Source organism: Streptomyces sp. NPDC005648, from assembly GCF_040605395.1.
In the GTDB taxonomy this organism is placed as follows: domain Bacteria; phylum Actinomycetota; class Actinomycetes; order Streptomycetales; family Streptomycetaceae; genus Streptomyces.
On the sequence record NZ_JBEXCS010000004.1, the window covers coordinates 1 to 115,343 of the forward strand.

Here is a 115,343-nt window from a genome sequence, read left to right on the forward strand (position 1 = left end):
ACGGCCGCGGACTCGTTGTGCGCCGAGATGTTGGCGACGTGCTTGGTGACGTTCACCGTCTTGCCGAAGCTGAACTTCAGCCGACCCAGGGCCTCACGGCCCGGCAGCAGTTCCGCGGACTCGGTCTCCAGCTCGTTCATGTCCATGCTCATGACGGATATCCCTTCTGAACTTCTCAGTCTGTTTGAGGTGTGTTTCGAGGCGGACCGCGAGCGTTACTGCTGGACGGTGATGTTCTGGCCGGCACCGGAGTCGGCCACGGACCACGAGGAGTGGTCGTTGACGGCCGCGGACTCGTTGTGCGCCGAGATGTTGGCGACGTGCTTGGTGACGTTCACCGTCTTGCCGAAGCTGAACTTCAGCCGACCCAGGGCCTCGCGACCCGGCAGCAGCTCCGCGGACTCGGCCTCAAGCTCGTGGGCGTCCATCATGATCAGTTCCCCCTCAGGGATGGGCAGTTCCGATCAGACACAGTCCAGTTCCCCCCGGACTCTGTCCAATCTGGTCGGACGAGCTGTCCAACGAGATTGGACACTAGGCCCTTCCGGGACCGCCGCGCAACCCCTTCGGGAAATCACCCTTTCGGCGGTTGGGGAGGGCGACCGTAGAATCGGCCCCGACAAGGAGAGACATGCCGTCGCAGCCAGCAGGAAGTGACCCGCCCGTGGCCAACGCACTGCAGCAGTTGATCCGTGAGCGCCTCGACCGCAAGGGCTGGTCCTACGGCGATGTGGCGCGCCGCGGCGGCATCCCCCGCTCCACGGTCCACCACCTGGCCACCACCGAACGCGTCGTCCGGATGCCCCAGTCGGGCACCCTGGAGGGACTGTCCAAGGGCCTGGAGCTCCCGTTGGACACCGTCCGCCGCGCCGCCGCCGAGGCCTGCGGCATCCATGTCTACGGCTCCCCCGAGGCGGCCGGCCCGGACTCCACCGCCCCCGACCCCGAGGTCGACCTGCTCATCGCGAGCGTCCAGAAGCTGTCGTCCGACGACCGCCGTCATGTCGCCGCTCTGGTGGAGTCCCTGCTCGATCGCTCGACCCCCCGTACGACGGACAAATGACCGTCACCGGCTCCCGCCCGGGTCCGCGAACGCCCATGGAAGCGCCGTCTTCCGTCAACTCGGAAAAAGAATTCAACTCGCCCGAAACCGCCGAGATCCCCCGCTAGTCTCTCGTCCTGCCCGAGGAGCGAGAGCCGCACGACCCCGGGCCGCTGGGGGGAACGTGGGCAATGTGTTGTTCGTGCACGGTGGTCCGGCCACGGCTGTGGTCCGCGGGCCCGCCGGGGAGTCGGTCGTCCTGCTCTCCGGTGAGCTGCCCGAGGTGCTCACCGAGAGGGCGGTGGCCGAACTCGTGGACCTGGCCGCCGCGATCCTGGACGCCGACGAGCTGGAGCTGTTCCACAGCTGTCTGGAGAAACTGCGCGGCAACGGGATGAGAGCGGGGCGCCGGATCGAGGTCGACGGCGCCGTCCTCACCGTGTACGAAGGGTGACGGCTCGCCACGGAACGCTCCGTCCCATGGGCGCGGTGGTGCCCGGAGCCGGACTTGAACCGGCACGCCCGCGAAGGGGCAGCGAGGTTTAAGCTCGCCGTGTCTGCATTCCACCATCCGGGCAGGCCATGGGCTCCGCGTCGAGGTTCGACCCTATCGGGATGCTTCCCTCGAACAGCCGAACCACGGACCCGATGTTGTCTTATTTTATTGACGTCTGAGGGTGCATCAGCACATGGAACGCGCCATCCGCACTTGCCAATAGCCTTGCGCCTGACACTCAGCCACGTATGCGGAATGACGGAATTTCACCGCCCGAACGAGGGTGCTCCACCGGTTCTCGACGAGCGTCGGCACAAGCGCTTGCCGCGCTCCGGCCCTCAGGGCTCCCCGTCATCCCCAGGTATGACGCTCCGGCACCGGGTCCGACCCGAGTCGCCCCTCGGAACCGGGACTGCGGCTGACTACACACGCTTCGACGGCGACCACGATGGAACACGACCCCTTCAAGCCGTCGTACCGCGAGGAGCCCCTTCCCGTGACCACCACACCAGTCGCCGACCGGTCCACCGCGACCGTGGCAGCACGTGCCACGGATCTCTCGAAGATCTACGGACAGGGCGAGACCCGGGTGGTCGCCCTGGACCGGGTCTCCGTCGACTTCCGGCAGGCCGAGTTCACCGCGATCATGGGCCCTTCAGGTTCGGGCAAGTCCACGCTGATGCACTGTGTGGCCGGCCTCGACACCTTCTCCTCGGGCTCGGTGCGCATCGGCGAGACCGAACTGGGCTCGCTGAAGGACAAGCAGCTCACCAAGTTGCGCCGGGACAAGATCGGCTTCATCTTCCAGGCGTTCAACCTGCTGCCGACCCTGACGGCCCTGGAGAACATCACGCTCCCGATGGACATCGCGGGCCGCAAGCCGGACAGGCAGTGGCTGGACAAGGTGATCGACATGGTGGGCCTGCGCGACCGCCTCGCTCACCGCCCCGCCCAGCTCTCCGGCGGCCAGCAGCAGCGCGTCGCGGTCGCCCGTGCCCTCGCCTCCCGGCCCGACATCATCTTCGGCGACGAGCCGACCGGAAACCTCGACTCCCGCTCCGGCGCCGAGGTGCTGGGCTTTCTGCGCAACTCCGTACGGGAGTTGGGCCAGACCGTGGTCATGGTGACCCACGACCCGGTGGCGGCGGCGTACGCGGACCGGGTGGTGTTCCTCGCGGACGGCGGGATCGTCGACGAGATGTACCGCCCCACCGCGGAGAACGTCCTCGACTTCATGCGCCTCCTTCCTGGGGGGAACCCCCAGACCCCCGAGTTCGACGCGAAGGGCCGTACCGTCTGATGTTCCGGACCGCCCTGCGCAACGTACTCGCGCACAAGGCCAGGCTGCTGATGACCGTGCTCGCCGTCATGCTCGGCGTCGCGTTCGTCTCCGGGACCCTGGTCTTCACCAACACCATCTCCGACGCCTTCCAGAAGAGCTCCGCCAAGGGCTTCGACCAGGTCGACGTGGCCGTGCGGGCCAAGTACCAGGACAGCGAGGACGACAAGGTCGGCAAGGCCCCCGATCTGACCCAGTCCACGCTCGACACCAGCGCCGGTGTACCGGGAGCGGCCGACGCCATCGGTGTCGTGAACGGCTTCACGGCCATCGCCGACAAGAACGGCAAGCTCATCGGCGGCGGCTTCCAGTCCGAGGGCGGCAACTACTGGGGCGACAAGGACCCGCGCTACCCGCTGAGTTCGGGCAGCGCACCGCACGGCAGGGACCAGGTCGCGATCGACTCGAAGACCGCCGAGCGGGCCGGCTACAAGGTCGGCGACACGATCCGCATCTCCGTCGACGGGCCGGTCCTGAAGCCCACCGTCACCGGCGTCTTCACCACCGACGACGGCAATGTGGCGGCCGGCGGCAGCCTGGCCCTCTTCGACACCGCCACCGCCCAGCGGCTGTTCGGCAAGCCGGGCACCTACGACGAGATAGACGTCAAGGCGGCCTCCGGCACCTCCCAGACTGCGCTCAAGGCCGGCCTGGACAAGGCGCTGGGCAGCAAGCTCGTCGAGACCACGACCGGCACACAACTCGCCGACGACCAGGCGCAGTTGATCTCCTCGTCGATGTCCGGGCTGAAGCAGGGCCTGCTGGTCTTCGCCGGCATCGCGCTCTTCGTCGGCACCTTCATCATCGCCAACACCTTCACCATGCTGGTCGCCCAGCGCACCAGGGAGCTGGCGCTGCTGCGCGCGGTCGGCGCCTCCCGCCGCCAGGTCACCCGGTCCGTGCTGATCGAGGCGTTCGTGGTCGGCGCGGTCGCCGGGATCACCGGCCTGGTCGCGGGCATCGGCATCGGCGCGGGCCTGCGCGCCCTGATGAACACCCTCGGCGCCACGGTCCCGGACGGCCCCCTGGTCATCTCGCCCGGCACGGTCGCGAGCGCCCTCGCGGTCGGCGTCGTCATCACCATGCTGGCGGCCTGGCTGCCGGGCCGCAGGGCCGCCAGGATCCCACCGGTCGCCGCGATGAGCAGCGTCCACGCGAAGGCGACGACCAAGTCGCTGGTCCTGCGCAACACGCTGGGCGCCCTGTTCGGCGCCGCCGGTGTCGCGGTGGTCCTGGCGGCCACGACGATGAACGGCTCGGACGGCCAGGCCCCCCTGGGCATCGGCGCGGTCCTCCTGATCATCGGCGTCTTCATCCTCACCCCGCTGCTCTCCCGCCCGCTGATCGCGGCGGCCGCCCCGGCCTTGAGGATCTTCGGCGTCTCGGGCAAGCTCGCGCGCCAGAACTCGGTCCGCAACCCGCGCCGTACGGCCGCCACCGCCTCCGCGCTGATGATCGGCCTCACCCTGATCACCGGTATGACGGTGATGGCGGGCAGCCTGCAGAAGTCCATCGACAGGATGGCCAGTTCGTCGATCAGGGCCGACTACGTGGTCTCCATGGCGAACGGCAACGAGCTCTCACCGAACGTCGGCAGGAAGCTGGCCTCGACCTCCGGCGTCACCGCCACCAGCCCCCTGCGCAACGCCCCTTCCCGGGTCGACGGCACGACCGAGTACCTGACGGGCGTGAACGGCGCGGCGATCGGCCAGCTCACCGACCTGAAGGTGACGGGCGGCAGCTTCGAGGTGGACGGCACACGGGTCGTCGTGGACAAGGACACCGCCAAGTCCCACGGCTGGCGGGCCGGTTCCGCCTTCACCGCACACTACGAGGACGGAAAGTCGTCCCGGCTGACGGTCTCCGGCGTCTACGAGGGCAACCAGCTGATCCGGGGCATCCTCCTCGACGACACCACCCTCACCCCCCACCAGCGCGACCCGGCCGACATGCAGGTCCTGGTCAAGACGGCGGGCGGGGCGTCGAGTTCGACGAAGGACAGGCTGGAGAAGGCCCTCGGCACCAACCCGGCCATCAAGGTCCAGGACAAGCAGGACCTCTCCAACAGCATCGCGAAGTCCTTCACCCTGGTCCTCAACATGGTCTACGGCCTGCTCGCCATGGCCGTGATCGTCGCGGTCCTCGGGGTCATCAACACCCTCGCGATGTCGGTCTTCGAGCGCTCCCAGGAGATCGGCATGCTCCGTGCGATCGGCCTCGACCGCAAGGCCGTCAAGCGCATGGTCCGCCTGGAGTCCCTCGTCATCTCCCTGTTCGGCGGAGTGCTCGGCATCGGTCTGGGCGTCTTCTTCGGCTGGGCGGCGGGCGAACTGCTGGGCACGAAGATGCCGACGTACGAACTGGTCCTGCCCTGGGCCAGGTTGGGGGTCTTCCTGCTCCTGGCGGCGGCGGTCGGTGTCCTGGCCGCCCTCTGGCCGGCCCGCCGCGCCGCCCGCCTCAACATGCTGGCGGCCATCAAGTCGCAGTAGCCGCAAGGGAGAAGGGGCCCGCCGGCACTCGACGGGCCCCTTCTCCCCGCTCAGTTCCAGGTGCGCGCGCGCAACGGCATTCCGGAGGTGCCGGATTCGGGTGTCCTGACCGCCAGGACCTGGTTGACGCCGAGGTGGTTGCGCTCGAAGCCGAGGGCGCAGGCGGCCATGTAGAGCCGCCAGACGCGGGCCCGGCCGGGCCCGGCGAGCCGGGCGGCGCGCTCCCACTGCCGCTCCAGGTTCGCGACCCACTGGCGCAGGGTGAGCGCGTAGTGCTCACGGATCGACTCGACGTCCCGGACCTCGAACCCGGCGCGTTCGAGCTGGGTGACGGTGGTGCCGACGGGCGCGAGCTCACCGTCCGGGAACACATACGCGTCGATGAACCCGTCGAGGTCGTACGACGTCTCGTCGAGCAGCGGGCGCCGGGCGATCTGGTGGTTGAGCAGCCGCCCGCCGGGCGCGAGGAGCCCGTACAGGGCCTCGGCGTACTCCAGGTACTTCTCCGCGCCGACGTGCTCGGCCATCCCGATGGAGGAGATGGCGTCGTACGGCCCGTCGGTCACGTCCCGGTAGTCCTGTACGCGGATCTCGATCCGGTCGGTGAGCCCCTCGTCGGCGACGCGCTTGCGGGCGTAGGCCGCCTGCTCCTGGGAGAGGGTGATGCCGACGACCCGCACGCCGTACTCGCGGGCGGCGTGGACCGCCATCGAGCCCCAGCCGCAGCCGACGTCGAGCAGCCGCTGCCCTTCCCGGAGGTCGAGCTTGCGGCAGACCAGGTCGAGCTTGTCGTGCTGGGCGGTCTCCAGCGTGGCGTCCGGTCCCGGCCAGTACGCGCACGAGTAGACCATCGACGGCCCGAGGACGATCTCGTAGAAGTCGTTGCCGACGTCGTAGTGGTGGCTGACGGCGCGCTTGTCGCTGCGCCGGGAGTGCAGTCCGCGGCGGGGCCGGCGGATCTCCTCGCGGGGCGGGGACGGGGGCAGGCCCGGCCCACCGAGGCGGACGAGCCCCAGGACCGCGGCACGCGCCTGCGGGTCCCGCAGGATCTGAAGGTTCGTACGACCGCCTTCCCCGCTCTCCCACACCAGCCCGGAGAGCAGGTCCAGGGCGCCGTAGAAGTCGCCCTCGATGTCCAGGTCGCCGGCGACCCAGGCGCGCGCCAGGCCCAGCTCACCGGGTTTCCACAGCAGTCGGCGCACCGCGCGCCGGTTCCGCACGAACAGGGTGGGTGCCCCGGGCGGGCCCGCCTGCGAGCCGTCCCAGGCCCGGATCCGTACCGGGAGCGGGGCTCCCAGCAACTGTTCCAGCAGCCCCTTCAGCCGCAGCGCGGCATCTGCCATGACACACACCTCCGTGACGAGGATCCCGGAATTGTCCACCCGGGTAAACAACGGCACGACGGGAGTAAGTCCCATGTCCCCCACGGCTCACTCCGGGGGCGGCGGCCCCTCGGGAACGCCGAAGGACCTCCCGCACCACGGATGGCGGAAGGCCCTTCGGTTCGTTCAGCGACCGGTCCCGGTCAGGAGGCCTTCGCCTCGGTCTTCTTCGGCTCGGCGGCCGGCACCGGGCGGGCGGCCTCGTAGAACTCCTCGCGCGGGTGCTCCATCGCGCCGAGGGAGACGACCTCGCGCTTGAGGAACATGCCGAGGGTCCAGTCGGCGAAGACGCGGACCTTGCGGTTCCAGGTCGGCATGGCCAGACCGTGGTAGCCGCGGTGCATGTACCAGGCGAGACGGCCCTTGACCTTGATCTTCATCTTGCCCATGACGATCATCGCGACGCCCTTGTGGAGGCCGAGCCCGGCCACCGCGCCCTTGTTGGCGTGCGAGTAGTCCTTCTGCGGGAAGCCCCGCATACCGGAGATCACGTTGTCGCCGAGGACCTTGGCCTGGCGCAGCGCGTGCTGGGCGTTCGGCGGGCACCAGGCGTTCTCGTTGCCGGCCTTGCGGCCGACGAGGTCCGGGACCTGGGCGTTGTCGCCGGCGGCCCAGATGTAGTCGGTGCCCTGGACCTGGAGGGTCGGCGCGCAGTCGACGTGGCCGCGGGGGCCGAGGGGCAGACCGTAGCGGGCGAGAGCCGGGTTCGGCTTCACGCCGGCGGTCCAGACGACGGTGTTGGAGTCGACCTCAAGGCCGTTCTTGAGGACGACATGCCCGTCGACGCAGGAGTCCATGGAGGTGGAGAGGTAGATCTCCACACCGCGGCTCTCCAGGTGCTCCTTGCCGTACTGGCCGAGCTTGGGGCCGACCTCGGGCAGGATCTTGTCCGCGGCGTCGACGAGGATGAACCGCATGTCCTCACGGGACACGTTGGTGTAGTACTTGGCCGCGTCGCGGGCCAGGTCCTCGACCTCACCGATGGTCTCGGCGCCGGCGAAGCCGCCGCCGACGAAGACGAAGGTGAGCGCCTTGCGGCGGATCTCCTCGTCGGTGGTGGAGTCGGCCTTGTCCAGCTGCTCCAGCACGTGGTTGCGCAGGCCGATGGCCTCCTCGATGCCCTTCATGCCGATGCCCTGCTCGGCGAGGCCGGGGATCGGGAAGGTGCGGGAGACCGCGCCGAGCGCGATCACCAGGTAGTCGAAGGGCAGCTCGTACGCCTCGCCGACCAGCGGGGCGATCGTGGCGACCTTGCGGTCCTGGTCGATGGTGGTGACCCGGCCGGTGAGCACCTCCGCCTTCGGCAGCACACGTCGCAGCGGTACGACGACATGGCGCGGGGAGATGTTTCCGGCGGCGGTTTCGGGGAGGAAGGGCTGGTAGGTCATGTACGACCGGGGGTCGACGACCGTGACGGTCGCCTCGCCGTAGCGCATCTTCTTGAGGATGCGCCGAGCTGCGTACAGGCCTACGTACCCACCGCCTACTACGAGGATCCTGGGACGCTCCGTGGTGCTCATGCCATCGAGTATCCACCCGCCTCAGGGGGGTCGCTCGTGCGCCCCTTCACAAGCTCCGACAGGGGGTGTGTTATCCTCCGCGACCCGCATGATCCAGGCCATGTGGATCACCCGGAAACCGGGTCCGGTACGACCCGTTGTCAATGCCGCGTGAGCTGCCTCTCTGGCCTTCGGGAAGTGCCGTGAGCACCGCGGAACACCCTCCCCCGACACCCTCCGCGAGACTCGTCATAGCACACTTCTGAACGCGTTCAAGGGGCCGTTCGGCCCCCGGAAGGGCCAACGGGACACTTTTTGTGGTTCCAGGGGACGGAATTCCTTGTGAAGAACTTCACGAACTTTTCCGACGACACGTCAATGAGGGGCCCACCAGGGCCCCTCATTGACGCTCATACGCTCTCCGACCTGCTCGTCCGAGAGCTACTGGATAGTAACTAAACCCCTCGCACCCGCGCCATGAGGCTCGTCGGCCGGGTGTGCAGCACGACCTCCACGGAGGAGAGGGCGAACCGGACCGCGCCGGTGAGAACCGCGTCGTCACCGAGGCTGGAGAGCCGCCAGCTCGGGGGATCGACCAGGAGCCGCGCGGCATGGTCACGGGCGGCGTTCAGCAGGAGCTCGGCGGCGGCGGTCGTGTCGGGCGTCCTGAACCGCCCGGTACCCAGAACGACCAGGGCCGGATCGAGAGCCAGCAGCACGGGAGCAAGCCCGGCGGCCAGCCGCCGCCCATAACCCTCCACAGCAAGAACCGCCCCGGGATCCCCCACCCCCACTCCCGAAATCACGGAGTCCGCCAGGGGCTGCAGACCGGGGGTGGGGGTGGAAGTGGGGGTCGAGGCGGGGGCGGGGTCGTTCGGGGTGGCGGAGGGGTCCGGGAAGTGGATGAACCCGATCTCCCCGGCCGCTCCGTGGTGGCCGCGCAGGAGTCTGCCGCCGGTGATGACACCGGCGCCGAGGCGTTCACCGAGGAGGACAAACAGCATCTCGCCGGTCTTTCCGTCGGTGAGGGCGTCGGGGGGCGGGTCAGCGGGGGACGGCTCGGCGGCCCCCGGCTCAGTCAGGCGCCGCTCGGCAGACCCCGACTCGGCGAGAGACGGCCCATCAGACCTCGACTCGGTAGACCCCGACTCGACAAGGACCCGCTCAGCAGACCCCGGCTCGACAGAGCCCGACTCAGCAGACCCCGGCCCGGTGAGGCGCTGTTCGGCGGACCCCGGCCCGGTGAGGGGCAGCTCGGCGGACCTCGACTCGACAGACCCCGACTCAGCAAGGGCCCGCTCAGCAGACCCCGGCTCGACAGACCCCGACTCAGCGGACCCCGGCCCGGTGAGGTGCTGTTCGGCGGACCCCTGCTCGGTGAGGGGCCGCTCGGCGGACCCCGACTCAGTCAGGCGCTGCTCGGCGGAGCCCTTGCCCCCTCCGTGCCACTGTTCGCCCAGCGCCGCGAGGTTGGCGTCGTTTTCGACGGCTACCGGGCAGTGCAGTTCCTCGCGGAGGATGCCGACGATGTCGGTGTCGGACCAGGTGCGGAGGTTGTCGGCCTGGCGGACTCGGGTGTTGGAGCGGTCGACGAGGCCGGGGGTGCCGATGGTGGCCGCCCAGATGTGGGGCGTGTCCACGTCGGCCTCGGTCATGGCGGCACGGATCGCCGAGACGACGGCCTGCGCACGGGCCCGGCCCGAGATGTCCGCGTGGACCGTCAGACGGTGCGCGGCGACCGGCTCGCCGTCCAGGTCGGCGAGGCGGGCGGTGACCGAGCGGGGGCGGACGTCCACACCCACGACGAAGCCCGCGTGCGGACGGAAGCGGAAGCGGCGGGCGGGACGGCCCGGAGAGCGTTGGCCCCGGGCGGACAGCGCGGGCGCGACCTCGATCAAACCGCAGTCGGCCAGTTCCTCGGCGATCGCCTCCACCGTCGGGCGGGACAGACTCGTGGCCTTGACCAGCTCGGACAGCCGTGGGTGCGGGTCGGCGGACCGCACGACGGCCAGTACGGCCGCCGCGTTCGTCGCCCGCAGATCCGCCACGCCCACCACCGCCGGCGCACTCGGCGCGACCGGCGCCCCGGCCCCGTTCAGCGGCCAGAGGACCCTCTCCGGCTCCGCAACCGTCACCGCCACCTCCTCGGAAAGTCTTGACGCCCACCGGCACCCTGCCGATTATAAAACGCAACTGCTTTATTAAACCCCACGGCACATCCCCACGGCATCGCTCCGGACCGGCCCCCACCAAAGCCCGGCACCTCTCCCTCTCCCCTGCCTCGCCTCAGCCTCGCCTCACCCTCGCCACAGGAGCCAGCGCCATGAACGACAGCCGCCTCCCCCGCTCCCTCCACCTCCCCAGACGCGTCTTCCTCGCCGCCGCCGGATCCTCGGTACTGGCCGCGTGCGGCAGTTCCCTCACCCCGGGGGCCACGGGGTCCACCGCCAAGAGCGGGTCCGGGCCCGTCTCCACAGCCGTCCCGGCCGACAGGAAGATCACTCTCGTGGTCGCGGACGCGGACGACACCACCATGACCCCGCAACTGCTCGCCGCCTTCCGCGCCAAGCACCCGAACGTCACCTTCAAGCGCCAGTACACGGGCTGGGACGACTACCTCAAGAGCATCAACACCACCATGTCGGCCGACAGCGCCCCGGACATCGCCCAGTTCGTGTCCGGCATGAACAACCTCGTCAAGGGCCGGCTGCTGCTGGACCTCGGCGCGTACGGCACGGCGTACGGCTGGGCGGAGAAGTTCCCCGGCCTGGACCAGATCACCTTCAGTTCCGACGGGCGGACCACCGGCACCGGTGCACTGTACGGCGTGCCCGGCGGGCTGTCGTTCGAAGGTGTCTACTACAACAGGGCCAAGGCGAGGAAGCTCGGAATCACCGTCCCGCCCGCCACCGTCGGCGAGTTGGAGGCGATGTTCGCCAAGGCCAAGGCGGCGGGCGAGACCGCGCTGGTGGCGGGCAACCTCGACGGCGGTCTCAACCACCCCTTCAACGTCCTGCTGTCCGTCCACATGAGGCCCGCCGACCGGGAGGCCTGGGCGTTCGGCCACAAGGGCGCCAGGATCACCGGCGCCGAGGCGGTCACCGCCGCCGCCACGCTCAAGCGCTGGGTGGACAAGGGCTATGTGACGCCGAAGGTCAACGGTGTCGCCGACAACGACGCCACCGCCGCCTTCGCCAAGGGCACCGGCGTCTTCCGGATCAGCGGCAACTGGGCCGCGGCCGCGGTCGCCAAGGGCCTCGGCGACGACGCGGGCCTGTTCAACGCCCCGCCCGCCGACAAGGGCGGCACCCTGCACACCACGGGCGCGGGCGTGTACTACTGCGTCTCCAGCAGGTCGAAGAACGCGGCCACGGCCGCCGCCTTCCTCGCCTTCTGCGCGAGCGCCGAGGCCGCGCCCCTCATCGCCAAGTCCGGGTTCATGGCCCCCGACGCCTCCTCCATGCCGCAGCAGAGCGGCCTGCTGGGCGATGTGAGCACCGGCTGGCAGGCCATCGTCAAGGACGCCGGTCTGGAGCCGTTCATCCAGAACGCCTCCACGCCGACGATGCCGGACACCCTCACCACCCAGCTCCAGCTGTTGGCCGGTTCGAAGGTCACCGTCGAGAAGTTCCTCGCCAACCTCCAGGCCGACTTCGACCGGTACCACGCGTGAAGGCCGTCGCCGCGCACCGTCCCCCGCCCGTGACGGCCGACCGGAGCCGGGTCACGGCCGCCGCCGGCCGTCCGGGCGGGGCCGCTCGCCCGCGCCGACGCCGACGGCGGGCCGTGGCGCTGCTGTACGTGCTGCCCGCCCTGCTGCCGTACACCCTGTTCGCCGTGCTGCCCGCCCTGCACACCGCCTATCTGTCGCTGTTCGACTGGGACGGGGTGACCCTGCCGTCCTTCGCCGGGCTCGCCAACTACCGGCAGGTCTTCGACGATCCCCAACTGCGGGCGGCGGCCTGGCACGCGGGAGCACTGATCGTCTTCTTCTCCGTGCTGCCGATCACTCTCGGTCTGGTGGCGGCGGCCCTGGTCGCCCGGCGGTCCCGCCGACGCGGCATCACCGTCGTACGGACGCTGCTGTTCCTGCCCCAGGTCGTCCCGCTCGTCGCGGTCGCCATCATCTGGCGCTGGGTGTACGCCGAGGACGGCACCCTCAACCAGGCGCTGCGCGCCGTCGGACTCGGCCGCCTCACGGACTCCTGGCTCGGCAGCTTCACCTGGTCGCTGCCGGCCGTCGGACTGGTCGGCACCTGGGTGGTGGCCGGGTTGTGCATGGTGCTGTTCCTGTCCGGCACCCAGCGCATCGACCAGGAGATCTACGAGGCGGCGCGGATGGACGGCGCCGGCCCGCTGCGGGAGTTCTGGTCGGTGACCGTGCCCCTGCTGCGGCCGGAGATCGCGGTGGCGCTGTCCATCACCGTGATCGCCGCCCTGTCCAGCTTCGACCTGATCTACATCACCACCGGCGGCGGACCGGGCAACAGCACCGTGGTGCCCGGCATCCTCATCTACCGGCTCGCCTTCGGCGGCGGCCAGGTGGGACTGGCCGCCGCGCTCGCGGTGGTGCTCACGGCGGTCATCTCCGTCGCCGTCCTCGTCATCAACCGCCTCGCCAGGGAGGCCCCATGACGACGCCCGCGCCCCGGACCGCCGGGCGGGGGCTCGCCGCGCCCGCCGTGCTGGCGGTGTTCTGCGCCGCCGTACTCGTCCCGTTCCTGTCGCTGCTGCTGGCCTCGGTGCAGCCCTCCGGGACACCGCTGACCGGGCTCGCCCTGCCCACGCACGGGATCCATCCGGAGAACTTCGCGCACGCCTGGTCACGGGCCGGGTTCGGGCCGCTGCTGCTGTCCAGCGCGGTGATCGCGCTCGCCGTGGTCCCGGCGGCGGTGCTGTGCGCCACGCTCGCCGGGTACGCGCTGGCCACCATGGACGTCCCGGGCGGCGGGAAGCTGTACGGCTATCTGCTGCTCGGCCTCGCCATCCCGACCGAGGTCACCGTCATCCCGCTCTACTACGACCTCCGGGCGCTCGGGCTGACCAACACCGTGCCCGGCCTCGCGCTCGCGGAGATCGCCGCCTTCATGCCGTTCGGCGTGTTCTGGATGCGGGCGCACTTCGCGACCGTGCCGCGCAGTCTCGTCGAGGCCGCCCGGCTGGACGGGGCCTCGTCCTGGACGACGCTGTGGCGGGTGCTGATGCCGAGTTCCCGGCCGGCCGTCACCACCCTCGGCGTCCTGTACTTCGTGTGGAGCTGGAACCAGTTCCTGCTGCCGCTGATCCTCGTCCAGGACCCGAGCAGACGCACCGCACCGGCCGGCCTCGGCTTCTTCACCGGCCAGTACGACGTCGACGTACCGCTGCTCGCCGCGGCCACGCTCATCGTGATCGCGCCGGTCGTCGTGGTCTACCTCTTCTTCCAGCGGCACTTCATCAACGGCGTGCTCAGCGGCGCGCTCAAGGGCTAGGGCCTGTGTGGAGTTGCGATCTGGGCTCGCGGGGCGTGGCACGCACGCTCGCCGCGTTGCCGAAATGCCCTAGTAGCTCCTCCCCCACTTCCGGCTTCGCTCCAGCGGGGGGACCCCCATCGAGGGCCTTCCGGCGCCTTGCGATCGCACGCACCACGCCCCGCTCCCTGATCCAGATCACAACCCCACACAGGCCCTAGGAGGCCCACCGCAGATGGCACGACTCGACGTGGCACTGATCGGCGCGGGCGGTATCGCGCGCGCTCATCTGCCCGCCTGGAGCGCGCTCGGCGCCCGGGTGCGCATCTACGCCCCCGACAGCCGAGCCCCCGCCCTCGCACGGGAGTTCGCGGCCACCGCCGCCCCCTCCCGCGAGGAGGCCATGGCCGGGGCGGACGTGGTGGACGTGTGCTCCCCCACCGACACCCACCCCGAGATCGCCCTGTCCGCGCTCGCCGCCGGGGCGCATGTGCTGTGCGAGAAGCCGCTGGCGCTCACCGCGGCGGACGCCGAGCTGATCGCGGGGACGGCCGAGAAGGCGGGGCTGCGCCTGTACCCGGGGCACGTGGTGCGGTTCTTCCCCGCCTACGCCCGCCTGCGCGCGCTCGTCCTGGCCGGTGCGCTGGGCCGCGTCGCCGTGGCCCGCTTCACCCGCACCGGCCGCTACCCCACCTGGAGCCCCTGGTTCGCCGACCCGGCCCGCTCCGGCGGGATCCTGGTCGACCAGATGATCCATGACTACGACATCGCCCGCTGGCTGTTCGGCGAGGTGGTGCGGGTCCACGCCCAGCAGTGCGGTCACCTCACCGCGCCCGCTCCCGAGGGCGCGGTGGCGACCGGGACCGCCGTCCTCACCCACGAGACCGGTGTGATCAGCCAGGTGGTGGGGGTGTGGGCGCCCCCGGGCACCCCGTTCCGCACCACCTTCCACGTCGCCGGGACCGACGGGACCGCCGCACACGACTCGACCGCCTCGACGGGCCTGCGGATCACCGGAGGGCCGGTCGGCGACGCCGAGGGCATCCCGTCGGGGGACTTCGGAGAGTCGCCGTACACCACCCAGATACGGGAGTTCGCCGCCGCCTTCGCCGGGACGGGGCCCGAGCCCCGGGTGAGCGCCCGCGACGGTGTGGCGGCCGTCCGGATCGCCGCAGCCGCCGCCGAATCGGCCCGTACGGGCCGTGCGATCGAATTCCACGGGAGCGCCGTATGAGGATCGCCGTCCTTTCCTTCGCGCACGTCCACGCCGCCACCTATCTGACGCTGCTGCGCGAGCGCGACGACGTGGAACTCGTCGGCGCCGATCCCGACGCCCCGCCCGGCGACCCGGACCGGGGCGCGCTCCTGGCCGAGCGGCTCGGGGTGGCGTACGTCGACAGCTGGGACGAGGTCTTCGCACGGCCGCTCGACGCGGTGATCGTCACCAGCGAGAACGCCCGCCACCGGGAGCTCGTCGAACGGGCCGCCACGGCCGGTGCCTCCGTGCTCTGCGAGAAGCCGCTGGCCACCACGGAGGCCGACGCCCGGGCGATCCTGGACGCCTGCGCGCGGGCCGGGGTGGGCCTGATGACCGCCTACCCGGTCCGCTTCGCCGCCGCCTTCGGCGCCCTGCACCGGGCCGTCCAGGACGGGTCCCTGGGCCGCCTGATCAGCGTGAACGGCACCAACAACGGCTGGAACCCGGCCCGCTCCCAGCCCTGGTTCGGAGACCGCGAACTGGCCGGCGGCGGGGCGGTGATGGACCACACCGTGCACATCGCCGACCTGATGGACCTGCTCCTCGACGGCGAACAGGCGGCGGAGGTCTACGCGCAGGCCAACTCCGTCCTCGACGCCGACCTCGGCCTGGACGTGGAGACCGCGGGCCTGGTCACCATCCGCTACCCGAGCGGCGCGGTCGCCGCCGTCGACTGCAGCTGGAGCCAGCCCAGGGACCACCCCACCTGGGGCGGACTCACCCTGACCTGCGTCGGCGAGCGGGCGATCGTCGAGTTCGACGCCTTCCCCCGCCTCCTCGGCGGCCACGACGGCGTCACCGGCCGGGCCCGCTGGGAGCCCGGCGGCGACGATCTCGACACGGCGATGCTGGACGCCTTCCTCGACGCGGCCAGGACCGGCCGACGCCCCTCACCGGACGGGGAGGCGGGCCTGCGCTCGCTGCGGATCGTGCTCGCCGCCTACGAGTCGCTGCGCACCGGGCAGCCGGTGGCGCTGCCGGCGCCCAGGGCGGTGGCGACGCCGTAACCACGACAGCCGGTCAGGCCAGGGACCATCCGATCCCGTCAAGGATGTCGTGCTCGCTCACCACGACCTCCCGCGCCCCGATCCGCTCCATGATCGACAGGAGTACGAGGGCGCCGGCGGCGATGACGTCCACGCGCCCCGGATGCATGGAGGGAACGGCCGCGCGCTCGGCGTGCGTGGAGCGCAGCAGCCACTCGCTGATCTCACGGACCCGCTCGTAGGAGACCCGGGAGTGGTGGATGCGCTCGGAGTCGTACTCGGGCAGCTCCTGCGCGATCGCCGACACCGTGGTGACGGAGCCCGCGAGCCCGACCAGCGTCCGCGCCTCGGCCAGCGGCACCGTCTCCTCGGCGAGGTCCAGCGCCCGCTCGATGTCGGCCCGCATGGCGGCGATCTGCTCCTCGGAGGGCGGGTCGGTGACGGCGCCGTCGCGCACCAGATGCCGCTCGGTCATCCGCACGCACCCGACGTCGACCGAGCGGGCGGCCCGTACGTGCTCCTCCCCCACGACGAACTCCGTCGACCCGCCGCCGATGTCCACGACGAGGTACGGCCTGTCGAGGTGATCGCTGCCCGCCAGCTCCCTGGTGGCCCCGGTGAAGGAGAACTCGGCCTCCTGGTCGCCGGTGACGACCTCGGGCTCCACACCCAGGATGTCCAGCACCCCGCGCACGAACTCGTCGCGGTTCTCGGCGTCCCGGGAGGCCGAGGTGGCCACGAACCGCACCCGCTCGGCCCCGTGCTCCTTGATGACCGCGGCGTACTCCCGGCACGCCGCGAAGGTCCGCTCCAGCGCCTCGGGCGCGAGCCGCCCGGTCCGGTCGACCCCCTGCCCGAGCCGGACGATGGTCATACGCCGGTCCAGATCGACCAGTTCCCCGGTCGCCGGGTCCACGTCGGCGACCAGCAGCCGGATCGAGTTCGTACCGCAGTCCACGGCGGCGACACGGGTCACTGGGCGTCCCCCTCGGCTCCCTCGCCGGGCTTCGCGTTCGGCTCGACGGGCCGGAACGCGAAGTAGCCCGTGCCGTCCTCGGAGACGGCCGTCTGCCATCCCTCACCGGCCGGCGGCCCCCAGGGCCGCACACACGCGCCCTTGCGCCACCACTCGGGCAGCATCGCCAGCGCCTCGTCCCCCAGCGGGTTCACCCCGGGGCCCGCGGCCAGCGAGTGGGCGACCAGGACGTGCAGGCACTTCACCCGGTCCGGCATACCGCCGGCGCTCGGGAAGCCGGTCAGCTCCTCGATCTCGTCCCGGCGCCGGACGTAGTCCTCGTGCGCCGCGCGGTACGCGGCGGCCAGCTCGGGATCCGTGGCCAGCCGGTCCGTCATCTCCTTCATCACCCCGTTGGCCTCCAGCGTGCCGATGGCGGAGTTCGCCTTGGGGCACGTCAGGTAGTACAGGGTGGGAAAGGGCGTGCCGTCGGGAAGACGGGGCGCCGTCTCCACGACGTCCGGCTGCCCGCACGGGCACCGGTGGGCGATGGCGCGCAGGCCGCGCGGCGGACGCCCGAGCTGCTGCTTGAAGGCCTCGACGTCCGCGTCGGTGGGCTCGGTGCGCGGGGTGGTCGGCGGAGGCGTTTCCACTACGAACTAATCTCTCTCGTCACGTCACTGGTCGGAGGCGTCGGACTTGTCGACCCCGTCCCAGACATTGGAGTACCAGGGCCGGTCGGCGGCCCCCAGGTCGGCGCGCGACTGCTTGGCCGCGTTCGGGTCGATCACGATGTAACCGGTCTCGCCCGGCATCACATAGTGCAGCCGCTGCCGGATCTGCTGCTCGGCGTACGAGTCGTCCTGCCAGCGCGCCTTCAGGTCGCGCAGCTGCTCGACCCGCTGTTTCGCCTGCTGTTTCTGGCGCTGCAGATCGGCGATCTGGGCGCGCTGGGAGACGTACTGCCTTATGGGGTACGCAAGCGCGACGACCAGCGTGCACAGCACCAGCGCGAGCAGGGCCGCGCGGCTGGTGAGACGGGAACGGCGGGCCTGCCGCTTGGTCTGGGATCGGTAGACCCGCGCCGCGGTCTGCTCGCCGAGCAGTTTGATCCTGGTCGCGGTGGAGAAACGGTCCCGGTCCTTCACGGCCATCTCCGCTTCCCCTTTCACATGTGCGTACGTCCCCGCACACGGTACGGGACCGGTACGGGGACGTACGTACGACTGGCTAAGGCTTAACCCCTGAAGGATCAGCCCTTGCTGCGCTTAATGGTCCGCAGAGCGGAACCGCGGGAACGCGCTGCGGCCGGCGTACACCGCCGCGTCGTCGAGGATCTCCTCGATGCGCAGCAGCTGGTTGTACTTGGCGACGCGCTCGGAGCGGGCCGGGGCACCGGTCTTGATCTGGCCGCAGTTGGTGGCGACGGCGAGGTCGGCGATGGTGACGTCCTCGGTCTCGCCGGAGCGGTGGGACATCATGCACTTGAAGCCGCTGCGCTGGGCGAGCTCCACGGCGTCCAGGGTCTCGGTGAGCGAGCCGATCTGGTTCACCTTGACGAGCAGCGCGTTGGCGGCGCCGTCCTCGATACCGCGGGCCAGGCGCTCCGGGTTGGTGACGAACAGGTCGTCGCCGACGATCTGGACCTTGTCGCCCAGCTTGTCGGTGAGGACCTTCCAGCCGGCCCAGTCGTCCTCGAACAGCGGGTCCTCGATGGAGACGAGCGGGTAGGCCGCCACGAGCTCCTCGTAGTACTCCGTCATCTCGGCGGCCGAGCGGTCCTTGCCCTCGAACGTGTACTTGCCGTCCTTGTAGAACTCGGAGGCGGCGACGTCGAGCGCGAGGGCGACCTGCTCGCCGGGGAGGTAACCGGCTTCCTTGATCGCTTCGAGGATCAGGTCCAGCGCGGCGCGGTTGGATTCCAGGTTCGGGGCGAAGCCGCCCTCGTCGCCGAGGCCGGTCGACAGGCCCTTCGACTTCAGGACCTTCTTGAGGGTGTGGTAGACCTCGGTGCCCCAGCGCAGGGCCTCGGAGAAGGTCTCCGCGCCGATCGGGGCGATCATGAACTCCTGGATGTCCACGTTGGAGTCGGCGTGCGAGCCGCCGTTCAGGATGTTCATCATCGGCACCGGGAGCAGGTGCGCGTTCGGGCCGCCCAGGTAGCGGAAGAGCGGGAGGTCGCTGGCCTCGGAGGCGGCGTGGGCGACGGCGAGCGAGACGCCGAGGATGGCGTTGGCGCCGAGGGAGCCCTTGTTGTCGGTGGCGTCCAGGTCGAACATCGCCTGGTCGATCAGGCGCTGCTCGGTGGCGTCGTAGCCGACCAGCTCCGGGCCGATCTGCTCGATGACGGCGAGGACGGCCTTCTCGACACCCTTGCCCTGGTAGCGGTTGGGGTCACCGTCGCGGAGCTCGATGGCCTCGAAGGCACCGGTGGAGGCGCCGGACGGGACGGCGGCACGACCCGTGCTGCCGTCGTCGAGGCCGACCTCGACCTCGACCGTGGGGTTGCCTCGGGAGTCCAGGATTTCCCGGGCTACGACGACGTCGATGGACGGCACGAGCATCTCCTTCTTCAATGTGACGCGGCTGCGGCAGGAGCGCGGTGGCTCTGCGAGACGAGCCTAACCGCCTCCGGCCGATCGGCCACGTCGCCGACCACGCCTTGGGCAGAACCGAGAGTAAATTGTTTCCGAACGGAACAAAACGTGGGGGCAAGCGCCGGGCAAAAAGAACCCCGCTCCGGTGCGTACGGGGGAACACGCACCGGAGCGGGGAGCCCGTGGGGACGGGGGGGGAGGGCCCTCACGTGCCCCCCACAGTGGGGGACACGGCTGTCAGGGCGCTGTGGTTCAGCTGTCTGCTTACTTCAGGTGCAGCTGCTGACCCGGGTAGATCAGGTCGGCGTTCTCGACGATGTCCTTGTTCAGCTTGAACAGCTTCGCCCAGCCGCCCTTGACGTGGTGCTTCTCGGCGATGGAGCTCAGGGTGTCACCCTTGACGACCTTGTACTCGCCGTCACCCTTCTTGACCTTCTTGCCGGTCGGGGTGGTGACGGTCTTGGTCGACTTCTTGACGGTCGTGCGCTCGGAGGAGCGGGAGGCGGTCTGCTCGCCGGAGGAGCGGGTGCCGGTGTTCGAGGAGCTGCCGCTGGAGGCGCTCGCGCCGTTGTAGGCGGCGCTGGACAGGCCCGTGCCGCAGACCGGCCAGGCGCCCTTGCCCTGGGAGGCGAGGACCTTCTCGGCGACGGCGATCTGCTGCGCCTTGCTGGCCTGGTTGGCCTGCGAGGCGTAGGCGGTGCCGCCGTACGCGGCCCAGGTGGAGGCGGAGAACTGCAGGCCGCCGTAGTAACCGTTGCCGGTGTTGATGGACCAGTTGCCGCCCGACTCGCACTGGGCGACCGCGTCCCACTCCGAGGCGGTGGCGGCGGAGGCGTTGCCGGCCGCCATCAGCGGGGCGGCTATGGCGACACCGGTGACACCGGCGAGCGCGGCGGCACGGGTGGCCTTGGACGGACGACGGTGCTTGCCCTTGCCGGAAAACAGCATGGTTGATCCCCTCACCGACGCCTGCGAGGTGAGCTGTCGGGTTCGGGCCGGTTGAGTTGCCCGGCCGCACGCTCGCTCTCACGAGGCGCGGCTACACCCCTAGCCGTCTCCGGCGTCAACCGCCGGGTCCGGCACTTACCTTGGGTCCCCCGCTCCTGCCCACGGCGCTGCTGTAGCGACGACTGTTCCCGTACGGCCGCTGGCAGGATTCGGCGTTGCGGCTGTCGGGGCTCGTGTTGCCGAGCGGTGACGACCGTAGACAGGGAATCCGGGGAATTTCAAAGACGATCAGGGCTTCTGAGACTCATCCCACACTTTCACCAATCCGGACATTCGGTGCGAAGTGTGACGTGAACTCCCGTCACTTTTACCCCTGTTCGGCAGGGAGTCGCAGGGTCTGACCGGCGGAGATGTGGTTGGGGTCGGTGCCGATGGCCTGCTGGTTGGCGGTATAGAGGGCGCGCCACCCGCCGTCCAGGCCAAGGGAGTCGGCGATGGAGGCGAGAGTGTCGCCGGCGTGGACGGTATACGCGTCGGACGCGGCCTTCCCGGTCGAGCCCTCGTCGGCGGCGGCACCGCGGTGCTTGCCGGTGCCACTGCCTGTGCCGACGGCGTCCGTGACGGCGCCCGCGGCCGAGTCGATGGCTCCGGTGTCGACGAGGCTCCAAGAGCCCACGGCCTGCTCGGAATTGTCCGAGTCGTCACCCTTGGACCCATCTGCGGGCGAACTTTCGGCTCCCCGAGACGCGCCCGCCGCGGACTCGGTGGGCGAGGCGGAGGCGCCCGTTTTGGCATTGTTGCTTGCGGAATCGGACGAAGTGTCGGGAGAGGCGGAGGGCGAGGCACTGGACGACGCACCCGAGGAGCCGTCGGCCGAGCTGCCCGACGAGTTGGACAAACCAGTCGAGTCCAAAATTCCGGACGAATCAGATGAACCCGACGAGTTCGACGAACCGGACGAACCTGATGAACTCGATGAACTCGATGAACCGTCCGCGACGCCCGTGTCGACGTCGGCGGCACCCGAGTCCTTGGTCAGCCCGGAGGTCAGTCCACAGGTGTGGAAGGCGCCGACACCCTCGGCGTCGAGCAGCTTCTCGGCGACGGCTATCTGCTGGTTGCGGCTGGCCAGGTCGGCGCTCGGGGCGTAGTCGAGGCCGCCGTACTTCTGCCAGTCGTCCTGGGTCAGCTTGAGACCGCCGTAGAAACCGTTCCCGCTGTTCTCGCTCCAGGAGCCGCCGGTCTCGCACTGCGCCACCTTGTCCCAGGTGGTCCCGTCGGCCGCGCTGGCGCCACTCGCGGCGAACAGCGGGATGGCGATGGCGGAGCCCGTCACTCCGGCCGCGACGAGCAGTGCCGGAGCCTGGCGGGGGCGACGGTGACGACCGTTCCCGGAGAGCATGCGGGGGCCTTTCACGAGACAGCAGTGACCGCGGCGCGTGAAGCTTGGGCCAAACATCGGCGCCGCCATGGTCCGTGAACGTAGCGGCTGTCGATCACCCGTCACAAGTTAATGCCGCGCAGATCACGTGAAGATCACAGACTTGAGCGGGTGTCACGTTTGTCCCACCGGACACATTCAGCCAACTGGGGTGAACTCGACCGGAAGCGTGCGCAGTCCGCGCATAATGAGCCCACCGCGCCATCTCAACTCGGCCGGATCGACGGCGAGTCGCAGATCGGGAAGCCGGGTGAGAAGGGTGGCGAGCGCGGTCTGCCCCTCAAGTCGGGCCAGCGGGGCGCCCAGACAGTAGTGAATGCCGTGGCCGTAACCCAGGTGCTGGTTGTCGCGGCGGGAGAGGTCGAGGGTGTCCGGCTCGGCGAAGCGGTCCGGATCCCGGTCGGCGGCGGCGAGTACGACGAGCACCGGGTCGCCGGTCGCGATGTCCTGCCCGCCGATGGTGAGCGGCTCGGTGGCGAACCGCCAAGTGGCAAGTTCCACCGGCCCGTCGTACCGCAGGAGCTCCTCCACTCCCGTCTCCAGCAGGCCGCGTTCGCCGGCCGCGAGGGAGGACTGGAGGCGGTGGCGCTGCTCGGGGTGGGTGAGGAGGGCGAAGGTGCCGTTGCCGATGAGGTTCACGGTGGTCTCGAAGCCGGCGAACAGCAGGATGAAGGCCATCGCCGCGGCCTCGTTCTCGGTGAGGTGCTCGCCGTGGTCGGAGGCGCGGATGAGGGCGGAGATGAGGTCCTCGCCGGGGGCGGGGCTGGCGGGGAGCGCCTCCCTCTTCCGGTGGATGAGTTCGGCGAGATACCCCCGCATCTTCTTGACGGACCGCGCGACCCCGCCCCTGGGCCCGCCCCCGTGACGGATCATCATGCCTGCCCAGTCCCGGAAGTCGTCCTGGTCCTCGCGGGGGACACCGAGGAGGTCGCAGATGGCGTAGATGGGGAGGGGGAAGGCGAACTCATGGATGAGATCGGCCTCGCCCTTCGCCGCGAACCCGTCGATGAGGTGGTCGGTGAGTTCCTGGACGCGGGGCGCGAACTCGGCGACGCGGCGGGGCGTGAAGGCCTTGCTGACCAGGCGGCGCAGGCGGGTGTGGTCCGGTGGGTCGATGTTGAGGAGATGCGTCATGAGCTCCGCCTTGCGCTCCCCCGGGATCCCGGTCTTGCCCTTGGCGTGCGCGGGCTCGTCGTGATGCGCCGGGTTCTTGGAGAGGCGGGGGTCAGCGAGGGCCTGCTTGGCGTCCTTGTACCGGGTGACCAGCCAGGCTTCCACTCCGCTGGGCAGCCGGCTCCGGTGCACGGGGGCGTGCTCGCGGAGGTGGGCGTAGGCGGGGTAGGGGTTGGTGGCGAACTCCCAGGTGAAGAGTTCGGGGGCGGGGGTGGGCGTGTCGGGGGTGGGGTGGCTGGTCACTCCATGACGGTATCCGGGTTCGGCTCGCGCAGATCTGAGAGGGCCCACGTCGCATAGAGGTGACCGCGATCGGCAGCCTGCCTCAGCCAGGCGCGCGCCGCCTCGTCCGGCTGCCCCGCACCCTTCAAGGACATACCCATCCGGTACGCGGCTTCGACATCGCCGCCGTCGTAGCCGCGCCGATACCATTCACGGGCCTCCGCCGTCTGTCCCTGTCGTTCCTTTTGATAGCCATAGGCGGTTGACGCCCTGGTATGTCCGGATGAAGCAAGGTCCCGCAGCAATGACTCGCCGAGGGCAGCGCTCTCCACATCACGGTCGACCAACAGGAGCGCGTAACGGTACGTCCCCTCTGGATCACCCGCGTCCCTGGCGGCCTCGAACCAGGACTCGGCCCCTGATGCGTCGTGCTGGGACCACAGCAGTCGGCCGACGGTCGCTGCGGCCGAGGCATCTCCCCATGCGTACGCTCTCAAGCACCAGCTCAGGGCTTCGGTCTCGCGCCCGGCCCAGGCCGCCAACAACTGCCCGAGACTGTGCGCGGCCGCCGCGTCCCCCCTCTCGGCCGCCCGCGTCAGCCGGCTCAGCGCCATGTCTTGGAGGATGTGGCCCAACCGAGCGCCAGCCCGGACGTCCACCTCCGCAGCCACTTCCAGGTACGGGAGCGCGGCGCGCTCCTCTCCCCGTTCCAGCAGCAGTTCCACCAGCCAAGTGATCGCCTTCTGGTCGCCCCGCTCCGCCGCCCTGCGAAACCACGCCTCCTTCTCGTCGCTCTCGGCGAACATTGCCAGTCGCAGCATCACCGCCGTGTCCCCCGCTACGATGCGCGACCGCAACGCCGCTTGCGCCGCTCTGTGGACAGCCTTGTGGTCGAGTGAGAGATCGTGCTCTGCCGCGCCGAGTAATGTCCACCACACTCCTTCCGGCACCGGCAGCAAGTCCTCGGACCGCAGGGCCTCCCCCACCAGCGCGCCGTAGGCCCGCCAGGTCCCGGGCGTGTCGCCCCGTACCAAGAGACCCGAGACTCCGAACAGCGGGGTGGCTGCCCAGGCCAGGGCGCTTTCGAAGGTCTCCTCGCTACCATCTGCATAGTTGTCGTATACGCGCTCCAGTAGCTCGGCCGGCACGGGGCCGGCGACGCCGCACCTGGCCACATCAACCGCAGCCTGTACGAGAAGTCGGCCGCCCGGGTGCTCCTGCTGCGTCCCTGCCCGCCGCCACTCGTCAAACATCAGGTGCCCGATCGCGAAGTACGCGGCGGCGCCTTCTCTACCGCTCCACATGTACGCCGGATGCGCGCGCGGGTCGTCGAGCACCCGCAGCCTCTCCAACTCGGCACTGCTCCACTGGCGTGCCAGTTCCACCGTCCGGGCCCTGGCGACGACCCGGTCGCCCGCGGTGGTCCCGGCCCGACGCCGGTAGTACTCGTCGGGCGTCATCGTGCCGAGGACCACGATGCCGAGGTCGGTGAGAAGTCCCAGCATCCGCAGGTCGAGGCCTCCGACACGAAGATGGTCGGTCAACTCGTCCAGCCAGACGACGTGATGGCCGGGCTCCCCCCTCAACCCGGCAACGAGGGCACGCCAGTCCTCGTCGGGGTTTGGAGCGTGGATCTGGTGGTCCTCCAGGGATCGCACACCATTCCAGGCAGTGTGCGACTTGCCCGAATACGCCTTGCCCAGGATCAGTACCAGGCCCGGGTGGCGGAGCTGGGACGCCAGTTCTTCATCGCGGTCTCGCCGTACATATGGCAGCACCTCCGGCAGCGACCCGGCGTGCCGGTCCCTGGGCACGCCGAACTCCCAGGGTTCCACGTCGCGGACGGGCCGCCACTCCACCTGCGCCGGTGCGGCACCGTAGTGGATGTGCTGCACGCCAACCACCTCGTCGTGGAACGTGCTGCCGCCGAAGTCAACATGGTCTCCGGCCACATGATCTTGAGCGAGCAGAAGCTGCTGGTGATCCCCTGCGACGGCCTCACCGATGTCACTGCCGACCGCTCCGCTCCTCAATGCGGCCACCTCGTCGCGCTGCGTCACGATGTCGCGGAGCTCAGCGAACAGCCCAGGGTCGGCTCGACGCACCCCCTGCAACCAGGCGAGCTGCTGCTGGGCGAGGATCGGCGTCCGGACGTCGGTCTGCCAGATCGAAGCGGGGGCTCCGGAACGCCCCAACACCTCCATGAGCCATCGCCGAGCTTCCGAGGAGGCACTCATGGCACGCAGCAACGAGTCCCTGATCTCCTCCAACTCCGTTGACACACAAGCCCCCACTCACACCCGCCGGTGAAGCCAACGGTACTAAGCCCCGAGTCCCTCAGCGGCCCGTACGGCATCACGGTAGGCACGCGCGGCGATCCGCAGCGCCGCCTCAGGATCGATTCCGTCTGCCTCAGCTCGCGCGGCCAATGCGAGCAACTCGTAACCCACGCCTTCGCCTTGGGGCAGCGCCACCTCCAGGCCCGCCGTCCGCACTCGCGACGCCAGCTTCGAGGCGAGGGCGAGACCCGGCTGGCCCAGGGGGATGCCGTCGGTCACCGACTCGCGCTGCTTCTCCATGGCCTTCGTGCGGAGCCAGTGGGCCTTGACCTCCTCCGGGGTGGAGGCGGTCTCGTCGCCGAAGACGTGTGGGTGGCGGTGGATGAGTTTCGTGACGATGCCGCCCGCCACGTCGTCGATCGAGAAGGGGGCGTCCGGGTCCTCCTCCGCGATGCGGGAGTGGAAGACGACCTGGAGGAGGACGTCGCCCAGTTCTTCGCGGAGCTCGTCGCGGTCGCCCTCCTCGATCGCCTCGACCAGTTCGTACGCCTCCTCGATGCCGTACTTCGCGAGGCCCTTGTGGGTCTGCTGGGAGGACCAGGGGCATTCGGCGCGGATCTGGTCCATGACCTGGACGAGGTCGAGGAGGCGGGCGCCGGGGAGGTCGTAGGAGGCGGGGAGGAGTTCCAGTTCGGGCATGTGGACGCGGCCCGAGCCGGCCAGGCGGGCGAGGCCGTCCGTGAGGGCCGGTTCGCCCTCGCCCGTGGCGACGACCACGACGGTGCGGCCGCCGGCGCAGAGGGCGACCAGTTCCTCGGCCGTGGGCGCCGCCTCCTCGACCCGTATGCCCGCCTCGCGCAGATATGGCAGCTGCGGGTGGGCGCCGTCCGCGCACAGCACGCGGTCGGCGCCGTGCAGGGCCTGCCAGGCGGGCCAGGACAGCAGGCCGGGCGCGACGCGGTGGCTGGTGGTGAGCAGGATGATGCGGCCGGGGGCGGCTTCGGCACTGGTTGCGTTCACGATCCGAACGTAACCCACCGCGCCGACAGCCCCGGAAGTTTTCCACAGGGCGGCCGGCGCCGCCGTACCGTTACGCCGTCCCCTGTGAGGCCGCCGCCGTGACCTCACGCACCCACGGTGTCTTCGCGTCCACGCGGCTGCTCTTCTGGACGTCCCAGGCGCCGTAGCGGGGGTTCAGGTCGACGTGGAGTTCCTTGGAGGCCGTGGACAGGGCGCTCCAGAAGGCCGGCTTGCTGGTGTCGGTGCCGAGGGCCTGGGCGAGTTTCTGCGCCTCCAGCTGGAGGCGGAGGTTGTCGTCGAGGCGCTCGGGGGCGACGCCGTACTGCTGGAGCCAGGCCGTCTCGAGCGCCTTCGAGCCGCCGACCTGCTGTTCCAGGCCGGTGCGCATCTGCTGGATCTCCCTGGGGCTGACGGTCACGCCCTCGTCCACGGCGGCGCGGTGCAGCACCCGGTCGAGGACCATGTTGTGGAGCGTGTCCCGGGTCAGGCTGCCCGTCTGGGCGACGGCCTGCTTGTACTGCGCGTCGTTCGCCACGGCCGCGCGCTGTGCCGTGCGTACCTCGTTGACGCGGTTCTCCAGCTGCGCGACGGTGATCCGCCGGCCGCCCACGACGGCTGCCGCGCCGGGATGCGCCTCGCTCCCGCAGGCGGTGAGGAGGGGGGCCGCGGCGGCGATCGCGGCGGTGAGCAGGAGCGCGGTGCGACGGCGGCGGTGCAAGGAAGCCTCCCGAGGAGATTGTGCGACGGTGCACAAAGTCTTGCGGTGATCGATGGTAGGCAGTGGGACGGCTGGGGCCAACCCATTGGACCAACGATTCATCTGGGCTTCGGGCACCGGCACGCCACGACGGTGCCCGCAGGGGCGTACGGGTGTGCGACGCGCCCCGCTCAGACCTTTCCGGCCACCGCCCGCTCGACGGCCCCGGCGACATCGGCGCGCAGTCCGTCGCCGGTACGGACGGCGGTCACGTTCGCCCCGGATGCCTTGCCGCCGTCTGCGTCCTCGTCCCCGTCCCCCACCAGGACGAAGCCGACCTTCCCGTGCCGGGACGCGCTCTGTGCCGCCGCCGTGACCTCGGGTTTCCCTACGGCGAGTACGACGTCGCAGGAGCCCTGGAGCATGTTGTTGAGGAACGGCCGGGCGTTGCCGGTGGTCTGCTCCCCCATCACCTGCTGATAGCTCACACGCGCGTGCGTCTTGAGCGAGGCGTCCTGCATGCCCTGCCAGACCTCGGCGGCGGCTCCGGCGGTGATTCCCTTCTCACCGGTGAGCAGACAGGCGTCGACGTCCGCGTAGTGCCGGGCCCGGGTGGCGGGAATGGGCGGCCGACTGTCGTGGTGCCCGAAGAGGAGGGTGCCGGCCACGAGCAGCGCGCCCACGGCGACGAGCGCGCCCGCCGCCCACGCGATGGTGCGCCCGCGCAGCGCGCGCAGCCACGCCACGGCCGCACGCCCCACGCCCGTGAGCCGCCCCGCCTTCGCCCCCGGCGCCGGGCGCCCCTGCGAGACCTGTCTGACCTGCTTGCCCACTGTCCCCGTTACCCGTCCGCTCTCATGCCGTGCCCCGCTCTCGGCTCAGCCCAGCCCGGCGGCCCGCCGGGGCCAGGCCTTCCACGCGTGCATCGACGCGCCCACCATCGACAGGAGGATGAGCAGAAGGTCGGACGCGAACAGCACACCGTGGGTGTCGTCGGAGGTCGTCCCGAGGTCGGTGATCCAGGCCGCGAGCACCGCGCTGAAGGCGGCGAAGGCCCACCAGTCGGCGCGGGCACGCCGCCGCAGGGCGAGCACCAGGGACGGCACGGGGCACAGCAGCCCCAGGCTGACCAGGGGCAGCAGCGCGAACCCGGCCCGCACCGCGGTCGTCCGCAGCGCCGGCATGGCGAAGACCTTCACCCGAATCACCGGACTCACCCGACTCACCCTCCTCGATACGCGGTACGCGCGCGTGCCCGTGCCCGTGCCGACGTCAGCGTCAGCCGGTGATGGCGACCGGGCCGTCCCACGCGTCACGGTCCACGGTGATCGTGTAACCGCCGCGGGCCTCCTTGCTGTTGACCATGTACTGGTGGCCGCGGCTGTGGCCGGTGAACTGGGTGCTGCCCCACGGCCAGTCCGAGGTGGTCGTGTTGGTCTTGTCCCACAGCGCGTACCAGAGGTTGCCCGGCAGGTCCGTCTTGTTGGTCGCGGTGGCGATCGCCTTCGCGCTGGAGCTGGTGAAGCCGTAGTAACCGGTGCGGTACGTCTTGGCGTGCAGCTCCTTGTCGAAGGCGCGGACGTAGGTCAGCACGGCGTTGTTGCAGGAGGTGTTCGTGGTGTCGTACGCCTCCATGTCGAGGAAGATCGGGCTGCCGGCCTTGATGCCGAGCGCCGAGGCCTTGGCCACCGCGTCGTCCGCCTCGCTCTTGCCGACGGCGGCGGCGGTGGAGGCGCTGATCTTGACGGAGCCGCCGGAGCCGCAGGACGGCTGGGAGCCGACGTAGAGCGGGATGAGCTTCCAGCCGACCGTGCTGACGGACTTGACCCAGGACGCGGTGAGGTTGGGCTGGTTGCAGCCGCGGTTCTTGCCGCCGATGTAGACGGCGGCGGCACCGTAGAAACCGGTGTGCCAGGCCTTCATCGCGGCGAGGGAGGGCGCGGCGCAGGTGTCGAAGGCGCGACCCGTGAAGGTCTTCTGCGCGGGCCAGGTGGTGGCCGCCATCGAGTTCGTCGCGGCGATCCCGGCGCCCGCGAGGACGGCGGCACCCGCCACGCCCCACGTGATGTACCTGCGCTTCCTGGACTGCCGGTGCTCGGCCATGCCTGTTCCCACCCCATCACTCATACGTACACACGCGCGAGCGCGATACGACGACGACTGCTGAACGTTTCTGAGCCCCCTGGTACGGCGCAACTACGCGACGTTCGAACCCGCTTGGAACCGATCCAAGCCGATCCGGGCCGGTTCAAGCCGGTTGCGGCCGGTTGAGGCCGTAGGACATGTCGCGTGGCGCCAGAAGCGCATCGCAACGTAACCGACGGCGTCCCTCCTCATGGGAAACACAACTTCCCGATCGCCACAAGATTCCCTTATGCCAAGGCAAAGAACGGAACCCGGCCTCCGAACCGTCCGTCTTGCCCTAATCTCCGGCCATGGGGACGCAGGGGATGGGGATGGGGACGTGAGGACGGACAAGCGCCTGGAGGCCGGCTGGTTCCAGCGGATCGCCTGGGGGCTGCTGCCGTGGGTGTCGCTGGGTCTGCTGGTGTGGGTGCCGTTCCTGTACGTGGCCATCCGCCGGGGCCGCCCGTCGGACTGGGGCGCGTTCGCCTCGTTCGCGCTGTACGAGTGCATCACCCTGCCCTGGGCGGCCGTTCGGGGCGACGGCGACGGCGACCCCTTCCTCGGCATCGCCGTCCTCCTGACCCTGCTGCTGGCGTCGGGCCTGCTCCTGTTCGCCCTGTTCGACAAACGGCTCCCGAAGCAGCCGCAACCGCAGGCCCAGCCACAACCCATGTACGGCGCGGCGCCGATGCCTCCGCCGCCGGCCGGGAACCCCTACCTCCGGTAGCGGCGCAGAATCCTTACGGCGGGCCAGGCGAGCAGCGCGGTGACCCCCCACAGGAATCCCGACAGGCCCGCCCATTCCCCCGTGCTGGTCTGCGGATCGTGGCCGAAGACGGTGACGGCGAGGGCGATGAAGGCGAAGAGACCGCTGAGCAGACCGAAGACGACCACGGCGGCCGTCTGACGCCCGGTGCGCCGGACGGCGGGCGCCTCGGTTCCCGAGGGCGCGGCCGTCGACCGAGGCTGCCGCGGCGGCGCCTTCGGCTGCTGCGGGCGCGGCGGCAGCCGTATCACGGCCTCAGGCGGTACGGCGACGTCGATCGACGCCATCGTGTGCGCGTCGACGCCGTACGCACCGGGCTCCACGTCGACCGTGATGCCGTCGGTGCCAATGAAGCGGCGACCGCCGTCGGGCCAGCTCAGTACGGCGGCGCAGGAGCGGTAGAGCACGGTCGCCGCCTCCTGTGTCCCGTCCTTGGCCGCCGCCGTCAGGCTGACGCCGTCGTCGCCGACGACCAGAGCCGGAGCGTTTCCGCCGCCCTGCCCGGTCTCGAACCTCCGTCCGGTGACGGCGTACGACGAACTCGTCGGGGCCGCCGTGTACCCGGCCCAGTTCGCGGTGTGCCCCGCGGGGACCTGCATCAGGGCCGTCCCCGCCGCCTCCACGGCCACGGCGTGCAGATGCCCCGGTGTCACCGCCCACAGATCGGAACGCAGTTCGTCGACGGTGCGCGGCGGCCGTCCCGCGAGCAGATCCTCCGCCGCGCCCGGCAGCCGTCGTACGGCCGAGTCGGGCCCGGTCAGGGTCCCGTCGTTGCGCGTGCGTACGGCCTCCAGGTCGGCCTGCGCGATCCGGCCCACCTGGAGCCCCGCGAGGACGTCGACGAACCCGCCGAGCACCGCGTCCTGTTTGGCGGGCAGCGAGTCCGCGAAGGCGGTCAGGAGGGCGTAGCCGTCACGGCGGGCGGTGTAGTCGGTGGCGGCGGTGTAGGAGTAGCCGCCCTCCTGACGCAGGGCGCGGGAGAGTTCGCGTTCCAGGACGCCCGCGTACAGCCGGGCGGCCGCGGAGTCGCTGACGACGGCGTCGAGCAGGACCCCGCCCCGGCCGTCGGAGAAGTACGCGGGGATCGTGGGCAGCGCCGAGGTGACGGCGGGCATCGGATGGCGGGGGCCGCCGTCGGGCAGCTTGAGCGACAGCCCGGCAGGCAGGCGGTCGCCGGCGATCCACAGCACGGCGTTGCCGTGGGTGAAGCGCGTGTGCGCCCAGTGCCGTACGTCGTCCGGGCGCAGGTTCCGCACGCCCCACTCCGGGAAGCTGACCAGCCCGTACCCCTGGGCGCCGTAACGCCACAGCGGGAGTTGCGGGTCCTCGCGCCGGGACTCCTCGGTGCGCAGGATCTCCTTCTCGGTCTCCAGCCGGTCCATGGGCAGGTCGACGAGCGAGGCGCAGACGCCCTGGAGATAGGCGACGACCTCGTGCTCCGCACCCTCGACGTGGAAGTGGGTGAAGGCGGCCTTGGTGGCGCCGTTGAAGTGGTAGTCGGCCAGGCCCTGGCGGTACAGGGCGAGATGCTCGACGAGGTGGGTGACACCGGCGCGGGCGAGGGTCTCGTCGGCGACACCGACACGGAAGACGAGGCCCGCGCGCATCGGGCCGTTGGCGTAGGCGAAGAGGGTGGGTATGCCGTCGACCTCGGTGAGGTAGAGGTCGGCCGGCGGGGCCTGGGGGTTCATCTTCGCCTTCTGTTCGGTCTGTGTGGTCTGTCGGGTCTGTTCGGTCTGTTCGGTTTCTGCATGCGGGTGGTCATCCCCTGGCGAGGGCGGCGTCCCGGTGGCGTACGAACGTCTCGGCCGGCTCGCCCAGGTAGTTCCAGGGGTGTTCGGAGGCGAGGTTGCCGAGGGCGCGGAAACAGGCGGCGGCGCGGGGCAGGTCGCCCATGAGGGAGAACACCGCGGCGAAAGAGCTCTGGGCGCCGACCCAGCCGTATCCGCGGTGGAAGTGCGGATGGAGGGCGGACCGCTCGGCGGCCTCGACGACCTCGGCGCGCACATGCTCCTGCCGCAGATAGGCCTCGCGCTCCTGCCCCTTCAGAGAGATCCAGTGCTCCAGGTGTACTTCGGCCACCAGACAGCCGTTCATCGCCCCCTCGGGCGCGCTCAGCAGGCTCTCGCGGGCGAAGCCGTGGGCCGATTCCCAGCTGCCGCTCCACTTGGGGCACAACTGCTGCAACAGCCGTCGCTGCGCGGAGAGGTGGTGCGGATGATGCTTGGCCAGCCGGTCGTAACGGCGCCGCGCCTCGTTCTGCCCGAGCTGGAGTCCCATGGCGGTGGTGATCCGCTCGACCCAGGCCGCGTCGTACGACGGGTCGAGCGCGGTGGCCCTGATCAGCAGCTGTTCGGCCTGCCGCAGGTGCGCGTGCAGCCCCGCGAACTGGGCCTTGCTGACGTGCTGGGCACGGGCCGAGGTGCGTATCTCCCAGCCGATGTCCACCTCGCGCGAACCGAGGACGGTGAGGGCGAGTACGTCGTCCGGAGCGGCGGCGACGAGGGGGCGCAGCCACTCCTCGATCCCGTCCACCCCGGCGAGCGTCACGACGGCGAAACTGCGGTCCGTCCCGTACGGCAGCCCGTCGATGTACTGCCGGATCGACGCCCAGTCCTTCGCCGCGGCGGCGCCGCGCAGCCAGGTGACTTCGGGGAAGGCGGAGGCGGGTTCGAAGTCGGGGGGTGGGAGGGAGGACGAGGAGGAGGCGGCGGCTGCTGCTGCTTGCGACATGCGGCGGATATTAGGCGAGGGCTGTGACAGGGGGGTGGTGGGGGAAAGCGCAGGTCGGGGTGGGTGAGAGGGTTGGTAAGGAGGGGGCAATGAGAGGTCAAGGGGCGAGTAAAGGGAGGGTATGGATTGGGGGTTGCGGCGCCTCCCGGCGAACCTCTGTCGAGCGCATGTGCGTACCCTTTCCGCCTTCCACCCGCCTGCGACCGGACCTCTCGGCGCGGCCCAACCCCTTCGCACCCTGGAGCCCTCATGGCCCTCAACTCCCGCCGCACCCGCCAACTGATGGAGACAGCGACCCCGTTGCTGCTCCAGGGCGAGCAGGTGGAGTTCCTCTCCCTGGCCGGCGTCGGCACGGTCTCGGCCCGCAAGCAGGCGCTCACGGCGGTGGCGGTCGGTGTGCTCAGCGCGGGGACGGTCATGGCCACGGTCACACCCCGCCCGCTCTACATAGCCATGACCGACCAACGCCTCCTCTTCTTCGACGGCAACCGGGGCGGCAGACCGGGCAAGCTGCTGCTGAACCTGCCGCGACCGTATGTGTCGGCGGGAGGCTCGAAGAAGGCCTTCCTGGGCTTGCAGTACGTCACCCACCTGTCGGTGGAGGGGCAGGAGGGGGCGCTGAAGGTGACGTTTCCCGTGCAGCATCGGGGGGATGGGCCGCGGTTCGTGGCGGGGTTGAGGGTGACGCGGTGAGCCTCTGAGGCGCCGGTCCCGCACGGCCCGCTTCAGGCGGCGGCGAACTCGCACCATACGTACTTACCCCGACGGCCGTGCCTGGCCAGCGGCTGCCAGCCCCACTGATCGGAGCAGGCGCGTACGAGCGCCAGCCCTCGGCCGTCCTCGTCCAACTCACCGACCCTTCCCCAGGCCTTCGGCGGTTCGGGCGGCTTCGGATCGGCATCCCAGGCACCGATACGTAGCACACCGCCCGCCCAGCACACACGCAACGCAACGGGCCCCTTGGTATGGCGTACTGCGTTGGAGACCAGCTCGGTGGCGGGGAGTTCGGCGAGGTCGACGAGGCCGATGAGCCCGTGCATGGTGAGGATCAGCCGGAGGGTACGGCGGCAGACGGTGACGGCTCGGGGGTCGGTCGGGATGTACAGGGTGTACTCCCACGGCTCCTGGGACTGGGTTTCGGGCATGGGTCGACTCCGGTTCGGGAGTGGGGGTTTCGGAGGGCGGGCTTGTCGGTGGCAGTGCCGCGGCCGCCATGGCAGGGCGGAGCGGTGCGCTTCCGGGGATCCCGATGGTTCCGCAGTGTGTGCGTCGCGTCACCGACGGTAGGGGTAACCTGTAACCCCACGCAAGCCGATCGCGTAATCACCCTCGAACGAGGAGCAATTGATGGTCCAGCATCGCGAACCGACCGCACGCCAAATGCGCCTGGGGCTCGAACTGCGCAGGCTCCGCGAAGCGGCAGGCCTCACCGCCATCGAGGCGGCGGCGCTGCTGGGGGCGAACCGGGTGCAGATGAGCCACATCGAATCCGGCCTCGTCGGGGTGAGCGAGGAACGGGTACGGCGCCTCGCGTCTCACTACGCCTGCACGGACAAGGAGTTCATCGACGCTCTGGTGGCGATGGCCATCGACCGTACGCGCGGGTGGTGGGAGGAGTACCGGGGGCTGTTGCCCACGTCGTTCCTGGACCTGTCCGAACTGAACCACCACGCCTCATTCCGTCGTGACGTCGCGATCCTTTACGTGCCCGGCCTGTTGCAGACGGAGGACTACGCTCGCGCGGTCTTCTCCGCGAGGGTGCCGGAACTGACCGACGAGGAGCTTGAGTTGCGGGTCCGCCATCGAATGGCCGGCCAGGAGATCGCCATTCCCTACGAGTTGGTGATCCACGAGTCGGCCCTACGCATCAGGGTCAGCGACCGCGCCGCCTCCCGGACCCAGCTCGCCAGGCTTCTGGAACTGTCCGGAGCGGACAACGTCACCGTGCGCGTACTCCCCTTTGAACTGGACGGCTTCGCGAGAGCAGCCAGCACGATGACGTACGTGGGCGGCCCTGTGCCCAAGCTGGACACGGTCGTACGAGATGTACCCCAGGGATCGTCCTTCATCGACTCCGAAGCACAACTCGGCGCCTTTCGAACCCGCTTTCGTAAAGTGGAAGCCGTGTCACTCGACCCCGAACGGTCGCGTGACTTCATCAACCGGCTGACGAGAGAGCTGTGATGCCTCATGGACAACTGGCGGAAGTCGTCCCACTCAGGCCCTGACGACGGCAACGAGTGCGTGGAGATCGCGAACTCCCCCACCCACGTATCCATACGCGACTCCAAGAACCCCGCCCACGGGACCCTCGCCTTCCCCCCGCCAACCTTCGCCGCCTTCCTCGCGGCTGTGAAGTCGAAGATGCCACAGCAATACATCGCGGGGTAATCCGCAGGTCAAGCAACGGGCAATTCCGGGAACGCTTTTGCTTTCGCAAGGATGACGACACTCGTTCCGCTTACCCGACCGTGACATCCTCGCGTCGTCGACGGATACGGGGGAACGGATGCCGGGACAACTGACGGTCAGGTTCGAAACACTGGCCCAGGCCACGGAGGACATCGGCTCGATAGCCGACGCGCTCCAGGAGCACCTGACGCAGCTGGACGGTGCCGTAAGCCGAATAGCGGAGACGTGGGAGGGCGACGCCCATGACGCGTTCGGTGACTACTGTCGGCGGTGGCAGTCCGCCTCCCACGACTTACACCGTACGCTGCGCCGCCTGCAGAAGATCGTCGAAACGGCACACGGCAACTACGCGGGGGCACGGACCGCCAACGTACGTATGTGGCGCGGCCGATGAGCCGCCCGGCCGATGCCGGCGGCAGCGGCGGGCCGATCAACCTCTATCCGGAGGACCTTTACAGCGTCGGCCTGCACTTCGCGAGCGGCCAGGACACCATCGACTCCATCTCCAGCACACTGAACTCGGCGCTTCAGAACGCCGGCGGTATGGCGGGCGACGACGACTACGGGCACAAGTTCGGCGCGAAGTACGACCCGGCGGCCAAAGCCCTCTTCACCGCGCTGTCCGCTTCCGCCCGTGCGATCGGCCAGGCGTCCACGGGCCTGGTGACGACCGCCAACAACTTCCTCAAGGCAGACCACCACTCCAACGCCCAGGCAGGCGCCGGCGGGCCCGACCAGTACTCGCCGCCGGTGGTGTTCGCAGACGTGACCTACCCGGAACCGGCGTCGGCGATCGGGCCCGGCGACTCGTCGATGCCCGACGCCATCGCCAAGTACTGGCCCAACGGGCACCAGGACAGACTGCGAGCGGCAGCCGGCGCGTACCGGACCGCGTCCACCGCCATCGACACTCTCGGCACGGGACTGCATCGCCATGTTCTGGCCATCACCGAGAACAACTCCGACGACTCCATCGACGCGATGGCCGAGTTCTGGGGCAAGGTGTGGCAGGACGGCGAGACCGGCGGCAAGGCCCCGCTCTCCACCGCCAAGCACGCCTGCGACGAACTCGCCAAGGCCTGCGACTCCTTCGCCCAGGCCATCGACGACGCGCACAGCCGGACCGAGTCCAAGCTGGCCGAGGCCGGTGTCGCGATCGGCCTGACCACGGCGGCCGGCATTCTGCTGACCGTCTTCACAGTCGGCGGTTCGGATGCCGCCGCGGGCGCCCTCGACGCCACGGAGGCCGCCGCGATCCTCGGCGACGTCGAGGTCACGCTCGACGCGGCGGTCGGCTCCATCAGCACCGAAATGATCGCGGACATCGAGATCTCCCTCCAGGCCGCCGCAGAGGGCGTACCCGAGATCGAGGCGGTGGACGCGGAGACAACCGAGGTCAGCCAGGTCCTCGAACGAGAACTCTCCGAGACGGAGGCCCGGGAACCGGCCGGCGTCGGCGGACGCGGGGGCAGCGGCGGAGGCGGGGGTGGAGACGAGCCTCCGACCGGAGGTGGAGACGACGAACCGCCCGCGGACGACTCCGAGGACGAAGGATTGCCGAAGTCCTATGAGGACAGGTCGAAAGCCGTTCGCGACGTCATGTCGGACGACCAGGGGAACCTCGTCGGCGAGGAGGACGCCAAGGGCGTACGCATGGTGAGTGAGGAAGAACTGCAGCAAACACGGCAGAAACTGTTCGAGCGCCTTGGCGAGCCGGAGATCAAGGCGACGCCCAAGGGGAACATCGAGGTCTGGCGGCTGTCCGACGACCCCCCGTCCACGGTGACGTATCGGCCGTTCAGCAAATCAGGGGGCCCTACCATCGACATGAACGACGTAGACGGCCTGGACGCCAAGCGTCTCCACATACCGCAACACTGAGGAAACGGCATGCCGACGGAAGAGGAATACGGAGAAGAGTTCTCCTATCTGGCCGATTACGTACACGAAGACTGGCTCGGCTTCTCCGTGATCACCGGAACGGTCGGAAAGCTCCTCGGCAAGGGGCACGGCATGGACGAGCGAAAGCAGCTCACCCTGCGCATCGTCGGCGAGCTGCTTGACCTGGGAGCCAAGGCCGGCGACCTGACCGCCGACCCGGAAAAGCCGTTCGTGCCGTGGGACACGGACAAGGCCGCCACCCTGTCCAGAATCGAATCCGAAATGGAATCCCTCGGCCATTCACCGGAATCGGGTGACATCTGCTGGATCACCGTCGACGAGTGAGATCCGCCGACCTCGCACTCAGCGGAGGACGACACCAGGCGGGCCTGTTCTTGAGACCCGTACCTCTGTCCTAGAAGCCAAGCGACCGATGCCCTGAAGTGATCGGCGGGGATGATCTGCGCCGCATCGAAGAGCCGCTCCAATGCCTTCAGGCGGTCTTCATCTCTGCCAGAGGAAGGCGGCCTCACTACAGGAGTGGCAGTGAAAGACGTAACCGCGGCCACCTCCGCCAAAGTTGACGGAGGTCGCGAAATCTGCCTGCTGGGACGCTGAATTCCCGCAGATCGGCGGCGATCTCATCACCTGGCAGTCCATCCGCCGTGGCACGTTCTCCAGCGTCCACGTCCTGGTAAAGCAGATCCGCGACTACATCGACTCCTGGAACGAGAACCCGAAGCCCTTCACCTGGACCGCCACCGCCACCGCCGACGAGATCCTCGCCAAGGTCCGAATCGTCCAGACCAGCGTGAGAACGTCAATAACAACTCGAACTAACACAATCAGGATCACGGGACACTAGCCTACCAACCGCTCATCGAGCCATGAGAAATTCCTCACCGCTGAGCCCCAACTCTGACGCAATATAGGCGATAAGAGCGCCTGCAGCTACCTGTTCGGAGGAGTTTTCAACAAGGTAATTTCGCAGTAGTTCCTCAATGCCTGGCAATACTCTGGCTGAAATCGCGGGATGCAGCCATTTCAGCCACTCCGCCACTGACGTGATTCCATACCGAACACGCGCCTCGGAAACACCTTCACCTGAAGCATCTCGCATGATTCTTATCGCCACCGCGAGACGATCCACGGGATAGCTATAACCAGTCAGGACTCGATCTATCTGCGAAATTTCAGTGATGGCGGCGGCTGAGGCGATAAAATCGTCCCTGCTTCTCACATCAGGCATTGATTGAGCATCCGGGTCGACTACGACCGTCACCGTCGTTGCTTCATCCCAGGCATCGACGCCAATGGACAATCCGACTCGTGTCCCTGCGCTAGTGACTGGCCAGACGAAGAACGGCGGGTCCGAGGCCTCACGCAGAGCCAGATACCCCGTGGAAAGAACTACCTCCCCATTGAAAACCGGACGGGATGCCCTTGGTGCCGTACCACGCCACACGCTTACCCTTACGGGCGCGATCTGCGCACGCGCAGTGAGCATAACGTGGTGTGCATCGTTTGCTGGTGGCGTAGATACCAGCAGGTCGAAGTCGGGATCGCTATCCGATCCAACCATAAGCTGACCGTAGTTAAGGAAGACCTCAACTTCGCCGATTTTCACAGAGCTCTCCGCAGATGTCGTCCGTTAATTCCCGCCTCCGATATGCGATTGGGCGATCTTCATCAGCGCTTCAAAGTTTCCCTTCGGTTCGTAGATACCGTGATTTCTCCCAATTCGAGCCAAGACTTGAACCGCTCTGCTCTGGATACCGCTACACACGGAACAGTGGCTAAATACTCGGTACTTGAAGCCGACGGGACTGACACTGACGGGTGGCTGGTGGTCACCAATCTTGACCGGCTTCGCATCGGGTTGTGTATCGCCGCACGTGTGGCATACGTCGTCCTGCACCGCGTCACGTATTTCTTGCGGCAAAGGATCCGGCTGAGTCGTTTCGATTCCTTCACCAGTCGCGTGGGGCCCGACGGTAAGCGTGTCGATTTGCTCTTGAGTAATCTCAACTTCGCAGTTGTGCACCAGGACCGGATTGTCCCCGGCCAGCACATAGTACGTGTGGAGGGTGCCGATGGTCAGGTCGTACGTTGTGGTGTTCGCGTGGTACAGGCGGACACCGGTGACTTCGGCCGTTCCGGTCGGGGTCTGGAGGACGTCGCCGGCCTTCAGGTCCTTCGCATCGACGAACGCCGACTGCGTCTCGTCGTAGAACGGGTGGTGGAAGGTAGTTGTCAGGTGCGCGCCCCGCGCATCCGACGACGTCCCGGCAGTCGCCGTAACACTCTGCCTGGACGACGCCGAGGAGACCGCCGCGACCGTCTTCGTCGCCGGCTCCTGAGCGGTGCCGTGGCCGTGGCTCGCTGCCAGCGCTCCCAGCACCGCCGCCGAGGCCGCCAGGCCGAACGCCGCCTTGCGGGCGACCTTCTTGGCGAGGGACTTCGCCCCCGTCTTCACAGCCTGCTTCGTAGCGGAGCCAGCCGTCGCCTTGATCGTCAGGTCGACGAAGTCGTGGTCCGTGTGCGTCACGATCACCGCGGTGACCTTGTGCGCCTCCGTGCCCGCCACGCCCGGCACCGAGTTGGCGATCGTGTCGCCCACCCGCACCTGGTCGATCGCCTTCGTCGAACCGTCGGCCATCAGGACTCGCGTCGAGCCCGTGAAGCTGTGCGGTGTGACTCTGGGCCTACCAAGCTTGCAGGACGACCCCGACTCGCTCTCGCCGCCTTCTTCGGACTGGGACTGCGACTTACTCCCCGCCCCCTCCGACTCCGCCTGAGCCGCAGCCTCATCCGTGGCATCAGCCGCCCCCGACTCCCCCGCCTCCGCCGCCTTCCCGAACAGCCCCCCGACGACCTCCATCGCCTTCGGCGCCGCCTTGGCGAGGAGCTTTCCGCCGAGCGAGCCCAGCGCACCGCCGACCGCCCCCGTCACCGCGCCCTCGACCGCCGAGCCCGCGAAGGCTCCGACACTGCAGTCGCCGCCGCCGTTCTGGGCGCACTTGAAGCCCTGTTCGACCAGGGAGCCGGCCGCGCCCGCCAAAGCGGCGCAGCCGATCGTGCCCACGCCCCAGGTCGCCGCCTCGCAGCCCGCGAAGACCGCCGTGGAGACCACGATCGAGGTGATCGCCGCCGCGTGGTTCTTCACGAACTTCGCGGTCGACTTCACCGCCTTCACCGTGGCGTGATACGCGGTCCGCGCCGCATGAGCGACCGCCTTCGCCGCCTTCTTCAGCTGATGCGCGACCTTGTGCGCCGCCTTCTTCACGGCATGGACCACTCGGTGCACCGCTCTCGACACCTTGTGATACGCCGTATGCACGGCGTGGACGGCCGCGTGGTAGATGCGTCTGACGTGCCGGACCGTGTAGTGGTACACCCGCCGCGTCACCCGCACCGTCGCCCGGTACACGTCCGCCACCCGGTGCACCACCTTGTGCGCCGCGTGCTTCACCGCGTGGACGACCCGGCGCGCCACATGCTTGGCCGCGTGGTACACGGCCTTCGCCACGTGCTTGACCTTCTTCGCCACGTGCTTGACGGCCTGTGTCTCGCACGAGCCGGTCCACCAGGAGCAGTGACCCGACGGGTCCGTACCCACCAGCGGGTTGTCGTCGACGTAGGCGAAGGGGTTGGCCGCAACCGAGTCCGGGGTCGCGGAGGCCGACACGCTGTCCTTGTTCAGGAACTCGCCCGTGTTCGGGTTGTACCAGCGTGACGCCGTGCCCACGTCGCCCGTGCCCGGCTCCGTCCAGCCCGACTGGAAGCCGAGATGGCCGATCAGGGACGCGACCGCCGTCACCTTCCCGAGCGGGTCGTACGTCGCCGAGCCCGACAACGAAGTGGCGCCCGACGTGAAGGTGCCCACCACGTCGTCGTGCAGGTCCGTCAGGGCCAGGGCCCCCGTCGACGAACCCGTCTGCTTGATGCCCACCAGGCCGCCCGACGGGTCGTACGTGTACGACGCGTCCCCGTCCGTCGCGATCGTGTTGTCCGCGCCGGAGTAGGCGAAGGTGCGGGTCGAGGCCGAGCCGGTGTCCGTGTCGGTGATGTTCCGGCCCAGTGCGTCGAGCGTGTACGACTGGTCGCCCGCCACGATCTGGTCGCCGAACGCGTCCGTCTTGAAGGCGGCCGTGCCGCCCGCCGTGGACGACCCCTGCGTCATCGTCCCGCGCGCCGAGTAGGAGTACGAGTTCGTGCCGTCCGAGGTCAACTGGTCACGCGCGTCGTAGGTGTACACGTCCGCACCGGACCGCACCCGGTTGCCCGAGGCGTCATAGGAGTACGCCGTCGTGGTCGTGCCGTTGTTCCAGGAGGTCAGACGGTCCGACCAGTCGTAGGCGTAGGTGTTCGAGGACGCGCCCGTCACGCCCGCCGTCGTCTTCGACGTCAGGTTGCCGTTGTTGTCGTAACCGTAGGTGAAGCTCGACAGGGTCGACGCGCCCTGCACCAGGACGTCGCTCGTCAGCTCGTGCGCGCTGTTGTAGCCGAAGGTGCGGGTCTGGCCGGTGCTGCCGTACTTGATCGTCTTGACGTTGTTCAACTGGTCGTACGTGTACGTCAGATGCGTGCCGCTCGCAGCATCGTCGAGGGAGGAGAGGCGGCCCGCTGTGTCGTACCCGTAGGACTGGGTGCCGGCCGCGTCCGTGCGGGTGAGCATCGAGCCGTCGTCGTTGTACGTGAAGTTCGACGAGCCGGCCGAGCCCGAGGCGGACAGGACGTCGCCTCGGTCGTCGTAGGTGAAGGAGTCGCTCGTGGACGCCTGGTGGTCGGTCGCGCCCGACGTTCCCGCCTCGTCCGTGGCCGCCGAGGTGACCCGGCCGTCGGCGTCGTAGGAGAAGGAGTGCTTCGCCGTGGCGGCTTCGGCGCCCGTGCCCGACATGGTCTTCAACTGGTCGTTGTCGTCGTACGTCATCGACGTGGTGACACCGCCGGGCGCGGTGGCCGAGGTGACGTTGCCGTCGGCGTCGTAGGCGAAGGTCGTGGTGGAGTCGGCGGCCGAGGTGTACTGGGACGTCGTCGGCTCGATCACCTTCTCCTGCTGGCCCCAGGGGGTGTAGCTGTAGCGCCAGGAGTTGCCGCGGCCGTCGGTGAAGCGGGTGCGGTTGCCGGCCTGGTCGTAGCCGAAGGACGTGGTGATCGAGGTCGTCGCGTCGACCGGCTCGACCTGCTGGGTGATGGTGCCCGCCGCGTCGTAGGTCCAGCGGGTGGTGTGCTGGTTGGCGTCGGTGGCCGCGACCAGGTTGCCGTCGCCGTCGTACTGCTGCGAAGTGCCGTACAGGAAGGTGCCGCCCGCGTCGTAGCTGCGGGTCGCGGTCGGGTCGTCGTTGACGTTGTAGTCGGTGGTCGTGTAACTGCCGTCGGCCAGCGTGGTCTTGGTGTTGTTGCCCTCGAAGTCGTAGGAGTAGGCGGTGGTGTTGCCCGCTCCGTCCGTCGTCGAGGTGACGTCACCCGCGCGGTTGTAGGCGTACGACGTGGTCACGCCGCCCGGGCTCTGCGCCGACGCCAGATGCGCGCCGTAGGGGTTGCCGGTGGTGACGCCGTAGGAGTAGTTCGTCACCAGGGTGCGGGTGGACGGGTAGCGCTCCAGGGTCGTCGCCGTGACCTGGCGGCCCAGGTAGTCGAAGGTGGCCTGGGTCTGCGCGCCCGTGCCGTCGGTCGCCGTGCGCTGGTTGCCGTTGGTGTCGTAGGTGGCGTGGGTCTTGGTGCCATCGGGTTCGGTGATCTGGGACAGGTCGCCGAGCTGGTCGTAGAGGTAGGACGTGGTCTTTCCGCCGGGCGTGGTCGCGCTGGTCTGGTTGCCCTCGCTGTCGTAGGTCCAGACCGTGGTGCCCGGGTTGGGAGTGGACGCCCCGGCCGGGGTGTACGACGGCAGGGTCTCGCTGACCTTGTTGCCGTCGGCGTCGTAGGCCGTGTAGGTGATGAGGTCGGTCGGGTCCTTCTCCTCGACGGCCTCACCGAAGGTGTTGAAACCGCTCCAGGTGACGGGGCGGACCGTGGAGGCGTTCGCGGCGATGCCGTCGGGCTCCGACTGGACGGCCGGTGCCGTGGTGACCGCGAGGTTGCCGGCCTCGTCGTACTCGTAGTTCGTGGTGTGCTGCTCGGGGTCCGTCATGGACGTCGGCAGACCCCGCTTGTCGTACGTGTACTTGGTGGTCTGCTGGTTCGAGGAGCCGACCGTGCCGCCCGAACGGCCCTTGCCGTAGAGGGAGTTCACCTCGCTCGACGACAGCGCCCGCTGGTAGGTCTGGACGTTGCTGACCGCGCCGTTGACGGCGTTGCTCACGGTGCCGCCCGCGGTCTTCGCGCCGCCGACGGACAGCGGACCGGAGCCGGTCCACGGCGCCGGGTTGCTGGTGGAGCCGGCGAGCGAGCCGTTGACGTACAGGCTCATGGTGCCGCTGGAGGAGTCGAAGACGCCGACCAGGTGGGTCCAGGTGTTCAGCGCGGGGGCACCGGAGGCGGAGGCGGAGTAGTACGCCGACGGGGCGGCGGAGGTGTCCTGGCTGGGCGAGATGAGACGGAAGACGCCCGTGGTGGAGGCGTACTGGAGGTAGAACGAGGAGCGGTTGGTGCCGCCCTGGGAGACGAAGGTGCGGAACGTCGAGGTGTCCGACAGCTTCACCCACGCCGAGACGGTGTAGGAGGCGCTGGTGTCCAGGACCGGGCCGTTGGTGGCGATGATGTCGCCGTTGCCGCTGGTGTCGCCGCTGAACTGGGCGGCGTTGTCCGACCAGGTCACGCCCGGTCCGGCGGTGGCGGTGTTGCCGGTGCCGGAGGCGTCGGTGACGGAGCGGCCGGCGGTCTGGTCGAGCTTCCACCAGCCCGCCGGGTGACCCGAGGAGTCCCCGTACAGCGTCTCGCTGAGCAGGTTGCCCATGTCGTCGTAGGTGTCGGTGGTCGTGCGGTCGTAACCGGTCGCGTCGTGGTCGTTCTGGGAGGCGACCTGGTCGTCCGGGGTGTACGACACGGTCGACACGCGGTCGACACCGGTCGGGTCGACGGTCGTGGACGTCGTGCGGTCGGCGGCGTCGACCGAGTACTGGGTGACGTTCTCGCCGTTGTCCGTCGTCTGGGCCAGCAGGTTGCCGGCCGCGTCGTAGCTGTCCGACTCCAGGACGTAGCTGCTGTTCCCGTCCGCGCTGGTCTTCTTCACCGTCGAGGTCAGACCGTCGTCGGTGTAGGTGTAGGACGTCGTGTTGCCCATGGCGTCGGTGACCGACGCCAGCCGCCCGGCCGGGTCGTAGGCCCGCGAGGACTCGACGAGCTTCGTCGCGGTCTGCGGGGAGACCGGGTCGCCGGTGTACATCAGGCTCTGGGTGAGCAGGTTGCCGTTGTCGTCGTAGGTGTAGTCGGTCTCGTTGCCGGCACTTGTCACCTCCTTGGTCTTGTTGCCGGAGGTGTCGTAGGTGTACGTCGTCGTGTTGCCGTACGAGGTGCCCGCCGCGACGTTGGCGTCGGACTCGGTCGTCAGACGGTCGTAGGCGTCGTAGGTCTGCGTCTCGGTGCGGGAGGCGTCGCCGCCGTTGCCGTCGGCGACGGTCTGGGAGGTGACGTCACCGTCGTCGTCGTAGACCGTGCTGGAGACGGCGGTGTGGGTCGCGCCGGTGACCCGGTCGGTGAGCTGCGGGTCGTGCTCGGAGGTGACCTGGCCGTTCTTGTCGTACGTGTAGGTCGTCGTCAGGCCGCTCGGGTAGGTGTCGGAGACGACGTTCTGGCTCAGCACCTGCCCGACACCGTCGTAGGTGTACGACGTGACCAGGCCGATGGCGTCCGTGGTGGAGGCGACGTCGCCGTCCGAGAAGTAGGAGACCGAGTTGACCGCGCCGCCGGGGCTGACGGTCTTCACCGGCAGGCCCTTGGGGACCACCCCGCCGTTGGCGGACGGGTAGGTGCTGGTGCCGTCGCTGTAGACGGTGGTCGTCGCGCGGCCGTTCGGGAAGCCGGGGACGGCCGGGCCGGTGACGGCGGTCTGGTTGCCCGCCGAGTCGTAGGTGTACGACGTCAGATAGGTGGTGTCGGTCGCGGACGCGGAGCGGCCGTCGCGCTCGGTCAGCAGCTGGTCGTTGCGCGGGTCGGCGGTGGTCAGCTGGGCGGTCGTGTCGTCCGGGTAGTACGTGTAGTACTCGGTGTTGCACTTGTTCGCGACCTGGTCCTGGCAGTTCGTCGACGAGACGATGTTGCCGCGGACGTCGTGGCCGGTGGTGGTGACCGCGCCGTTGGGGTCGGTGACCGTGTGCTCGAAACCGGCCGTGTCGTAGCCGAAGCTGGTCTTGTCGCCGAGGCCGTCGGTCTCGGTCAGGGCGCGGTTGCCGTTGGTGACGTCGTAGGTGTAAGTCAGCGTGGACGTCGTCGGCGAGGTCACCTTCACCGTCTCCACCGGGAGCAGCCCGGCGGAGTTCTTGGCGGCCTCGACATGGGCGGCGACATCGGCGGCGGTGAGCGCGGTGTGGTAGAACGCCGCGTCCGCGATGGAACCGGTGAAGTGGCTGACATCCGCCGGGGAGTCGAGCCATGCCTTGGAGAAGCCCGCGCCGAGGTAGACGTGGTTGTAGGTCTGGTCGGCCGGGGTGCCGGAGTAGCTGGACTGCTTGACGCCGTCCAGGTACAGGGTCTGGGTGGCGCCGGAGGCGGTGAGGGCCACATGGTGCCAGGTGTTGTCGGTGACCGTGCCGGTCGAGCCGAACGCGGTCGTGGAGGAGCCGCTGCCCGAGTAGTAGTGGCCGTGCAGCTTGTTGTCGGTGCCGACGTACAGCAGCGGCGCGTAGGTACCGGAGGTGGCGGTCGCCCCGGATATCACCGCCGACTGGGCGCCGACGATGACGCCCTGGCTCGCCGTCTTGAACCACAGTTCGAGGCTGCGGTCACTGGTGCCGAACTGCACGGAGGTCGGCAGTTCGGTGTACGAGGTGCTGCCGTTGTAGGTCGTGGCCTTGGCGTCGCTGAAGGGGCCCGACGCGCCGAGCGTCACGGCGCTGTAGGTGCCGTTGCCGCCGTGCACCTCGTTGACGGCCGTGGTCGCCCCGGCCGCTTCGCCGAGCCGGTAGTAGCCGGCGGGGGCGGCGCCGAGCACCGCGCCCCGGTAGGTCTGGCTGGAGCCGGCGACCGTGGGGGCGGCGAGCTTCCAGACGCCGCCGTTCTCGTCGGTGAGCTGGGTCAGCGTCGTGGTCGCCGGGTCGTACGTCATCGCGGCGAAGGTCTTGCCCGAGGGCCGCTTGACGGAGGTGAGCAGGCTCGCGGAGTGAGTGCCGTACTGGTAGAGGGAGTTGACGTCGGCGGCGACCAACGGGCGTCCGTACCAGGCGACATCGGCGATCGAGCCGTTGAAGTACGTGGCGTACCCGGTCCCGTCGCTGGAGCTGCTGTGCGGCTCGTCCGGCCAGCTGCCGCCGAGGAAGCCGGTGCCGAGGTAGTTGAAGACCTGGTTCTTGCCGAAGGCCACCGCGCTCTTGATGGAGACGGTGCCGCTGCGGGAGCCGACCTTCGTGTTGTCCAGGAACAGTGTCTGCGAGTTGCCGGCCGCGCTGAGCACCACGTGGTGCCACTTGCCGTCGGCCACGGACGCCGAGGACACGATCGGGTTGACGCCGCCGCTGTACCAGAACTCGGCGTTCAGCTTGCCGTCGGTGCCGACGTAGATCGACGGGGTGTAGAAGCCGGCGGCCTGTCCGGAGCCGATCGGCTGGGAGGCGTAGGAGTAGAGCACGCCCGGTCCGGCCGAGGTCTTGAACCAGAGGGACAGGGCGCCCGAGTCGGTGTCGTTGCCGGTGTTCTTCGGCAGCGACACGTCCGAGGTGGTGCCGTTGAAGGAGGCGGCGGTGGAGGAGGAGCCGGTGAGCGGGCCGGCCGCGCCGAGCGTCACGTTCTCGTACGTGGCGTTCTTGGTGCCCTCGTTGGCGAGGACCGCGTCCTTGGCGGTGGTGCCGGAGCTCTCGGTGAGCGGCCAGGCGGCGCTCGGGTCGAGGTCGAGGGAGGCGTTCTGGTACTGCGAGCCCGTCGTGTAGCCGTACGCCGTGCACTTCGTGGTCGACAGCGGAGCGCACACGGTCGTCAGCTGGTCGCCGGTGTAGCCGTAGTTCCAGGTCAGTACGGTCGTCGTGTCGCCGTTGGTGACGGGGTCGGTGGTGACGGTGGCGACATGGGCGGCGAGCGCGCCGCTCGGGGTGGACCAGGTGAAGTTCAGGGAGCGGCCGGAGACGGCGGACTTCATCTTGGTGACGTGTCCGCTGGTCCAGGTCAGCGCGATGGCACGGCCGTTGGCGTCGGTGACGGAGGTGAGGCCGTAGGCGCCCGAACCGAGCGAGGTGGTGAAGGCGTAGACCGTGTCGTCCTTGTCGGTCAGGCTGTAGCCGCCTCCGCTGACCGTGGTGAAGGTCGCCCAGCGGCCGGTGCCCGGCGCGAAGGTGCCGTCGCTGTTCTTGCCGTAGCCGACCTGGGAGCCGTCCGGGTAGGTGACGTTGACGCTGGTGACGGTTCCGGCGGCGTTGTACTGCTCGGTGGCGCGGGAGTCGACGATGGACGACCAGCCGGCGCCGAAGGCCCCGGTCCAGCGCGGGTCACGGGAGTTGTAGTCGCGCTCGACGTCCAGGGACGGGCCGACGGTCGAGACCGAGGCGTCGGTGTCGGAGGTCGTGTAGTTGCCGATGGAGGCGTCGAAGCCGTGGTCGCTGCTGTTCTGCGACAGCCCGGAGGTGATCACGGGCTGGGGTACCTGGACGGACAGCTCGTAGGGATCCGCGGGCGAGTAGAGCCCGGTCGCGGAGTCGTACGCCTGCACCTGCCAGGTGTAGTTCTTGCCCCAGGCCAGCTTTCCGGACGGCACGGTCCAGTCACCGGTGGAGACGAGGCCCGAGTCGGCGACCAGGGCGTTGTTCGCGTCGTAGACCTTGAACTGGTACTGGCCGGCGCTGCCACTGGAGTTGGCGCCGCCCGCCCACGCGGTGAGTTCCGGGGTGGTGGTGCCGACGACCGCGTTGTCCGCGGGGAACTGCTCGTAGAGCTGCGGGGCGGTGTTCCCGGTGTAGTTGACGACGATGTACGGGCCGAGCGAGGGGTCGTTGAACGATCCGAACTGCTTCCAGTGCAGGGCGTCGCTGGTCGACGCGTACACCGCGAGGCCGTGGTCGGCCGTGCTGCCGCTGAACCAGCCCTGGATCGCGGAGGTCGTCAGGGAGACGCTGACCCAGTCGCCGACCGAGCGGTCCGCGGCCGTGTTCGCGCAGGCGTTGGACACGGTCGGGGTGGCGTTGCCGATGGAGGAGCCATAGGTGGGGCCGGGGTAGCTGGTGACACCCTCGGGCGTCCATGCCTGGGTGACCAGGGCGACGTCGAAACGCTCGGCGGTGCAGGTCGAGGCCCAGGTGTCGAAGAGGTGCAGGGTGGCCGAGGTGACGGTCGCGCCGCTCGCGTCCCAGGCGGTGTCCCAGTGGTTGATGTATCCGGCGGCGGAGTGCGTGCCGGAGTCGTAGGAACCGACCTTGATCGTCTGCTCGTAGGAGTGGTCGCCGGCCGCGCCCGACTCCGCGTAGGTGGTCGTCCAGCCGTCGGTGACGGTCGGGTCGACGGTGACGGGGAAGACGCGGTGGGCGTCCTTCAGCCAGGTCTCGTCGAGGCTGATGTCCAGCGCGTAGCCGCCGCCGTCGTGCACGAGGGTCGTGGTCACCTCGTGCGTGGTGGCCGGGTCACCGGAGCGCGGGTCGACCTTCGAGTCGTAGGCGTACGACGAAGGGACGCGCTCGACGGTCTTGCCGGCGGCGTTTTGCAGGACGATCGAGCCGTCCTGGTTCTGGACCGGGGTGAGTCCCTTGAGGTGCAGCGGGAAGGTCCAGGAGTTGCCGGCGTCCGCGGAGTGCAGGACGACCGCTTCCTTCACACCGGTGGCGGTGGGGGCGACCTGGAGATCGGTGTCGGTGAGGACACCCGGGTAGGTGACGCGGGAGCCGTCGGCGGTGCCCTTGACGGCGTGGGCGCCCTTGAGGCCGTAGGCGACGGAGTGCCGCTGGTCGGGGGCGAGCGAGACGAGCGCGGAGTCGTCGGCCCTGGCGGCGAAGTCGACGCCGATGGAGTTGGCCTTCTCGTGCCAGCGCCCGTCGGGCCCGGCCCGCACGTCCACGTCGATGGGCGCCCACTTGCCCTTGCCGGCCTGGTAGTTGACGGGGGTCGGGTAGATCCGTCTGGTGGTGGATCCGTCGGCGTTGTCGTACACCGTGTCGGTGCGCGAGGACTTGCCCGCGTCCCGCTTGCTGGTCCTGGCGTCGAACACGGCGCCGCCGGCGCTCTTGCCCCGCTTCACGCTCGCCCGGTGCGCCTTGTACGCGGCGAGTTCGCCCTTGCCCTTGCCCGGCTTACGGCCCTTGCCCCGGTGCGCCGCGGTCGCCGCGGCGGAGACATGGTGCCGCTTTCCGGCCGCGGTGCCCGACTTCTCCGCGGGCAGCCGGCCCCAGTGCGGGTCCTTCAGCCAGGCCGTGAGCGAGGACAGGCTCGGCAACGAGAGGTCCACGGAGTGCAGTTCGGCTCCGGCGGCCACCGCCGACTGCGTGGTCCACATGCAGGCGAACACGGTGAGCAGGAGTACCGCGACGCCCCGGCGGGCGCGCCGTGTACGGCGGGTGGAGCGGACACGGCTGAAGGGCCGAACACGCACGGCTGGGACTCCCCCTCGAATGGGCACAACAGGGCGGGCCGCGATGTCAGTTGGCGTGCCGACGGTGAGGCCACAGAAAACGGAGAGATCTTGCCCGTTGTAAACAAAGAGTGAATAGAGCAAAGGACCGATCTTGGACGTGGTTTGACCTTTCCTTGCTGAACCTGTCCGACTTTGATCGGGGCGCCCCTTTGCTCCTTTCGGAAACCTTTGCGGTTTTATTGACGGGAGCGCATCAAGCGTTCATCCGCAGGGCGGCTCGGCGAGGGAGTGAAGGGGGCGCGCGGCGCCCGTCAGGGGCGCGCGGCACCCGTCACAGGCGCGCCCGTCAGAGGCGATGCCGCATCCACACGTTCGGCTCGACATACACCGCGTACCCCCGCTCCGGCTCGCACCGCACCGGCACCAGCGCGCCCGGCACCTCGATGTCGCCCCGGGTGTCGAAGGGCAGTCCGGTCCAGCCGCGCCACTCCTCCAGGGAGGCGGCGACGGTCATGGAGGCGGGCGCGATCCGCTCGATGACGGCGCCGGCGCGGGCGTGGACACGCAGCCAGGGGTCGTACGGCAGCCCGTCCTCGCGCACCCGGTGGGCGTACTCCTCGATGGGGGTGCGCGGTTCGAGGTGCTTGGCGCTGGGGCGGACCGGGGCGACGACCTCGGTGAAGCCGCGGGCGCGGGCGCTCTCCCGCATCGCGGCCAGCATCCGGCCGGACAGGCCGAGGCCCTGGGCCCGCGGGTGGACCACGATCGAGATCGCGCTGACGGTGTCGGGCCGCACTCCGCGGCGCAGGTCGGCGAAGGCCCAGCCGAGAACCTGGTCCCAGCCCCGGTCGGGGAGCCGGCCCCTGTCTTCCGTGTGGAGGCGGAAGGGCACGCTGTAGGCGTGGGCGAGGACCTCGCCGCGCTCGGTCTCGGCGAAGAGGACGTACTCCGGGAGTTCGGCGGGGATGCGCCCGTAGTGGGCGCTGCCCACGGGGTCCTGCGTCGTGAACTCCGCCCAGGTGTCGGGCATGTCGAGCACGGCCCGCAGCATCTCCGGCCGGTCGGCGAGACTCGCCACGGTCAGTTCCATGCGGTCACGGTAGGCCGGAGCGGCGGGCCCGGAAACGGGTTTTCCGTCCGCGCGGAAACGGGATCTCAGTCCGCCCGGAACCGTGCCGGCGCGTCCGTGGGGTTCCCGCCGGACGGCAGCCTCTGCCCCGGGCAGGTCCGCAGCACCTTCTCCATGGCGGCCTTCTCGGCGGCGGTCACCCACAGCTGGTACTTCCGCTTCACCGCGACCTGACCGGCCACATAGGCGCAGCGGTACGACTTGTTCGGCGGCAGCCAGGTCGCCGCGTCGCCGTCGCCCTTGGAGCGGTTGGTGCTGGAGTCGACAGCTATCAGGTTGAGCGGGTCGTTGGCGAGGGCTATGCGCTTGCTCGCGTCCCAGTACTTGGCGCCCTTCTGCCAGGCGTCGGAGAGCGGCACGATGTGGTCGATGTCGACGAGGCTGGCCCCGCGCCGGTAGGTGACCTTCTTGCCGGAGTAGGGGTCCGACTCCAGTACGCCGTACGACACCCTGCACCTGCCGCCGCTGAACCGCACGCCCTCCAGGTCCCGTTGGAGGATGTCGTCGCGGGTGTCGCAGGAGTTGGAGTCGGTGTCCGCCCAGGCGGTGCCGAACCGTTCCCGCGAGTAACCGGTCTTCGGCGCCCGCCCCTTCACGGTCAGCGACTCGGCGGCGGTGAGGGCGGCACCGCCCCCGCCCGTCTCCCGCGGCCCCGCGGACCCGGTCTTCGTCTCGGCCTTGCATCCGGCAACAGCGAACACCAGCACGACGGCGGCCGCGGCCCCGCCCCGAAGACGCCTCACGACGCGTCCCTCCCCTTTACCGACCCCGGCCGACCCCGGTCCACCCGGTTGGCGGCCCCGCACCGAGCGTCTTCCCTGTACGACTTCGCGCACACCGCGGTGACAGGGCGCACGGGGGCAGTCGGGAGGCCCGGAAACGCGGACTCCCGGACCCCGCAGGGAACATAAGTGGGCACTCCACCCATATCGGCCGTATCGTCGATGCTGAGTCACCTCTGGAAGGAGCTCTGGATGGGCATCTTCGACAGGTTCAAGAGCAACCGCATGGCGCAGGACAAGGCCAGGGACATGTCCGACGCCGCGGAGAAGAAGGTCAACGAGAGGACGGGCAACAAGTACGAGAGCCAGGTCGACCAGGCCCAGCAGCAGGCCGAGGACCGGCTCGGTATGGACCGCGACCGGCCCGACCAGCAGTGACCCCCGGACTCACCTGACCTGACCCTTCGAGGCCGTCCGCCGGGCCCCGCGGACGGCCTCCCCTGCCTACGATCCCAGGATCGACGTCAGGAACTCCCCGACCCAGCCCAGCAGTTCACGACCGACCAGCGGCTTTCCGCCGACCTTCGCGGTCTTCGGGCGGGGTACGAGCACCTGGTGCGCGGCCGGCTTGATGACGGTCCCGGGGTAGAGCCGCTTGAGCCGCAGCTCCTGCGACTCCCGCAGCTCCACCGGCGCGAAGCGGATGTTGTTGCCCTGGAGGACGACTTCGCCGACCCCGCACGCGCGGGCGAGCATACGCAGGCCCGCCACCAGGAGCAGGTTCTCCACCGGTTCGGGCAACTTGCCGTAGCGGTCGACGAGTTCCTCGCGGACCGACTTGACGTCCTCCTCCGTGTTGGCGGAGGCGATGGCCCGGTACGCCTGGAGACGCAGGCGCTCGCCGGGGGCGTAGTCGTGCGGGACATGCGCGTCGACCGGGAGCTCGATCTTGACCTCCAGCGGCGGCTCCTCCTCCACGCCGCCCTCCAGGGAGGCGCGGTAGTCCGCGACCGCCTCGCCGACCATACGGACGTACAGGTCGAAGCCGACGCCCGCGATATGGCCGGACTGCTCGCCGCCCAGGAGGTTGCCCGCGCCGCGGATCTCCAGGTCCTTCATCGCGACGTACATGCCCGCGCCCATCTCCGTGTGCTGGGCGATGGTCGCCAGGCGCTCATGGGCCGTCTCCGTCAGCGGCTTCTCCGGCGGGTACAGGAAGTACGCGTACCCGCGCTCCCGCCCGCGCCCGACCCGGCCGCGCAGCTGGTGCAGCTGGGAGAGGCCGAAGTTGTCGCCGCGCTCCACGATCAGCGTGTTCGCGTTGGAGATGTCGATGCCGGACTCGACGATCGTGGTCGAGACGAGGACGTCGTACTTCTTCTCCCAGAAGTCGACGACGACCTGTTCGAGGGTCGTCTCGGACATCTGGCCGTGGGCCGTGGCGATCCGCGCCTCGGGGACGATCTCACGCAGGCGCGAGGCCGCGCGGTCGATCGACTCCACCCGGTTGTGGATGTAGAAGACCTGGCCCTCACGCAGGAGTTCACGGCGGATCGCCGCGCCGATCTGCTTCTCCTCGTACGGGCCGACGAAGGTGAGCACCGGGTGGCGCTCCTCCGGCGGGGTGGTGATCGTGGACATCTCGCGGATGCCGGTGACCGCCATCTCCAGCGTTCTGGGGATCGGGGTCGCGGACATCGTCAGGACGTCCACGTTGGCGCGCAGCTTCTTCAGCTGCTCCTTGTGCTCGACGCCGAAGCGCTGCTCCTCGTCGACGATGACCAGGCCCAGGTCCTTGAACTTGGTCTCCGAGGAGAACAGACGGTGGGTGCCGATGACGACGTCCACCGAACCCTCGCGCAGGCCCTCCAGGACGGCCTTCGCCTCGGTGTCCGTCTGGAAGCGGGACAACGCCCGCACGTTGACCGGGAACTGGGAGTAGCGCTCGGAGAACGTCCCGAAGTGCTGCTGCACCAGAAGGGTGGTGGGGACGAGGACCGCCACCTGCTTGCCGTCCTGTACGGCCTTGAAGGCGGCCCGGACCGCGATCTCCGTCTTTCCGTAGCCGACGTCGCCGCAGATCAGACGGTCCATGGGGACCGACTTTTCCATGTCCTCCTTGACCTCGGCGATCGTCGTCAGCTGGTCGGGGGTCTCGGCGTACGGGAACGCGTCCTCCAGCTCGCGCTGCCAGGGGGTGTCCGGGCCGAAGGTGTGGCCGGGGGCCGCCATCCGGGCGCTGTACAGCTTGATGAGGTCGGCCGCGATCTCCTTGACGGCCTTCTTGGCGCGCGCCTTGGTCTTCGTCCAGTCGGCGCCGCCGAGGCGGTGGAGGGTGGGGGCCTCGCCGCCGACGTACTTGGTGATCTGTTCCAGCTGGTCGGTGGGGATGTAGAGGCGGTCGCCTGGCTGGCCGCGCTTGGCGGGGGCGTACTCGACGACCAGGTACTCGCGGGTGGCGCCCTGCACGGTGCGCTGCACCATCTCGATGTAGCGGCCCACGCCGTGCTGTTCGTGGACGATGTAGTCGCCCGCCTCCAGGGTGAGCGGGTCGATGGTCTTGCGGCGGCGGGCCGGCATCCGGGCGCCGTCCTTGCCGGCCGCCTTCTGGCCGGAGAGGTCGGTCTCGGTGAGGACGGCCAGCTGGAGCGCGGTGTCGACGAAGCCGTAGTCGATCGAGCCGCACGCCACGTGCACGACGGACGGTGAGATCGCGCCGAGCTCGATGTCGAGGCGGGCCGCGATGCCCTCGCCGCCCAGCACCTCGACGGTGCGGGCCGCGGGGCCGTGGCCCTCGGTGACGAAGACCGTGCGCCAGCCGTCGGCGAGCCACCCCTTGGTGTCGGCGAGGGCCTTGGCGGTGTCGCCGCGGTAGGTCTCGGGGGCGTGCATGCCGAGCTTGAGGGTGTCCGCGTCGAGTTGGTCGTCCGCCGCGAACGGCGACACCGACCACCACATCATGCCCAGCTCACGGGCCCGGTCCCGGACGTCCGCGATGGACCGCAGGGAGGCCGCGCCGACGTCGATGGGCGCCTCGCCGCCGCCCGCGGTGGCCGCCCAGGAGGCCTGGAGGAACTCCTGGCTGGTGGCCACGAGGTCGGCGGCACGTGTGCGGACCCGCTCCGGGTCGCAGACGACGGCCATCGCGCGCGCGGGCAGTACGTCGAGCAGCAGCTCCATGTCGTCGACGAGGACGGGGGCCAGGGACTCCATGCCCTCGACCGCGATCCCCTCGGCGATCTTCCCGAGCAGCTCGCCCAGCTCGGGGTGCTGTTCGGCGAGGACACGCGCCCGCGTGCGGACGTCCTCCGTCAGCAGCAGTTCACGGCAGGGGGGCGCCCACAGGCCGTGCTCGGCGACTTCGAGGGACCGCTGGTCGGCGACCTTGAAGTAGCGGATCTCCTCGACGTCGTCGCCCCAGAACTCGACGCGCAGGGGGTGTTCCTCGGTGGGCGGGAAGACGTCCAGGATCCCACCGCGTACGGCGAACTCGCCCCGCTTCTCGACGAGTTCCACGCGCGCGTACGCGGCGGCGGCGAGGGCCTGGACGATGTCGTTCAGATCGGCGGTCTGCCCGGTCCGCAGGGCGACCGGCACCAGCTCCCCGAGCCCTTTGACCTGCGGCTGCAGCACGGATCGTACGGGCGCCACGACGACGGAGACCGGTCCGGTCCCGGGGTCGTCCGCGGAGGGGTGGGCGAGGCGCCGCAGGACCGCGAGCCGACGGCCCACGGTGTCGCTGCGCGGGCTGAGCCGCTCGTGCGGGAGCGTCTCCCACGACGGGTACTCCACGACCCCGTCGGCCGGCAGCAGGGACCGCAGGGCGGCCGCCAGGTCCTCCGCCTCCCTGCCCGTCGCCGTCACGGCCAGCACCGTGCGGCCGGTCTCGCGGGCCAGCGCGGCCACCGCGAAGGGGCGGGCCGCCGGGGGGCCGACCAGATCGATGTGCATGCGGTTGCCGTCTGCGCCCGCCCTGATCGCTTCCGCGAGGGCGGGATCCTTGACGACGGCGTCGAGCAGACCGTGCAGGCTCATTCGGGGCGGCTTTCGTCCGGGGGCGGGCAACGCGAATCGCCCGACGCGCACTGCGGGCCGGGGGTCCCTCCAGCCTACGTCGCGCTTCGCGGTGACGGTGGGGCTGTGGACAACCCCTGTAACCCCTGGTCGGCTCAGCGGCGGCGAACTGTTCGACTCCGCGGCCGGGAAACCGGCCCCACAAGCGGCGAACAGCCCGGCACCGGCGAGTCCCCCAGGACTCCCCGGTGCCGGGCGCTCCCCCGCAACCCCCGTGTGCGGTGGCCGTACCCCCGTGGCTGGTGTGCGCGCTAGTCGGTGGCGATCGCGTTCAGGACGTTCATCCGGCCCGCCCGGAACGCCGGGATCAGGGCCGCGAACAGTCCCACGAACGCCGAGCCGAGGAAGACCGCGGTGATCGTCGGCCACGGGATGTCCAGGACCTTGAGGCCCTCCAGGGCGAGGAGCTGCTGGGCGGTGGCGCCCCAGCCCATGCCGAGCCCGAGGCCGAGCAGGGCGCCGAACAGGGCGATGACCACCGACTCCATACGGATCATGCGGCGCAGCTGGCGGCGCGAGAGGCCGATGGCGCGCATCAGGCCGATCTCACGGGTCCGCTCGACCACCGACAGGGCCAGGGTGTTCACCACACCCAGGATCGCGACGATGATCGCCAGGGCGAGAAGGCCGTAGATCATGTTCAGGAGCTGGCCGATCTGGTCCTTCAGGGCCTGCTTGTAGTCGGTCTGGTCGCGCACCTTGTACTGCGGGTAGTCGTGCAGCGCTGACTTCAGCGACTTGTACGCCGCGTCCTGCTGCCCCTTGTCGGCGGTGGCGAAGACCAGCTCGTCGAGCGGCATCCGGTCGGCCGGCACGTACTTGGCGAGGGTGGCGATCGACGTGTACTTGGCGCCCTGGTCGATCATGTCGTCGCTGGTGGTGATGGCCCGGACCGTCAGTTCGGCGGTGCCGCCGTCCTTGAACGCGACCTTGATCCTGGAGCCCAGGTGGATGCCGTGCGCCTTGGCGAACTTCTCGTGCACGGACATCGAGTCGGGCAGGTAGGCGTCCTTGAGCTTGCCGGCCACCACCTTCTTGCGCAGGTCGCTCGCGTACGTGGGGTCGGCCGCCGTGATGTCGGTGTCCTTGAGGGTCTTGCCGTCGGGCGTGGTGTAGTCGGCCTGGGTCGTCCTGTACTCGGTGACCCGAGCCAGCCCCGGCGTGTCCTTGACGGCCCTGACTGCCTGCGGGGTGATCCGCTGGCCGCCGTCGGACTGGATGATGAAGTCCGTGCCGACGGTCTTGTCGAGCTGGTCCGTGGCGGAGGCGACCATCGACGAGCCGACCACCGAGAGACAGGCGACCAGCGCCAGGCCGATCATCAGGGCGGCGCCCGTGGCCCCCGTACGGCGCGGGTTGCGCAGCGCGTTGCGCTCGGCCATCCGCCCGACCGGTCCGAACATCCGCAGCAGTACGGCGCCCAGCACGCGCACCACACCGGCCACGAGCAGCGGCCCGACGACCACGAAGCCGATCAGGGAGAGGACCACGCCCAGCCCCAGCCACAGCGAGCCGTCGGTCGCCTTGCTGACGCTCCCGGCCAGATAGAGGCTGTAGCCGCCGGCACCGGTGAGCAGGACCCCCACCAGGGCCCGTACGCGGCCCGCCCTGGCGTCGGTGGGGGCACCGGCGTCGCGCAGCGCGGCCATCGGGGAGACCTTGCCGGCCCGGCGGGCGGGCAGATAGGCGGCGAGGACGGTGACGACGACGCCGAGGATCACACCGACCACCGGGGTCGTCCACTTCACGGTCAGGTCCGCGGTCGACAGATGCATGCCCATGGAACCCATGAGCTTCATCAGGCCGACGGCGAGTCCGACACCGGCCCCGACGCCCAGCACCGAGCCGAAGACACCCAGCAGCAGCGCCTCGGCGAGCACGGACCGGTTGACCTGCTTCCTGCTCGATCCGATGGCCCGCATCAGGCCGATCTCGCGGGTGCGCTGGGCGACCAGCATCGAGAAGGTGTTGATGATCAGGAAGATGCCGACGAGGAAGGCGATCCCGGCGAAGCCGAGCATCGCGTACTTCATGACGTTCATGAAGCCCTCGACGTTTTTCTGGTTGGCGTCGGCGGTCTCCTTGGCGGTCTGCACCTTGTAGCCGGTGCCGAGCCCGGCGACGACGTTCTTCTTGAGCTGGGCGTCACTCACCCCGGAGGCGGCCGTGACGTTGACGTTGGTGAAGACGCCGGTCCTGCCGACGAGTGTCTCCTGGGCGGTCCTGGTGTCCAGGTAGAAGATCGCCGCACCGGGGTTGGTGACCTGGAAGTCGGCGATGCCGGAGATCTTCGCCCGGTGCGTGCCGACCGCGCTGATCACGCCGATCTCGTCACCGAGCCTCAGGTGGTGCTTGTCGACGGTGTCCTTGTCGACCATCACCTGGCCGGGGCCCACGGGCGCCGCACCGGAGGTGATCTTCATGGTGCGGGCGTCGTTGGAGTTCCAGTTGCCGACGATGGTCGGTGCGCCGCTGGAGGGCGACAGGCTGTCCTTCTTGCCGTCGACCACGGTCACGGAGGTCGAGAAGACGGTCCCCTCCGCCGCCTTCACGCCCTGCGCGGCCTTCACCTTGCCGACCACGGAGGCCGGGAACACCGGCGGCCGGCCGTTCTCGGAGTCGGTCGCCCCGCTGTCCGAGGCGCTCTTGGCGCTGACGGTCACATCGGAGGAGGTGGCCTGGAACAGCTTGTCGAAGGTCGTGTTCATCGTGTCGGTGAACACGAGCGTCCCGCAGACGAACCCGACCGACAGCAGGACCGCGATGGCCGACAGCGCCATCCGCCCCTTGTGCGCGAAGAAGTTGCGCATCGAGGTCTTCATGACGGTCATGACGTACGCCCCCGGGCGTCGAAGTCCTTCATGCGGTCCAGGACGGCGTCGGCGGTCGGCCGGTGCATCTCGTCGACGATCCGGCCGTCGGCGAGGTACAGCACCCGGTCCGCGTACGAGGCGGCCACCGGGTCGTGGGTGACCATCACGATGGTCTGCCCGAGCTCGTCCACGGAGCGGCGCAGGAAGCCCAGCACCTCCGCGCCGGCCCGGGAGTCCAGGTTTCCGGTCGGCTCGTCGCCGAAGATGATCTCGGGCCGCGCGGCCAGCGCACGGGCCACCGCGACACGCTGCTGCTGACCGCCGGAGAGCTGGGTGGGCCGGTGCTTGAGCCGGTCGCTCAGCCCCACGGTGTCCACCACCCGCGCGAGCCACTCCCGATCCGGCTTGCGGCCCGCGATGTCCATGGGCAGCGTGATGTTCTCGATCGCGTTCAGCGTCGGCAGCAGGTTGAACGCCTGGAAGATGAACCCGATCCGGTCCCGCCGCAGCTTGGTGAGCTTCTTGTCCTTCAGCCCGGTGATCTCGGTCTCGTCCAGGTGGATCTGCCCGCTGGTGACGGTGTCGAGCCCGGCGAGGCAGTGCATGAGCGTGGACTTGCCGGACCCGGACGGGCCCATGATCGCGGTGAACTGGCCGCGGGCGATGTCCACGTCGACATGGTCGAGGGCGACGACGCGGGTCTCCCCGGCCCCGTACGCCTTGACGACCTGCCGCGCCCGCGCGGCGACGGCCGTACGCCCTCCAGTGCCCCCGTGCCTGGGAATGGTCACGGCCGATGTCATGGTATTTCTCCTATGTCGGACGACAGTTGAGTCGCGTGAGCCGGTGCGTCGTTCGGTGGTTCCTCGGTACGTCGATGAGTCTGGCGTCGGAGAGAGGTCCGGCGCGCTGGTGCTCAGCACCCTCTTCTACGGGGGAAAACCCCACCCCCGCCGGTCCGGTCAACCGCCCCGGCCGCCCCCCTCGACCGCTCCCCAGCGGCGTAAAGCCAGGTTAAGGACGCCGCCCCCTCGGTCTCGTCCTCCGGTGGGACGAACCCGCCCCGAGCCCTGGTACGGAGTAAACCCCTAGGGGCCGTCCACCGACGGGTGGAGCCGATCTCGGGGTTCGGTCCACCCACCGGCCCAGTCACCTTCCACCCTGACGCGACGTGAGGGTCAAGTGGGAAGCTGTTGGGCGCCGGATAGATGCAAGGGGAAGGAATCCTGTGGACCAGGGGGACACGGACATACGGGCGTCGGTGACCGGCGAGCCTTCACCGGGCACCCGCGGACGAGGCGCCGTCGTGGCCGCGCTCATGCTCGCCATGGCCCTCGCGGCCCTCGACTCCACCATCGTCTCCACGGCCGTACCCCAGATCGTCGGCGACCTCGGCGGCTTCTCGGTCTTCTCCTGGCTCTTCTCCGGCTATCTCCTCGCGGTCACCGTGACCCTCCCGGTCTACGGCAGGCTCTCCGACACCTTCGGCCGCAAGCCGGTGCTGATCGCGGGCGCGTCGGTGTTCCTGCTCGGCTCGCTGCTGTGCGCGATGGCCTGGAACATGGGGGCGTTGATCGCCTTCCGCATCCTCCAGGGCCTGGGCGGCGGGGCGTTGCAGGGCACGGTCCAGACCCTGGCCGCCGATCTGTACCCGCTCAAGGAACGCCCGAAGATCCAGTCCAAGCTGTCCACGGTGTGGGCGGTGTCCGCGGTGGCGGGCCCGGGGGTCGGCGGGGTGCTGGCGGCGTACGCCGGCTGGCGCTGGATCTTCCTGGTCAACCTGCCCATAGGGGCGGTGGCGTTGTGGCTGGTCGTCCGTCATCTCCATGAACCGCAAAGGGAGTCGAGGGGCCGTGCACGCATCGACTGGGCGGGTGCGCTGGCCGTGTTCGCCTGCGGAGGGGTCCTGCTGACGGCCCTGGTGCAGGGCGGGGTGGCCTGGCCGTGGCTGTCGTCGCCGTCGATCGCCCTGTTCGCCACGGGACTCGCGCTTGTCGGGGTCGTGGTGCGGGTGGAACGGCGGGCGGCCGAGCCGATCATCCCCGGGTGGGTGTGGCGCCGGCGCACGATCGCCGCGGTCAATCTGGCCCTGGGCGCGATGGGCCTGCTGATGGTGGCGCCGAGCGTGTTCCTGCCGACGTACGCGCAGTCGGTGCTGGGTCTGGCGCCGGTGGCGGCCGGATTCGTGCTGAGCGTATGGACGTTGAGCTGGCCGGTCTCCGCGGCCCTGAGCCAGCACGTCTACGGCCGGATCGGCTTCCGCAACACGGCCCTGATCGGCATCGGAGCCGCCGCGCTGATCCTGTTCGCCTTCCCCTTCCTGCCCTACCCCGGCGAGGCCTGGCAGCCGGCGCTGCTGATGCTGCTGCTGGGGGCGGCGCTGGGCCTGTTCCAGCTCCCGCTGATCGTGGGGGTGCAGTCCACGGTCGGCTGGGCGGAACGCGGCACCACGACCGCGTCGGTCCTCTTCTGCCGCCAGACCGGCCAGACCATCGGCGCCTCCGTGTTCGGCGCGGTGGCCAACGGGGTGCTGGCGGCACGGCTCGGCGGCGCGGGCGACCTGGACTCGGTGACCCGGGGACTGGACGGCGGCGAGGTGCCGGAGGCGACCCGCCGGGCGGTCGCGGACGCGGTGCACGCGGTGTACATGGGCGCGGGATGCGCGGCGGCGCTCGCGTTCGGGGTGCTGTTGCTGCTGGCGCCGCGCCGCTTCCCCGTACTCAACGACGCCAAAGATCTGAGTTAATCCGGGTAACACCCCAGCTCAGCGAAGTAAGCGCATACCGACCAATCAGTTTGTCGAAACCCTCGCGCGTCCCTGAACCGGCGAGTAACGTGCGTGGCTCCGCACACCCCCCACCCTCCCTGCCGTCCCCGCACGGACCCGAGCCACGCAAGGAGCACCGGGATGTCCTACGAGCCGCCGTACGACACCTACCGACATCCGGACCGACCCCCGGCGTACGACCACATGTACCCCTGGCAGCCCCAGGCCGCCCCGCCGGAACCGCCCGCACACCGCCGCGCACCCCGCGCGCCCCTCGGCCACCACAGCGATCTGCGCGTCCTGCGCGGCGCCTACCGCTGGCAGCGCCGCACCGCCTCCCTCGCCGCCCTCGGCTACTTCACCCTCTTCCTCGTCCTGTCCGCCTTCGCCCCCTCGGTGATGACCAGCAGCGTCACGGACGGCCTGCCGGCCGGACTCCTGCTCGCGCTGATCCAGATCCCCGTCACCTGGCTGGCGATCGCCCTGTACGAGCACACGGCCCGCCGCTACGTCGACCCGATCGCGGACCGCATCCGCAAGCAGTCCGAGCTGGACGCCAAGCGGGAGGCCACCCGATGACCAACGGCTTCAGCGACAACGCACAGGCCATGTCCCTGGTCGCGTTCTCCGCGATCGCCACGATCACCCTGCTCCTGTGCGTCATGACGGGCCCCGACCGCGACGACCTCGACGAGTTCTACACCGGCTACGGCTCCCTCTCCCCCATGCGCAACGGCCTCGCGATCGCCGGCGACTACATCTCCGCGGCGAGCGTGCTGGGGACCGGCGGGGTGATCGCCCTGTGCGGCTACGACGGCGTCGTCCTCGCCCTCAGCACCGCGCTGTCCCTGATGCTGCTGATGTTCCTGCTGGCCGAACCCCTGCGGAACGCGGGCCGGTTCACGATGGGCGACGCGCTCGCCCGCCGTATGCCCGGGCGCGGGGTGCGGATCACCGCCTGCGTGGTGACGATCGCCGCGCTGCTGCCACTGATGCTGGTCCAACTGGCCGGTACCGGGCAGCTGCTGGCGTTCATCCTCGGCTTCTCCGGCGACTCGCTGAAGACCGGCTGCATCATCGGGCTCGGCGCCCTGATGATCAGCTACGCGGCCATCGGCGGCATGAAGGGCACCGCCCTCATCCAGATCCTGAAGATGGTGATGCTGCTGGGATCGGGCGCCGTGATCGCCGTACTGATGCTGCGGCGGTTCGACTGGGACCTGGGCGCCCTGTTCTCCACGGCCGCCGCGCAGAGCGGCGTCGGAACCCGCTTCCTGCACTCCGGAGTGGAGTTCGCGGGCAGCTCCAACCCCCGTCTGGACATGATCACTTCGGAGCTGACCGTCGTCCTGGGCGGCGCCTGCCTCCCCCACGTCACGATGCGCATGTACACCGCGAGCAGCGCCCGCCAGGTGCGGCGCTCCATGTCCTGGGCGGTGTCGTCGGTCGTCCTGTTCGTCCTGGTGATGACGGTCGTCGGCTTCGGCGCCACGGCGCTGATCGGGCGGGCGGTGATCGCCCAGGCCGACCCGCAGGGCAACACGGCCTATCTGCTGGGCTCCCGGGCCGCGTTCGGCGCGGACGTCTCCACCGGGGAGACCTTCCTGTTCACCACCGTGACGGCGGCGATCTTCCTCACCCTCCTCGCCTCCGTCGCCGGCATGATCCTCGCCTGCGCCAACTCCCTCGCCCACGACGTGTTCGCGGCGCGGGTACGGGAGATGTCGGCGCGCCGCGAGATGGGGCTGGCCCGGGCGTCCGCACTGGCGGTGGGCGTCCCCGCGATCCTGCTGGCCACCCTCGTCCAACACCGCAGCCTGCAACCCCTGGTGACCCTCTCCTTCTGCCTCGGCGCCTCGGCCATCGCACCCGCCCTGGTCTACAGCCTCTTCTGGCGCCGTTACACCCGCACGGGTCTGCTGTGCACCCTCATCGGCGGCACCCTGTCCGTCCTCCTCCTGATGCCGGGCACCAACCTGGTCTCCGGCTCCCCCGCATCCGCCTTCCCCCAGGCCGACTTCAACTGGTTCCCGTTCACCACGACAGGCCTCGTCACCATCCCCCTCGGCTTCGCCCTCGGCTGGCTCGGGACAGTGCTGTCCGGCCAACGGGCGTCGGAGGAACAGCGCCACCAGTACGAGGCGGTGGAGGGGTGGATTCTGGCGGGGGCGGTGCGGAGGGGTGGATGAGCGAGGGGGACGGGTCCCCTTGTGGGGTGACGGGGTGGCGCCCCGGAGCGGGCGCGAGCGGGGCGCGCACACGACGTCGAGCGCCCCCGCTCGCTGTTCACTCCCCGGACGCCGACCCCGTCAACGCCGTCAGACTGCTCCGTACGTAATCCATCTGCGCCTGTACGTCGTCCCACCGCTCCCCGTGCTCCCTCAGCACCCGCTCCGTCTCCCGGGCGATCCGCTCCTCCCGCACCCGGGCTCCCGCCAGCACCTCGGCGGCACGCGCGTGTGCCTCCTCCTGGCACCGGCGCGCGGACTCCTCCGCCTCCGCGAACGCCTGTTTCGCCTCGGACAACGCCGCCTCGGCCCGCGCCACCCGTTCGGCCTCCGCACGCTCCGCCGCGGCAACGCGCTCCGCCTCGGCCCGCTCGAACCCCTCCAGGCGCTCGGCGAACTCCTTGGCCTGCTCGGCCAGCATCGTCGAGGTGCGCTGGCGCACTTCCCGGAGCGCGCCCAGAGCCTCTCCGCGCCCCTCTTTCACTTCGCGCCGGGTGGAGATACGGATCTCGTCGGCCTCGGCGCGCGCCGCGAGCAGCCGGTGTCGGGCGCGTTCCTCCGCGTCGGCGCGTACGGCGTCGGCGTGCGCCTGTGCCGCGTCGCGCACGCCGGTCGCGCGCGCCTGCGCCGCTTCCGCGAGGCGCTGCGCCTCCAGCCGCGCGCGGTCCCGCACGGCGCCCGCCTCCTCCTGAGCGAGCTGGAAGAGGCGTCGCGCGCCCTCCCCCAGCGTCTCATACGCCTGCGGCGCGAGCCGCGCCACCGTCTCGCGAAGCTCCGCGGCCTCCGCCTCCATCTCCCGGGCGAGCACGGTGAGACGGGCGGCCCGTTCCCAGGCGGCGTCGCGGTCCCGGGAGAGGGCCGCGGCGTACGCGTCGACCTGTTCGGGGCGGTAACCACGCCCTCGTACGGCCCCGAAGCCATGGGGCGAGACCGATGCGCTGCTCATCCTGGGAACCCCTCTCCGCCGAACGGACGCGAAATGATGATTTCGCGCACATCTTGATGTATCGGACGGAAGTGTTCATAACGCGACACTCCGCGCACAGGTCACGGTCAAGTGGGGACAGCACCGGGTACGCAAAAGGGCCGGGCCCGGTCACAGCGACCGGGCCCGGCCCGAAGAACAGCTCAGTCGGACGTCACGGCGTCATCCCGTTGTCGGGACGGCGTCACAACAATCCGTCCCACATCTGCTCGAGCAGCACCGACCACCAGCTCTCGGGCGAACCGAGGGCCGCCGGGTCGAGGGAGGCGAGCTGGGCCTGGAAGTCGACGGTCCAACGGCCCGCCTGCTCCTGGTTCAACCCGTACCGAAGCCGCCACATCCGGCCGAGCAGTGCGAGGCAGCGCTGGAACTCGGGCAGCCCCGTGTTCACGAACTGCGGCGGCACCGGTGCTCCGCCGGGGCCCGCCTCCACGGGCACGGCCACGATGTTGGCCGTGCCGTACTGCACACAGAGCGCCTTGCCGAAGTCGCTGCCCATGACGAGGTAGGAGCCGGCGTCCACGGCGGGCTGGACACCGCGTTCCTGCGCCAGTTCGGCGAGCGTCGGCACCGGGCGGCCCTGCTGGGCCTGCGCCCAGAAGAACGGGCCCATGTCCGCCGGCAGCCCCGCCACCACCAGCGAGTGCGCCACGACCGGCGGCACGCCCTGCCGGGAAACGGCCTGCTGCTCGAACCGGAAGATCCCCGGCCCGAACGCCCCCGCCAGCTCCTGCGCCACCGCCTCCGGCGGAATCGGCGGCGCGGCCTGCACCGGCGGCAACGGCGCCCGCACCGGCGCCGGGCGCGCGGGCCCATCGGCCACCTGGTGCAGCTCGCCCTGGTGCGCCAGCAGTTGCTGCATCCCCTGCTGCCGGCTCGCGTGATCCGTCCCGTACGGCGCGATGCTCGTGATCCGCGCCTGCGGCCACTGTTCCCGGATCATCCGCGCACAGTACGCACCCGGCAGCTCGCACGACTCCAACTCGGTGTGCAGCTCCAGCACCTGGTCCGGCGGCACGTTCATACCGCGCAGCTCGTGGAAGATCTGCCACTCCGGATGCGGGGTCCCCGGCGCCGAACGCCGGATCAACTGCTGCTCCGACCCGTCCTGCGCACGGTACCGAAGCACGGCCTGGTAGCCGGGACCCACCGTCGGCTGCCCCTGCGGCTGCGGCGGGTAACCGTACGCCGGCTGCTGACCGGGCCCACCCTGCCCGGGCGGCGGAGGCACCGCGCCGGGCGCGGGCGGCATCGGAGGCTGAGGGGCGCCCGGCGCCATAGCAGGGGCGCCCGGAACACCGAGTGCGCCGGGGGCCGGCGGGGGCGGAGGCGGCGGCCCGGCGGGCGCGCCTACAGGGGGTGCGCCCGGGGGAACATGCATGCCCGGGGCGCTCGGAGGCTGCGGCGCGCCAGGGGCACCCGGGATACCCGGGGCGCCTTGATATGCCTGCGCGCCGGGCGCGCCCGGAACACCCGGGGCGCCCGGAGGTTGCGGTGCGCCCCCACCGGGACCCATCGCGCTCGGGTCGGCCAGCATCGTGGCCGCGTAATGGACGTCGCCCGGAGGCGGGCCGGGCGGATTGGGGGCGCCCGGCGGGTTCGGCGCGCCGGGCGGGTACGGCGCGCCCGCGCCCTCCGGTCCCTCGGGGCCGAGCGCCGACACGAGCTGCGTCGGAACGTACCCACCCGCACCACCGGGCGCGGGCGGCGCCGGAGGCATACCCCCCTGCCGCGCACCCGGAGCCCCGGGGGCACCCGGCGGAGGCGGCGTGGCCGAGCCGCCCCGCCTGGACGGGGGCGCCGCCTTGCTCGTCGCGGCATCGGCGATGTCCCCGGCGCTCGGGGCGTGCGGCAGCCCCGGAGCGCCCGGCGGATGCGGCGCCCCGGGCGCCGCACCGGGACCGGGACCCGGACCGGGGCCTTGCGGATATCCGTAAGAAGACGCGCCCGGCGGAGGCGGAGGCGGCGGCGCGGCACCCTGAGGAGGCGCACCCGGCACGGACGGACCGCCCGCGCCCTGCGGGTAACCGTAAGAAGACGCACCCGGCGGAGGCGGCGGGACCGCTCCTGGAGGCGGAGGCATCGCGCCCGGGGGTGGAGGCGGCGTGCCCGGCGCGGAAGGACCGCCCGCGCCCTGCGGGTAACCGTAAGAGGACGCGCCCGGCGGAGGCGGCGGCACCGCGCCCGGCGCAGACGCGCTCATCGGGGGCGCACCGGGCACCCCCGCGCCACCGGCGCCCTGCGGATACCCATACGCCGACGCGCCCGCCCCCGGCGGAGGCAGCGGCGCCCCCGGCGCACTCGGACCACCGGGCGCCCCCGCCGCACCACCCGGCGCACCGGGCGACCCGGGCGCCGCGGGCAACCCGGTCGCGCCCGGCGCTCCAGGCGCACCCTGGGCGCCCCGCGCCCCCCGCGCCCCCGGCTCCTCCAGCGCCCGCTCCTGCGCCGTAGGCGGCAACTGGCTGCCCCCCGAGATCAGCTCGGTCTCGGCGTCAGGCGGCGTACTGTCACTCGGCTCATTCAGCGGCGGCGCGAAGACGGTCACCGGCAGCGGCACGGAACGGTCCTCGCCGGCATCGGCGTTGGTGTCGGTACCGGCCCAAGGGGTGGCCCCGTCGGGCACGTTCGGTACAGGGGGCGCACCCGGCGCACCCGGCGCGGACGGAACGTTCGAGAATCGGGAGCGGGCTTCCGCGCCCGAACCCACACCAGAACCCGAGCCCGAACCCACGCCAGAACGCGGACCCGCACCCGCACCCGCACCGGAACCCGGACCCACACCCGAACCCGTCGGCACCCCACCCTGCGTCTCGGGAAGCCCCGCGCTGCGGACCCCAGCATCAGCCGCTCCAGATCCAGCACCGGACCCGGCGCCGCCACCGGCCCCCGCAGCCGCGCCCTCACCAGCGCCGCCCCCGCCCCCGCCCCCGGCCCCACCCCGCCGGTCGGCGATACCCAGCTTGTCGGCCGCCTCCTGCAGCCACTCCGGCGGAGTCAGCAAGAAGGACGTCTGGTTCAGGTCCACCCGGGCCGGAGCCGCAGCCGGCGGCACCGCGTCCTCGGGTGTGTCCGGGCGGCCGTACTCCTCCTCGTAGCGGCGGATCACCTCGCCGACCGGCAGGGACGGCCACAAGGTGGCCTCCCCGCTGTCCCGGGCGATCACCAGCCGCTGCGCGCCGCCGTCGGAGCGGGGACCGTCCACGCGGTCCTCCGCCCACACCACGAAACCGAGCTCGAACTCCCTCACCCGCACCTCGCGGTGCTGGTACGAGGGCATGTCACCGTTGATCCACTCTTCCGCGCGCTCCTGCGCCTGCGCGAACGTCACCATCGCGAAGCTCACTCCCCCACAGCCGCGGCACCGACCGGCACCGCCCGCGCGAAACCGCCGTCCACCATCAGATTCGCCACCGTCTCCAACTCCGGTGGAGAACCGGCCAGTCGGGACAGGAACGTGTCGAAGTCGTCGCCGCACGGCAGCAGCAGACGCTCCACCCGGTCGGCAGGCGACCACGAGGGATCGACGTCGCGGGCGTCGTCGTAGGCGCAGAACCACACCGAACCGGGCCGCGGGCCCTTCACCTTCACCGCGAGCAGGCCGCCCTGGACGAAACCGACGCCCAGATAGTCCTTGGTGAGGTGGTCGCGCAGGCACTTGTTCACGTAAACCAGGTCGTTGACCGCCGCCTCGTCCCGCACCGTGAAGAACGGCTGGTCGACCAGCAGGCCCAACTCCGCGTCCAGCGCGGTGCCCACGGGCGCGCAACCGCCCGCCGCCTTCAGGAACGAGCGGTAGGCACCCGGCAGCCGGTAGCCGAGGTCCTCCTCGACCCCCTGTACCTGCGCCTCCGTCACCGCGACACCCGACTTCGGCAGACCGAAGTGCGCGGGACGCGTCTCCTGCAACGGCCGCGTGCCCCGCTTGTTCTGGTCGACGGCCGACGTCGCGATCCCGCCGTGATGCCGAAGCAGCGCCTTCACATCGACCGGGACCAGTTCGAGCCGCCGCGAACCCGCGACATGGTGCCAGGTCCAGCCGTGCGGGGTCGCCACCGCGGGCACCGTGTCCCACAGGTCGTGACCTGTCGCCGCCAACGCCGCGTTCGCCGAGACGTAGTCCGTCAGACGCAACTCGTCGACCCCGAAGCCCTCCGGCGGCTCCGCGATCTCCGCGGCGGCACGCGCATAGGGCGAGAAGTCGGGGTAGCCGCGCTCGTCCACGCGTACCCCTCTCGGGTGACGCGCCGCCCGGACCGGATCCGGGAAGTGCACGACCTGCCCGGCGTAAGCCGCGTTCGGCGGCGCGGCTTGCTGCCCGAGCCGACCTGTCGTCATGGCGGTTGCCCCCTGCGGCGTCCTGTACGGGCCCCGGTGACCGCCTCCGGCCACTCCACCCCGTATGTCTGACTGTCCTGCTGTCCTGCCGCCTGTCTCCACGCGTCAACCGCATGGATGCGCGGTGCCGACAGCCTATGCGGTACGACGACACCGGTCACCGGGCACCGGTCAGCCGCCCTCCGCTTCCGTGACCAGCCGTCACCCCGCCCTCACGGACCGCCCAAACCCGGGCGTGTCGCACTGCCCCAGCTTCCGCACCAGCAACGGAGTTTGGCACTCTGTCTCCTCCGGGGGATGCTCGGGAGGGGATGACGATCATGAACGCGACGCAGACGGGACCGCACACGGCACCGCACATGGCACCGCACACGGGTGGCGCGGGCGACCCCCGCATCGGCTGGAGCGCCACCGGGACCACGCACGCTCCCGCCCTGCGCCACCGCCGCGACGGCATACTCCCCACCGTCGCCGCCGCCCTCTCCGTCCGCGGCGCCACCCTCACCGGCACCGCCGCCCGCGGCGAGGAAGCCCCCGCGCTGCACCCCCTCGTCCAGGACTTCCTGGACACGCTCACCAGCGCCCAGCGCGACCGGTTCACCGGCCGCTGCGCCGAGACGATCCTCATCTCCCGGCACATAGCCTTCGCGGACGCCGCCCGCAGCAAACGCGCCGCCCGCAAACCCATGACCAACGGCGAGGCACGCAAGGCCCTCAAGCAGGCCAAGCTCACCGCCCGGCGCATCCGCGAGGACGGCGACCCCCTGCACGGCAGCTTCGCCACGCCCTGCCGCGCCTGCACGGCCCTCAGCGCCCACTTCGGCGTACGCATCGTCGACCCGGCGGCGGCAGACGGCTGACCCCCACCCCACCCCCACCAGCACCACCGCGTCACGACATCACAGAACCACCGCACCACCGCACCACGTCAGCGAACTCGACGATCGAAGGGCAGATGCACCCCGACCGCACCTCGACCACGCGCTTCCCCGTACCCGTCGACGCCGCCCTGCGCGCCGCCGGCTGGCAACCCGGACGCTGGGACATAAAGCAGGCCGAGATCTGGGCCGACGCCCTGCGCGAGCACGAATCTCCCGCCGGCCACCGGCACGCCGTCTTCCCCGCCGCCGTAGAGGCCTGGGCGGAGTTCGGCGGCCTGCACATCACACCCACCGGTCCCGGCCGCCAGGTCGCCCCCGCCGCCCTGCACCTCGACCCGCTGCACGGCCTCCATCTGGCCCGCACCCTCGGCGACCTCGGCCGCGCCCTCGACACCGAAGTCAGCCCACTCGGCACCGAGACCGACACCGAGGCACTCCTCGCCATCGACACCGAGGGCCGTGTCTACGCCCTCGACCACACCGGCGACTGGTACCTCGGCCCCGACATCGACCAGGCCCTCGCCGGCCTCGTCGCGGGCATCGAACCGGTACGCCTCACCGCGGGCTGAACACCACGGACCGACGCACCCGACCGGAATCACCACGGACAGCGTGCAGAACCGACCACGGACAGCCCGCTCGGCCACCACCGGAACCGACCGCGGACAGCCCGCTCCGCCGGCGCCAGAACCGACCACGGACAGCCCACTCCGCCGGCGCCAGAACCGACCGCGGACAGCCCGCTCCGCCGGCGCCACCGCGTCCGCTCAGACCGCCGGAATCACCGCCGACACCCGGAAACCGCCCGCGTCCGTCGGGCCGGAGACGAAGACCCCGCCCAGGCCGGTGACACGTTCCTTCATCCCCACCAGGCCGTTGCCCCCCGAGGGCAACCCGGCCGAGGACGCCGAGGCCACCTCGGGCGGCGGCTCGTTCTCGACCTGCATCGCGATCTCCGCCACCCGATGCGCGACCCGCACATGCGTCTTGGCCCCGGCCGCGTGCTTGTGCACGTTCGTCAGGGCTTCCTGCACCACCCGGTAGGCGGTCTGCTCGATCTGCGCGGTGTACGACCGCGTCTCGCCCTCCACCGACAGGTCCACGACCATCCCCGCGGCCGCCGACTGCCCGATGAGCTCCTCCAGCTCGGAGAGCCAGGGCCCCTCACCCTCCACCACGGCCTTCGAGGCCGCGACGGCCGCCGCCACCCCCACCGCCGCGAGCGGCACCGGACGCTCCGCCCGCCGTATCCCGTCCCCGCTGCGCAGGACGCCCAGCATCTCCCGCAGCTCGGTCAACGCCTGCCGTCCCATGTCCCCCACAAGGGCGGCGTTCTTCACGGCCTTCTCGGGGTCCTTCCGGGCGACGACCTGGAGCGCGGCGGCATGGACGACCATCAGGCTCACCCGATGGGCGACGACGTCGTGCATCTCGCGCGCGATCCGCGTCCGCTCCTCGTTCCGCGCCCACTCGGCACGCTCCTCCGCCCGCTCGGCGAGCAGCTGCAACTCCCGCTCCAGACTGTCCGCACGCTCCCTGAGGCTTTCCAGGAGCCGGCGCCGGGCACCCATGTACAGGCCGAGCAGCAGGGGCGGCGCGATCATGCCGATGGCGATCGTGATCGCGGCGAAGGGGACGAACCAGTCGCCGAGCTTCCAGTCGCCGTGCGCCATGTCCTGGCGGACCCGCACGAACATCACGATCAGCATGCCGACGAAGGACATACCGGCCAGCGAGCCGATGATGCGACGGGGCAGTTCGGAGGCGGCCAGGGTGTACAGGCCGACGATGCCCATGAGATAGCCCATCTGGGCCGGCGTGATCGCGATCGACACCAGCACCACGGCGATGGGCCACTGCCGCCGCACCAGCAGCGCGGAACCGGCCAGGACTCCGAACACGACACCCGCGGCCAACGGGATCCCCGCGTCCCGCGCGAAGTGGACCCCCTCGAACGCACACTCCAACGCGGACGCCACCGTCAGGCCGATGTCCAACGCCGCACTACGCCACCTGACCCACCACCACGGCCCTCCCCGGCCCGTGGTGCGGTCTTCCCCCGTCGCGGTCATGCCTCCAGCCTAAGGGCGTTCGCGACGGGTTTTCCGGTGAGTTTCCGGGACTGGCCTACACCACATTCCGTGGCTTCCCCCGCACGAAACAGGCCGATATACCTCGAACTGCTGAATCGCTCACCGTTCGACACCGGAAGATCGGATTCCGATGGACTGTGCGCCCATGACAAATCAGCGTCCTACGGAGCGCCGATCTGTACCGTCGCATCGAGGGCGCCTGGTACGGCATAGTAGGAGCCGCCACTCGGCGACCTGACCAATCGTCCGGTTCAGCCGAAATATTCCCCCGTGGTGTAATTGGCAGCACTGTGGCTTTTGGTGCCATCTGTCCGGGTTCGAGTCCTGGCGGGGGAGCCATACGCGATGCGGGCCCCGACAGCACTGTCGGGGCCCGCTCCCATGTCCCCCTCGAAACGCCCCGGTATCCTGCGGATGTCCACTCCCCACGCATCCAAAGCCGAAGGGCAACCCCGTGAGCGCCATTCGCCCGGCAGCCGTCGTCGTTCTCGCAGCGGGTGAGGGCACCCGTATGAAGTCGGCCACACCCAAGGTCCTGCACGAGATCTGCGGCCGCAGCCTCGTGGGCCATGTGCTCGCCGCCGCCCGTGAGTTGGACCCCGAGAATCTCGTCGTCGTCGTGGGGCATGCCCGGGAGAAGGTCACCGCCCATCTCGCCGAGATCGACCCCGAGGTACGGACCGCCGTACAGGCCGAGCAGAACGGCACCGGTCACGCCGTCCGCATCGCCCTGGAGTCCCTCGGCGGCAGCGTGGACGGCACCGTCGTGGTCGTCTGCGGAGACACCCCGCTGCTCGGCGGCGAGACGTTGAAACAGCTCGCCGCGACCCACGCCGGGGACGCCAACGCCGTGACCGTGCTGACCGCGGAGGTCCCGGACGCGACCGGGTACGGGCGGATCGTGCGGGACGGCGACAGCGGCGCCGTCACCGAGATCGTCGAGCACAAGGACGCCACCGACGCCCAGCGGGCCATCCGGGAGATCAACTCCGGTGTGTTCGCCTTCGACGGGGAGCTGCTCGCCGAGGCGCTGAAGAAGGTGCGGACGGACAACAGCCAGGGTGAGGAGTACCTCACCGACGTCCTGGGGATCCTGCGGGAGGCCGGGCATCGGGTGGGGGCCTCGGTGGCGTCCGACTTCCGTGAGATCGCCGGGATCAACAACCGTGTGCAGCTGAGCGAGGCCCGCCGTATCCTCAACGACCTGCTGCTCACCCGCGCCATGCTGGGCGGTGTGACGGTGATCGATCCGGCGACGACCTGGGTCGATGTCACCGTCACCTTCGAGCAGGACGCGATCGTCCACCCGGGCACCCAGCTGCACGGTTCGACGCATCTCGGGGAGGGCGCGGAGGTCGGCCCCAACTGCCGTCTGAAGGACACGAGGGTCGGCGCGCGCGCCCGGGTCGACAACACGGTGGCCGACGGTGCCGAGGTGGGGCCGGACGCGACGGTGGGGCCGTACGCCTATCTCCGGCCCGGCACTCGTCTCGGTGCGAAGGGCAAGATCGGTACGTATGTGGAGACGAAGAACGCCGCCATCGGCGAGGGGACCAAGGTCCCGCATCTCTCCTATGTCGGTGACGCGACCATCGGCGACCACACCAACATCGGTGCGGCCAGCGTGTTCGTGAACTACGACGGGCAGGAGAAACACCACACCACCGTCGGCTCGCACTGCCGTACCGGCTCGGACAATATGTTTGTGGCGCCTGTCACGGTCGGGGACGGTGCGTACACCGCCGCCGGGTCCGTGATCACGAAGGACGTACCGCCCGGTTCGCTGGCCGTGGCCCGTGGTCAGCAGCGGAATATCGAGGGTTGGGTGGCTCGCAAGCGCCCGGGGAGCGCGGCGGCGAAGGCGGCCGAGGCGGCGTCTCGGCAGGTCGAGGGCGAGGACTGACCGGAAACGAGTGCGACGAAGTCGGCGTACCGTGATAAGTGCACACCCAGTTGAGACACCTCTGAGGAGACAGCTGTGACCGGGATCAAGACGACCGGCGAGAAGAAGATGATGTTCTTCTCCGGCCGCGCCCACCCCGAGCTTGCCGAGGAGGTCGCCCAGCAGCTGGGTGTCGGGGTCGTCCCGACGAAGTCCTTCGACTTCGCCAACGGCGAGATCTATGTCCGTTACCAGGAGTCGGCTCGTGGTGCCGACTGCTTCGTGATCCAGAGCCACACGGCTCCGATCAACCAGTGGATCATGGAGCAGCTCATCATGATCGACGCCCTGAAGAGGGCCTCGGCGCGCTCCATCACCGTGATCGTGCCGTTCTACGGCTATGCCCGCCAGGACAAGAAGCACCGTGGCCGTGAGCCGATCTCGGCCCGGCTGATCGCCGATCTGATGAAGACGGCGGGTGCGGACCGCATTCTGACCGTGGATCTGCACACGGATCAGATCCAGGGCTTCTTCGACGGTCCGGTGGACCATCTCTTCGCGCTTCCGCTGCTCGCGGACTACGTGGGGCGGAAGGTCGACCGGAACAAGCTGACGGTGGTCTCGCCGGACGCCGGCCGGGTCCGGGTGGCGGACCGCTGGTGCGACCGGCTGGGTGCGCCGCTGGCGATCGTGCACAAGAGGCGCGACAAGGACGTGGCGAACCAGGTGACCGTCCATGAGGTCGTGGGCGAGGTCAAGGGCCGGGTGTGTGTGCTGGTCGACGACATGATCGACACGGGTGGCACGATCTGCGCCGCCGCGGACGCCCTGTTCGCGCACGGCGCGGAGGACGTCATCGTGACGGCGACGCACGGTGTGCTGTCCGGTCCTGCGGCCGACCGGCTGAAGAACTCCCGGGTGAGTGAGTTCGTCTTCACCAACACGCTGCCGACGCCGGGTGAGCTGGGCAGCGACCTGGACAAGATCACCGTCCTGTCCATCGCGCCGACGATCGCGAGTGCGGTGCGTGAGGTGTTCGAGGACGGTTCGGTGACGAGCCTGTTCGACGAGCAGTGAGTGATCGATTTTTCCGTGGCCTTCCTCGGTGAGTAGACTGTCCAAGTTGCTCGGCGAGGGAGGCCACGCCTCCGTTATCGACGCGCTCTTCGTAGCAGGCCGTTCGTGGCCGGGTGACCACGTCCGTGTCTACCTCTACGAGGAGTGATCATGTCCGAGGTAAAGATCTCCGCCGAGACCCGTTCCGAGTTCGGCAAGGGTGCCGCCCGTCGTATCCGTCGTGACTCCAAGGTTCCCGGTGTTCTCTACGGTCACGGTTCGGACCCGCTGCACCTGACCCTCCCGGGCCACGACCTGCTGCTCGCGCTGCGTACGCCGAACGTCCTGATCTCCCTGGACATCGACGGCAAGACCAACGAGCTGGCGATCCCGAAGTCCGTGCAGCGTGACCCGATCAAGGGCTTCCTGGAGCACGTCGACCTGCTGCTGGTCAAGCGGGGCGAGAAGGTCACGGTCGAGATCCCGGTGCACACCGAGGGCGAGCTGGCCGCCGGCGGCAACCTGCTGGAGCACGTCCTGAACGCGCTGCCGGTCGAGGCCGAGGCCACCCACATCCCCGAGGCCGTCACGGTGTCCGTCGAGGGTCTGGAGGCCGGTGCCTCCATCCTCGCCAAGGACATCAAGCTCCCGAACGGCACCACGCTGGCCGTCGACGGGGACGCCGTCGTGCTGCAGGTCCTGGCCGCGCAGGCCGAGGAGTCCGCGGAGGGCGAGGAGGCCGCCGGCGAAGAGGTCGCCGAGGCCTGAGCCTGACGCTCACTTTTCTGTCAGCCGCTGTTCCCTCCGGGGGCAGCGGCTGGCTGCTGGGGGAGGCATCCTTCAGCGAGGCACAGCCGAGGAGGCATGGACGTGACCACCCCTGACAACGCCCCCTGGCTGATCGTCGGCCTGGGGAATCCCGGGCCGGAGTACGCGATGAACCGGCACAACGTCGGTTTCATGGTGGCCGATCTGCTGGCCGAGCGGATCGGGGGGAGGTTCAAGCGGGCGGGCAAGGCGCAGGCCCAGGTCGTCGAGGGACGGATCGGGCCGCCGGGGCCGGTGGGCCGCCGGGTGATCCTCGCCAAGCCGATGTCGTACATGAACCTGTCGGGCGGTCCGGTCAACGCGCTGAAGGACTTCTACAAGGTGCCCGTGGCCAACGTCGTCGCCGTCCACGACGAGCTGGACATCGACTACGGCGTCCTGCGGCTCAAGCTCGGTGGCGGGGACAACGGGCACAACGGGCTGAAGTCGATGACGAAGGCGTTCGGCGCGGACTATCACCGGGTGCGGTTCGGGATCGGACGGCCGCCGGGGCGTATGCAGGTGGCCGACTTCGTGCTGAAGGACTTCTCCTCCGCCGAGCGCAAGGAGCTGGACTACTTCGTGGACCGGGCGGCGGACGCGGTGGAGTCGCTGGTCGTCGACGGGCTGGAGCGGGCGCAAAGCACGTACAACTCCTGACTTGTCCCCCGTGGGGACGGGCCGGAGTTGACCGTTCGCGGGGGCATGGCCAATGATCCCGGCCATGCCTGCCACAGCCGCCAAGTCCCGTCGGGCCGCCCGACCGGCCGCCCGTCCGGCGTCGGCCGCCGCTCTGCGGTTCGGCCGGCTCGCGGTGATGGGCGCGGTCGCGGTGGTGATCCTGGTCGCCGGGGTGTGGGGGTCGTGGAGGACCGCGCCGTACGTGATGCTCACCAAGGGCCGGGAGAAGGGCACGGTGGAGGTGACGTCGTGCTCCGGGGAGATCTGCTCGGGCCCTTTCACGCCCGTTTCGCAGGGGGCGCGGGCGCGCGGGAAGGTCGTCCTGGAGAAGACGGTCGCGGTGCGGAAGGGGCGGACGTACACGGTGGTGGTGAAGCCCGGGACGGATGAAGTGCTGCGGTCGGGGCCGGCCGGAGTCCTGTACTCGTGGGTGCCGTTGGGCGGTGCGCTGCTGCTGGCGTCGGTGGTGGTCGCGGGCGGGCTGCGGCGGACGCGGATGGCCTGGGTGCTGGCGGGGTCGGGGTTCGCGCTGCTCACGGCGGCGTTCGTGACGATCTGAGGGCTGCGGGCGTTCTCCTTTTCTGTGGAGGAACTGAGCGTTGCCTGTTCGTGATTGACCTTCGGTCAGCGCGGATGGATGCTGAGCCGCCCCCTCCACATCTTCCCGTCCGTAACTCGAAGATGGATTTGCCCCATGCGTACCCTGACCCGTGCCGGCGCCCTGTCCGCCGTCGCCGCGGCCGCGCTGTTCGCCGCGCCCGTCGCCGCCCATGCCACCGCTCCCGGAGACAACGGGACCGTGAAGATCCACGACGCCGGGACCGGCGAGGCCCTGAAGCAGAACGAGCCGCACGTCTGCACGTTCTACCTGGACGCCTTCGGTTTCGACGCCGTCCAGCAGGTCGACTGGCACATCGAGGCCTGGGCCCCGACCGGCGCCACCAAGGGCGCGACGGTGAGGACCGGTGCCATCGTCCTGGACGCCCGGGGCCACGGCCGCACGGAGGACCTGTCGCTGCCGGACGGCCACTACAAGTTGTTCTGGAACTTCGACGGGGAGAACGGCGCCGCCAAGCACAAGGTGTTCTGGACGGACTGCGAGGACGAGAGCGGCGGCGGCTCGACGTCGGCGCCGTCGTCCGCCCCGGCCTCCGCCCCCGGCTCCCCGTCCGCCTCCACCTCGGCGTCGCCCTCGGCCGGGGCCTCCGCCTCGCCGAGCTCGTCGTCCTCCGGGACCGTCTCGGCGCCCTCGTCGCCGTCCGCGCAGGGCGGCGGCACGGGTGACCTCGCGGAGACCGGCAACGGCGCGCCGGTCGGCCTGCTCTCGGGTCTCGCGGCGGCGCTGCTGGCGGCCGGCGGCTACCTGGTGGTGCGGCGGCGCCGGGCCTGACGTACCGGTCGGAGCCGTAGAGGAAAGACACTCGGAAGTACGCGGAAGCGGAACAAGGGTGCCCCCGAGCTCGTACGAAGCTCGGGGGCACCCCTGTGTGGGTGGCACCCCTGTGTGCGGGTGGTTCAGCCGGTGTTGCGCAGGCCCGCCGCCACGCCGTTGACGGTGAGGAGCAGGGCGCGGGACAGGAGCGGGTCGGGGTCCTGGCCTGCCGCCGCCGCGTCGCGCTGGCGCTTGAGCAGGGTCACCTGGAGGTAGGAGATCGGGTCCAGGTAGGCGTCGCGGATGCTGAACGTCTGCTTCAGCACCGGGGCGGCGTCGAGGAGTTCGGACTCGCCGGTGATCCGGAGCACCTCGCGCACGGTCAGCTCGTGCTCGGCCCTGATGGTCTCGAAGACGTGCTTGAGCTCGTCCGGTACGAGGGTGTCGACGTAGTGCGCGGCGATGCGCAGGTCGGTCTTGGCGAGGGTCATCTCGACGTTGGAGATGAAGTTGCGGAAGAAGTGCCACTGTTCGTGCATCTCGTCGAGCACGCCCTCTCCGCCCAAGGTCGCGGTGAGGCCCGCCTCGCGCAGCGCCTTGAGTCCGGAGCCGACGCCGAACCAGCCGGGGACGATCTGCCGGGACTGGGTCCAGCCGAAGACCCACGGGATGGCGCGCAGTCCGTCGAGCGAGACTCCGGAGCCGGGGCGGCGGGAGGGCCGGGAGCCGAGGTGCAGGTCGGCGAGCTGGTCCACCGGTGTCGACGCGAGGAAGTACGTCGGCAGGTCCGGGTCCTCGACCAGGGACCGGTAGCGGGCGTGCGCGGCGTCGGAGACGACGTCCATCGCGGCGTCCCAGCGGGCGAGCGCCTCGGTGGACTGGCGGGGGGCGGTGTGCAGGGCGGAGGCCTGGAGTGTGGCGGCGACGGTCAGTTCGAGGTTCTCCCGGGCCAGGGACGGCACCAGGTACTTGTCGGAGATGACCTCGCCCTGCTCGGTCACCTTGATCTCGCCCTCCAGGGTGCCCCAGGGCTGGGCGAGGATCGCGTCGTGGGAGGGGCCGCCGCCGCGGCCGACGGTGCCGCCGCGGCCGTGGAACAGCCGCAGTCGTACCCCGTACCGGTGGGCGACGTCGCGCAGGCGGCGCTGGGCGCGGTGGATCTCCCACTGGGAGGTGGTGATGCCGCCGAACTTGGAGGAGTCGGAGTAGCCGAGCATGACCTCCTGGACATCTCCGCGCAGTGCCACCAGACGGCGGTACGACGGGTCGGAGAGCATGTCCTCCAGGATGGTGTCGGCGGCCTTGAGCTCGTCGGTGGTCTCCAGGAGCGGCACGATGCCGATCTTGGCCCAGCCGGCGTGCAGGTCGATGAGACCGGCCTCGCGGGCGAGGACGGCGGCGGCGAAGACGTCGTCGGCGCCCTGGCACATGGAGATGATGTAGGACTCGATGACCTCGGGGCCGAAGACCGTGAGGGCCCGCTTGACCGTCTCGAACACGCCGAGGGTCTTGGCGCCGGCCGCGTCGACGGGCGCCGGGGTGGGCGCGAGCGGGCGGCGGGAGCGCAGCTCCTTGGCGAGCAGCCGGGAGCGGTACTCGCGGGGCATGTCGACGTAGCGCCAGGACTCCTCGCCGAGGCGGTCGAAGAGCTGGCCGAGGGCATGGTGGTGGGCGTCGGCGTGTTCGCGTACGTCCATCGTCGCCAGCTGGAGGCCGAAGGCGGCCAGGGTGCGGATGGTGCGGTCCAGACGGCCGTCGGCGAAGAGGCCGCCGCGGTGTTCGCGCAGGGAGGTCTGGATGAGGGTGAGGTCGGCCAGCAGTTCGGCGGTGCCGAGGTAGTCGTGGCCGTCCCGGTGCGGGATGCCTCTGGCCAGGCGCTGCTTGGTGTTCTCCAGCTTCTGCCGGATGCAGGTGGCCTTGAGGCGGTACGGCTCCTCGGCGTTCAGCCGCTTGTAGCGGGGGCTGATCTCGGGGAGGCGGTCGAGGTCGGTCTGGAGGGAGTCGAGGAGTTCCTGGGTGGCGCCGGTGTAGCGGATGGAGTTGGAGAGGAAGCCGCGCAGCTCGTCGATCATCTCCAGGGCGTCGTTGATGCCGTGCTCGTGCTGGAGGATCAGGACGTCCCAGGTGACCTGGGGGGTGACGTTCGGGTTGCCGTCGCGGTCGCCGCCGATCCAGGTGCCGAAGGTGAGCGGGCGGGTGTGGTCGGGCAGCTTCACGCCGACCCGCTCCAGCTCGGCCGTAAGGTCCTCCAGGACGTCACCGACGGCGCCCGCGTGCAGTTCGTCCAGGTAGTAGATGGCGTTGCGGGCCTCGTCGGCCGGTTCCGGGCGGACCACGCGCAGTTCGTCGGTCTGCCAGACCAGGTCGATGTTCTCGGCCAGCCGTGTGTCGTGGCGGCGGCGGTCGGACTCGATGACCGGGGTCTCCAGGAGCGCGGCGATGCGCCGGAGCTTGTTGAGGACCGAGCGGCGCGCGGCCTCCGTGGGGTGCGCCGTGAACACCGGGCGAACATTGAGGTGGGCGACCGTCTCGCGCAGGTGTTCGGGGTCGGCGTCCTTGAGGCGGTCGGCGGTGCGGGCGAGCAGGCCGCCCTCGGCGGCGCGCCGGGCACGCAGTTCGCGGCCGCGGTGGACCTGCTCGGTGACGTTGGCGAGATGGAAGTAGGTGGAGAAGGCGCGGACCAGCTTGGCCGCGGTGGTGAGGTCGGTGCCGCGCAGCAGCTCGGCGGCGGCCTCTCCGTCCTCGCGGGTGAGTCGGCGGACCTTCTCGACGAGTTCCAGCAGCTCGGGGCCCTCCTGGCGGACGAGGGTCTCGCCCAGGAGGTCACCCAGCCGGCGGATGTCGGCGCGCAGTTCGCTGTTGGCCGAGGCGGCGCTCGTGGTCAGGTCGTCGGCACTGCTCACAGGTGCGGCTCCTTGCAGTGTTGAAGCTCGTCCGGGAGGGGAACCCGGCAGACCGGGCCGCGCGGCGGCTGCCGCATACGGCCCTGATCTTCCGGGAAGGAATCAGAGCGGACCGCGCTGTCCGACCGACTCCAAGGATAGGTGTCCATGCGGACGCGCAGACTCTCGGGCTCTTGCCGCCGGGCGACGCACTGCCATACTTACGATGCCGTAGGTTACGGAACCGTAGGAACAGGTGCGGTGTTCCGACGACCCGGCCTCTCTCACAACCCTCGACCCCACAGGGGACGCCCATGACCACGAGCTCCGATGTGATCGACGACGCCCCGAAGGCGACCGACACCCCGACTCCCTCGGCCACGCTGGGCGGTGAGCAGAAGCGGTCGATCGAGCAGATCACGCTGCTGCTGTTCATCACCGTTCCGTTCCTCGCGCTCCTCACGGCGGTGCCGCTGGCGTGGGGCTGGGGGGTGAGCTGGCTCGACCTCGGTCTGCTGGTCTTCTTCTACTACCTCGGCTGTCACGGCATCACGATCGGTTTCCACCGCTATTTCACCCATGGCTCCTTCAAGGCCAAGCGGCCCCTGCGGATCGCCCTGGCGATCATGGGGTCGATGGCCGTCGAGGGCCCGCTGGTCCGCTGGGTGGCGGACCACCGCAAGCACCACAAGTTCTCGGACGCGGAGGGCGACCCGCACTCCCCGTGGCGTTTCGGGGAGACGCTCCCGGCGCTGATGAAGGGCCTGTGGTGGGCGCACATCGGCTGGATGTTCGACGAGGAGCAGACGCCGCAGGACAAGTACGCGCCGGATCTGATCAAGGACCCGGCGATCCGTGCGATCTCCCGTCAGTTCATCTACTGGACGATGCTCTCGCTGGCCCTGCCCCCGCTGATCGGCGGCCTGGTCACCATGTCCTGGTGGGGCGCGTTCACCGCGTTCTTCTGGGGATCACTCGTCCGGGTGGCCCTGCTGCACCACGTGACCTGGTCGATCAACTCGATCTGCCACGCGGTCGGCAAGCGGCCCTTCAAGTCCCGCGACCGTTCCGGCAACGTGTGGTGGCTGGCCGTCCTGTCCTGCGGCGAGTCCTGGCACAACCTGCACCACGCCGACCCGACCTCCGCGCGCCACGGCGTGATGCGCGGCCAGGTGGACTCCTCCGCCCGGCTCATCCGCTGGTTCGAGGCGTTCGGCTGGGCGTACGACGTCCGCTGGCCGTCACGCTCGCGTATCGATTCGCGCCGGAACACCGGGGAAGACGGCTCTCGCAGCCGGAAGGAGACAGCCGAGGCGGCATGATTGACGCCGTGGCGACCGATCCGAGCAGCACCGAGAGCACCGACAAACCGCGGCGAGCGCGGCGGACCCGTATGACCGGTGCCGAGCGCCGTCAGCAGCTGCTGGAGATCGGCCGCACCCTCTTCGCCGCCAAGGGCTTCGAGGGCACGTCGGTGGAGGAGATCGCGGCGAAGGCCGGGGTGTCCAAGCCGGTGGTGTACGAGCACTTCGGCGGCAAGGAGGGCCTGTACGCGGTCGTGGTGGACCGTGAGATGCGGCGGCTGCTGGACATGGTGACCAGCTCTCTGACCGCCGGGCATCCGCGGGAGCTGTGCGAGCAGGCCGCGTTCGCGCTGCTCGACTACATCGAGGAGTACACGGACGGCTTCCGCATCCTGGTCCGTGACTCGCCCATCCCCCAGTCCACGGGGACCTTCGCCTCGCTGATCTCGGACATCGCCACCCAGGTGGAGGACATCCTGGGCCGTGAGTTCAAGAGCCGCGGCTTCGACCCCAAGCTCGCCCCGCTGTACGCGCAGGCCCTGGTCGGCATGGTCGCGCTGACCGGTCAGTGGTGGCTGGACGTGCGCCGCCCGAAGAAGGCGGAGGTCGCGGCCCACCTGGTCAATCTGGCGTGGCACGGGCTGGACGGCCTGGAGCAGAAGCCACGGCTGATAGGGCACCGGAAGAGCTGAGTCCCCCGGTGCCCGTGCGGATGCGGATGCGGATGCGTGATCAGACGCGGATCACTGCTGGTCAGTGCTTGAACGTGTCCTTGGCCTTCTCCTTGGCCTGACGGGCGTCGCCCTTGGACTGCCCGAGCCGGCCCTCGGCTTCCATCCGCTCGTTGCCGACGGCACGCCCCATCGCTTCCTTGGCCTTGCCCTTGACCTGTTCCTTCTTGCCCTTGGCCTTCTGTTCCTTCGCCACCGTCGCTCACTCCCTGCGCGATCGGACTGCGGTGTCGCCACCGCGAGTAGCCGTCAGGGCGCGGCACAAACGCCTTCGAGGAACTCCAGCCGGTTGCCCACCGGGTCCTCGGAGTAGAAGCGCCGGTGTCCGGGCAGGTCGTGGTCCCAGAGCACCCTCGCGCCCCGCGCCTCCAGCCGTTCGGCGTACGCCCCGATGTCCCTGACCCGCAGCCCCGGATGGGCCTTCCTCGCGGGCCGGAAGGGTTCCTCGATCCCCAGATGCAGCTGGACGCCGCCCGCCTCGAACCAGCAGCCTCCGCGCACGGCGAGTGCCGGCGGCTTGGGGATCTCGGTCATGCCGAGCACGTCGACGTAGTAGGCCCGCAGCAGCTCCTCCGACCCGGCCGGCGCGGCGAGCTGCACATGATCGACGGCGACCAGCATCACGCCCCCTTCCGCGCCACGGCGAAGATCCGGCGGAACGGGAAGGGCGTGCCGTGGGCGGTCGCCGGATAGGCCTCCCGCAGCGCGGCCCGGTACTCCGCGAGGAACGCCTCCCGGGCCCCGGGGTCGTCGGCGAGCGCGGTGAGGACGGGCCGCAGCCCCGTCCCCTTCACCCAGTCCAGCACGGGATCCTCCCCGTGGAGCAGATGCTGGTACGTCGTCTCCCACACGTCCGCCTCGCAGCCGAGGGCGGTGAGGCGCTGAAGGTACTCGGCCGGCTCCAGCACCGCGTCGTCGTGCCGGAGGGTCTCGGCGAGGCGGTCCCTCCAGCGGGCGGAATGGGCGATCTCGCGCATCAGCCGGTGGCTGGGGGCGGAGAAGTTGCCGGGCACCTGGAAGGCGAAGGTGCCGCCGGGGACCAGCCCCGCGATCCATTCCCCGAACCGCTCGGCGTGCCCGGGGACCCACTGCAGGGTGGCATTGCTGACGATCAGGTCGTACGGCGTCCCGGGCGTCCAGGTCCGTACGTCCGCGTGGGCGAAGTCGAGGCGGCCGCCGCCCGGGGTGGGGCCCGCGTGCTCGACGTGCGCCCGGTCGAGCATCTCGGTCGAGTTGTCGTAGCCGGTGACACGGGCGGCGGGCCAGCGGTCGGCGAGGAGGACGGTGACATTGCCGGGGCCGCAGCCGAGGTCGGCGATCCGCGGGGCGGCGCCGGGCGGGTCCGGGACGCGGGCGAGGAGGTCGACGAAGGGGCGGGCGCGGTGACCGGCGTGGCGGAGGTACTGGGCGGGGTCCCAGGCGGGCGCGTTCATGGCGGCGTTCATGAGGACCACCTTCCCCACCCAGCTCTCTTGATGTCAAGAGACTCGACATCAAGAGACTTCACATCGACACAACCACTACACTGATCGCCATGGAGGACGAGGTCGATCGGCTGGTCGCTGCGTGGCGCCGGGAGCGCCCGGACCTCGACGTGGAACCACTCGAGGTGCTCAGCCGGGTCAGCAGACTGGCCCGGCATCTGGACCGGGCACGGCGGCTGGCATTCGCCGAGCACAGCCTGGAGCCCTGGGAGTTCGACGTACTGACGGCGCTGCGGCGCGCGGGAACGCCGTATCAGCTCTCGCCGGGGCAGCTGCTCACCCAGACCCTGGTCACCTCGGGCACGATGACGAACCGCATCGACCGGCTGACGAAGAAGGGTCTGGTGGAGCGGTTGCCCGACCCGAGCGACCGGCGGGGTGTGCTGGTGCGGCTGACGGACGAGGGCCAGGACCGCGCGGACCAGGCCCTCGCCGGGCTGCTCGACCAGGAGCGGGCGATCCTCGCGGAACTCTCCCGCGCCCAGCGCGGCGAACTGGCGGGACTGCTACGCCAGCTGACCGCCCCGTTCGACAACATCCCCGGCTAGGTCGACGGGACCGACACCGGCCCGGCGGGCCAGGGCCACGGCGGCCAGGGTGGAGTGCACGCCGAGTTTGCCGAGGACGTTCTGCATATGGGTGCGCACGGTGTGGGGCGAGAGGAACAGCCGCTCGGCGACGGCCTTTCTGCCCAGCCCGGCGACCATGCACCGGAGCACTTCCCGCTCCCTCGGTGTGAGGGACTCGACGAGCCGCTCGCTCTCGGTGCGGTGCTTGCGCGCGGCGGTGAGCTCCCTGAGGACCCCCGTCAGCAGCGCGGGCGGCAGATGCGTCTCGTCCCGCAGCACTCCCCGGATGACGTTCAGCAGCCGGGACAGCGAGCAGTCCTTGGCGACCCAGCCGGAGGCCCCGGCCTGCAGGGCTAGCGCGGCCCGCCGCGGGTCGTCCTTCTCGGCGAGCACGACGATCCGTACGCCCGGCTGCGCGGTGCGCACCCCGGCGACCAGCGAGATCCCGTCGACGAGACCGTCCTCGTTGTTGTCGTGCACCGGCACGGCGGGCCGTACTCCTGGCAGGTTGCCGCCCAGGTCGGCGTCGACGAGCAGCACGTCGAAGCGGCGCCCCTCGGCGGCCGCGCGCTCCAGGCTGCGCAGCGCGGCGGGACCGCTGCCGGCGGCGGAGACGTCGACGTCGGGCTCGGCCGCCAGGGCTGCGGCGAGCGACTCGGCGAAGATGCGGTGGTCGTCGACGACCAGGACTCGGATGCGAACCACGAAACCCCCTTCCCCAAGCTCCTGAAGAGCAGGGGACCCCTTTGTGTCGGGAGACGGAACGGGCGCGGGTACGACGCCCGAAGCGCGATGGCCGCACGACCGCCGCCGTGCGTGAACTGCTACCCCCACTTCGGGCGTCGTACCCGACTGTCTCGCCCCCTGATCAGCACCGGCCCCCACCGGTGCTGTTCATCAGGGTACGGCCGGGGGCCAGGAGCGGAAGGTAATTTGCAGAACTGGCTGTCCGACGCGTTTATCGTGAGCCGTATGTTTCGTCTTGAGACAGAAGTCGACAAGGCCCGGCGCGATCTTCTCCGAACGCGGCTCAGAGACACCAACACCGCCGCCTCGCCGGTCCTGCGCGCCCTGCGCGGAACCCCAGGTGAACGCGAACTTCCGCTGCATGTCTGGGCGTTGGGGGAGGACGGGGAACTCGCCGGCGGACTGGTGGGCCACACCTGGGCGACCTGGCTGCACGTCAGCCATCTGTGGGTCGACGAACGCCACCGCGGCACCGGTCTGGGTTCGCAACTGCTTGCGAAGGCGGAGCGCATCGCCCGGCGCGAGCGGGGCTGCGCATCCGCGCGCCTGGAGACCTGGGACTTCCAGGCACCGGACTTCTACCGGAAGAAGGGCTACGAGGTGGTGTGCGTGATCCCCGACTATCCGCCGGGGGTCACGGAATACACGTTGACCAAACAGCTCGGATGAGGCCGTCCAGCCCTTCCGGCGACTGAGGACGAGGCCGTTCAGGCCGAAGGCGGGGGTCCGGGGGCGGCAGCCCCCGGAACGCTCAGCTCAGACGCCGTGCCCCGGCCGCAGGCACCGCCTCGAACACCCTGGGCGCCGCATGACCGCCGGCGGCGAACGCCTCCTCCACCGCCTTGGTGATCGTGTCCACGTCGGTCGCCTCCGCGAGGACGATCGCCGAGCCGCCGAAGCCGCCGCCGGTCATCCGGGCGCCGAGCGCGCCGGAGGCGAGGGCCGTGTCCACCACCAGGTCCAGCTCGGGGCAGGAGATGCGGAAGTCGTCCCGGAGCGAGGCGTGGCCCGCCACCAGGACCGGACCGATCGCCCGGGTCTCGCCCGACTCCAGCAGGGCGACCACCTTCTCCACCCGCTCGTCCTCCGTGACGACATGGCGGACCAGGCGGACCGCCTCCTCGTCGTCACCGAGCCGGGCCAGCGCCCCGTCGAGATCCTCGTAGGCGATGTCCCGCAGCGCGTCCACGCCCAGCAGCGCCGCGCCCCGCTCACAGCCCGCGCGCCGCTTGCCGTACTCGCCCTCGTTGTGGGCGTGCTTGACGCGGGTGTCCACCACCAGCAGGCGCATGCCCTCGGCGGCGAGGTCGAAGGGGATCTGCTTCTGGGAGAGGTCCCGGGTGTCGAGGAACAGGGCGTGGCCCTCCTCGCAGCAGGCCGAGGCCGTCTGGTCCATGATGCCGGTGGGGGCGCCGACGTAGACGTTCTCGGCGCGCTGGCACAGGCGGGCCAGCTGCCAGCGCTGCAGACCCAGTTCGAAGAGGTCGTTGAGCGCGAGGGCGACGACCACCTCCAGCGCCGCCGACGACGACAGACCCGCGCCGGAGGGGACCGTGGAGGCCAGGTGGATGTCAGCGCCCGTGACCGGGTGGCCGGCCTCGCGCAGGGCCCAGACCACGCCCGCCGGGTAGGCCGTCCAGTTGCGGTCCGACTCCGGGGCCAGATCCTCGGGCCCGAGTTCCACGACACCGCCCTCGACGTCCGCCGAGTGCAGCCGCAGCACGCCGTCCTCGCGGCGTGCGACCGCCGCGATCGCCGTGTGCGGCAGCGCGAAGGGCATCACGAAGCCGTCGTTGTAGTCGGTGTGCTCACCGATGAGGTTGACGCGGCCCGGCGCCGACCAGACACCGTCGGGGGCGGTTCCGTACAGCTCGACGAAACCGGCCCGCACCTGCTCTGCACCCACTACTGCTCCCTTGCCGTACCGATGGCCTGCGCGAACTCCCACGCGTCCGCGACGATCTCCGCGAGATCCGCGCGGGACGGGTTCCAGCCCAGCTTCTCCCGGGCCGCGGCGGCCGACGCCACCAGGACCGCCGGGTCGCCGCCCCGGCGCGGGGCCACCACCTCGGGGATCGGGTGTCCGGTGACCTTGCGGACCGTCTCGATGACCTCGCGGACCGAGAAGCCCTCGCCGTTGCCGAGGTTGCAGATCAGGTGCTCGCCGGGGGTGGCGGCCGCGACGGCGAGCAGATGGGCCTCGGCGAGGTCCGCGACGTGGATGTAGTCGCGGACGCAGGTGCCGTCGGGGGTCGGGTAGTCGTCGCCGTAGACCGAGATGGCGTCCCGCTTGCCCTGGGCCACCTGGAGCACCAGGGGGATGAGGTGCGACTCGGGGTCGTGCCGCTCGCCCTGGGCGCCGTACGCGCCGGCCACGTTGAAGTAGCGCAGGGAGACCGCGGCGAGCCCGTGGGCCGCCGCCTCGCCGGTGATCATGTGGTCCACGGCGAGCTTGGTGGCGCCGTACGGGTTGGTGGGAGCGGTCTCGGCCGTCTCGACGATCGGGACCTCCTTGGGCTCGCCGTACGTGGCGGCCGTGGAGGAGAAGACGAGCTTGCGGACGCCGGCCTCGCGCATCGCGCCGAGCAGCGCCATCGTGCCGCCGACGTTGTTCTCCCAGTACTTCTCCGGCTTGACGACCGACTCGCCGACCTGCGAGGACGCGGCGAAGTGCAGCACGGCCTCGAAGGAGGGGTCGAGCCACTTCGCGGCGTCGCGGATGTCGCCCTCGACGAAGGCGGCGCCGGCCGGGACACCCTCGCGGAAGCCCGTCGAGAGGTTGTCGAGCACGACCACCTCGTGGCCGGCCTCCAGCAGGTGCTGGGCGACGACACCGCCGACGTAACCCGCGCCACCCGTCACCAGGTACTTCATCAACTCGCTACCTCTCGCAGTCGCTCGGCCGCGGCCTCCGGCCGGATGTCGTTGATGAACACGCTCATGCCGGACTCGGAACCCGCGAGGAACTTCAGCTTGCCGGAGGTCCGGCGGATGGTGAAAAGCTCGAGGTGGAGCGCGAAGTCGTCACGGTTGACGCCGTCGAACTCCTCCAGCGCGCCGAACGGGGCCTGGTGCCAGGCCGCGATGTAGGGCGTGGGCGGTTCACTCTCGCCGAAGATCCGGTCGAAGCGCCTCAAGAGTTCCAGATACACCTGGGGGAACTCTGTGCGGGCCTCCTCGCCGAGCGCGAGCAGGTCGGGCACCCGGCGCTTCGGGTAGAGATGCACCTCGTACGGCCAGTGCGCCGCGTACGGCACGAAGGCGACCCAGTGTTCACTCTCCAGGACGACCCGCTCGTCGGCGAGCTCACGCTCCAGGACGGCGTCGAAGAGGTTCTGCCCGCCGGTCATCTCCTTGTGCTGGGCCACCTGGCGCAGCATCAGGGCGGTGCGCGGGGTGGTGAAGGGGTACGCGTAGATCTGGCCGTGCGGGTGGCCCAGGGTCACGCCGATCTCGGCGCCGCGGTTCTCGAAGCAGAACACCTGCTCCACGGAGGGCAGGTGGGACAGCTCGGAGGTCCGGTCCGTCCACGCCTCCAGGACCAGCCCGGCCTGCTCCTCGGTGAGGTCGGCGAAGGACGAGTTGTGGTCGGAGGTGAAGCAGACGACCTCGCAGCGGCCCGAGTCGCCGGCCAGCGAGGGGAAGCGGTTCTCGAAGACGACGACGTCGTACGACGAGTCCGGGATCTCGCTCAGCCGGTCGCCCTGGGAGGGGCACAGGGGGCACTCGTCGGCCGGCGGGTGGTAGGTGCGGCCCTGACGGTGTGAGGCGACGGCGATCGAGTCACCGAGCAGCGGGTCGCGGCGCACCTCCGAGGTGGTGACGGTCCGCTCCAGCGGCCGCTTGTCCACCGCGTCGCGCACGGTGTCGTCCCTCAGGTCGTAGTAGATGAGCTCGCGACCGTCGGCCAACGAGGTCGAGGTCTTTTTCACGCCACGGCTCCTCACTACGCAACCCTCAACATAACTAAACATAACAAACCACAAGGCAACAGTGACGTCAATGGTCCGGAGCCTGTGACAGGTAAGTCGCAGGGTGTGAACAGGCGTATGTCGCGTGTAGGGGGCATAGATACGTGCATGCAAACCCCCACCTGTCTGGCTGCAGAGCTCCGACTCCCCACGAACGGGCTCGACTACACGATCCTCGGCATCTACTTCGCCGTGGTCCTGGGCATCGGTTTCGCCGCCCGCAGATCGGTGAAGACCAGCCTCGACTTCTTCCTCTCCGGTCGCTCACTGCCGGCCTGGATCACCGGCCTCGCCTTCATCTCCGCCAACCTGGCCGCCACCGAGATCCTCGGCATGGCCGCGAACAGCGCACAGTACGGCGCGTACACCGTGCACTGGTACTGGATCGGCGCCATCCCCGCCATGGTCTTCCTCGGCCTGGTGATGATGCCGTTCTACTACGGCAGCAAGGTGCGCTCGGTCCCCGAGATGCTGCTGCTGCGCTTCGACAAGTGGGCGCACCTGCTGAGCTCGGCGCTGTTCGCGTTCGCCGCCATCCTGATCGCCGGGGTGAACCTGTACGCGCTCGCGATCGTCGTCGAGGCGCTGCTGGGCTGGCCGCAGTGGGTGGCGATCGTGGTCGCCGGCGCCTTCGTGCTGGCGTACATCACCCTGGGCGGTCTGTCGTCGGCGATCTACAACGAGGTGCTGCAGTTCTTCGTGATCCTCGCGGCCCTCATCCCGATCGTGGTGCTGGGCCTGAAGAAGGTCGGCGGCTGGGGCGGCCTGACCGACAAGCTCACCCACACCCACGGCGCGAACTTCACCACCGCGTGGGGCGGCACCGGCATCGGCAGCAGCAACCCGCTGGGCGCCAACTGGCTGACCATCGTCCTGGGTCTGGGCTTCGTGCTCTCCTTCGGCTACTGGACGACCAACTTCGCCGAGGTGCAGCGCGCCCTGTCGGCCAAGAACCTCAGCGCGGCCCAGCGCACCCCGCTGATCGCCGCGTACCCGAAGGTCTTCATCGTGTTCCTGGTGATGATCCCCGGACTGGTGGCGGCGGCCGTGGTCCCCGGCTTCGGCACCACCAAGTCGGGCTACCAGTACAACGACGCCATCCCGTACCTGATGGAACAGCTGCTGCCGAACGGTGTCCTGGGCATCGCCGTGACCGGCCTGCTCGCGGCCTTCATGGCGGGCATGGCGGCCAACGTGTCGTCCTTCAACACGGTGTTCACCAACGACATCTGGGGGCGCTACGTCGTCAGGGGCCGGGAGGACGCGTACTACGTCCGCTTCGGCCGCCTGATCACCGTGATCGGCGTCTGCGCGTCGGTGGGCACGGCGTTCCTCGCCTCCTCCTTCTCGAACATCATGAGCTACCTGCAGACGCTGTTCTCCTTCTTCAACGTCCCGATGTTCGTCGTCTTCATCGTCGGTATGTTCTGGAAGCGGGCGTCCGCGAAGTCCGGCTTCTGGGGGCTGCTCGCCGGCACCGTCTCGGCGATGGTCAACTACTTCTGGATCTACAAGCAGGGCATCATCGACATCCCCTCCGACCAGGGCGCCAACTTCGTCTCCGCGATCGTGGGCTTCGTGGCGGGCGCGGTGGTGATGGTCGCCGTCTCGCTGTTCACCCGGCCGAAGCCGGCCGAGGAGCTGGAGGGCCTGGTCTACGGCACCCGCTCCCCCGGCATGTCCGAGCCGCCGGCCGCCGGCGACGACGCCTGGTACCGCAGGCCGGCCCTGCTGGGCTGGGGAGCCATCGTGCTGGCCGCCGCCTGCTACATCCCGTTCTCGTTCTGATCGAGGGAGGATCGATTCACCATGACTGATCAGCACGGGTACTCCGAGCGGGACGTCCAGCGCGAGGTCACCGAACTCCAGGAGAAGTCGGCGACCGCGGCCCGCATCTTCGACCTGCGGCGCATCATCGGCGGCCTGTTCGTCGTCTACGGCGTCATCGTCACGATCGCCGGGATCACCGACGACCAGTCCGCCATCGACAAGGCCCAGGGCATCAACATCAACCTGTGGACCGGGATCGCGATGCTGCTGCTCGGTGTCTTCTTCCTGGTCTGGCTGAAGCTGCGGCCGACACCGCCCACGGTCCCCGAGGTGACCGCGGAAGACCTCCCGGACAAGCCGACGGCGGAATGACGGAGACGGGCACGGGGCCGGGGGTACGACACCTCCGGCCCCGTCCCCCGGCGCGGGTCACAGCGCTTCCGGGCCCAGCTCCTGCGGCGCCGCGTGCGGTACCGGCCCCGCCCGGTCCAGCAGCCCCGTCCGCGCCGCCAGCGCCGCCGCCTCCAGGCGGGAGCCGACCCCCAGTTTCATCAGGACGCGCTGCACATGGGTGCGGGCGGTGGACGGGGCGATGCCCATGCCGGCCGCTATCAGCCGGGTGTCCTCGCCGTCGGCGACCCGGACCAGGACCTCGACCTCGCGCGGGGTGAGCATCTGCAGCAGCCGCTGGCCCTCGTCGTCGGGCTGGGCGGCGGGGTTGAGGAGCTCGCTGAAGGCTCCCTGGAGGAGCTGCGGGGCGACGGCGGCCTCCCCGGCCCGCGCCTTCATGATGGCCCGCTCCACGCCCTCGATGCGCTCGTCATGGCGTACATAGCCGGAGGCGCCCGCCGCGAAGGCGGCGGCTATGCCGCGGGGGCTGGGCACCGGGCCCAGCACCAGGACCGCCACCTGCGGACGCTCCCGCTTGATCCGCACCACCGGGTCGAAGATCCCCGGCTCGGCCGGTGTGGCCGTCCCCAGCAGGCACACCTCCGGCGCACGCGTGATCACCAGCTCCGCCGCACCCGCGGCCGGCGCCGCCGCGGCCAGCACCCGGTGCCCCCGCAGCTTCAACGCCGAGGCCAGCGCCTCCGCGAGCAGTCGGTGGTCGTCGACCACCATGAGCCGCACTCCCATCGAGCAACCCCCCAGTCCCCCCAATGGATCTCCATGGATGCCCCACTATGGATGCCCACTGGTCCGCGCGGACAGGAGCCCCCTCCCGGCTCCCCCGCTCTTCATGCCCCCGGAAGCTACACGCTTGTTCGACGTTACGCTCCCCCTACTGGTGAGAAGTGCCCCGGATCGACGGAATATCTTGCTTTCCTCGCATTCAAGGGTGATTCAACCGTTGAGGGTTGACCCATCGGGATTCACCCTTGATGCCGGTCGTCAGCCGGTGCCGAACGCGAGCGCCAGGTACTTCTCCCCGGTGCCGAGCCCCTTGTCGGCGTAGTGCGAGGCCATGTAGAGGCGGCCCCGCGCGTACAGGAACTCGGAGATGTCCGGTGACATGGTGAGCTCCGCCATCCGCTGCGCGCTCGTCGCCGGGTTCCTCAGCAGCGTGGTCTGCTGGAAGGAGCCCCCGTCGATGCTGACGATCTGGCTGCCCTTGTCGTACGACGGGCTCTTGTACGCGATCACGTTGCCCTTGTCCATGCGCAGCGGGGTGATCGTGGTGCCGTCGCCCGCGTCGGCGCGCTGGCCGGTCTGCTTGCCGGTGGTGAGGTCGAAGGCGACGATCTCGTTGGTCCGGCTGTAGCCCTTGGTGCCGCTGTGCTCCTCGGTCGGGATGTACAGCCGGTCGTTGCCGACGGCGAGCCCGGAGCAGGCCTCGATCTCCGAGATGGAGTCGCAGCGGGCCGCGTACTGCTTGCCCGGTGCCGAGATATGGGTGATCAGCTTCCCGGTCCTGTCGTCGATCGAGTAGAAGTCCGAGATCTCGCTGCCGTCGCCCGCGGTGTCACCGGCGTCCGCCGCGACGACCAGCGGGTCCGTCGAGACGACCGCCGCGTACTCGATGCCCTGCGCCATCTTGTACTCCGAGATCACCTCACCCGACTTCGGGTCGATGGTCTGGATGTGCAGCTGGCGCTCGCCGTACTCACCGCACTTGAGGACCGCGACCAGCTTCTCGCCGCCGCCGTACCCGGCGTCCCGGCAGCTGTCGTCCTCCTTCGGGGCCCACAACGCCTTGCCGGTGGCGACGTCGAAGGCCGCGCCTCCGGTCAGACCGCCGACGGCGACGGTGTTCGCGCTGACGGTCACATTGCTGAAGTTCATCGGCTGGCCGCCGTAGTCGACGGTCTTCGTCCACAACTTCCTGCCCGCGGCGAGATCGATGGCCGCGACCTGGGTGCAGCCGGCCGAACTGTTCTTCGCCGGCATCCTCGGCTGGAAGAGGACGGCCGTGCGGTGGTCGTCGGTGGTGTGGGAGCTGGCCTCGCAGACCGGGCCGGGCAGCTTGATCGTCCACAACCTGGTGCCGTTGTCGGGGTCGTAGCCGTCGATCTCGGCGACCCCGCTCTTCACATACGCCTTGTCGGTGAGCCACGACCCGGACACCACGGTGGTCCCGTCGACCTTCGGCGACGCCAGCGCGAACAGCCGCCGGGCGCCGGGATCGGAGGGCACCTTCTCCTCGCCCTTGCCGTCCGCGCCCCCACCGCCGGTGTCCTCACCGCCGCCGGTACCGCCGCTGGAACCGGCGGTGTCGTCCTTCTTGCCGTCGCCGCCCGAGCCGGAGGTGGCGATCCAGACCCCGCCGACGACCAGCGCGAGCGCGGCGACCACGGCGACGACGATCACCGGCGCCTTGCTCCTGCCCGGGCCGCCTGGCTGCCCGACGGGCGGGTAGGGCGGCACGGGCCCCTGCGGGTAGCCGTAACCGGCCTGCGGACCGTAGGGGTTGGGCTGCTGCGGGTAGGGCGGGGCGGGCTGACCGTAGGGTGCGGCCTGACCGTGGGGAGCGGACTGCGGGGCCGGGTAGCCGTACGGCTGCTGCGGGGGCGGGGGCGTCTGCGGGGGCTGGGGAGCGCCGTACCCCGGCTGCTGTGGGGGCTGGGGCGCTTGCGGGTGGCCGTAGCCCGGCTGTGGGGGCTGCTGGGGGGCGCCGAATCCCGGCTGCTGGGACGGCTGTTGGTCCGGGGGCGGGCCGAAGCCGCCCTGCCGCGGGGGCTGCTGGGGTTGCTGGGGCGGTGGGGGCTGGGTCATGGCGTGGGTACCTCGTGAGCGGACGGCGGGGACGGCCGTGGGGGCGGGGTCGGCGTGAAGTGCCCTTGCGGGAAGGCACGGTGCTGCTCGGAAGGCGTCACTTGCCGAAGGCGAGCATCAGCTTTCCCTTCGAGTCGTCGTTGCCGCTGATCCGGGTGGTCGAGAGGAAGAAGCGTCCGCCGACCCAGTCGAAGTCCTTGGAGAACATGCCGCTCTCCAGGTCCGCGGTGGTGGACGGGTTCTGCAGCAGCTTGGCCGGGGTGTGGCTCGAACCGCCCGTCGCGATCGACACCACCTGGCCGCCCGCGTCGTACGACGGCTCCACATAGGCGATGAGCTTGCCGCCCTCCACCCTGACCGGCAGCATCGACTCGTCCGCGGGGGACTTGACGCGCCACTTCTCCTTGCCGTCGGCGAGGTTGATCGCGACGATCTCGTTCGGCCCGGTGGTGGCCTCGGTCGGCAGGTACAGGGTGTTCGCGTCGGCCGCCACTCCCTCACAGCCCTGCAGATCGCGGTCGAGGACTGCCCACCCGCACTGGGGCGCGAAGTCCTCGTCGAAGCCGACCTGGGAACGGAAGGCTCCCTTGCTGCCGAAGGTGGAGATGTTCCAGGCCTTCTTGTCCTCGTTCGTGCTGTAGACGACGAGCGGATCGACGGAGTACGTCCGCGCGACCTTCCAGCCCTTGCCGAACTTCTGCGTCCACCGGACCTTGCCGGTCCTCGGGTCGAGCTCCTGGATCTCGTCGTGCTCGTTCGTCTCGCCGGCCTCGCAGGACGCGACGGAGACCAGCTCGGCGCCGCCCGCGAACGCCGTGGGGAAGCAGGCCTTGCCGTACCTGGCCTTCTCGAACAGCTTCTTCCCGCTGTCGATGTCGTACGCCACCCCGGACTGCGCCCGCCCCGCCACCACCGTCTTCCCGGTGACCGTCAGCGACACGGTGACGGTGTTGTCGAACAGCGCGCCGTCGGCGAGCTTCAGGCTCCAGCCCTTGGCACCGGTGTTCAGGTCGAGTTGCTGGAGCATGTTGCACTTGGCGTCCTGACTGCTGCCGCTCTCGTACGCCACCACGATCTTGTCGTCGGCCGACTTCTGCGAGGTGACCGAGCAGATCTTCTGCGGGAAGGTGACGGTGCCCCAGGCCGGCTCGCCGTCGGCCACGTCGAAGGCGAACACCTGCTTGTACGCCGCCTTCACGGCCGTCTTGCCGGTGATCCACATACCGGGTGCGTCGGCGCCGGAACCGGGCGCGTCCGGCGGCGACTTGTACCAGAGCACCTTCGCGTCGCCCGGCCGGCGGCCCGAGTTGAGGTTCTCCGGGTCGGAGCCGCCGCCGGAGCCGCCCGTGGTGCCGGACGCGGTGGGCCTGGGGTCGTCGCTCCGCCGGGCGACCGGCTTCTTGTCGTCGCCCCGGCCGCTCACCGCGTAGACGGTGCCGCCGATGACGGCCAGCGCGGCCACCACCGCGCCGACGACCAGAACGGGCCTGCCCTTGAAGGGGTTGCCGGATCCGGAGGGCGGGGTACCGGGCGCACCGGGGTACTGAGGCTGCGACGGATAGCCGTACCCGGCCTGCTGCCCATACGGCCCCGGCTGCTGCGGCTGCCCGTACGGGGCGGGTTGGCCGTAGGGGCCGGAGTAGGGCTGGGCGTAGGGCACGGGGTTCGGCTGCGCGTAGGCGCCGGGCTGTTGTGGGTACGCGCCCTGCTGCGGAGGCGTCTGGGGCGGCGGAGGGGCCTGCGGGTAGCCGTACGCGGGCTGCGGCGGGGCCTGTGGGGGCGGCGGGATGTGGGGCGGGCCCGGGGGTGGCGGCGGGGCGCCGAAGCCTCCCGGTGGTGGTCCCTGCGGTGGTGGGTTCTGGGGCGGGCCGAAGCTGCCCGGTGGCGGCTGGTCCGGTGGCTGTGTCATCCGCGTTTCCCCCGTTCGATGACATTTTTCTAGCCACGCCCCGAGGTGTGTGACGCCTCGGAGTCGTACTCAGAAGTTCTCAGGCGGCCCTTTCTATCACTCGGGACTGACAACGCACCGGGCCGGACCGCCCCCTGTTCCCAAGGGACGACCGGCCCGTGATGCCGTCGTTACGCGCCCGTGCGCGGCTTCACCCGAGCTTCACGCGTCCTCGGCGAGTTCCAGCCAGCGCAGCTCCAGTTCCTCGCGCTGCCCGGCCAAGTCCCGCAGCTCGGCGTCCAGTTCGGCCACCTTCGCGAAGTCGGTCGCGTTCTCGGCGATCTGGGCGTGCAGCTTGGTCTCCCGCTCGGAGACCTTGTCCAACTGCCGCTCGATCTTCTGGAGTTCCTTCTTGGCGGCGCGCTGGTCGGCGGCGCTCCTCTGCGGGCCGCCGTCCTCCGCCGTCGTCCTGTCCGCGGCGGGCGCGGCGGTCGCGGCCACCGCCTCCTCCATCCGCTGCCGGCGCTCCAGGTACTCGTCGATGCCGCGCGGCAGCATCCGCAGGGTGGCGTCACCGAGCAGGGCGAACACCCGGTCGGTGGTGCGCTCGACGAAGAACCGGTCGTGGGAGATGACGATCATCGAACCGGGCCAGCCGTCGAGGAGGTCCTCCAACTGGGTCAGGGTCTCGATGTCGAGGTCGTTGGTGGGCTCGTCGAGGAAGAGGACGTTCGGCTCGTCCATGAGCAGGCGCAGCAGCTGGAGCCGGCGCCGCTCACCACCGGACAGGTCGCCGACCGGCGTCCACTGCTTCTCCTTGTTGAAGCCGAACGTCTCGCACAGCTGCCCGGCGGTCATCTCGCGCCCCTTGCCGAGGTCGACGCGCTCACGGACCTGCTGCACCGCTTCCAGCACACGCAGGTTCGGGTTCAGCTCGGCCACCTCCTGGGAGAGGTAGGCCAGCTTGACCGTCTTGCCGACGGTGACCCGCCCGCCGACGGGCTGTGTCTCGCCCTCCGTGCGGGACGCCTCCGTCATCGCCCGCAGCAGGGACGTCTTGCCTGCGCCGTTCACACCGACCAGGCCGATGCGGTCGCCGGGGCCGAGCTGCCAGGTGACGTGCTTGAGCAGCACCTTGGGGCCGGCCTGGACGGTCACGTCCTCCAGGTCGAAGACCGTCTTGCCGAGCCGCGAGGAGGCGAACTTCATCAGCTCGGAGCTGTCCCGGGGCGGCGGCACGTCCTTGATGAGCTCGTTGGCGGCCTCGACCCGGAAGCGCGGCTTGGACGTACGCGCGGGTGCGCCACGTCGCAGCCAGGCCAGCTCCTTGCGGACCAGGTTCTGCCGCTTGACCTCCTCGGTCGCCGCGATCCGCTCACGCTCGGCACGCGCGAAGACGTAGTCCGAGTAGCCGCCCTCGTACTCGTGGACGTCGCCCTTCTGCACGTCCCACATGCGCGTGCACACCTGGTCCAGGAACCAGCGGTCGTGCGTGACGCAGACGAGCGCGGAGCGGCGCTCGCGCAGATGGCGGGCGAGCCAGGAGATGCCCTCGACGTCGAGGTGGTTGGTCGGCTCGTCGAGGACGATCAGGTCCTGTTCCTCGATGAGCAGCTTGGCGAGCGCGATACGGCGCCGCTCGCCGCCGGAGAGGGGCGCGATGACCGTGTCCAGGCCCTGCGGGAAGCCCGGGAGGTCCAGCCCGCCGAACAGCCCGGTCAGCACGTCCCGGATCTTGGCGTTGCCCGCCCACTCGTGGTCGGCCATGTCCCGGATGACCTCGTGCCGCACGGTGGCCGCCGGGTCCAGGGAGTCGTGCTGGGTGAGCACGCCCAGGCGCAGCCCGCCGGAGTGCGTGACCCGCCCGGTGTCGGCGCCCTCCAGCTTGGCCAGCATCCGGATGAGGGTGGTCTTGCCGTCGCCGTTGCGCCCCACGACCCCGATCCGGTCGCCCTCCGAGACGCCGAGGGAGACGCCGTCGAGAAGGGCACGAGTGCCGTACACCTTGCTGACGTTCTCGACATTGACCAGATTGACGGCCATTACTCTCCTGCCCCGGGGGATCGATCAGCCTCCCAGCGTAGTGCGCGCCGGTCGGTGACCTGTCCCCGAGCGGGCCGACCTGTGGACAACTCACGAACTCGCAGGTCAGCGAGCGGCGGCCGTGCGGACCTCGCCGAGCAGGTCGTACATCGTCCGGCCGGGGCAGTCGGTCTGCAGCCAGTCGCGGTGGCCGCTGACCGTGTTCACGTCCTTGGTGACGCCGTTGACCGGGTTCACGAAGGTCGTCCTGCCCGTCGGGTCGAGGCCCTTGAAGCGGGAGATCACCTTGATCAGGCGGATCAGCGAGGCCTTGGCCGCGTCGGTCGGGCCCTGGTCGACGAGGGTGCCGATGAGCGCGATGCCGAGGTTGCCGGAGTTGAAGCCGGCGGTGTGGAAGGCGGTGACCAGGTCGCCGTCGGTGTCGAAGGCGGGGATCGGGTCGTCGCCGGAGTAGCGGCCCTCGTAGACGGTGCCTGCCTCGTCGATCAGGAAGTGGTAGCCGATGTCGCCCCAGTCCAGGGTGACCGCGTGGTACTCGTAGATCCCTCGTACGGTCGCCGCCGGGTCCGGATCGTTGTTCGGGGTGTCCGTGTGGTGCACGGTGATCGTCTGCAACGCGTAGTACTTCTCGGGCGAGTTGACCTGCCCGTTCTTGTACCGCTTCGACTCGTCGGCGCCCCAGGCGGGCCGCGACAGATAGCGCACGCCACGCACGCGTGTCGGCTCCGACGGCACCTGGAAGGTGCGGGCCGGTCCACGGGCGGGGTCGATCGCGAGCGAACGCACCTCCGTCGTGCCGCTGTCCGCCGTCACCTCGTACGTCTTGGCGTTGCCGGCCGCCACCAGGGCCGTACCGCCGCCGTCGACGGTCGCGCAGCCGCCGCTCAGCTGCTGGAACGCGGAGTCGCCGGGGAAGCGGATCGCGGCGCCGTGCTGGGCGCCGCTCCAGCGCAGGGCGACATAGGAGGCGGCGAAGGAGGTCGTGGCGGTACCGGTGCCGGTGGCTGCGGCCGAGCGGGTCGCCGGGAACTGCTCCCGCGTCGTAGCGGAGCCGCCGCTGCCGTTGCCACCGGAGCCGGAGCCGGAGCCGGAGTCGGTCGCCGCGAAGACCGCCGGGGTCAGGGCGGCGGCACCGGCCACGGCCACACCGGCGCCGATCGCACCACGACGGGACAGAGACCGCTTACGACGGTGGTCGGACGTGGGGGCGGGTATGGGGCCGGGCACGGGGCTGGAGCCGGAGCTGGGTGTGGGTGTCGATGTGGGGGTGGGGGGCTGGGACACGGGGGTGATCCTTCGGCTGTGCAGAGTCGTACGCAGGGCAGCAAGCGCTTGAAGTATCAATGGACCCTATCCGCCCCACCCGCACCACCAGTACCGCCGTCGCAGTACATCCGTGTGGAGATCGGGCGAAGATCCCAAGAGACGTCCACGAGTTGACCGCCTGGCGAAACCGCGCGAAGTCGTCAGCCGCCGAGCACGGTCGCTCCCGGCGCGGGCCCCGAAGTCGTCCGCACCGAACGGCACGTACCTGAACTCCCCAGCGCCTCCGCCACCTTGAGCGCCGACTCCGCGTCCCGTACGAGGAACGCCGTGGTCGGGCCCGAACCGGAGACCAGCGCCGCGAGGGCGCCCGCGGCGCGGCCCGCCTCCAGGGTGTCCGCGAGTTCCGGGAAGAGCGAAAGGGCGGCGGGCTGAAGGTCGTTGGAGACGGCGGCGGCGAGCGCGTCCGGGTCACCCTTCGCGAGGGCGTCCAGGAGCGGCTGCGAGGCGACGGGCTCGGGGACGTCGCGCCCCTCCGCGAGCCGGTCGAACTCCCGGAACACCGCCGGCGTCGACAGCCCCCGCTCGGCCATCGCGAACACCCAGTGGAACGTGCCGCCCACCTCGAGCGTGCGCAACTGCTCGCCTCGCCCGGTGCCGAGCGCCGCCCCACCGACCAGACTGAACGGCACGTCGCTGCCCAACTCCGCGCAGATCGCGAGCAGTTCGGCCCGCGAGGCACCTGCCCCCCACAGTGCGTCACAGGCCAGCAGCGCCCCCGCGCCGTCCGCGCTGCCGCCCGCCATACCGCCGGCGACGGGGATGTCCTTGGCGATGTGGATGTGCACGGCGGGCTCGACACCGCGCCGCCCGGCCAGCGCGATCGCGGCTCGCGCCGCCAGATTCGTACGGTCCAGAGGCACCTGATCCGCATCGGGCCCCTCACAGGTGACCCGCAGCTCGTCGGCCGGTGTCACGGTCACGTGGTCGTACAGCCCCACCGCGAGAAACACATTGGCCAGGTCATGAAACCCGTCGGCCCGAGCGGCGCCCACCGCGAGCTGCACATTGACCTTGGCGGGGACGCGGACGGTGACACTCACTGGGGACCGGGCTCCTTGTTGTCGGCGGGGGGGGTGTGGGGGGTGTGGGGGGCTTGGAGGGCGTGAGGGGCGTGCAGGGTGTCAGCGGGGCGCCCGGCTTGAGAGGAGCTGTCGGCGCGCTCGGCGTCGGAACCGGGGTCGGTGTGCGCGGCGTGGGGGGCGCGCTCGGCGTGAGGGGCGCGCTCGGCGTGAGGGGCGCTGTCGGCGGACGCGGTGCCGGGGGCGCTGTCGGCGGGCGCGGGGCGCTCGGTGTGGGGGACGCGCTCGGCGTGCTGGGACTGCGCGGGGCGCTCAGCCGGCTCGGCGCGCTCGGCGTGGGCGGAATCCTGCGCGCCCCGCTTGCCGTCGGCACGACCGGCGCGTTCGGCAGTGCGGGCGCCCTCGGCATTGTCCGCACGCCCGGCGCGTGCAGAAGTCCGCGCGCCTCCCGCATTCGTTTCACGCCCGGCGCGCGCACCAATCTCCGCGCCCCCCGCCGGGCCCCTGTTCTCCGCGATCCGCGCGAACTCCTCCACCGTGAGCGACTCTCCCCGAGCCTGCGGCGAGACCCCCGCGGCGACCAGCGCCGTCTCCGCCGCCGCGGCCGAACGCGCCCAGCCGGCGAGGGCCGCGCGCAGCGTCTTGCGGCGCTGCGCGAAGGCGGCGTCGACCACGGCGAACACCTCGCTCTTCGAAGCGGTGGTCTTGATCGGCTCAGCCCTGCGCACCAGAGCGACGAGGCCGCTGTCGACGTTCGGCGCGGGCCAGAAGACGTTCCGCCCGATCGCACCGGCCCGCTTGACCTCGGCGTACCAGTTCGCCTTCACGGACGGGACGCCGTACACCTTCGAGCCGGGCGCCGCGGCCAGCCGGTCGGCGACCTCCGACTGGACCATGACGAGGGTGCGCTCGATGCTCGGGAAGGTGTCGAGCATGTGGAGGAGGACGGGAACGGCGACGTTGTACGGCAGGTTCGCCACCAGCGCGGTCGGCGGCGGGCCCGGCAGCTCGGTCACGTGCATCGCGTCGGAGTGGACCAGCGCGAAACGCTCGGCGCGCTCCGGCATGCGCGCCGCGATCGTCGCGGGCAGCGCGCCGGCCAGCACGTCGTCGATCTCGACCGCGGTGACCCGCTCGGCGGCCTCCAGCAGCGCCAGCGTGAGCGAACCGAGCCCCGGGCCGACCTCCACCACCACATCCTCCGGCCGCACCCCGGCGGTACGGACGATACGGCGGACCGTGTTCGCGTCGATCACGAAGTTCTGACCGCGCTGCTTGGTGGGACGCACACCGAGCGCGGCCGCGAGCTCACGGACGTCGGCGGGCCCGAGAAGGGCGTCTGGTGCGGGGTTGCTGCTCACGGGACAAGGGTACGGGGCATGACTGGCCGGTCATGCTGCGCGGAGCCGCGGTACGCGCCCGGGCCAGGGGGCCCACCGGAGCCGCCACCCGCCACCCCGCACCCCTCACCCCTCACCCCTGCAACCGCCTCCCACAGTGCGGCCAGGGATTCGACCCTCGCCGTACGTAGAGCTTCTTCGCGCGGAACGTCTGTTCCTCCGCCGTCGCGTCCTGCGGACGCCCGCTGCCCCCGAGGCTGTGCCAGGTCCGGGTGTCGAACTGGTACAGCCCCCCGTACGTCCCCGAGGGGTCGACCGCGTTCGGCCGCCCGCCCGACTCGCACGCCGCGAGCCCGTGCCAGTTCAGCCCGTCCGCGCCCCGCACGGATGTCGGCATCGGCTTCGTCCCCACCTTCACGATCTGCTTCCGCGGCTTGCGCACCACCTCGGAGCCGGTCCTGCGCGGTTTCTGCTTGACGCCGTTGACGGTTCGCAGGGCGTACGTGTCCCGTCTGAGCCCGACCTGCCCCGCCTGCTCGACGACCTCCGTCCCCTTGAACAGGGTGGGGTCGTCCGTCCGCTCCGTCTCGAACGGGATGGGCTCCTCGCGGATCTCCTCCGTACCGGTCACCCGCAGCACCGTCACCGCCTGCCCGTCCCGCGGGAAGCTGTCTCCCGGTACGGACGTCATGTCCTCCCCCTGCAGGGTGACGCCCGCCTCCTCGACCACGTCCCGCACGGTCGCCGCGTTCGTCCGCACGGTCCGCGCACGCCCGTCGGCCACGACCGTCACCGAGCGCTCCGTGCGCACATCCAGCGAGAGCCCGGCGCGTCCGATCGCCTGGGAGCGCGACACGGACATGTACGCCCCCTCCGCACGCACCCCCAGCTGGTCGAGCGCCTCCTGCACCGTGTGCGCCGTCGTCCACACCTCACGCCGGTGACCGTCGAGCGTGAGCCGCACGGGACGCCCGTAGTGCACCGCCACCTCGTCACCGCTCGCGAGCGCGGAACCGGGGGCGGGCGCCACCACGTCGTGCGCCCCCACGTCCACGCCCTCCTGCGCGAGCAGCTCGTCCACGTCGTCCGCGAAGGTGTGCAGGGTGCGTGGCTTGCCGTCGACCGTCAGCTCGATCGCCTTGTCCTTGGCCACGAAAGCGGTGGTGCCGCCGGCCAGGAACGCGACCACCAGCGCCTGCGGCAGCAGGCGGCGCACGCAGCTGTCCGCACGCTCGGCGCTCCGCACCTTGCGTCGGCGCGCACCCCGCCCACTCACCCCGGCGCGCGCATCCTCATCGAGCGCCCCACCACTCACCGCACGCCCCACCTGGCGCGGCAGCGCCCCCTCGGGCGTCTCGCGCGCCTCGCGAACACCACCCGCCTCGTAAACTCCCCGCGCAGCATGCCCACCCAGCGCCTCATACGCCGGCGCGTACGTGTCCTCGTACGCCCCCGGCATCCCGAACGCCACCGTCTGCGCGCTGTGCACATCGAAACCGTCGTACACCGACGGCCGCTGTCCCACCGGTGCCTGCGCTGCCAGCGCCTCCTGCGGTGCCGCCGCCGGCACCGCCGCTTCGGCCACCCCCGCGCTTCTCACCGCGGGGCGGCCGTATTCCTCGTACGTCTCGTAGCTCTCGTACGTCTCGTACTGCGAGTTGCTCACGCCGACACGCTCCAGGGGCCGTTGGGGTCCAGAGGGGTCCGGATCGGGCCCACAGAACCTAGCGGAGGCGTTCGTCACTCTCCAAAGCGACGCGGCTACGCACAGTCGTACGTTATGGGTCAGTAACCGAAGGCGCGGGCCGTGTTCGAGGCGAGTGCCGTCGCCAGCGCGTCCTCGTCGATGCCCCGGACGGCGGCCATGGCGCGCACCGTGACCGGAACGAGATACGGGGCGTTGGGCCGTCCGCGGTACGGCGCGGGCGTCAGGAAGGGCGCGTCGGTCTCCACCAGGAGCAGCTCCAGGGGGGCCACGGCGACGGCGTCCCGCAGGTTCTGGGCGTTCTTGAAGGTGACGTTGCCGGCGAAGGACATGAAGTACCCGGCGCGGGCGCAGATCTCGGCCATGTCGGCGTCGCCGGAGTAGCAGTGGAAGACGGTGCGCTCGGGGGCACCCTCTTCCTTGAGGACGCGCAGTACGTCCGCGTGCGCCTCTCGGTCGTGGATGACGAGGGCCTTGCCGTGGCGCTTGGCCATCTCGATGTGGGCGCGGAAGGAGCGCTCCTGCGCCTCCTTGCCCTCCGGGCCGGTGCGGAAGTAGTCGAGGCCGGTCTCGCCGACGCCCTTGACGTGCTCGAGTGCGGCCAGGCGGTCGATCTCGGCGAGCGCCTCGTCGAGCGCCCCCGCGCCCCCTGGTTGCCGCGCGCCCTGGCGGGACCAGCCGTCGGGGTCTCCGTGGACGATGCGGGGGGCCTCGTTCGGGTGAAGGGCGACGGTCGCGTGGACGCTCTCGAAGGCTGCGGCGGTCTCGGCGGCCCACTGGGAGCCACGTATGTCGCAGCCGACCTGGACGACGGTCGCCACGCCCACCGACGCGGCCTTGGCGAGCGCCTCCTCCACCGTGCCGGACTGCATGTCGAGGTGGGTGTGGGAGTCCGCGACGGGCACCCGGAGGGGTTCCGGGAGCGGCGGCGCCGCGTTCTTGTCACTGGAGTTGGGGGAGGCCATGCCCCGATCCTACGAAAGGGGCATGGCCTCCCGGCTCGCGGAGCGGTCGAACTCGCGGAGCCGTTGAGCCCGTGGAGCGGTAGAGCCGGCGGAGCGGTCAGCTCGCCTTGCGCTGGAAGGCGTGCAGCAGATCGGAGAGGTGCCAGTGGTGAGGTTCCTTGACCTCCGCGCCGCTCGCGCCGTCCTCCGCGCCGCCCGCGCCCCCCGAACCCTCCGCGGCCGACTCGGGCGCCCCCACGGGCCCCGCCTGCGGGACGTGCCGCTGGGTCTGGTGCCGGTGCGCCGCGTCGCGTGCCGAGGAGACCTGCCCCGGCCGCATGATCCGTACGACATGGCTGTCGCAGTTCTGGCACGTGGGCTTGGACAGCGGGGACGGGACCACCTGGCCGCCCGCGACGTACATCACGAACTCGTGGCCCTCGGCGTCCCTGTGGTGCTCTATCTCGTACGACTGCTCCCAGCCGCTGCCGCAGCGCATGCAGGCGAAGGAATACGACTCGTGCACGACTGCGGTCGCGCCGCCCCGGAGGCCGGTCTGCCCTGCGATCTCGCTCATGCCAGCTCCTCTTAGCTGCTGGACAAAGGGACCGATGCGTCCCTTCGTCCAGTAAGACGCTTCGGGAGCCGCGAGCGCATCAGGGCTGTCGACTGTTGGATCCGATTTGGACTTTCCTTGCCATAACACCCTGGGGACAGCGTCAGGACTTTGCTTTTCACGACCGCCCTTTGCCGTCCCGTGGGGCGCGCGCTCAGCAGAGATGCGCCCTGCTCAGAGGGGGTGTGGCGCAGTTCACGAAAGCCTCACGAACCGCCCGTGGAAGCGGCGTTCTTCGCGGCCACAACCGCGTCGAAGACCTCCCGTTTGGGCAGTTTGGCCTCGGCGGCGACGGCCGCGATGGCCTCCTTGCGCCGCTCCCCCGCCTCCTCACGCACACGGACCCGCCGTACCAGCTCGTCGGCGTCCAGTTCCCCGGGCCCCTTCTCGGGCGCCCCCTCGACTACGACGGTGATCTCACCGCGCACGCCTTCGGCGGCCCACGCGGCCAGCTCGGCGAGCGGACCGCGCTTGACCTCCTCGTACGTCTTGGTCAGCTCCCTGCAGACGGCCGCCCGCCGCTCGGCGCCGAACACCTCGGCCATCGCGGCGAGGGTGTCGTCGAGCCGGTGCGGGGCCTCGAAGTAGACGAGCGTGCGCCGTTCCTCGGCGACCTCGCGCAGGCGCGTCAGCCGCTCGCCCGCCTTCCTCGGCAGGAAGCCCTCGAAGCAGAAGCGGTCCACGGGCAGCCCGGACAGGGCGAGCGCGGTGAGCACGGCGGACGGGCCGGGGACGGCCGTGACCCGGATGTCCTTCTCCACCGCGGCCGCGACCAGCCGGTAGCCGGGGTCGGACACGGACGGCATGCCGGCGTCGGTGACGAGCAGGACACGCGCGCCGTTCACGAGTTCCTCGACCAGTTCGGGCGTACGAGCGCTCTCGTTGCCCTCGAAGTACGACACCACGCGCCCCTTGGGCGTGACGCCCAGCGCCTGTGTGAGCCGCCGCAGCCGGCGCGTGTCCTCGGCGGCGACGACGTCCGCCCCCGCGAGTTCCTCGGCGAGCCGGGGCGGCGCGTCCGCGATGTCACCGATGGGGGTACCTGCCAGGACAAGGGTTCCAGTCACGCCCCCATCCTCCCAGGGCGTGACGCGACCGAACGCATTCGAGCCCTTACCTTCCATGCACGGGACTCACACAGAACGGTTCCCTACGATGGCGCGGTGACCAGTACCGCGTCCTCCCCGGACACCCGGCAAGGCCAGGCACCCGAAGACCAGCGGCCGTCGTGGCAGCAGCGGCTGCGCCGTTTCGGATACACGGCCGAGCCCAGAAGCGACGTCCGCGAGCGCCTGGTGCCGCCGTATGTCCGGCCGAGTCCTCGGATGTGGCAGATCCTGGGCGTGCCCGGGACGCTCGCCGAGCGGATCGCGCGGTGGTCGGGCTGGGGCGGGCCGCTGCTGGTGACGCTGATGGCGGGCGTGATGCGGTTCTGGCACCTCGGCAGCCCGAACGCGGTGATATTCGACGAGACGTACTACGCGAAGGACTCCTGGGCGCTCGTCCACCGCGGCTTCGAGGTCAACTGGGACAAGAACGTCAACGACCTGATCATCCACTCCCACGGACACGTCACCCTCCCGGCGGACGCGGCCTATGTCGTGCATCCGCCGGTCGGCAAGTACGTGATCGGGCTGGGCGAGCTGATGTTCGGGTTCAACCCGTTCGGCTGGCGGTTCATGACGGCGCTGCTCGGCACGCTGTCGGTGCTGATGCTGTGCCGGATCGGCCGCCGTATCTTCCGCTCGACCTTCCTGGGCTGTCTCGCGGGCGCGCTGATGGCCGTGGACGGGCTGCACTACGTGATGAGCCGCACCTCGCTGCTCGACGGCGTGCTGATGTTCTTCGTGCTGGCCGCGTTCGGCTGTCTGGTGATCGACCGGGACAGGGCCCGCGAGAGACTGGCGGCGGCGCTCCCGGTCGACACGGACGGCCGGGTCCGGCCCGACGCGCACGTCGCCGCGACCACGTGGCTGGGTCTGCGGCCCTGGCGCTGGGCGGCGGCCGTTCTGCTGGGGCTCGCGATCGGCACGAAGTGGAACGCGCTGTACATCCTTGCCTGCTTCATCGTGATGACCGTGCTGTGGGATGTCGGCGCTCGCAAGGTGGCGGGTGCCCGCCACCGGCTCTCGACCGTGTTCCTGGTCGAGTCGGTCGTCTCATGGGCGGTGATGTGCTGGGTCGCCGTCGGCGTCTACCTCGTCTCCTGGACCGGCTGGATCCTCTCCCCCACCAACGGCTCCGGCGGCTACTTCCGCAACTGGGCCGCCACCGACGGCAAGGGCGGCCACTGGACCTTCCTGCCCGACTGGCTGCGCAGCCTGTGGCACTACGAGCACGAGGTCTACGAGTTCCACGTCAACCTGCACTCGCCGCACACGTACATGTCCAACCCCTGGAGCTGGCTCGTCGACGGCCGTCCGGTCTCGTTCTTCTACGAGTCCCCCTCGCCCGGCTCGGCCGGCTGTCCCGCCGACGCCGGCCAGAAGTGCGCCCGTGAGGTCCTGGCGATCGGCACTCCGCTGCTGTGGTGGGTGGCCTGCTTCGCGATCGTCTACATCCTGTGGCGCTGGCTGATGCGCCGCGACTGGCGGGCCGGCGCCATCGCCTGCGGCATCGCGGCCGGTTATCTGCCCTGGTTCCTGTACCAGGAGCGGACGATCTTCTTCTTCTACGCCGTCGTCTTCGTGCCGTTCCTGTGCCTTGCGGTCGCGATGCTCCTGGGCGCGATCATCGGGCCGCCCGGATCCAGCGACACACGGCGGGTGGCCGGGGCGACCGGGGCGGGTGTCCTGGTGCTGCTGATCGCCTGGAACTTCATCTACTTCTGGCCGCTGTACACCGGTACCGCGATCCCGATCGACGACTGGCGTTCACGTATGTGGATCGATACCTGGGTATAACGGACCTTCCGCACCCCCTGACCGGCAACTGGAGGGACAACTAACCGAAACACCCCTCACAGCTCCCCCTTGGGCCACATACAGTGCGAGGACCAACGGGGTAACGGGGAGGGAGCCCTTCATGGGCAAGGGGGTCAAGGCCGCCGTCATAGGCAGTGTGTTCGCCGTGATGGTGGGCGGCGCCGGATACGGCGCGTACAACGTGGTGTCCGCGCTGAACGGCGACGGGGGTTCGAGCGGCACGTCCGTGAAGACCGGCCCGCCGAGCAAGGACGAGATCAAGAAGACGTCGGCGGATTTCTTCGCGGCCTGGTCCAGGGGGAACGGCACCAAGGCGGCTACGTACACCAATGACGCCGTGTCCGCCGAGCCGGTGCTGACGTCCTTCGGCACCACCGCGCACATCAAGGGCGTGAAGATCACACCGGGCGCGGCGAGCGGGGCGACGGTTCCCTACACGGTCAGCGCCACGGTGTCCTACGACGGGAAGTCCGAGCCGCTGTCGTACAAGAGCCGTTTGACGGTCGTACGCGGAAAGACCACCGGGCGGGCGCTGGTCGACTGGCAGCCCTCGGTCGTCCATCCGCAGTTGCAGAAGGGCGACACGCTGGTCACCGGTGAGGCGGCGAACCCGCCGATCGAGGCCGTCGACCGCAATGGCGTCGCACTGACGAAGGACAAGTACCCCTCCCTCGGACCGATCCTGGACGAGCTGCGCGCCAAGTACGGCGACCGGGCGGGCGGTACGCCCGGTATCGAGCTGTCGATCCACCACGCGGCAGAGGGCACGGCCGACACCTCGCTGCTGACGCTCGTCAAGGGCAAGGCGGGCAAGCTGCGCACCACGCTCAGCGCGAGCGCGCAGGCGGCGGCCGAGACCGCGGTGAAGAAGTACGCCGAGTCGTCCGTCGTGGCCGTCAAGCCCAGCACCGGCGAGGTCCTCGCGGTCGCCAACCACCGTGACGACGGCTTCAACGCGGCCTTCCTGGGCCGACTGGCCCCGGGCTCCACGATGAAGATCATCAGCGCGGCCACACTCATCGACAACGGCATCACCACCATGAACGGCCCGGCGCCCTGTCCGAACGAGGCGGTGTGGCAGAGCCAGACCTTCCACAACCTCGCGAAGATGCCCCCGAACGAGAAGGCCACCCTCGCCGACAGCTTCGCCCGCTCCTGCAACACGGCCTTCGTGAAGTACGCCGACTCGGTGAAGGTCGACTCCCTCACCCAGGAGGCGGAGAACCGCTTCGGGCTCGGCCGCGACAACTGGAAGACCGGCATCCCGTCCTTCGACGGCTCGGTCCCGGCCTCCGGCGGCCCGGACACCGCGGCGAACCTGATCGGCCAGGGCCAGGTGCAGATGAGCCCGCTGAACATGGCGTCCGTGACCGCGACCGCGATGACGGGCCGCTTCCGCCAGCCGATCATCGTCTCGCCGGACCTCGACGACCGCGAGATCGCCACCGCCCAGGGCCTGTCCGCGAGTACGGTCGCCCAGCTGCGCGCGATGATGAACCGCACCGCGACCAGCGGCACCGCGGCCGGTGTGATGGCGGGCCTGGGCCCGGACTTCGGCGCGAAGACCGGCTCCGCCGAGGTCGACGGGCAGTCCAAGTCCAACAGCTGGTTCACCGGTTACCGGGGCGACATCGCGGCCGCGGCCATGACCCAGGACGGCGGTCACGGCATCGACGCGGCCGGCCCGATTGTCGCAGCTGTGCTACGAACCGGAGGCTGAAGTCACCCGCCGAGGACGGGACTCTAGGCTGTTGCCGTCGTTGGGATGGATGAGGGCAACGGGGACCCTGGGGAATTCGCGAAGGAACGGGAACTGTGGGCAACAGAAGGCGCGTCGCCGAGCGACGGAAGACCAAGCCCGCCGTGGTCGGCGGGATGATCGCCGTGGTGGTCGCCGGCGGCGGCTTCGGCGCCTACGCGCTGTTCGGCGGCGGGGCCTCGGCCGACGAACGGGCCGGCACGGGGTCCTCGTCGGCCTCGTCGGCCGACCACAAGCACGTCAAGACGGGCCCGCTGTCGGCCACCGAGGTCCAGACGACGGCCACGGCGTTCCTCACCGGCTGGCAGACCGGAAAGGTGGCTCAGGCGGCGGCCGTCACGAGCGACACCACGGCCGCCACCGCCCTGCTCACCGGCTACACCAAGGACGCCCATGTCACGGGTGTCACCATCACGCCCGGCACCCGCACCGGCGACAAGGTCCCCTTCTCGGTGAAGGGCACGGTCACCTACAAGGGCGACAGCAAGCCGCTGGCGTACACGAGTTCGCTGACCGTCGTACGGAACAAGGAGACCGGCAAGCCGCAGGTCGACTGGCACTCCGCCGTCGTCCACCCGGACCTCGAGGACGGCGACACCCTGGTCACCGGCGAGTCGGGCACGCCCCCGGTGAAGGCCTACGACCGTGACGGCGGCGAGCTGACGACGGCCCGGTACCCGTCGCTCGGCCCGGTCCTGGACGGCCTGCGCGAGAAGTACGGCAAGATCGCCGGCGGCAAGGCGGGCGTCGAGCTGGACGTGGTGCGCGGCAAGGCGTCGCAGAAGGCCAAGCTCTCCGACAAGACGCTGCTGACCCTGACCAAGGGCACGCCCGGCAAGGTGAAGACGACCCTGAGCCCCACCTTCCAGGCGGCGGCCGAGCGGCAGGTCGCCACGCAGGACCGTTCCTCGGTCGTCGTCATGCGTCCCTCGACCGGCGAGATCCTGGCCGTGGCGAACCACAACCCCGGTTTCAACGTGGCCTTCCAGGGCTCCCTCGCCCCCGGCTCCACGATGAAGATCATCACCTCGACGATGCTGTTCGAGAAGAAGCTCGTCACGCCGAGCTCGTCGCACCCCTGCCCCAAGACGTACAAGCTCGCCGGGTGGACCTTCCACAACGACGACGACTCCGAGATCAAGCAGGGCAGCTTCATGCTCAGCTTCGGCGCCTCCTGCAACAACGCCTTCATCAACTTCGCCCCGAAGCTCTCCAACAGCGACCTGACCCAGGAGGCCCAGCAGGTCTACGGCCTCGGCATGAACAACTGGGCCATCGGTGTGCCGACCTTCGACGGCTCCGTCCCGGTGCAGAGCGGCGCCCAGATGGGTGCCTCGCTGATCGGCCAGGGCGGGGTGCGGATGAACCCGCTGAACATGGCCTCGGTGTCGGCGACGGTCGAGTCCGGTGTCTTCCGCCAGCCGTACCTGGTCTCCCCCGACGTGGACAAGCGCACCCTGGCCAAGGCCTCGCGCACCATGTCGGCCCAGACCCAGGGCTGGCTGAAGGAGGTCATGCGCTACACGGCCGGATACGGTACGGCGTCCAAGGCGATGGCCGGGGTCACCGGCGACGTCGGCGCCAAGACGGGCTCGGCGGAGGTCGACGGCCAGAAGAAGCCGAACGGCTGGTTCACCGCGTACCGGGGCGACCTCGTGGCGGCGGGCGTGGTGCAGGCCGGCGGTCACGGCGGTGACACCGCGGGGCCGATCGTGGCGGCACTGCTGAAGATGGGCTGACCGGGCCGGTCGGCAGAGCGGCGATACCAGGCTGCCGGGTCAGTGGGCCAGGTCGGTCAGTGGGTCACGGGGGCGGTGGCCATGTACGTCCGCCGCAGAAACCTGAGCAGCGCCTTCGTCTCGAACTGGACCACCGAGACGCCCTGCGCCCCATGGAACTCGACCACGGCCTGCACCCGGCCGCACGGCCAGACCCGGACCTCTCCGCTGCCGGCCGGGGCGCGCAGCCCCTGTTCGAGGAGGGAGCGCGAGAAGGTCCATTCGTGCGCCCCGGGCAGGTCGACCCGTACCGAGCGCGGGTCTGCCTCGGGGTCGTAGCGCAGCACGACGGGGATCGTCTCGTCCTCGGGTATCTCGGCATCCGTGACGATGTGGGCTCGGGCGTACTGTTCGACTACAGACATCGTGACGGCCCTCTCACGCTGCGTGACCTGTGCGGAAGCTGTGCGTCCACCCCTTTCCAATGTCGCACATTTTCCGGAGCACGCCCCTTGGGGTGGGGCGCCCGGCGGACCAGCCGTTCCACCACCGTCCGACTGCCGGCGACTGTTTAGTTCTTGCAATAGCTTCGCAATAACCATCTATGATCGAACGGTGCATGTTCCTGACGGATTCATCGACGCGCCCACCTCCGCCGCGACCGGCGTGCTCGCCGCCACCGCGGTCGCCGTGAGCCTGCGCGGCGCGCGCCGGGAGCTCGACGAGCGGACCGCGCCCCTCGCCGGACTGGTGGCGGCGTTCATCTTCGCCGTGCAGATGCTCAACTTCCCGGTCGCCGCCGGGACCAGCGGCCATCTGCTGGGCGGCGCGCTCGCCGCGATCCTGGTCGGGCCGTACACGGGCGTGCTGTGCGTGTCCGTTGTCCTGCTCATGCAGGGCATCCTGTTCGCGGACGGCGGGCTGACCGCGCTCGGCGTGAACATCACCGACATGGCGATCGTCACGACGGTCGTCGGGTACGCCGCCTTCCGCGTCCTGGTGAGGGTGCTGCCCCGAGGCCGCCGCTCGATCACGGCCGCCTCCTTCGTCGCCGCGCTGCTCTCCGTTCCGGCCGCCTCGGTCGCGTTCACGTTCCTCTACGCCGTCGGGGGCACGACCGACGTCTCCATCGGCAAGGTCGCCACCGCGATGATCGGTGTGCATGTGCTGATCGGGATCGGGGAGGCGGCGATCACGGCGCTGACGGTGGGCGCGGTGATCGCCGTGCGCCCCGACCTCGTCCACGGGGCGCGCGGTCTGGAGCAGCGGCTCAAGTTGCGCGTGAACGGCGCGCTCGTGGACGTGCCGGCCCCCGACGGGCCGCGCACGGCCTCCGATGGGGCGCGCACGGCGCTCGTCGCGGCGCGCACCTCACGGCGCGCGCTGTGGATCACCGGTCTCGCGACCTCCCTGCTCCTCGCCGGCTTCGTCAGCTTCTACGCCTCCTCGAACCCCGACGGCCTGGAGAAGGTCGCCCGCGACCAGGGCATCGACCGCACGACCGAAGAGCACGCGTCGGCCGACTCCCCGCTCGCCGACTACGGGGTCAAGGATGTCGAGAACGCCCGCCTGTCCGGGGGGCTGGCGGGCGTGATCGGCGTGGGCGTGACCGTGGTCGCGGGGAGCGCGGTCTTCTGGACCGCGCGCCGGAGGCGTACGCCCGGCGCCCCGCCCACGGCGCCAGCGTCGCCCACGAGCACGAGCGCCGTCTGAGATGGGCGCGGGACACGCACACCGGCTCTACCGGCACGGACACTCCCCCGTGCACTCCCTGCCGCCCCACACCAAGCTGGCGGCCGCCTTCGCCTTCGTGGTGATCGTGGTGTCGACGCCCCGGGAGGCGATGTGGGCGTTCGGCCTGTACGCCGTCCTCCTGGGCGTCGTCGCGCATCACGCGCGGGTGCCGGCCGCCTTTGTCCTCAAGCGGCTGTTGATCGAGGCGCCGTTCGTGGCGTTCGCGGTGCTGATGCCGTTCGTGGCGGAGGGCGAACGGGTCGACGTCCTGGGCCTGTCGCTGAGCGTGAACGGCCTGTGGGGCGCGTGGAACGTCCTCGCCAAGGGCACCCTCGGCGTCGCCACGTCGGTGTTGCTCGCCTCCACCACCGAACTGCGCGCACTGCTCCTAGGCCTGCAGCGGTTGAAGCTCCCGCCCCTCCTCGTCCAGATCGCGTCCTTCATGATCCGCTACGGCGATGTCATCAACGACGAGATGCGGCGCATGCGGATCGCACGGGAGTCGCGCGGGTTCGAGGCGCGGGGCGTGAAGCACTGGGGGGTGCTCGCCAAGAGCGCGGGCGCCTTGTTCATCCGCTCCTACGAGCGCGGGGAGCGTGTGCACCTGGCCATGGTCAGTCGTGGGTACGCCGGCTCCATGCCGGTCATCGACGAGGTGACCGCATCCCGCGCGCAGTGGTCGTACGCCCTCGCGCTCCCCGTCGCCGCCCTCGCCGTCTGCCTGCTGGGATGGACCCTGTGACACCTGAGACACCTGAGATACCTGAGACACCTGAGATGCCTGAGATGCCTGAGATGCCTGCGCCTGCGTCTGTGACACCTTCGCTGGAAGTGGCCGGCCTGGCCTTCGCGTACCCCGACGGCCACCAGGCCCTGTTCGGCGTGGACTTCTCCGTGGCACGCGGCGAACGGGTCGCGCTGCTCGGTCCGAACGGCGCCGGCAAGACGACCCTCGTGCTGCATCTCAACGGCATCCTGACCGGCGGCGCGGGCACGGTGACGGTCGCCGGACTGCCCGTCGGCAAGCGGCACATGGCGGAGATCAGGCGCCGGGTCGGCATCGTCTTCCAGGACCCGGACGACCAGCTGTTCATGCCGACGGTCCGCGAGGACGTGGCGTTCGGCCCCGCGGCGGCCGGCGTGCGCGGCGCGGAGCTGGAGGCGCGCGTCGACCGGGCGCTGGAGCAGGTCGGCATGGGCGGGTTCAAGGACCGGCCCCCGCACCACCTCTCCTTCGGCCAGCGCCGCCGGGTCGCCGTCGCGACGGTCCTCGCCATGGAGCCGGAGATCCTCGTCCTGGACGAGCCGTCCTCCAACCTCGACCCCGCGTCCCGCCGCGAACTGGCCGACATCCTGCGCTCGCTGGACGTGACGGTCCTGATGGTCACCCATGACCTCCTGTACGCCCTGGAGCTGTGCCCGCGCTCCCTGATCCTCAGCGAGGGCGTCATCGCCGCGGACGGCGGGACCGGCGAACTCCTCGCCGACGACGCCCTGATGCGGGCGCACCGCCTGGAGCTGCCGTTCGGCTTCGATCCCCGTTCGGTGACGGCGAACCTGCCCCGTCCGTGACAATGGGCGCGTGACGAACGAGGACCATACGGCGGCCGAGGGCTCGCTCCTGCTCGACGACCAGCTGTGCTTCGCGCTCTACGCGGCGCAGCGCGCGGTGACCGCCGCGTACCGTCCGGTGCTGGAGGAACTCGGCCTCACCTACCCGCAGTACCTCGTGCTGCTCGTCCTGTGGGAGCGCGGCGAGACCACGGTGAAGGAGCTGGCGGCGGCCCTGCGGCTGGACTACGGCACGGTGTCCCCGTTGCTCAAACGGCTGGAGAGCGCCGGGGTGGTGCGCCGGGAGCGCGCGGCACACGACGAGCGCTCGGTGCTCGTCGCGTGCACGGGGCGCGGAGAGGAACTGAGGGAGCGCGCGGCGCGCGTCCCCGGCGCGCTCCTCTCCGCGACCGGCCTCGGCGACCATGAGGTCGCGAGGTTG

Annotated in this window: 92 protein-coding genes, 2 tRNA genes, 1 pseudogene and 1 riboswitch (1 of these 96 running past the window's edge); of the genes and pseudogenes, 43 read left to right on the forward strand and 52 right to left on the reverse strand. The window is 70.2% G+C overall.

Going from position 1 to position 115,343, the window contains the following annotated elements; genetic code table 11:
- Positions 1 to 215: 215 nt before the first annotated feature.
- Positions 216 to 431: a hypothetical protein gene (locus ABZT17_RS03290; RefSeq protein WP_356343067.1), complete on the reverse strand. Its 216-nt coding sequence runs from the start codon at positions 429 to 431 to the stop codon at positions 216 to 218.
- A gap of 233 nt (positions 432 to 664) precedes the next feature.
- Here ABZT17_RS03290 and ABZT17_RS03295 point away from each other — a divergent pair, with 233 nt between their 5' ends.
- Positions 665 to 1,063: a helix-turn-helix transcriptional regulator gene (locus ABZT17_RS03295; RefSeq protein WP_356343070.1), complete on the forward strand. Its 399-nt coding sequence runs from the start codon at positions 665 to 667 to the stop codon at positions 1,061 to 1,063.
- A gap of 172 nt (positions 1,064 to 1,235) precedes the next feature.
- The gene (locus ABZT17_RS03300) at positions 1,236 to 1,496 is read left to right on the forward strand and encodes a hypothetical protein (RefSeq protein ID WP_356343072.1); all 261 of its coding nucleotides are present in this window, start codon (positions 1,236 to 1,238) and stop codon (positions 1,494 to 1,496) included.
- Between the two features lie 36 nt (positions 1,497 to 1,532).
- Here the strand turns inward: ABZT17_RS03300 and ABZT17_RS03305 are convergent.
- Positions 1,533 to 1,619, reverse strand: a tRNA-Leu gene (locus ABZT17_RS03305).
- 415 nt (positions 1,620 to 2,034) lie between these two features.
- Here ABZT17_RS03305 and ABZT17_RS03310 point away from each other — a divergent pair.
- Both ABZT17_RS03310 and ABZT17_RS03315 read left to right on the forward strand, forming a co-directional pair.
- Positions 2,035 to 2,838: an ABC transporter ATP-binding protein gene (locus ABZT17_RS03310; protein WP_356343074.1), complete on the forward strand. Its 804-nt coding sequence runs from the start codon at positions 2,035 to 2,037 to the stop codon at positions 2,836 to 2,838.
- On the forward strand, positions 2,838 to 5,366 hold the full coding sequence (locus ABZT17_RS03315) for an ABC transporter permease (protein ID WP_356343077.1): 2,529 nt from the start codon (positions 2,838 to 2,840) through the stop codon (positions 5,364 to 5,366). Before ABZT17_RS03310 ends, ABZT17_RS03315 begins: the two co-directional genes overlap by 1 nt.
- Before the next feature lie 50 nt (positions 5,367 to 5,416).
- Here the strand turns inward: ABZT17_RS03315 and ABZT17_RS03320 are convergent, their stop codons facing one another.
- The 3 genes from ABZT17_RS03320 to ABZT17_RS03330 form a co-directional block, all read right to left on the reverse strand.
- Positions 5,417 to 6,709: a cyclopropane-fatty-acyl-phospholipid synthase family protein gene (locus ABZT17_RS03320; RefSeq protein ID WP_356343079.1), complete on the reverse strand. Its 1,293-nt coding sequence runs from the start codon at positions 6,707 to 6,709 to the stop codon at positions 5,417 to 5,419.
- 182 nt (positions 6,710 to 6,891) lie between these two features.
- Positions 6,892 to 8,268, reverse strand: coding sequence for an NAD(P)/FAD-dependent oxidoreductase (locus ABZT17_RS03325; protein ID WP_356343081.1), 1,377 nt, complete (start codon positions 8,266 to 8,268; stop codon positions 6,892 to 6,894).
- A 434-nt stretch (positions 8,269 to 8,702) separates the two neighbouring features.
- Positions 8,703 to 10,382 carry an ROK family protein gene (locus ABZT17_RS03330; protein ID WP_356343083.1) on the reverse strand — a complete coding sequence of 560 codons (1,680 nt, stop codon included), beginning with the start codon at positions 10,380 to 10,382 and terminating at the stop codon, positions 8,703 to 8,705.
- 188 nt (positions 10,383 to 10,570) lie between these two features.
- Here ABZT17_RS03330 and ABZT17_RS03335 point away from each other — a divergent pair, with 188 nt between their 5' ends.
- From ABZT17_RS03335 to ABZT17_RS03355, 5 genes are all read left to right on the forward strand, one after another.
- Complete coding sequence (locus tag ABZT17_RS03335; RefSeq protein WP_356343085.1) at positions 10,571 to 11,920, forward strand: extracellular solute-binding protein; 1,350 nt, start codon at positions 10,571 to 10,573, stop codon at positions 11,918 to 11,920.
- Positions 11,921 to 11,949: 29 nt separating this feature from the next.
- Positions 11,950 to 12,882, forward strand: a complete 933-nt coding sequence (locus ABZT17_RS03340; protein WP_356343088.1) for a sugar ABC transporter permease — start codon at positions 11,950 to 11,952, stop codon at positions 12,880 to 12,882.
- Positions 12,879 to 13,718: a carbohydrate ABC transporter permease gene (locus ABZT17_RS03345; protein WP_356343090.1), complete on the forward strand. Its 840-nt coding sequence runs from the start codon at positions 12,879 to 12,881 to the stop codon at positions 13,716 to 13,718. The genes ABZT17_RS03340 and ABZT17_RS03345 overlap by 4 nt, the downstream gene beginning before the upstream one ends.
- 214 nt (positions 13,719 to 13,932) lie before the next feature.
- Positions 13,933 to 14,931 (forward strand): Gfo/Idh/MocA family oxidoreductase, encoded by a 999-nt coding sequence (locus ABZT17_RS03350; protein WP_356343092.1) that lies wholly within the window; start codon positions 13,933 to 13,935, stop codon positions 14,929 to 14,931.
- On the forward strand, positions 14,928 to 15,962 hold the full coding sequence (locus tag ABZT17_RS03355; RefSeq protein ID WP_356343096.1) for a Gfo/Idh/MocA family oxidoreductase: 1,035 nt from the start codon (positions 14,928 to 14,930) through the stop codon (positions 15,960 to 15,962). Before ABZT17_RS03350 ends, ABZT17_RS03355 begins: the two co-directional genes overlap by 4 nt.
- Positions 15,963 to 15,975: 13 nt before the next feature.
- Here the strand turns inward: ABZT17_RS03355 and ABZT17_RS03360 are convergent, their stop codons facing one another.
- From ABZT17_RS03360 to ABZT17_RS03420, 13 genes are all read right to left on the reverse strand, one after another.
- Complete coding sequence (locus tag ABZT17_RS03360; RefSeq protein ID WP_356343099.1) at positions 15,976 to 16,917, reverse strand: Ppx/GppA phosphatase family protein; 942 nt, start codon at positions 16,915 to 16,917, stop codon at positions 15,976 to 15,978.
- Positions 16,914 to 17,549 (reverse strand): DUF501 domain-containing protein, encoded by a 636-nt coding sequence (locus tag ABZT17_RS03365; RefSeq protein ID WP_356343101.1) that lies wholly within the window; start codon positions 17,547 to 17,549, stop codon positions 16,914 to 16,916. The genes ABZT17_RS03360 and ABZT17_RS03365 overlap by 4 nt, the downstream gene beginning before the upstream one ends.
- Before the next feature lie 24 nt (positions 17,550 to 17,573).
- Positions 17,574 to 18,050 (reverse strand): septum formation initiator family protein, encoded by a 477-nt coding sequence (locus ABZT17_RS03370; RefSeq protein WP_356343104.1) that lies wholly within the window; start codon positions 18,048 to 18,050, stop codon positions 17,574 to 17,576.
- 114 nt (positions 18,051 to 18,164) lie between these two features.
- On the reverse strand, positions 18,165 to 19,460 hold the full coding sequence (eno, locus tag ABZT17_RS03375; protein WP_356343106.1) for a phosphopyruvate hydratase: 1,296 nt from the start codon (positions 19,458 to 19,460) through the stop codon (positions 18,165 to 18,167).
- 297 nt (positions 19,461 to 19,757) lie between these two features.
- The gene (locus ABZT17_RS03380; RefSeq protein WP_356343108.1) at positions 19,758 to 20,441 is read right to left on the reverse strand and encodes a transglycosylase family protein; all 684 of its coding nucleotides are present in this window, start codon (positions 20,439 to 20,441) and stop codon (positions 19,758 to 19,760) included.
- A gap of 3 nt (positions 20,442 to 20,444) precedes the next feature.
- Positions 20,445 to 20,666, reverse strand: a riboswitch (cyclic di-AMP (ydaO/yuaA leader).
- Positions 20,667 to 20,808: 142 nt separating this feature from the next.
- Positions 20,809 to 21,843 carry a transglycosylase family protein gene (locus ABZT17_RS03385; RefSeq protein WP_356343110.1) on the reverse strand — a complete coding sequence of 345 codons (1,035 nt, stop codon included), beginning with the start codon at positions 21,841 to 21,843 and terminating at the stop codon, positions 20,809 to 20,811.
- Positions 21,844 to 22,020: 177 nt separating this feature from the next.
- Positions 22,021 to 23,298, reverse strand: coding sequence for a cytochrome P450 (locus tag ABZT17_RS03390; protein ID WP_356343113.1), 1,278 nt, complete (start codon positions 23,296 to 23,298; stop codon positions 22,021 to 22,023).
- Complete coding sequence (locus tag ABZT17_RS03395; protein WP_356343115.1) at positions 23,295 to 25,526, reverse strand: hypothetical protein; 2,232 nt, start codon at positions 25,524 to 25,526, stop codon at positions 23,295 to 23,297. Before ABZT17_RS03395 ends, ABZT17_RS03390 begins: the two co-directional genes overlap by 4 nt.
- A gap of 72 nt (positions 25,527 to 25,598) precedes the next feature.
- Positions 25,599 to 26,576 carry a nucleoside triphosphate pyrophosphohydrolase gene (locus ABZT17_RS03400; protein WP_356343117.1) on the reverse strand — a complete coding sequence of 326 codons (978 nt, stop codon included), beginning with the start codon at positions 26,574 to 26,576 and terminating at the stop codon, positions 25,599 to 25,601.
- Between the two features lie 70 nt (positions 26,577 to 26,646).
- The gene (locus ABZT17_RS03405; protein WP_356343120.1) at positions 26,647 to 27,294 is read right to left on the reverse strand and encodes a SurA N-terminal domain-containing protein; all 648 of its coding nucleotides are present in this window, start codon (positions 27,292 to 27,294) and stop codon (positions 26,647 to 26,649) included.
- A 170-nt stretch (positions 27,295 to 27,464) separates the two neighbouring features.
- Positions 27,465 to 28,106, reverse strand: coding sequence for an HAD hydrolase-like protein (locus ABZT17_RS03410; protein WP_356343122.1), 642 nt, complete (start codon positions 28,104 to 28,106; stop codon positions 27,465 to 27,467).
- 45 nt (positions 28,107 to 28,151) lie between these two features.
- Positions 28,152 to 28,490: a hypothetical protein gene (locus ABZT17_RS03415; RefSeq protein ID WP_356343125.1), complete on the reverse strand. Its 339-nt coding sequence runs from the start codon at positions 28,488 to 28,490 to the stop codon at positions 28,152 to 28,154.
- A gap of 61 nt (positions 28,491 to 28,551) precedes the next feature.
- Complete coding sequence (locus ABZT17_RS03420) at positions 28,552 to 29,376, reverse strand: glycoside hydrolase domain-containing protein (protein WP_356343128.1); 825 nt, start codon at positions 29,374 to 29,376, stop codon at positions 28,552 to 28,554.
- Between the two features lie 361 nt (positions 29,377 to 29,737).
- Here ABZT17_RS03420 and ABZT17_RS03425 point away from each other — a divergent pair, with 361 nt between their 5' ends.
- Complete coding sequence (locus ABZT17_RS03425; RefSeq protein WP_356343130.1) at positions 29,738 to 30,127, forward strand: hypothetical protein; 390 nt, start codon at positions 29,738 to 29,740, stop codon at positions 30,125 to 30,127.
- On the opposite strand, the gene ABZT17_RS03430 is transcribed toward ABZT17_RS03425, so the two are convergent.
- Positions 30,115 to 31,857 carry an insulinase family protein gene (locus tag ABZT17_RS03430; RefSeq protein WP_356343132.1) on the reverse strand — a complete coding sequence of 581 codons (1,743 nt, stop codon included), beginning with the start codon at positions 31,855 to 31,857 and terminating at the stop codon, positions 30,115 to 30,117. The two genes, ABZT17_RS03425 and ABZT17_RS03430, sit on opposite strands and share 13 nt — an antisense overlap.
- A gap of 70 nt (positions 31,858 to 31,927) precedes the next feature.
- Entirely contained in the window at positions 31,928 to 32,899 is a 972-nt protein-coding gene (locus ABZT17_RS03435; protein ID WP_356343134.1) for a hypothetical protein, read from the reverse strand.
- A gap of 249 nt (positions 32,900 to 33,148) precedes the next feature.
- On the opposite strand from ABZT17_RS03435, the gene ABZT17_RS03440 reads away from it, so the two are divergent.
- Positions 33,149 to 33,592, forward strand: coding sequence for a hypothetical protein (locus tag ABZT17_RS03440; protein WP_356343137.1), 444 nt, complete (start codon positions 33,149 to 33,151; stop codon positions 33,590 to 33,592).
- Between the two features lie 32 nt (positions 33,593 to 33,624).
- Here the strand turns inward: ABZT17_RS03440 and ABZT17_RS03445 are convergent, their stop codons facing one another.
- Complete coding sequence (locus tag ABZT17_RS03445) at positions 33,625 to 34,044, reverse strand: ATP-binding protein (protein ID WP_356343139.1); 420 nt, start codon at positions 34,042 to 34,044, stop codon at positions 33,625 to 33,627.
- A 202-nt stretch (positions 34,045 to 34,246) separates the two neighbouring features.
- Here ABZT17_RS03445 and ABZT17_RS03450 point away from each other — a divergent pair, with 202 nt between their 5' ends.
- The 6 genes from ABZT17_RS03450 to ABZT17_RS03475 all read left to right on the forward strand — a co-directional run bounded on the left by ABZT17_RS03450 (position 34,247) and on the right by ABZT17_RS03475 (position 38,057).
- A complete protein-coding gene (locus ABZT17_RS03450; RefSeq protein ID WP_356343141.1) occupies positions 34,247 to 35,083 on the forward strand; it encodes a helix-turn-helix transcriptional regulator in 837 nt (278 codons plus the stop codon).
- Between the two features lie 6 nt (positions 35,084 to 35,089).
- Positions 35,090 to 35,290, forward strand: a complete 201-nt coding sequence (locus tag ABZT17_RS03455; RefSeq protein ID WP_356343143.1) for a DUF397 domain-containing protein — start codon at positions 35,090 to 35,092, stop codon at positions 35,288 to 35,290.
- Between the two features lie 118 nt (positions 35,291 to 35,408).
- Positions 35,409 to 35,705, forward strand: coding sequence for a WXG100 family type VII secretion target (locus ABZT17_RS03460; RefSeq protein ID WP_356343145.1), 297 nt, complete (start codon positions 35,409 to 35,411; stop codon positions 35,703 to 35,705).
- A complete protein-coding gene (locus tag ABZT17_RS03465) occupies positions 35,702 to 37,192 on the forward strand; it encodes a hypothetical protein (RefSeq protein WP_356343148.1) in 1,491 nt (496 codons plus the stop codon). Before ABZT17_RS03460 ends, ABZT17_RS03465 begins: the two co-directional genes overlap by 4 nt.
- A 9-nt stretch (positions 37,193 to 37,201) precedes the next feature.
- Positions 37,202 to 37,537 (forward strand): hypothetical protein, encoded by a 336-nt coding sequence (locus tag ABZT17_RS03470; protein WP_356343150.1) that lies wholly within the window; start codon positions 37,202 to 37,204, stop codon positions 37,535 to 37,537.
- Positions 37,538 to 37,772: 235 nt separating this feature from the next.
- Complete coding sequence (locus ABZT17_RS03475; RefSeq protein WP_356343152.1) at positions 37,773 to 38,057, forward strand: hypothetical protein; 285 nt, start codon at positions 37,773 to 37,775, stop codon at positions 38,055 to 38,057.
- A gap of 12 nt (positions 38,058 to 38,069) precedes the next feature.
- On the opposite strand, the gene ABZT17_RS03480 is transcribed toward ABZT17_RS03475, so the two are convergent.
- The 4 genes from ABZT17_RS03480 to ABZT17_RS03495 form a co-directional block, all read right to left on the reverse strand.
- Entirely contained in the window at positions 38,070 to 38,819 is a 750-nt protein-coding gene (locus ABZT17_RS03480) for a hypothetical protein (RefSeq protein ID WP_356343155.1), read from the reverse strand.
- Between the two features lie 24 nt (positions 38,820 to 38,843).
- Positions 38,844 to 49,853 (reverse strand): LamG-like jellyroll fold domain-containing protein, encoded by an 11,010-nt coding sequence (locus ABZT17_RS03485; protein ID WP_356343158.1) that lies wholly within the window; start codon positions 49,851 to 49,853, stop codon positions 38,844 to 38,846.
- 328 nt (positions 49,854 to 50,181) lie between these two features.
- Positions 50,182 to 50,925 (reverse strand): GNAT family N-acetyltransferase, encoded by a 744-nt coding sequence (locus ABZT17_RS03490; protein ID WP_356343160.1) that lies wholly within the window; start codon positions 50,923 to 50,925, stop codon positions 50,182 to 50,184.
- Between the two features lie 65 nt (positions 50,926 to 50,990).
- Positions 50,991 to 51,707 carry an HNH endonuclease family protein gene (locus ABZT17_RS03495; RefSeq protein ID WP_356343162.1) on the reverse strand — a complete coding sequence of 239 codons (717 nt, stop codon included), beginning with the start codon at positions 51,705 to 51,707 and terminating at the stop codon, positions 50,991 to 50,993.
- A 231-nt stretch (positions 51,708 to 51,938) separates the two neighbouring features.
- Here ABZT17_RS03495 and ABZT17_RS03500 point away from each other — a divergent pair, with 231 nt between their 5' ends.
- Entirely contained in the window at positions 51,939 to 52,124 is a 186-nt protein-coding gene (locus tag ABZT17_RS03500) for an antitoxin (protein WP_356343164.1), read from the forward strand.
- A gap of 66 nt (positions 52,125 to 52,190) precedes the next feature.
- On the opposite strand, the gene mfd is transcribed toward ABZT17_RS03500, so the two are convergent.
- The 3 genes from mfd to ABZT17_RS03515 all read right to left on the reverse strand — a co-directional run bounded on the left by mfd (position 52,191) and on the right by ABZT17_RS03515 (position 59,376).
- Positions 52,191 to 55,721, reverse strand: coding sequence for a transcription-repair coupling factor (gene mfd, locus ABZT17_RS03505; RefSeq protein ID WP_356343166.1), 3,531 nt, complete (start codon positions 55,719 to 55,721; stop codon positions 52,191 to 52,193).
- Positions 55,722 to 56,011: 290 nt separating this feature from the next.
- Positions 56,012 to 58,591 (reverse strand): FtsX-like permease family protein, encoded by a 2,580-nt coding sequence (locus ABZT17_RS03510; RefSeq protein ID WP_356343168.1) that lies wholly within the window; start codon positions 58,589 to 58,591, stop codon positions 56,012 to 56,014.
- On the reverse strand, positions 58,588 to 59,376 hold the full coding sequence (locus ABZT17_RS03515; protein WP_356343170.1) for an ABC transporter ATP-binding protein: 789 nt from the start codon (positions 59,374 to 59,376) through the stop codon (positions 58,588 to 58,590). The genes ABZT17_RS03510 and ABZT17_RS03515 overlap by 4 nt, the downstream gene beginning before the upstream one ends.
- Before the next feature lie 446 nt (positions 59,377 to 59,822).
- Here ABZT17_RS03515 and ABZT17_RS03520 point away from each other — a divergent pair, with 446 nt between their 5' ends.
- The 3 genes from ABZT17_RS03520 (at position 59,823) to ABZT17_RS03530 (ending at position 63,529) form a co-directional block, all read left to right on the forward strand.
- Positions 59,823 to 61,319, forward strand: a complete 1,497-nt coding sequence (locus ABZT17_RS03520) for an MFS transporter (protein ID WP_356343379.1) — start codon at positions 59,823 to 59,825, stop codon at positions 61,317 to 61,319.
- Positions 61,320 to 61,481: 162 nt separating this feature from the next.
- A complete protein-coding gene (locus ABZT17_RS03525) occupies positions 61,482 to 61,919 on the forward strand; it encodes a DUF485 domain-containing protein (protein WP_356343172.1) in 438 nt (145 codons plus the stop codon).
- A complete protein-coding gene (locus ABZT17_RS03530) occupies positions 61,916 to 63,529 on the forward strand; it encodes a cation acetate symporter (RefSeq protein WP_356343174.1) in 1,614 nt (537 codons plus the stop codon). The genes ABZT17_RS03525 and ABZT17_RS03530 overlap by 4 nt, the downstream gene beginning before the upstream one ends.
- A gap of 97 nt (positions 63,530 to 63,626) precedes the next feature.
- Here ABZT17_RS03530 and ABZT17_RS03535 read toward each other — a convergent pair whose 3' ends face one another.
- The 3 genes from ABZT17_RS03535 to ABZT17_RS03545 form a co-directional block, all read right to left on the reverse strand.
- Complete coding sequence (locus ABZT17_RS03535) at positions 63,627 to 64,514, reverse strand: cellulose-binding protein (protein ID WP_356343176.1); 888 nt, start codon at positions 64,512 to 64,514, stop codon at positions 63,627 to 63,629.
- A gap of 223 nt (positions 64,515 to 64,737) precedes the next feature.
- On the reverse strand, positions 64,738 to 67,887 hold the full coding sequence (locus tag ABZT17_RS03540; protein ID WP_356343178.1) for an SUKH-4 family immunity protein: 3,150 nt from the start codon (positions 67,885 to 67,887) through the stop codon (positions 64,738 to 64,740).
- 8 nt (positions 67,888 to 67,895) lie between these two features.
- Entirely contained in the window at positions 67,896 to 68,891 is a 996-nt protein-coding gene (locus tag ABZT17_RS03545) for an SMI1/KNR4 family protein (protein ID WP_356343180.1), read from the reverse strand.
- 311 nt (positions 68,892 to 69,202) lie between these two features.
- Between ABZT17_RS03545 and ABZT17_RS03550 the strand changes: the two genes are divergently transcribed.
- Positions 69,203 to 69,751 carry a YwqJ-related putative deaminase gene (locus ABZT17_RS03550; protein WP_356343182.1) on the forward strand — a complete coding sequence of 183 codons (549 nt, stop codon included), beginning with the start codon at positions 69,203 to 69,205 and terminating at the stop codon, positions 69,749 to 69,751.
- Between the two features lie 95 nt (positions 69,752 to 69,846).
- Positions 69,847 to 70,341: an SUKH-3 domain-containing protein gene (locus ABZT17_RS03555; RefSeq protein WP_356343184.1), complete on the forward strand. Its 495-nt coding sequence runs from the start codon at positions 69,847 to 69,849 to the stop codon at positions 70,339 to 70,341.
- A 198-nt stretch (positions 70,342 to 70,539) separates the two neighbouring features.
- Here the strand turns inward: ABZT17_RS03555 and ABZT17_RS03560 are convergent, their stop codons facing one another.
- Entirely contained in the window at positions 70,540 to 71,844 is a 1,305-nt protein-coding gene (locus ABZT17_RS03560; protein ID WP_356343186.1) for a histidine kinase, read from the reverse strand.
- Between the two features lie 285 nt (positions 71,845 to 72,129).
- Between ABZT17_RS03560 and ABZT17_RS03565 the strand changes: the two genes are divergently transcribed.
- The 7 genes from ABZT17_RS03565 (at position 72,130) to ABZT17_RS03595 (ending at position 77,681) form a co-directional block, all read left to right on the forward strand.
- Positions 72,130 to 72,204: transfer RNA gene (locus ABZT17_RS03565), tRNA-Gln, on the forward strand.
- A 115-nt stretch (positions 72,205 to 72,319) separates the two neighbouring features.
- A complete protein-coding gene (gene glmU, locus ABZT17_RS03570) occupies positions 72,320 to 73,768 on the forward strand; it encodes a bifunctional UDP-N-acetylglucosamine diphosphorylase/glucosamine-1-phosphate N-acetyltransferase GlmU (protein WP_356343188.1) in 1,449 nt (482 codons plus the stop codon).
- Positions 73,769 to 73,843: 75 nt separating this feature from the next.
- Positions 73,844 to 74,824, forward strand: coding sequence for a ribose-phosphate diphosphokinase (locus ABZT17_RS03575; RefSeq protein WP_356343190.1), 981 nt, complete (start codon positions 73,844 to 73,846; stop codon positions 74,822 to 74,824).
- A 150-nt stretch (positions 74,825 to 74,974) separates the two neighbouring features.
- Positions 74,975 to 75,571 carry a 50S ribosomal protein L25/general stress protein Ctc gene (locus ABZT17_RS03580; RefSeq protein ID WP_356343192.1) on the forward strand — a complete coding sequence of 199 codons (597 nt, stop codon included), beginning with the start codon at positions 74,975 to 74,977 and terminating at the stop codon, positions 75,569 to 75,571.
- 96 nt (positions 75,572 to 75,667) lie between these two features.
- On the forward strand, positions 75,668 to 76,270 hold the full coding sequence (pth, locus tag ABZT17_RS03585) for an aminoacyl-tRNA hydrolase (protein WP_356343194.1): 603 nt from the start codon (positions 75,668 to 75,670) through the stop codon (positions 76,268 to 76,270).
- Between the two features lie 52 nt (positions 76,271 to 76,322).
- Positions 76,323 to 76,850, forward strand: a complete 528-nt coding sequence (locus tag ABZT17_RS03590) for a hypothetical protein (RefSeq protein ID WP_356343196.1) — start codon at positions 76,323 to 76,325, stop codon at positions 76,848 to 76,850.
- Between the two features lie 135 nt (positions 76,851 to 76,985).
- A complete protein-coding gene (locus ABZT17_RS03595) occupies positions 76,986 to 77,681 on the forward strand; it encodes an LPXTG cell wall anchor domain-containing protein (RefSeq protein WP_356343198.1) in 696 nt (231 codons plus the stop codon).
- A gap of 125 nt (positions 77,682 to 77,806) precedes the next feature.
- Here ABZT17_RS03595 and ppc read toward each other — a convergent pair whose 3' ends face one another.
- The gene (gene ppc / locus ABZT17_RS03600) at positions 77,807 to 80,566 is read right to left on the reverse strand and encodes a phosphoenolpyruvate carboxylase (protein WP_356343200.1); all 2,760 of its coding nucleotides are present in this window, start codon (positions 80,564 to 80,566) and stop codon (positions 77,807 to 77,809) included.
- Positions 80,567 to 80,859: 293 nt separating this feature from the next.
- Here ppc and ABZT17_RS03605 point away from each other — a divergent pair, with 293 nt between their 5' ends.
- Complete coding sequence (locus ABZT17_RS03605) at positions 80,860 to 81,867, forward strand: fatty acid desaturase (RefSeq protein ID WP_356343203.1); 1,008 nt, start codon at positions 80,860 to 80,862, stop codon at positions 81,865 to 81,867.
- The gene (locus ABZT17_RS03610) at positions 81,864 to 82,541 is read left to right on the forward strand and encodes a TetR/AcrR family transcriptional regulator (RefSeq protein WP_356343205.1); all 678 of its coding nucleotides are present in this window, start codon (positions 81,864 to 81,866) and stop codon (positions 82,539 to 82,541) included. The genes ABZT17_RS03605 and ABZT17_RS03610 overlap by 4 nt, the downstream gene beginning before the upstream one ends.
- Positions 82,542 to 82,602: 61 nt before the next feature.
- Here ABZT17_RS03610 and ABZT17_RS03615 read toward each other — a convergent pair whose 3' ends face one another.
- Genes ABZT17_RS03615 through ABZT17_RS03625 form a run of 3 tightly spaced genes read right to left on the reverse strand, consistent with a single transcriptional unit; the run spans position 82,603 to position 84,025 of the window.
- Complete coding sequence (locus ABZT17_RS03615) at positions 82,603 to 82,776, reverse strand: CsbD family protein (RefSeq protein ID WP_356343207.1); 174 nt, start codon at positions 82,774 to 82,776, stop codon at positions 82,603 to 82,605.
- Positions 82,777 to 82,829: 53 nt separating this feature from the next.
- On the reverse strand, positions 82,830 to 83,201 hold the full coding sequence (locus ABZT17_RS03620; RefSeq protein ID WP_356343209.1) for a VOC family protein: 372 nt from the start codon (positions 83,199 to 83,201) through the stop codon (positions 82,830 to 82,832).
- Complete coding sequence (locus tag ABZT17_RS03625; RefSeq protein WP_356343211.1) at positions 83,201 to 84,025, reverse strand: trans-aconitate 2-methyltransferase; 825 nt, start codon at positions 84,023 to 84,025, stop codon at positions 83,201 to 83,203. The genes ABZT17_RS03620 and ABZT17_RS03625 overlap by 1 nt, the downstream gene beginning before the upstream one ends.
- Before the next feature lie 89 nt (positions 84,026 to 84,114).
- On the opposite strand from ABZT17_RS03625, the gene tamR reads away from it, so the two are divergent.
- A complete protein-coding gene (gene tamR, locus ABZT17_RS03630) occupies positions 84,115 to 84,612 on the forward strand; it encodes a MarR family transcriptional regulator TamR (RefSeq protein ID WP_327717576.1) in 498 nt (165 codons plus the stop codon).
- On the opposite strand, the gene ABZT17_RS03635 is transcribed toward tamR, so the two are convergent.
- Positions 84,571 to 85,338, reverse strand: coding sequence for a response regulator transcription factor (locus tag ABZT17_RS03635; protein WP_356343214.1), 768 nt, complete (start codon positions 85,336 to 85,338; stop codon positions 84,571 to 84,573). The two genes, tamR and ABZT17_RS03635, sit on opposite strands and share 42 nt — an antisense overlap.
- Before the next feature lie 255 nt (positions 85,339 to 85,593).
- Here ABZT17_RS03635 and ABZT17_RS03640 point away from each other — a divergent pair, with 255 nt between their 5' ends.
- Positions 85,594 to 86,049 carry a GNAT family N-acetyltransferase gene (locus ABZT17_RS03640; RefSeq protein WP_356343381.1) on the forward strand — a complete coding sequence of 152 codons (456 nt, stop codon included), beginning with the start codon at positions 85,594 to 85,596 and terminating at the stop codon, positions 86,047 to 86,049.
- A gap of 82 nt (positions 86,050 to 86,131) precedes the next feature.
- Here ABZT17_RS03640 and galK read toward each other — a convergent pair whose 3' ends face one another.
- The 3 genes from galK to galT are packed head-to-tail and all read right to left on the reverse strand — an operon-like array spanning position 86,132 to position 89,312.
- Positions 86,132 to 87,286, reverse strand: a complete 1,155-nt coding sequence (galK, locus tag ABZT17_RS03645) for a galactokinase (RefSeq protein ID WP_356343215.1) — start codon at positions 87,284 to 87,286, stop codon at positions 86,132 to 86,134.
- A complete protein-coding gene (gene galE / locus ABZT17_RS03650) occupies positions 87,286 to 88,254 on the reverse strand; it encodes a UDP-glucose 4-epimerase GalE (protein ID WP_356343217.1) in 969 nt (322 codons plus the stop codon). Before galE ends, galK begins: the two co-directional genes overlap by 1 nt.
- Positions 88,254 to 89,312 carry a galactose-1-phosphate uridylyltransferase gene (galT, locus tag ABZT17_RS03655; protein ID WP_356343219.1) on the reverse strand — a complete coding sequence of 353 codons (1,059 nt, stop codon included), beginning with the start codon at positions 89,310 to 89,312 and terminating at the stop codon, positions 88,254 to 88,256. Before galT ends, galE begins: the two co-directional genes overlap by 1 nt.
- A 147-nt stretch (positions 89,313 to 89,459) precedes the next feature.
- On the opposite strand from galT, the gene ABZT17_RS03660 reads away from it, so the two are divergent.
- Together ABZT17_RS03660 and ABZT17_RS03665 are read left to right on the forward strand one after the other, a co-directional pair.
- Positions 89,460 to 91,139 (forward strand): sodium:solute symporter family protein, encoded by a 1,680-nt coding sequence (locus ABZT17_RS03660; protein WP_356343221.1) that lies wholly within the window; start codon positions 89,460 to 89,462, stop codon positions 91,137 to 91,139.
- Positions 91,140 to 91,160: 21 nt separating this feature from the next.
- The gene (locus ABZT17_RS03665; protein WP_356343223.1) at positions 91,161 to 91,493 is read left to right on the forward strand and encodes a hypothetical protein; all 333 of its coding nucleotides are present in this window, start codon (positions 91,161 to 91,163) and stop codon (positions 91,491 to 91,493) included.
- 57 nt (positions 91,494 to 91,550) lie between these two features.
- Here the strand turns inward: ABZT17_RS03665 and ABZT17_RS03670 are convergent, their stop codons facing one another.
- The 11 genes and pseudogenes from ABZT17_RS03670 to rsmI form a co-directional block, all read right to left on the reverse strand.
- Positions 91,551 to 92,258, reverse strand: a complete 708-nt coding sequence (locus ABZT17_RS03670) for a response regulator transcription factor (RefSeq protein WP_356343225.1) — start codon at positions 92,256 to 92,258, stop codon at positions 91,551 to 91,553.
- A gap of 255 nt (positions 92,259 to 92,513) precedes the next feature.
- A complete protein-coding gene (locus ABZT17_RS03675) occupies positions 92,514 to 94,334 on the reverse strand; it encodes a PQQ-binding-like beta-propeller repeat protein (protein ID WP_356343227.1) in 1,821 nt (606 codons plus the stop codon).
- A gap of 97 nt (positions 94,335 to 94,431) precedes the next feature.
- A complete protein-coding gene (locus tag ABZT17_RS03680) occupies positions 94,432 to 96,243 on the reverse strand; it encodes a PQQ-binding-like beta-propeller repeat protein (protein WP_356343230.1) in 1,812 nt (603 codons plus the stop codon).
- Positions 96,244 to 96,444: 201 nt separating this feature from the next.
- The gene (locus ABZT17_RS03685; protein ID WP_356343232.1) at positions 96,445 to 98,265 is read right to left on the reverse strand and encodes an ABC-F family ATP-binding cassette domain-containing protein; all 1,821 of its coding nucleotides are present in this window, start codon (positions 98,263 to 98,265) and stop codon (positions 96,445 to 96,447) included.
- A 105-nt stretch (positions 98,266 to 98,370) separates the two neighbouring features.
- Entirely contained in the window at positions 98,371 to 99,549 is a 1,179-nt protein-coding gene (locus ABZT17_RS03690; RefSeq protein WP_356343234.1) for a peptidoglycan recognition family protein, read from the reverse strand.
- A 182-nt stretch (positions 99,550 to 99,731) separates the two neighbouring features.
- Positions 99,732 to 100,631, reverse strand: a complete 900-nt coding sequence (locus ABZT17_RS03695; RefSeq protein ID WP_356343236.1) for a 4-(cytidine 5'-diphospho)-2-C-methyl-D-erythritol kinase — start codon at positions 100,629 to 100,631, stop codon at positions 99,732 to 99,734.
- Between the two features lie 482 nt (positions 100,632 to 101,113).
- Positions 101,114 to 101,971, reverse strand: a pseudogene (gene rsmA / locus ABZT17_RS03700) (16S rRNA (adenine(1518)-N(6)/adenine(1519)-N(6))-dimethyltransferase RsmA); the annotation flags it as partial.
- Between the two features lie 112 nt (positions 101,972 to 102,083).
- Entirely contained in the window at positions 102,084 to 103,616 is a 1,533-nt protein-coding gene (locus ABZT17_RS03705) for a ubiquitin-like domain-containing protein (RefSeq protein ID WP_356343238.1), read from the reverse strand.
- Positions 103,617 to 103,735: 119 nt separating this feature from the next.
- The gene (locus ABZT17_RS03710) at positions 103,736 to 104,620 is read right to left on the reverse strand and encodes a TatD family hydrolase (protein ID WP_356343240.1); all 885 of its coding nucleotides are present in this window, start codon (positions 104,618 to 104,620) and stop codon (positions 103,736 to 103,738) included.
- 97 nt (positions 104,621 to 104,717) lie between these two features.
- The gene (locus ABZT17_RS03715; RefSeq protein WP_356343242.1) at positions 104,718 to 105,176 is read right to left on the reverse strand and encodes a hypothetical protein; all 459 of its coding nucleotides are present in this window, start codon (positions 105,174 to 105,176) and stop codon (positions 104,718 to 104,720) included.
- 245 nt (positions 105,177 to 105,421) lie between these two features.
- Entirely contained in the window at positions 105,422 to 106,282 is an 861-nt protein-coding gene (gene rsmI, locus ABZT17_RS03720) for a 16S rRNA (cytidine(1402)-2'-O)-methyltransferase (protein WP_356343244.1), read from the reverse strand.
- Positions 106,283 to 106,378: 96 nt separating this feature from the next.
- On the opposite strand from rsmI, the gene ABZT17_RS03725 reads away from it, so the two are divergent.
- The 3 genes from ABZT17_RS03725 to ABZT17_RS03735 all read left to right on the forward strand — a co-directional run bounded on the left by ABZT17_RS03725 (position 106,379) and on the right by ABZT17_RS03735 (position 111,637).
- Positions 106,379 to 108,118, forward strand: coding sequence for a phospholipid carrier-dependent glycosyltransferase (locus ABZT17_RS03725; protein WP_356343246.1), 1,740 nt, complete (start codon positions 106,379 to 106,381; stop codon positions 108,116 to 108,118).
- A gap of 121 nt (positions 108,119 to 108,239) precedes the next feature.
- Positions 108,240 to 109,859 carry a penicillin-binding transpeptidase domain-containing protein gene (locus tag ABZT17_RS03730; RefSeq protein WP_356343248.1) on the forward strand — a complete coding sequence of 540 codons (1,620 nt, stop codon included), beginning with the start codon at positions 108,240 to 108,242 and terminating at the stop codon, positions 109,857 to 109,859.
- A gap of 95 nt (positions 109,860 to 109,954) precedes the next feature.
- Entirely contained in the window at positions 109,955 to 111,637 is a 1,683-nt protein-coding gene (locus ABZT17_RS03735) for a penicillin-binding transpeptidase domain-containing protein (protein ID WP_356343250.1), read from the forward strand.
- A gap of 56 nt (positions 111,638 to 111,693) precedes the next feature.
- Here the strand turns inward: ABZT17_RS03735 and ABZT17_RS03740 are convergent, their stop codons facing one another.
- The gene (locus ABZT17_RS03740) at positions 111,694 to 112,041 is read right to left on the reverse strand and encodes an SsgA family sporulation/cell division regulator (RefSeq protein ID WP_356343252.1); all 348 of its coding nucleotides are present in this window, start codon (positions 112,039 to 112,041) and stop codon (positions 111,694 to 111,696) included.
- Positions 112,042 to 112,231: 190 nt separating this feature from the next.
- Here ABZT17_RS03740 and ABZT17_RS03745 point away from each other — a divergent pair, with 190 nt between their 5' ends.
- The 4 genes in view from ABZT17_RS03745 to ABZT17_RS03760 are tightly spaced (at most 44 nt apart) and all read left to right on the forward strand, a layout consistent with a single transcriptional unit that may run on beyond the window.
- Positions 112,232 to 113,329, forward strand: coding sequence for an energy-coupling factor ABC transporter permease (locus ABZT17_RS03745; protein WP_356343254.1), 1,098 nt, complete (start codon positions 112,232 to 112,234; stop codon positions 113,327 to 113,329).
- Between the two features lies 1 nt (position 113,330).
- On the forward strand, positions 113,331 to 114,092 hold the full coding sequence (gene cbiQ / locus ABZT17_RS03750) for a cobalt ECF transporter T component CbiQ (protein ID WP_356343256.1): 762 nt from the start codon (positions 113,331 to 113,333) through the stop codon (positions 114,090 to 114,092).
- 44 nt (positions 114,093 to 114,136) lie between these two features.
- Positions 114,137 to 114,922, forward strand: coding sequence for an ABC transporter ATP-binding protein (locus ABZT17_RS03755; RefSeq protein WP_356343258.1), 786 nt, complete (start codon positions 114,137 to 114,139; stop codon positions 114,920 to 114,922).
- A gap of 10 nt (positions 114,923 to 114,932) precedes the next feature.
- Positions 114,933 to 115,343, forward strand: partial view of a MarR family transcriptional regulator gene (locus tag ABZT17_RS03760; RefSeq protein WP_356343260.1) — the 5' portion only. It continues 60 nt past the right edge of the window; the window shows 411 of its 471 coding nt (coding positions 1–411); the start codon lies at positions 114,933 to 114,935; its stop codon lies beyond the right edge, outside the window.

What these genes read in the sequence shown, in the direction of transcription:
- ABZT17_RS03715 (WP_356343242.1), bottom strand. Translation starts at nt 105,176, where the DNA reads ATGAGCGAGATCGCAGGGCAGACCGGCCTCCGGGGCGGCGCGACCGCA.
- ABZT17_RS03620 (WP_356343209.1), bottom strand. Translation starts at nt 83,201, where the DNA reads ATGCTGGTCGCCGTCGATCATGTGCAGCTCGCCGCGCCGGCCGGGTCG.
- ABZT17_RS03595 (WP_356343198.1), top strand. Translation starts at nt 76,986, where the DNA reads ATGCGTACCCTGACCCGTGCCGGCGCCCTGTCCGCCGTCGCCGCGGCC.
- ABZT17_RS03625 (WP_356343211.1), bottom strand. Translation starts at nt 84,025, where the DNA reads ATGAACGCCGCCATGAACGCGCCCGCCTGGGACCCCGCCCAGTACCTC.
- ABZT17_RS03580 (WP_356343192.1), top strand. Translation starts at nt 74,975, where the DNA reads ATGTCCGAGGTAAAGATCTCCGCCGAGACCCGTTCCGAGTTCGGCAAG.
- ABZT17_RS03335 (WP_356343085.1), top strand. Translation starts at nt 10,571, where the DNA reads ATGAACGACAGCCGCCTCCCCCGCTCCCTCCACCTCCCCAGACGCGTC.
- ABZT17_RS03385 (WP_356343110.1), bottom strand. Translation starts at nt 21,843, where the DNA reads ATGCTCTCCGGGAACGGTCGTCACCGTCGCCCCCGCCAGGCTCCGGCA.
- ABZT17_RS03290 (WP_356343067.1), bottom strand. Translation starts at nt 431, where the DNA reads ATGATGGACGCCCACGAGCTTGAGGCCGAGTCCGCGGAGCTGCTGCCG.
- ABZT17_RS03350 (WP_356343092.1), top strand. Translation starts at nt 13,933, where the DNA reads ATGGCACGACTCGACGTGGCACTGATCGGCGCGGGCGGTATCGCGCGC.
- ABZT17_RS03675 (WP_356343227.1), bottom strand. Translation starts at nt 94,334, where the DNA reads ATGACCCAGCCCCCACCGCCCCAGCAACCCCAGCAGCCCCCGCGGCAG.
- ABZT17_RS03510 (WP_356343168.1), bottom strand. Translation starts at nt 58,591, where the DNA reads ATGACCGTCATGAAGACCTCGATGCGCAACTTCTTCGCGCACAAGGGG.
- ABZT17_RS03460 (WP_356343145.1), top strand. Translation starts at nt 35,409, where the DNA reads ATGCCGGGACAACTGACGGTCAGGTTCGAAACACTGGCCCAGGCCACG.
- cbiQ (WP_356343256.1), top strand. Translation starts at nt 113,331, where the DNA reads ATGGGCGCGGGACACGCACACCGGCTCTACCGGCACGGACACTCCCCC.
- ABZT17_RS03355 (WP_356343096.1), top strand. Translation starts at nt 14,928, where the DNA reads ATGAGGATCGCCGTCCTTTCCTTCGCGCACGTCCACGCCGCCACCTAT.
- ABZT17_RS03420 (WP_356343128.1), bottom strand. Translation starts at nt 29,376, where the DNA reads ATGGCCGAGCACCGGCAGTCCAGGAAGCGCAGGTACATCACGTGGGGC.
- ABZT17_RS03450 (WP_356343141.1), top strand. Translation starts at nt 34,247, where the DNA reads ATGGTCCAGCATCGCGAACCGACCGCACGCCAAATGCGCCTGGGGCTC.
- galE (WP_356343217.1), bottom strand. Translation starts at nt 88,254, where the DNA reads ATGAAGTACCTGGTGACGGGTGGCGCGGGTTACGTCGGCGGTGTCGTC.
- ABZT17_RS03320 (WP_356343079.1), bottom strand. Translation starts at nt 6,709, where the DNA reads ATGGCAGATGCCGCGCTGCGGCTGAAGGGGCTGCTGGAACAGTTGCTG.
- ABZT17_RS03670 (WP_356343225.1), bottom strand. Translation starts at nt 92,258, where the DNA reads ATGGGAGTGCGGCTCATGGTGGTCGACGACCACCGACTGCTCGCGGAG.
- ABZT17_RS03515 (WP_356343170.1), bottom strand. Translation starts at nt 59,376, where the DNA reads ATGACATCGGCCGTGACCATTCCCAGGCACGGGGGCACTGGAGGGCGT.
- ABZT17_RS03605 (WP_356343203.1), top strand. Translation starts at nt 80,860, where the DNA reads ATGACCACGAGCTCCGATGTGATCGACGACGCCCCGAAGGCGACCGAC.
- mfd (WP_356343166.1), bottom strand. Translation starts at nt 55,721, where the DNA reads ATGAGCCTGCACGGTCTGCTCGACGCCGTCGTCAAGGATCCCGCCCTC.
- ABZT17_RS03545 (WP_356343180.1), bottom strand. Translation starts at nt 68,891, where the DNA reads ATGACGACAGGTCGGCTCGGGCAGCAAGCCGCGCCGCCGAACGCGGCT.
- ABZT17_RS03465 (WP_356343148.1), top strand. Translation starts at nt 35,702, where the DNA reads ATGAGCCGCCCGGCCGATGCCGGCGGCAGCGGCGGGCCGATCAACCTC.
- ABZT17_RS03435 (WP_356343134.1), bottom strand. Translation starts at nt 32,899, where the DNA reads ATGTCGCAAGCAGCAGCAGCCGCCGCCTCCTCCTCGTCCTCCCTCCCA.
- ABZT17_RS03455 (WP_356343143.1), top strand. Translation starts at nt 35,090, where the DNA reads ATGGACAACTGGCGGAAGTCGTCCCACTCAGGCCCTGACGACGGCAAC.
- tamR (WP_327717576.1), top strand. Translation starts at nt 84,115, where the DNA reads ATGGAGGACGAGGTCGATCGGCTGGTCGCTGCGTGGCGCCGGGAGCGC.
- ABZT17_RS03315 (WP_356343077.1), top strand. Translation starts at nt 2,838, where the DNA reads ATGTTCCGGACCGCCCTGCGCAACGTACTCGCGCACAAGGCCAGGCTG.
- ABZT17_RS03610 (WP_356343205.1), top strand. Translation starts at nt 81,864, where the DNA reads ATGATTGACGCCGTGGCGACCGATCCGAGCAGCACCGAGAGCACCGAC.
- ABZT17_RS03685 (WP_356343232.1), bottom strand. Translation starts at nt 98,265, where the DNA reads ATGGCCGTCAATCTGGTCAATGTCGAGAACGTCAGCAAGGTGTACGGC.
- pth (WP_356343194.1), top strand. Translation starts at nt 75,668, where the DNA reads ATGGACGTGACCACCCCTGACAACGCCCCCTGGCTGATCGTCGGCCTG.
- ABZT17_RS03380 (WP_356343108.1), bottom strand. Translation starts at nt 20,441, where the DNA reads ATGCTGTTTTCCGGCAAGGGCAAGCACCGTCGTCCGTCCAAGGCCACC.
- ABZT17_RS03730 (WP_356343248.1), top strand. Translation starts at nt 108,240, where the DNA reads ATGGGCAAGGGGGTCAAGGCCGCCGTCATAGGCAGTGTGTTCGCCGTG.
- ABZT17_RS03325 (WP_356343081.1), bottom strand. Translation starts at nt 8,268, where the DNA reads ATGAGCACCACGGAGCGTCCCAGGATCCTCGTAGTAGGCGGTGGGTAC.
- ABZT17_RS03445 (WP_356343139.1), bottom strand. Translation starts at nt 34,044, where the DNA reads ATGCCCGAAACCCAGTCCCAGGAGCCGTGGGAGTACACCCTGTACATC.
- ABZT17_RS03755 (WP_356343258.1), top strand. Translation starts at nt 114,137, where the DNA reads ATGCCTGAGATGCCTGCGCCTGCGTCTGTGACACCTTCGCTGGAAGTG.
- ABZT17_RS03440 (WP_356343137.1), top strand. Translation starts at nt 33,149, where the DNA reads ATGGCCCTCAACTCCCGCCGCACCCGCCAACTGATGGAGACAGCGACC.
- ABZT17_RS03370 (WP_356343104.1), bottom strand. Translation starts at nt 18,050, where the DNA reads ATGGCCGTGAAGGACCGGGACCGTTTCTCCACCGCGACCAGGATCAAA.
- ABZT17_RS03490 (WP_356343160.1), bottom strand. Translation starts at nt 50,925, where the DNA reads ATGGAACTGACCGTGGCGAGTCTCGCCGACCGGCCGGAGATGCTGCGG.
- ABZT17_RS03530 (WP_356343174.1), top strand. Translation starts at nt 61,916, where the DNA reads ATGACCAACGGCTTCAGCGACAACGCACAGGCCATGTCCCTGGTCGCG.
- ABZT17_RS03665 (WP_356343223.1), top strand. Translation starts at nt 91,161, where the DNA reads ATGACTGATCAGCACGGGTACTCCGAGCGGGACGTCCAGCGCGAGGTC.
- ABZT17_RS03535 (WP_356343176.1), bottom strand. Translation starts at nt 64,514, where the DNA reads ATGAGCAGCGCATCGGTCTCGCCCCATGGCTTCGGGGCCGTACGAGGG.
- ABZT17_RS03660 (WP_356343221.1), top strand. Translation starts at nt 89,460, where the DNA reads ATGCAAACCCCCACCTGTCTGGCTGCAGAGCTCCGACTCCCCACGAAC.
- ABZT17_RS03525 (WP_356343172.1), top strand. Translation starts at nt 61,482, where the DNA reads ATGTCCTACGAGCCGCCGTACGACACCTACCGACATCCGGACCGACCC.
- ABZT17_RS03560 (WP_356343186.1), bottom strand. Translation starts at nt 71,844, where the DNA reads ATGACCGCGACGGGGGAAGACCGCACCACGGGCCGGGGAGGGCCGTGG.
- ABZT17_RS03710 (WP_356343240.1), bottom strand. Translation starts at nt 104,620, where the DNA reads ATGGCCTCCCCCAACTCCAGTGACAAGAACGCGGCGCCGCCGCTCCCG.
- ABZT17_RS03430 (WP_356343132.1), bottom strand. Translation starts at nt 31,857, where the DNA reads ATGAACCCCCAGGCCCCGCCGGCCGACCTCTACCTCACCGAGGTCGAC.
- eno (WP_356343106.1), bottom strand. Translation starts at nt 19,460, where the DNA reads ATGCTCGTGCCGTCCATCGACGTCGTCGTAGCCCGGGAAATCCTGGAC.
- ABZT17_RS03555 (WP_356343184.1), top strand. Translation starts at nt 69,847, where the DNA reads ATGCACCCCGACCGCACCTCGACCACGCGCTTCCCCGTACCCGTCGAC.
- ABZT17_RS03500 (WP_356343164.1), top strand. Translation starts at nt 51,939, where the DNA reads ATGGGCATCTTCGACAGGTTCAAGAGCAACCGCATGGCGCAGGACAAG.
- ABZT17_RS03345 (WP_356343090.1), top strand. Translation starts at nt 12,879, where the DNA reads ATGACGACGCCCGCGCCCCGGACCGCCGGGCGGGGGCTCGCCGCGCCC.
- ABZT17_RS03540 (WP_356343178.1), bottom strand. Translation starts at nt 67,887, where the DNA reads ATGGTGACGTTCGCGCAGGCGCAGGAGCGCGCGGAAGAGTGGATCAAC.
- ABZT17_RS03470 (WP_356343150.1), top strand. Translation starts at nt 37,202, where the DNA reads ATGCCGACGGAAGAGGAATACGGAGAAGAGTTCTCCTATCTGGCCGAT.
- ABZT17_RS03680 (WP_356343230.1), bottom strand. Translation starts at nt 96,243, where the DNA reads ATGACACAGCCACCGGACCAGCCGCCACCGGGCAGCTTCGGCCCGCCC.
- ABZT17_RS03740 (WP_356343252.1), bottom strand. Translation starts at nt 112,041, where the DNA reads ATGTCTGTAGTCGAACAGTACGCCCGAGCCCACATCGTCACGGATGCC.
- ABZT17_RS03550 (WP_356343182.1), top strand. Translation starts at nt 69,203, where the DNA reads ATGACGATCATGAACGCGACGCAGACGGGACCGCACACGGCACCGCAC.
- ABZT17_RS03590 (WP_356343196.1), top strand. Translation starts at nt 76,323, where the DNA reads ATGATCCCGGCCATGCCTGCCACAGCCGCCAAGTCCCGTCGGGCCGCC.